The sequence below is a fragment of the Bradyrhizobium sp. Crot121 genome, assembly GCF_059512385.1.
Window position 1 is genome coordinate 230,686 of record NZ_JCAMOR010000001.1, and the last position, 115,343, is coordinate 346,028.

Here is a 115,343-nt window from a genome sequence, read left to right on the forward strand (position 1 = left end):
CTGCTGTTGTCATCAATCCGGAGGTCCGGTCCAAGCCGGCCCCGAGGAATAGGCAAAGGTCTTCAACGACCCATCCTGCGCGCCCGGCGCCCGGTAACGAGGCGCCGGCCGCGACTCCCGAAGTGGTCGTGACTCCCGACCGTACACTGGAGCCGGCGAGCCGGACCGGAAGCTCGGTCAGCGTGGTCACGCACGAAATGCTCGCGACCAGCAATCCGACCTCGCTCGTCGATGCGCTGCGGACCGTGCCGGGACTCGATATCACCGAAAGCGGCGGACCAGGCGCGACGACCAATGTGCGCTTGCGCGGCGCCAATACCGGCCAGGCGCTGGTCATGATCGATGGCATCAGGGTCAACGATCCGACCGCCGCCAGCGGCGACTTCGATTTCGCGATGTTCGCCCCGGGCGCGATCCAGCGGATCGAGGTGCTGAAAGGACCGCAGAGCGCGCTCTACGGATCTGACGCGATCGGCGGCGTCGTCAACATCATCACCAAGAAGGGCACCGGTCCGGCACAACTCGACGTCAGCACCGAGGGCGGAAGCTACGGCACTCCGAGCACCAGCGCAGCGCTGACCGGAACCTCTGGGCCGTGGTCCTACGCGTTCACGGGAAGCGGGCAGCACAGCAACGGCTTTTCACGCTACGGCTATCGCATCCCCGCGCTCGAAGCCAAGTATGGCCCGCTCGAGCGCGATGGCTTCGACCGCGTCGGCGGTTCGGCACGCGTCGGCTACGATTCCGGCGAAGGCGTACGCCTGGAGACGGGCATGCTGGCCTCATTCACGCGGTCCGCCTATGATCAGGCCTCCGGAACGTTCCCGGACACGCCGTCGAGCGCGACGCGCCTGCTCGAACAGGTCTGGGGACGTGCGTCGTTCGACACGTTCGGCGGCATTCTCACCCATAGCGTGAGCGCATTTGAGACGCATATCGACCGCTCGTTCGACGACGTCACCTACAAGATCAACAAGCTGCCGCAGAACACGACATCCATCCTCTCCAATTTCGTCGGCGACAGCACGGGCCTGGAATATCAGGGCAACCTGAAGGTCGGCCCGCTGGGATCGCTCATCGTCGGATCCCGTGTGCAGCATGAAACGGCGAGCACCTCCACCACCAACCTATTGCCGATTCCTGGAGCGTCGACGCCACAGCTCGCAGGCACGCAAGACACCAATTCAGTGTTTGCGCTCTGGCAACTGCCGATCGGCGAGCGGCTCAACATCACGATGGGCGGCCGGGTTGACGACGTCGTCGATGTGGCACGGTTCGAGACATGGCGAACCACCGCGGCTTACACGATCGCCGAGACCGGCACCAAGCTGCATGCGAGCGCCGGGACAGGCGCCAAGGCCCCGACGCTCTATCAGCTCTATGCGCCGACCTATGGCAATTCCGCGCTCAGTCCCGAGGAGAGCTTCGGCTACGATGCCGGCATCGACCAAAGCCTGTTCGGAGGCCGCGTTGTGGTTTCGCTGACAGGCTTCGGCAACAGGTTCAGCAACCTGATCGACTTTGTGACCGATCCGGCGCACCCGCTCGGGCACTACGTCAACGTCTCGCGTGCCGAAACCGACGGACTGGAACTAGGGGTCAACGTCGATATCCTGCCGGGCTACCTGAAATTCAACGCCGCCTATACCTATCTGCAGGCTAAGGATCTCTCGACCGGCCTGACGCTGGCGCGCCGGCCGGAAAACCTGGCGAGATTCTCGTTCCCGATCACACCGATCGAGGGCTGGCTGATCGAGCCACGCGTGCTCGCGGTATCCACGCGCTACAGCGGTTCAAACGAGACGCTACCACTCGCCCCTTACGTCCGCGTCGACCTCTACACCGAATACAAGATCGATGAGACCTGGAAGGTGTACTTGCGCGGCGAGAACATTTTCAATGAGCACTATCAGGAAGTGTACAACTATGGCACGACCGGACCTGCGGCTTACGCCGGGTTCAGTGCCCACTGGTGAAGCGGATGTGATGATGCGCGCGCGGGGTGCGCTATTTGACCGAACCAAGCGCGCTGGCCAGGCGATCGAGACCATCGTCCGACGCAAGGCCAAATCGCAGCCATTCGCGTGCGCCGTTAAAGCTCCGGCACCAGATGTGGCGTCGGGCCAATTCGGTGTGCAACGTCGGAGCATCGGGATGGGAGGCAAGGCGAAAGAGCGTCGTCCCTCGGACGAACTGAAGGCCCGCCGCTGTCAGGACCTGATCCAGCTTGCTCGACTGCCGAGCGAGCTTCGCACGCATCGCATCAGCCCAGGATCGATCCCGCAGAGCGGCCGTGCCCACGCAAAGCGCCGGCCCGGAGACCGACCATGGACCCAGCGCCGCGGAGATACGTTCGACGATGTCGCGTCGGCCGATCACGAAGCCAAGGCGAAGTCCGGCGAGCCCATAGAATTTGCCGAAGGAGCGCAGTACGAGAATGGGGAGATCGGCGCTCATCGCGGCAGCACTGATGCCGGGATCGACATCGGCAAAGGCCTCATCGATAACCAGCCAGCCTCCGCGACGATCGAGCCGTTCGGCAACCTGCCGAAGCGCCCTGCGGTCCGCGATACGTCCATCCGGATTGTTGGGGTTGACGACGACAGCGTGAATGGCGCGGTCAGGCAGCGCGGAGAGATCATTCAATGCAATAATCTCTCGGCCTCCGCTGCTCCACGCAGCCGAATGCTCGCCATAGGTCGGAGTGACGATCGCGACCGCTCCGGGCCCGGCGAGATGCGGAATCCATTGAATGAGGGTCTGCGTGCCGGCGGCGGCTGCGATGCCTGCATCGTCGGGTACGCCGTAAGCTTCGCGTGCGGCGGCGAGGAGGTCCTGTTCGTCGGCCCGCGATGGCAGGCGCGTCCACGCACTGCCTGGAAGGGAATCCGGAATCGTCCACGGCCAGGGATTGATTCCGGTCGACAGGTCGAGCCAGTCCGCAGGCTCGCCGCCGTGGTGCGCAATAGCTTCCGTCAGATCACCGCCGTGCTTCATAATCGCTTCATGCCATCAATCGCGCTCCTGCGCGAGACCCTTGTTGGCCTAACGCGGCCGGCGATCGGCGCAACGTTCTTGTTACTCGCAGCACTGTTCGGAGCACATGCAGCCCATGCAGCCGATCTGCCACGCATCGCTTCCATCAATGTGTGCACGGACCAACTGCTGCTGGCGCTGGCCGATCCGGGCCAAATTCTCGGCCTCAGTCCCTATTCGCGTGACCCCGCCCGCTCCTGGAACGCGGAAAAGGCCGCAGCCTACCCTCGATTATCGGGCGAAGCAGAAGATGTGCTGGTCCTGCAACCGGACGCCGTGGTCGCCGGCAAGTTCACCAAGCGTGCAACACGGGAGTTGCTGAAGGACAAGGGCGTCCGCGTGATCGAATTCGACGCTGCGCGTTCGCTGGAGGACGTGAAGAGCCAGATCCGGCAAATGGGCGAACTCCTGCATCAGACCGATCGCGCCGCATCCGAAATACGGCGGCTCGATACCGCAATCCAGCACGCGACGGAGGCGGTATCGCGGCGATCCTATCGCGTGCTGGCTGTGTCGCGGCGCGGCTGGGTCTCGGGTGGCGGCGGCTTGATCAATTCCATGCTGGCCACGATCGGCCTCAAGAACGCGGCGAGTGATCTCGGCTACAAGCTTGGAGGCTTTGCGTCGCTGGAGGCGATCGTGAAACTGCGGCCCGATCTGCTCCTTGTATCTGACGGCGGCGACTTCGCGGAAGACGAAGGCGAGGCATTCCTGCTGCATCCTGCATTGGAGCGCTTCTATCCATCGTCGAAACGCCTGGTGATCCCCGAGAAACTGACGGTCTGTGGCGGGCCGATGCTTTCGGAGGCGCTGGGACGCCTCGTCTCCGAACTAAGCCGCGTGGCGCGATGACATGCTGGCGGGAAGCGAGACGATCCTGATCGTTGTGCTGGCGATCGCATTCGACGCGCTTATTGGCGATCCGGATTTGCTGTGGCGGCGTCTCCCTCATCCGGTGACGCTGATGGGCTCGGCGATCCACCAACTCGATCGCGCGCTGAACCGCGAGCAATGGTCGGCCACACAGCGCAGGGCCGCGGGATGCCTGACCACGGGCCTGCTGGTCGCGATCTGCGGCGGCCTTGGCCTGCTGCTGGAAGCCACGCTCGGGTGGACGCTGCTCGGGCAAGCAGCCCAAGGGCTTGTGGCCTCCATCCTGATCGCGCAGCGGAGCCTCTATCAACATGTCAACAGGGTCGCCTCCGGCTTCACCGGCGGCGGACTTGCCGAGGCAAGGCGCGCGGTGTCCATGATCGTCGGCCGCGATCCCGAACAGCTCGACACCAGCGGCGTCTCGCGCGCGGCGATCGAATCCTGCGCAGAGAATTTTTCCGACGGCGTCGTCGCGCCGCTGTTCTGGCTGGCGCTGCTCGGGTTGCCGGGATTGTTCGTCTACAAGGTCGTCAACACCGCGGATTCGATGATCGGCCATCGCAGTTCACGGTACGAATCCTTTGGCTGGGCGGCGGCGCGGCTTGACGATCTGCTCAACCTCGTCCCAGCAAGACTGGCTGCGGTACTGATCGCACTCGCTGCGCCGATTGCAGGTGGCTCCGTCGCGCAGGCATTCAAAGTCATGTGGCGCGACGCTTCAAAGCACAGATCGCCGAATGCGGGCTGGCCGGAAAGCGCCATGGCAGGCGCGCTCGGTCTCGCCCTGGCCGGGCCTCGCCGCTATGGCGACCGCCTCGTCGATGACCCCTTCCTCAACGCCGGCGCCCGGATGAATGCCGGTTCTGCCGATATCCGCCGCGCACTCAAGCTGCTGATGGCCGCCTGCTCGCTCGAAGCAGTCATCTATGCCGCGCTGGCGTTGGTGGTTTGACGGCTCCGCGCGATCTCGAGCATGCGATCGATGTCGAGATGCGCTTCCAGATGGTCGGCCAACGCATCGAGCGCCGATTCGATCCGAGCTTCATAAGCGACAGACGACGCAATGCCGAGATTGGCGAGCCACGCCTTTCGAAAGCTGTCATTGACGAACAGCCCGTGCAGATACGTCCCCTGCACGCGACCATCGGCTGAGCAGGCCCCATCGGGACGACTGTCGATCATGACCACCGGGCGCTCGCAATCTGCACCGCTGGTGCGGCCGAGATGGATCTCGTAGCCCTCGACCGGGCTGCCTGTGGCGCAATAAACGCCCCGCACAAGCGTCGTCGATTTATGGGCATCCATCGTCGTGGCGATATCGAGCAGCCCGAGTCCCTCGACCGTGCCCGCCGGGCCATCGATGCCAACGGGATCAGCGATCGTCCGGCCAAGCATCTGGTAGCCGCCGCACAGCCCGAGCACCTGACCGCCGCGCCGAACATGCGCCTTGATGTCGATATCCCAGCCTTGCGCGCGCAGGAAGGCGAGATCGCCGATCGTCGATTTGCTACCGGGCAGGATCACGACATCGGCATTGGCCAGGATCGGTTCGCCCGGCCGCACGAATACCAGCCTGACACCGGGCTCCATGCCCAGCGGGTCCAGATCGTCGAAATTGGCGATGCGCGCGAGCACGGGAACGGCGATGACCCTCCGCGCGGATGACGTCTGCACACGATCGAGATCGACGGCGTCCTCGGCAGGCAGCCAGGCAGCCTCAGGCAGCCACGGCACCACGCCGAGCGAGGGCCAACCGGTCATGCGCGTCACTGCTTCAAGTCCCTGGTCGAACAGCCTGGGATCGCCGCGGAATTTGTTGATCAGAAAGCCATGAATGCGCGCGCGCTCCTCGGCTTCCAGCACGAGATGCGTCCCCACGAGGCTGGCGATGACACCGCCGCGATCGATGTCGCCGAGCAGCACCACGGGTACGTCGGCTGCCGTGGCGAAACCCATGTTGGCGATATCGCCGGCGCGCAGATTGATCTCGGCCGGACTGCCCGCGCCTTCGACCAGCACGATGTCCGCCGCCCGGGCGAGATGTGCGAAACTGTCGAGCACAGCGGGCATCAGCGCCGCCTTCTTTCCGAGATAATCGGCCGCCCGAAGCGTGCTGCGTCGCTGGCCCTGCACGATCACCTGCGCACCGGTGTCGGTCTCGGGCTTTAAGAGCACCGGGTTCATATGGACGCTTGGTGCCATCCGCGCGGCGCGGGCCTGCACCGCCTGCGCGCGGCCGATCTCGCCGCCATCGACCGCCACCGCCGCATTGTTCGACATGTTCTGCGGCTTGAACGGCGCGACCGTGAGGCCGCGCCTCACCAGCGCGCGCGCCAGGCCCGCGACAACAGTCGACTTCCCGGCGTTCGAGCCGGTGGCCTGGATCATCAGCGCCGGCGTCGGCCGCGCCATCAGAATTCTATCCCTTTCTGACCCTTCACCCCAGATCGGAACGGATGCTTGACCAGCGTCATCTCGGTGACCAGATCGGCCATCTCGATCAGCGAAGCGTGCGCGTTGCGTCCGGTGATGACGACGTGCTTGTCCGCCGGCTTCTCGTCACGGAGAAAGGCAAGAATCTCGTCGATCGGAAGGTAGTCGTAACGGAGGACAATATTGAGTTCATCCAAGAGCACCATGCGATGGCGGTCGTCGCGGATCAGTTCCTTGGCGCGCTCCCAACCCTTCCGGGCGGCTGCAATGTCGCGCTCGCGATCCTGCGTTTCCCAAGTGAACCCTTCGCCCATCACATGCAATGTCACGAGCTCCGGAAACCTGGCCAATACCCGCGCTTCTCCGGTATCCCACTTCGGCGACTTGGTGAATTGCACGACAGCAACAGGATAGCCGTGACCGATATGCCGAAACACCATGCCGAGCGCGGCCGATGTCTTACCCTTGCCGGTTCCGGTATGGACGATCAAGAGCCCCTTTTCGCCGGTCTTGGTCGCCATGATCTTGTCGCGCGCGGCCTTGTGCTTCCGGGCCTTCTCGCGATGGCGGGCATTCTCATCGTCGGCTTCGTGCGATGGATTCATCATGCGATTTCTCTCTTTGCTTCGTGCAGGCTTTCGGCGATCAGATCCCCGGCGCGATTGGAGCGTGGTGTCCACAATCCGCGCCTGATGGCTTCCGCGAACCGGGCAGCCATCTCGCGGAGCGCGGCCGGGTTGGACTGCTCGATGAAATCTCGCACCCGGTCGTCCTCGAGATAGGCTGCGAACAATTGATCGAAGTGATGATTTGAGACCGCGTCGGTCGAGGCGGCAAAACCGAACAGGTAATCAACGGTCGCGGCCATCTCGAACGCGCCTTTGTAGCCGTGTCGCATGACGCCGGCGATCCATTTCGGGTTAGCGGCGCGGCCCCGCACCACGCGCGATATCTCATGCGCCAGCGGTCGCACCGCCGGCATCTCCGGCCGCGACGTATCGATATGCGCGATGCGCGGTGCCTGCCCGCGCAATGTCGATACTGTTGCAGCCAGTCCGCCCATGAACTGATAGTAGTCGTCGGAGTCCAGGATATCGTGCTCGCGGTTGTCCTGGGCCTGCGCGATCAGGTCGACGTCGGCCAGCCGCGCGACGAGATCGTCGCGGGCCGCGTTCCCCTCAGCCCCCGCGCCATAGGAATAGCCGCCCCAATCCAGATAGACGTCGGCCAGATCGGCGCGATCGTTCCAGCCGCCTTCGTCGATGAAGGCTTGCAGCCCCGCGCCATAAGCGCCGGGCTTTGAGCCGAACACGCGATGAGCGGCGCGTCGCTCAGCGATGTCGCGGCTGATGCCGCTTGCCTCCAGCGCCTGCCGCCGTCGGCGAACATTCGCCGCGATGGGATTGGCGTCATCAGGTTCGTCGAGTGCCGCGATCGCCGCAACTGCGCTCGCGATGATGTCCATCTGGGTCGGGAACGCATCCCGAAACAGGCCTGACACACGGAACGTGACATCGATGCGCGGACGCTTCAGTTCAGACAGGGACGTGATCGCAAAGCCGGTCACCCGTCCGGAGGTCTCCTCCCACGTTGGCCGAACGCCGATCAAGGCGAGCGCCTGCGCAACGTCATCGCCGCCGGTGCGCATGTTGGCGGTCCCCCAGGCTGACAGCGCAATCGTCCGCGGCCATTCGCCGGTTTCCTGCCAGAAGGATTCGACGAGCCGTTCGGCCGCCGATTGCCCGATCCGCCATGCCGAGGGCGTTGGCACCGCGCGCACGTCGACAGCGAAGAAGTTGCGGCCCGTCGGCAGCACATCGGCCCTGCCGCGCGTCGGCGCGCCCGAGGCACCGGGAGGCACGAAGCGACCGTCAAGGCCGCGCAGCAACGCCATCATCTCCCGCGGCGGGCTCGCGTCGATGGCCGGCCGCAATCTCGTCTCGACCCAATTCAGCGCTGCTTCTGTGCGTACCCATGATGGGTCTGGCTTCATCTCACCCAAGACCAGCCGCAACGCCAGTTCTTCGATCCGCTCGACTGTGTCGCCCGTCGTCCGCCACAAGCCCGAGCCGAGCCCGGCCAGGACCGCCGGCCGTGGCCCTCTGAATGTGCCAGCGAGGTCGCGGGTCAACGGGTCGAAATCGACAAGGCCGAGATCGAGAGCCAGCGAGCGATGCAGCGAGGCGTCTTCAGCCTTGCGGTCCGAGCGTGGCACGCGCGCGATCGACACGAGCAGATCGGCGCATTGTCTCGAATCGGGCGCGCGCCCGAACACGTGGAGTCCGTCGCGGATCTGCATTTCCTTGATGTCGCACAAATGCGCATCGAGAGCGCGCAGCGCCTCGCCGACTGGCATGTCGCGCGTCAGGTTGACGTCTGCATCGAGCTGCTTGGCCCGCGCCGTCGAAAGAATGTCCTCGGCGATCACAGCCGCGCGCTTCGGATCGAGGTCGGTCGCAACCGAATATTCGTCCACCATCGATTCCAGCCGCGCCAGATCGTCATGCAATCCGGCGCGGGTCACCGGCGGCGTCAGATGATCGATTATAACTGCGGATGTCCGGCGCTTGGCCTGGATGCCCTCGCCGGGATCGTTCACGATGAATGGATACAGATGCGGCAACGGGCCGAGCACCGCGCCCGGCAGGCAATCGGCGGAAAGCCCGGTGCTCTTGCCCGGCAGCCATTCCAGATTGCCATGCTTGCCGAGATGCACGATCGCGTGGGCATCGAACACGCGGCGCAGCCAAAGATAGAATGCCAGATAGTGATGAGGCGGAACGAGGTCCGGATCGTGATAGGAGCTCTTGGGATCGATGTTGTAACCTCGCGCCGGCTGTACGCCGACGACGACGTTACCGAAGCGATGCAGGCCGAGACGAAACACGCCATTGGCGACATGCGGATCATGGACGGGATCATTCCAACGCTCCGTGACCGCACGCTGAACATTGGGAGAGAGTGCACTAAATGCCGCGCCGTATTCCGCAAGCGGCCATGATGCGCCACCACGCCGCAAGCCGCGGTCTCCGAGCGCATTGGTCGGACCTTCCTGCAACAACCGCATCATGTCGGCCGCATCATCGGGTGCGCCGGAAATCTCGTACCCCTCGTTCCTCATCGCAGCGAGGACTCCGATCAGGCTTTGCGGCGTATCCAGACCGACGCCATTGGCAAGACGGCCGTCGCGGTTGGGATAATTGGCGAGGACAATGGCGACCCGTCGCTGGCTCGCGGGCGTACGGCGTAGCCGCACCCACGCAGCGGCAAGATCGGCCGTCGCCGCCACGCGATCTTCGACCGGCCGAAAGGCCGTCGGCGTGAAGGAGCCAATGCTCTGGCCGGCTTCCTTGAATGCGATGGCATTGGCGAAGATGCGCCCATCGACCTCCGGCAGGACCACATGCATAGCAAGGTCGCGCGGATTGAGGCCGCGGGTCGAGCTTTCCCAGCTCTTGTGGGACATGCCAGCCTGAGCGACCTGCAGCACGGGACAATCGGTCTCGGACAATATCCCCGCATTCTCGCGCGCGGTCGCCGTCGCAAAGGCTGTTGCGTTCACGATGATGTCAGGTGGGTGCGCGGCGAGCGCCGTGCGCAGGAACGCGATCGAACGCTCGTCCTTGAGGCTCGTGACATAGAGCCCGACTGCATTGAGATCGCGCGCCCCCAGCGCCGAGCACAGCGCATTGATCGCAGCGGTATCGCCGCCCGCGACGAGGGCGCGGTAGAAGATCACGACAGCGTTGGGCCGTTGGTCCGTGGCAGGTTCGCCGTTCCAGAAGCCGGCGGCCGGCATTGGCCGCGCCGAGGGCGACCTGCTGCCGTAGCCGATCAGATTCGCAGCGAAGCAAAGCGCCAACTGCGCGTTGTCGATGCCGCCTTCGGTACAATAGCGCCACAGTTCATAGGTCTCGTCGGCGCCCAGCGTGCCGCGCGCAGCCAATGCGGCGTTCCAGTCGGTTTCTCCGGGAATGCAGGCGAACAACGTCCCGCGCTGGATCGCATCGCGCCGAAGGCTTTCGACACCGTGCGGCCAATAGCTTTCGCCGCCGAGCATCCGAAGAACGACGATCTTGGCTTCGCTGAGCGTACGTTCGACATAGAGATCGACAGAAGCGGGATGACCAAGAGCCAGCAGATTGGTCAGACGGACACTCGGGAAGTCCGCAGGCAATGCCGCATGCGCAGCGCCGAAGGCCGCGAGATCACTGTCCGCGGCGGACAATATCACGATGTCGGCGGTTTCCTGGCCGAGGTCGCGAGCGACATCTCCGTCGTCGATGCTGCCACCGCTGTCGAGTTTCAGATGCATTGATCGCCCTTCGAAAGGCTACCCCGCAAGCGCCCGACGTGCGGCATCGGCGTCGAAGCCCTTCAGGCCGATCACGACAAGATGCTCGGCCTGCCTGGCGTCGGGCCGGGCGAACGCCAGCTCAACACGGCTGCCGACCGCCTGCACCACGATCGGCGCAGGCTTTTCGGAGATGCGCGCATGGCCCTTGACGCGCAGCACCCCCGCGAGGCTGAGGACATCGCTGACCCGTGCGCGCATCGCCTCGACGCTCTCGGCCGCCGCAGGCCTTACGACGATACTGTCGAAATCGTCGTGATCGTGCTCCTCTTCCTCTCCGTGATGCCCGGCCCGCGCAGCGAGGTCGTTCTCGGCATCGGCCTTCATCCCGATGAGGACGTCGGGCGCAAGCGCTCCATGGGAGCGTACGACACGGACACCTTGCCTCAATTGTGCAGCAAGCCGGTTTTCGATGCCGCTGAGCACATCCGGCGACACCAGATCGCTCTTGGAAAGGACCACGAGGTCGGCACAGGCGAGCTGATCCTCGAACACTTCCTCGATCGGGTCGTCGTGATCGATTTCCTCGTCCGCGGCGCGCTGGGCCGCGACCGCATGTTCGTCGAGCACGACGCGTCCCTCTGATAGCGCCAACGCGTCGACGACCGTCACCACGCCATCGACGGTTGCGCGCGTGCGGATCGCAGGCCACGCGAACGCTTTCAAGAGTGGCTGCGGCAGCGCGAGGCCTGAGGTCTCGATCACGATCGCGTCCAGCGGCTCGTCGCGCGTGAGCAGCTTGTCCATGGTCGGAATGAAATCGTCGGCGACCGTGCAGCAGATGCAGCCATTGGTCAGCTCGACGATGTCGCCGGGCGCACAGGCCTTGGCCGCGCATTCCTCGACAAGACCGCCGTCGAAACCGGCATCTCCGAACTCGTTGACGATGACGGCGATGCGGCGGCCGTCGGCTTGCGTCAGAAGCGAGCGCAACAGTGTCGTCTTGCCGGCACCGAGAAAACCAGTGAGCACGGTGACTGGAACACGGGACATATTTCAGGACTCCTTAAGAGGAACGTTTGAGCCACAGCGGAAGGCCGGCCGCGACGAACATGACGTTGGGAACGCTTGAGGCGACCATCTGATTGAGACGGCCCTGCGCATCGCGGAAATCGCGGCCGAGCCTGGTTTCGGGCACGATGCCGAGACCAACCTCGTTCGACACCAGGACAACGGGGTTTGCGGCGACGCCCAGAAATTCCGCGAGCCGATTCGCCTCGACATCAAGGTCACGCCCGGCGAGCATCAAGTTGGAGAGCCAGAGTGTCAGGCAATCGACCAGGACCGCGCAGCCGGGTCGCGATACCTGCGTCAGGACATCGATGAGCGCCAACGGCTCCTCCACGGTCGTCCAATCCGAACCGCGCCTGCTGCGATGATGCGCGATCCTGTCCTGCATCTCCTCATCGCCTGCGGTAGCTGTTGCCAGATACACGCGAGCAAGGCCGCTTTCGGCAATCATTCGCTCGGCAAAAGCCGATTTGCCTGAGCGTGCGCCGCCCAGTACCAGCGTGGTCGAGAGATCAGTCATTTCGGAGCGCTGCCATCTTCGGGCGACCAGCGAACGGGCGGCAGCCGCGCCACCATCCCCTTGCGCAGGATCTCGGCGCGCTCGCGCCACGGCACCAGGCCGTAGGTCGATTTGCGATAGGAATCGACGAAAGACGCGACGGCACCAGCGCCCTCGGGCTCGAGATCGCCGAAGAGGAAGGTGTAACCATCCGAGCTCGAAACCGCGACCGTGGTCGGCCGCTTGCACACGCTCAAGCACTGCACGCGCCGGACCTGAACGGCCGCGTCGCGTTTGCCTGTAGCGACCCGGATCGCGTCGAACATGGCGGGCCCGGCCAACACGCCCTCGGACGTCTTGCAGGTGACGCATACGCTCACGACGACGGGACCGCCGGGCGCAGTCGGCGGCAAATATTCGCCCGGGCGAGAATCAGTATCTTGCTGATCGACGTCGTTGCGATCCATCACGATGCTCAAGTCAGGGCCACGACGGCCGCGAGCTTTGTTGGATCGCGTTCGACGGGGGAAGACCATCGAACTCATTCCGTCCGGTGCACCCCGCCCGACGAACCTCCAAAGCACAATGCGCGATGGCAGGTCTCCTGGCTCGCGGGTCGTCGCCTTTCGCCGCCTTCCCGGTCATCCCAGTGGCCTCGGCTTTGGCTCGCCGCTTACAGTTGCGGGGGCAGCGCCGGCATTGCACCGACTTCCCTTTTTCACCTTCCCGAAGGAAGGACCATCGCCGCCACGCTAGCTGTCCCCGCGACGGCGGTCAACCGCAGTTGACCCGCCCGTTTGCTTCGGTCACTTAAGGCGCGCACGAGGAGCCCATGACCTTCCAAATCCCATCCGATTGGCAAATTCCCGCAATCGCTCCGCTCGATCAGACGCTTGCCGCAACGATGCGCGCGCGAATCGACGGCAAAGCCAAGCCGCCGGGCTCACTGGGACGAATCGAAGACCTGGCGGTGCAACTCGGCATGATCGCGCATCCATCCGCCGCAGCGCTGCAAAAGGCCGTTCTGCTCGTTTTCGCCGGTGATCACGGATTGACGGAAGAAGGCGTTTCGCAATATCCGTCCGCCGTCACGGCCGCGATGGTGAGGACTTATCTCGCAGGCCGAGCGAGCGCCAACGCCTTTGCGGCCGCGTCAGATGTCGGGATCCGCGTCGTGGATGCCGGCGTCGCCAGCGAGCTGCCTTCCCATCCCGATCTCCTCAGCATCAAGATTCGGACCGGCACCGCGAATTCGGCGCGTGAGGCAGCGATGTCGGCCCAGGACGCGCACAAGGCGCTCGCGGCCGGCTTTGCCATAGCTTCCAGCGAAATCGATGATGGCGCCGACATCATTGCGCTCGGCGAGATGGGAATAGGCAACACCGCATCTTCCGCGCTCCTGGTGCATCGGCTGGCGCCCGCTCCCCTCGATGACTGCATCGGCGTCGGCGCAGGCCAGGACGAGCCAGGCATGGCCCGCAAGCGCGCCGCCATCCACAAGGCAGCCAATCGCAGCGATGCGACCGCGCCGTTCGAGGTACTCCGGGAATTCGGCGGCCTCGAGATCGCGATGATGGCGGGCGCCGCGCTTGGTGCAGCGGCACATCGCCGTCCGGTCGTCATCGACGGCTTCATTTCGTCTGCCGCCGCCCTCGTCGCCGTCAGGCTGGCGCCGGCGACGCGCGACTATTGCGTTTTCGCGCACCGGTCGGCCGAGAAAGGTCACGACATCGTATTGGCGGCACTTCGGGCACAGCCGTTGCTCGCTCTCGACATGAGACTTGGCGAGGGCACCGGCGCACTACTGGCGGTCCCGCTGGTGCGGGCCGCGTCCCGCCTGCTGACCGACGTCGCCGACCTCAGCGATGTGCTGGAAGGAAGGATCTAGATGAGCCTGGATCGTCTTCGCGACGCGGTCCGATTCCTCACCATCATTCCTGTCGGCGCTTCGAACGATGCGCCTGATTCCGAGTGGCTGGTCCGCTCGGCGCAGTTTTTCCCGCTGGTCGGTGCGATCGTCGGTTTCGTTTCGGCGGCGGCTCTTCTGCTGAGCTCGCTCGTATTAGGACCAGTGATCGCGGCGCTCATGGCAGTGTTGGCAAGCGTCCTTCTCACCAGTGGGTTCCACGAGGATGGCCTGGCTGACACCGCTGATGGCTTGGGCGGCGGCTGGACGGTCGAACAGCGTCTCACCATCATGAAGGATAGCCGGATCGGAACCTATGGCACGCTCGCGCTGATCTTCGCGGTCGCATTGCGGGTCGCTGCGCTTGCTGAGATGCCGGCATGGATTGGTGCGGCGGCGCTGATTGCAAGTGGAGCCGGCGGTCGCGCCGTGGGCTTGCCGATCATCGGCTGGATGAAATATGCGGGTAACACCTCCGCGATGAAGGTGGCCTATGCGCCCTCTCCGCTCCGGGCAGGCGAAATCGGTTTCGCGACGATCGTCGCGCTGCTCGCGCTGGCACCGCTCGCCGCGACCTCCGGCACGCATGCCCCGATCGCGCTTATTGGCGGCATCGCTTGCGGCATCGCACTGGCAGTTGCGGTCACGCTGTGGTCGCGACGATCGATCGGCGGCTATACCGGCGACGTACTCGGGGCCATCGAGCAGGTGTTCGAGGTTGGCTTCCTGCTCGGCGTTGCTGCCGTCATCCGGTCGGCCATGTGATCTGCGCCTATGTTCGAGTGAATCGTCGATGTCTGACGAAGGCGAACCGATCTGGCGCAGCGACATCGATTCATTGGCATTCCGTCCCTCCGGACACATGGGCATATGCGTCATGCACCGGCGCGCATTCCGGACGCTGCTGGGCTGCATGCCTTCGTCACAGCAGTGCATCGATTTCTACCTGATACACCGGGATTCGTTCGAAGCGGCGGCCCGCGCCAAACTGGCCGCGAGAAGCATCCGGGAAACGGACAACTTTCATCTCACCAGCCGCGACGTCCGTCGCCGGCTAAAAAATTCGGTCGCATCTGATGATGCCGTGGGCTAGAATGACTTGCCGAACGAGGATCATCATGCAGCAGACGCAATCAGCCAATTTTACCACCGTTGCCACCGGAACGAATGTCATCGTTCAGGCCGTTCTGGCGATGGCTCTTGGTTTGTTCGTCGTCGGCATGGTCGGCTTTTCGCACATCAGCGCCGTCCATAACGCCGCCCACGACGTGCGCCATGCCAACGCTTTCCCCTGTCACTGACGACAGATGCACGTCTTCAGATCGATCGTGTTTGCGGCATCGCTTGCCGGATTGATCGTCGGCGCGCTGATATCGGTGGTTCAGTTCTTCGGAACGGTGCCGATGATCCAGAAGAGCGAGGTCTTCGAGAAGGCTGCGGCCGATGCACACCACAAGGCTTCCCACGCCGGCAGCGGTGAAGCGGATCATCATCACGATGCGGAATGGGAGCCCGACGAGGGCTTCCAGCGCAGCGCCCTCACCGTCGCCGCCAACGTCCTTACCGCGATCGGCTTCGGCCTCCTGCTCACCGGCATCTATGCGCTTCGGCAACGACCGGTCCATTGGCGCGAAGGTCTGTTTTGGGGCCTTGCCGGGTTCGCCGTTTTTGTCGCGGCGCCTGGTCTTGGCCTCCCTCCCGAGTTGCCGGGCCTGCCGGTCGCCGATCTCACCGCGCGGCAAATCTGGTGGATCGCAACCGCCGCTCTGACAGCATCAGCGCTCTACCTCCTGATCCTGCGCTCGGAGCCGTGGGCTGCGGTTCTCGGGGTCATACTCATTGTCATCCCGCATCTCGTCGGCGCCCCTGTTGCACCCGAGTCTCATGCCGAAGTGCCAGCGTCCCTTTCGCACCAGTTCGTGGTGACCGTCGTGCTCACCGGACTCCTGTTCTGGAGCCTGCTCGGCGTCGCAACGAGCCTCGCGTTCGATAGAGTATCAAGGAAGCGAAGTTAGGCCGCCGATCGTCAGGCTGGGCGCCCGCCACCTCGTCACCGGAATTGCCAGCACCAGGACGGATCGCCGCGATCGCGGCGCTCCGTCATGTCGACGCGCATGAAACGATCATGCGCGAGCGCGGCGCCGACCCAGAGCTCGTTCCAGGCATCGAACACCGCGGGAGACATCGGCCCGCGTTCTGCCATCAGGCGCCATGAGGTCTGCCGTACCATCGCGGTCGCGCCCTGCACGCGCAACTCGGCGTCGTCGCCCTGCCCACGGGCAATGCGCGCGAAGGCGCTGGCGAAGCCCTCGGCGCCGGGACCGACACCACCGAGCAGCGATGCAACGTCGTCAAAGGTGTGCATCCCGACCAGCCGCGCCGCAGCGCCGGCAAGATGGCCGCCCTCCTCGGGACCGAGCACCGCGATGGTTTCCGGCACGATCGACGTGATGTATTCCATCGCGTAGTTGCGCAGGACCTTTTGAAGGCGCCCTTCGGGCCAGGTGTTTTCGGCAAGCCGTGGCGCAAGATCGACCCGAAACGGGGGACATTGCTCGCCGGGCGAGAACTGCAGCCGTTCATCGGGCGTGAGGTCGTGATCCCACTCCTTGTAGTAGCCTTCCAGGCCGGGCTGTCCGTCGACCGTTTGGCCCGTACAGACGAAGCCCAGCCGCGGATTACCGAGGACGACGCCATTATTGGCGTGCCATCCGCGCAGCATCGCGCGCGACACTTCCGACGGAATGCCGCAGATCGCGGTGCCCGACCAGATCCACCGCGGCGGCGGATAGCGTACCCAGGCCTTTTGGTCGCTCTCGTAAACATATTCGACCTTAACGCCGCCGACTTGGTTTGAAAGATAATGGTATTGCGCGCACGCGACCGCGTGCGGAAGCTTGTCGAGCCCGAGCTTTTTCAATCCCGGAACAAAGCGGGCCAGTTGCTGGCGTCGGAAGGTCCGAAACACCACCTCCGCCGCTCGCGCGGCGCCGGCGCGCGACGACAGCATCAGGATGAGGCCCGTCAGATAGGAATGGTAGATCAGTTCGACGGCCCGATAGGCGACGTCATCCTTGGCTCGGCTCTCCCCGCTTCCGCTCAATTGTTCTTCTCCAAACCTGCGACTATGCTTCACTGCCCCGACGGAATGAGAGCGCGCAAAATGTCCCGATTCCACATTTGACGGGCGCTATCGAACGCAGCGAAATCGTGGTCGAATTGCCAGTAGGCCCATGCCCAGCCAAATCGGTCAGCGTTTCGCGCCACGAACGACAAGTATCTCTGGCGGCTTTCAGATGGCGCGCGCTCATAAACCCCGAACTCACCGAGATAGATCGGACGTTTCTCTCGGTGTGACCAGAGATTGATTCTGGTGAAATCAGCGACAACTCTTGCTTCGTCCTCAGAGGTTCCCCAATCCAGCGGGCCGATCGTCGAAAATGTTCGCGACCATGGCGCGCCTTGATGGGTAAACCTTATCGGCGCGTAATAGTGAAAAGTCACGATCAGTTTTCTGTCGTCAGCCGGCAGAGTCAACTCGTGAATAGGCGCATCGTCGGTGTTGAGAACAGCGACAATGACAGTTCGTTCAGGGTTCGCAACCCTGATAATGCCGAGACATTCATTGAGAAGTGAGTTCCATTCGGCCGAGGCCATATGTCCCCCGGGCTCGTTCAGAATTTCGAATACAAGCGCAGGATACTTCCCTGCATAGCGCGACGCGATCTGCTTCCAGAATGATTTGAGCTTGTCGGCGCATCGTGAGATATAACGCTGGCAAAAATCGGTGTCGTGCTCATCCAGAATGGGAATGAGCTTCCTTGCAAGAACCTCTTCGATAACTCTATCGAGGCGCTTCAAGACGGCTTCATCAAGGATGTTATCCGAATCCATATGCTTGAAGCCGAAGAAATTGATTCTGACATGTGAGAAGCCGGCCCTTTGAATTGCGGTCAGGTTCTCCAAACGGAATGGGGCATTTTCGGCGCCCTCCCAGATGCCGTCATATCCCAGGATATTGATGCCGCGTCCCAAGCCCGCGACGTCACGAAACGCGATCTGCTCGGATCCGCAGGCTCGCGGGATCCACATTGCCAAGACGAAAGCCAGCAGGAGGAACTTGAGGGCCGCTGGCCGGCGGGCAAGTGTGGCGATCATTGCTCCGCCAACTCACGATCGCCGTGATCTTCCGGCAGCACCGGCCGACAGGTTGCGAGGAAGAAGACCAGCAACAGCACCGATGTAAACATCGTGGAACGGAGGAATATCGTCTCGGTAAAATTGGTCTGAAAACTGAGGACGGAGAACCCTATGATCAGGGCACAATGAAACCGATCGATCGATCGGGATGAAATCAGATGGAGCACCTTGTTCGAAAATAGGAAGACGCTTGCCGCAAAAAGCAAATAACCCAAAAGCCCCGTTTCCATGAGAATGGTGATGTAGCCGCTGTGGTAGTTGTCGAGCACCCAACCGTGGTTCTGCTCGAAATAATCATAGATCGATTGGGTCGTCCAAAATCCGTTTATTCCAAAGCCAAGCAAGGGCGCATCGTCGAAGTGGCTTATCGCGTACTGCCAAATGAAGGTTCTCTCCGTGAAGTCGATCGTCGTGTCAAACAAATGGATGGAGTCGTATCCGGTCACGTAGAAATACAGGATCAGCAAGCCCGCCATGATGCACATGACAAAGGGCAACACCGCGTAGACTTTCATGCAATTCACCGACCGCAAGGAGGTGAACAGCAATCCGCAGGCCGCCAACGCCACCGCACCGGCGCCTCGCGAGCCCGAAGCCAGGACGCACGTTGAAGCGAGCAAGAACGTGACAAGGAAGGGTAGCCATCTTTGCCCTGTCGTCTTTCGATAATAGGCAAAGAACATGAGATAGGCTCCAACGAAGCCTAGTGTTTGCTTTGACTCATAAACACCTTGCCATTGGCCGTTGTGCATCCAACTGCTGTCAACTCCTATGTCCGGCACGAACACGGCGAACAAAGCGGATGCCGCAACCAGTACTAGGAGGCCCCGAGTGACCGATTTGACAATGTCGTCAATATCCAGTCGCGTGATAAGACAGAATGCGCCGAGGGTCGTTATTGCAAGAGCCGCGCTTTTCATGATGGCCGCGAGGCTCAGGTTCGTCCAAAACACGGAAATGGCGGCAAGGACATAGAATGAAACGATCCCGATCAAGTCGGGGTTGAACCCGAGCCGCAGATTAGGTCGCACAAACGCGCTTGCATAAATCAGCACAATCCACATCGACAGCGCAGCGAACTGCTGCAGATAGGTCTGTTCCACCGCCAATAGGGCAGTGTTGAGGGTCCCCATCGATGCCACCACATTGATGGTGATGGACCAATTCATGATGGCCTTTGCGGCCCGCTCGATGTCGACACCGCGCATGTGCGGGATCGCGCCGTCAAGCGCGCCCGCATCCACCTGAATTTGTGCTCCGGTCATGGAATGAGCTTCGTGAAGCGCGGTTAATTATTTGCTATTGCAACCGCTCGGCACGGCACGCAGCGTCAGTCGCGCTCGGTTGGCGTGGAATGGCTCCGGTTAAATAGCAGATAGAGCGCGCGCGGATTGGTAGTCAGATAGCGCCAGAACAGCCGGCGCGGCTCGAGCCAGATCCGCCAGGCCCATTCCAGCCCGACATTCTGCATCCATTGCGGCGCGCGGCGGCGGCTGCCGGAGAGGAAGTTGAACAGCCCGCCTGAGGTCTTGATGACACCGACGTTGGAGAGCCGTGGCGTGAACTCCTCGACAAAGGCCTGCTCATAGGGCACGCCGAGCGCGACCCAGAGATAGTCGGGCGCCAACGCATTGATCTCGTCGACCTTGGCACGTAGCGCGTCGCCGCGCAGATAGCCATGCGAATGGCCGACGATCTTCAGCTTCGGATACATCCTGCGGACATTGGCGACAGCGGCGGCATTCTCCGCCTCGTCGGCGCCGAACATGTAGAAGGAGAGCCCGGCCGCCTCGGCCTTGCGCGCGACGACGTGGAACAGGTCGGTTGTGGCAACCCGCTCCGGCAGCGGCTGCGATGACTTGAACCGTGACACCGTGACCAGCGGCTGTCCGTCGGCATTGATGAGGTCGGCGGCGCGGAACAGGCGGTCCGTCATCGGCTCGGTCGAGCAGCGTGCCACCACCTCGCCATTCGCCGACGTCAGATAGAGCGGACGGCCCGCGCGGCGTTTTGGCGAAACCTGTTCGATCATGAAATCGGCGGTCTGCTCGAGATCGAGTACGGCGAGCCGAAGCCCTCCGACCGTGACGCGGGGGATCTCGGCGGTGGCCGCCCTGCCGATGAGGTTCGCGCGACGCTCGCGCACATTGTCTTTCTCTGACGCTTCACGGCGTGAAGCTGCGCCCGTCGACGACTGCATCGGCGCTCCCCGCGAGGTGTCGCAAATCCGGACAGTTGAGACAGTCCGACCGAAACCGACACGCCAATTGCGTTCGTCCGCGTCCCCTGACATCGAAATCGGGCCGGAAATCAGCTCTTTCATCATGATTCAAGCACTTCAGTTGGAGATCTCTATTGTTGTCCACTCCAACTGCAATATGCAGTCCATCGGCGACCCCGAGTCCGCGCGACGGTTCGACGCTGCGCGAACTGGTTAACTATTCGCAAAGGTGGAGCGCTCGCTAACCATAACGAAACGTTACACGTTGCGCGGCGGTGGCAAGGTCGGCCCGCTATCAAGACATTTGGTAGGAGTCCGCGCAGCGGGCGGCAACCACGATACATTAATACAGATCGCACTCGGCCCGTGTCTCCGCCAATCTGCGTGTGCTAGAAGGTCGCAGCTCCGGCTCGGCCGGCATTTTCGAAAAAGTCCGGTTTGTCTGTCGCACGTATGAACAAGAATAATAACGACGCGTTCGATGTCTGCATCGAAAACGCATTTGATTTTTTGTCTCAAGAATACGCCGAGCTGTTTGCTGGCTCGGACGCCACGGCGTTCCAGCATCCGGTGTGGCTGGACACGCTATATCGCAAGCTCGCGCCGGTCGCGGCAGCAAAACCCCTGATCGTCACGGTCCGCCGTCGCGCGACCGGAAAACTGGCGATGGTGCTGCCTTTGATGCGGGTGCCGCGTGGGCCGATGCGGACGGTTGAATTCGCTGACCTCCGCGTGTCCGATTATCTGACCCCTGTGTGCACGGCCGAGATATTTTCCGAACTGCTCCAGGACGAGGATGCCTGCCTGACGCTCCGCAGGCTTGTCAGGCCGTTCGACTTCTTGCGTATGTGCAAGCTTCCTGATGGAAGAATGCCGATCGAGAACCTTCTTGCAGCGCCTCGCCGTACGGTCATGGAGATGAATGCCTACGCGACAGCGCTAGTCGCCCCGTTCGAGCGATGGCGGGCGAGCGCGCTGAGCCGCTCCTATCAGAAAGAACTCGCAAAGAAGCTGCGTCAGCTACAAAAGAAGGGCGCGTTGAGCTTTTCATGCTGCGACGACGATGCATCCATCATGGCCGCGATGGAGATGATGAAGAACTTTCGAGGCCCGCGGTTTCGAGCCCAGGGCGATGGCGACCTGTTGCAGCATCCCGAATATTTCGACTTCTATTCCACCGTGGCGCTCCGCGGCCTCAGGGCCTTTGTTCGTCTCTACACTATGAAAATGGACGGCAAACTGATCGCGGCAGTGCTGGGATTGTGCCACCGCGGCAGTTTCCTCGTCATTATGAGCGCGTTCGACATCGCGGGATACAAGAGCCAATCCATTGGCGCGCTGATGTTCGAACAAGTCGCCAGGGATTGCATCGAGCGCGGGGATCAGATCCTGGACTTCACCATTGGCGACGAACCGTACAAGAAGATGTTTGGCGGCCGGCCCTCGCCGTTGTGGAGCGTGACTCAGGCGGGTAGCGTCGCCGGCTCCCTTGCTCTGTTCGCGTTACGACAGGCGCCCTGGATCAAACTGGCCGCCAAGCGGATGGCCGAATTCAAGCTGCGGCCGGTCCGTACCTGAGCTTAAACCCCATCACTAGGCACGAAGCGCGCCACGGACACGTGCGATCCATCCCGGCCTGATACCGTCGACCCGATAGGTGATATTGCGACGAAGAAAATGCACCCTGCGTCGCACGTTCCATCTTATGTCGCTGCTCGACGTCAGTGCCTGCCGAAAACGCGCCATTTGCAGGGAGTGTTGGTCGGCAGCCACTTTGTCCGGATCGGAGTAGAACTCCGATATCTTGTCCTTGCCCATGCCGCCGGTTTCGAGCCAGCGCGGCACATATTCCATGCAAAGACGCTCGACATCCACCAGAAGACGGCTCACTCCGGTGCCGGCTGCAGGACAGTTGGTTTGAAACGCGTCGCCAATCAGCACGACGCCCGGCTGCAGATGGCCTTCGGCGACAGACAGGTCCATCACCCAATTCTGCACCTGACCGATGACGCTGAAATCTCCGAGATAGAACTGCAATCCCGGCATGAGCCGCAGCAACGTTGATCCGGTCTGCCGCCTCAGCTCGCGCATGATCGGATCGGTCGGATCGCGAAACATGAACAGGTTTGCCCGCATGCCACCCCGCACCGGAAACAGGCTGAGATAGTCGACGCCATCGATGGCCCGTTCGCCATAGCAGGTGAGCGCCTCGAATTCGAACGGCAAATTGTCCGGACGCGCAATCGTGAAGCCGAACGAAACCGAATGACGCTCGGCGAGAATGCGCCGCGTGATTCCGAGACCGTATCCAAGAGCTCCGGCCATGCCCGTCGCCAGGACAACGAGACGCGCAGTGACGCGCGCTCCGGAGGCCAAAACGAGGTGCTGAACGTCATCGCTGCAGCTCACAGCGGTCACTTGGTCGACAATGAAGCCGGAATGACCCGGCATCAGACGTCGTGCCAGGCCAACGAGATCGGCATAGGGAAGGCCGTAGGTTTGGCCGGCACTGACGTCGACCACCCGGCCTTCTCTGATATTGATCACGCGGTCGTATGCGCACGCGACCGCCTCGAGTTCGCGGATGAAACCCAGCCTGCGAAAGACATCGACTTGTCGTCCGGCGATCTTCTCGACGCGGAATTCTTCCGGATAAACCGCTCGCTTGTCGATCAGGACGACCTGGTAGCCAGCCCTGGCGAGGACTGCCGCCGCGAGCGATCCCGCCAGCCCGCCGCCGACAATCGCTACGTCCGTGGTGATGGTTTCACGTCCCTCGTCCGCGATCGGTTGTATCACCTTATTCACCATCATGTTTGCCGGCTGTGACGATTGATGCCGGCCGAACCGCAATTTTCTCGCCTGATATCCACTTCGCCGAACCGGCACGATCATTTCTGAGCATCGCAGTTAACGCCCGCGGCCTGGTCCAGATCTGGCGACGTCCCGGCACGCGCCTTGCTCAAAGAGTATCGTGGAATCTATTCCCCGCTTACTCAGCACTAGGGTGAACCATTGTTTATCGTCAGGTCAGCAGGTCATTTACGTGCAAACGGCCGGTGGCTGTGCAGATTTGGCTTCGGCAATCATCTTCGTGCCGGCGCAGCGGCGATCCTGGGAAACCATCGTTTGCCCTGTCTGAAGACAGCCGGGACAGCGGCGTTCCACAATGGAGCAAGGCCGCAGGTCCGCCGGAGAGAGCAAGTTTGCGCCGGTGCATTTACCGGGTGGGGAGAACGAAATCTTAGGTGCCGAACATTAACACTCTCGGTTCGCGTGCGTGTTAGGCACTGGGCCATTGTCTGCTACGAGCATCTTGAAAGGAAAGATGCCTTGTACTTCGCATGATCGAATCCATTCTCCAACTGATGCGACGCGACGTGACGCGCGGTGTTGCCGGGACCATCCTTCTGAAGGTTGGCAGCGGCGGCCTTGCGTTTGCGCTGTTCTCCCTGGCAGCACGAACCATGTCGCCGGATGCGTTCGGCGCTTTCGCGATGTGGCTTTCTGTCGCTCAGATCGCATCCGTCGTAGGGCTTGTCGGCCAGGAACTGCTCCTGGTTCGTTTCTTGAACGAGTACCAGGTGCGCGAACAGGCCGATCTCGCCAAAGGTGTGCTGCTATCGAGCCTGAAGATCTCCTCCATTGGGATGATGGTCGTCATTGCCGCGATCGCGGCGGCCGCGAACGTGCGGGGCGATACGTGGCTGCTGATCCTGGCCGTATCCGCCTTTACGGCCGTGAATGCAGGGCTGATGCTCGGCAGCCAGATTGCACGATCGCTCATCAGCATTCTGATGGGGGAAGGCAATCGGGAGTTTTTCTGGCGGGTCGTCGTCGTGCTGTTTTTAGTAGCGATATTGTTCGGCCATGCGCGACTCGATCCCGCACAGTTGCTTACCGTGATGGCGGTCGCCATGGCCATGGGGCTCGTCGTTCAGGTCCTTTCGATCGCACGCGCTCTGCCGAATTTGCGCAATGTGCCGCCGCGCTCGGAGAACTCACGCTGGAGATCGAGCGCGCTTCGCTACTGGGTTTCTTCCATTCTTGAAGCGGCCAACCAGTACTTCGACGTGATCCTGATTTACTGGATGCTGGATCCGGCCACGGCCGGCATCTATTTTGCCGCCTCCCGTCTGGCGAACATCTTCGCCATGCTCTCTGCCGCACTTTATAGTTTCGGAGCGCGCCGCCTGCCCTCGCTCTACTTCAGTAAAAATCATCAAGAGTTCAGCCACACGCTGCAGCTCATGGCGGAGGTGACCGCGCTTTGCGTCATCGCCGGGCTCGTCCTTGTCTGGATCGGCGCACCCCATCTTCTCGGCCTGTTCGGACCTCATTTCGCAGCCCAGCAATGGGTACTGATCGTGCTTGCGTTCGGAACGGCTTTTCAGGCAGCTGGTGGTCCGTCCGCAGCCATCCTGCAGGTGACCGGCCATGAGGGTGACTATGTTCCCGTCATCGCCGGGAACGTCGTGCTGCGGCTGATCGGATTCCTCGTTCTAATTCCCTGGCTCGGCGTGCTCGGCGCCGCGATTTCGGCCACTGTTTCGCTGGCGGTCGCCACCATCGCCCTCAACGTTCTGTGCCGCCGCCGCACCGGCGTTGATCCTTCGATCCTGGTGCTTTCTCGCCGCTTGTCCTCGAAAGCCGAACCGTATCCGGTTCGTGTCGCAGACTCGAAGGATTAGAAGGATTAGAGGTAACTCAGCCCGCCAGTCCCAAGGTCTCGCGCTGAGATTGAGCAATGACGGAACTGATGGAGACGCGATTGACGACAAGCCCCATCGGCACCGCGCCGGACTTCGACAAGCCAGCCGCAGCCCGCTGAATTGCCGCCGGAGCGGCAGCTCCGTCGCGAACGACCACGACGATCAGATCGGCATGGGCCGCCAGCGTCCTCACGTCGGGTTGTGCAGCAAGAGACGATGCGTCAACGACGATCAGATCGAACTCCTTGCGAATGTCGTCGGCAGGGAGCGCGCCTGTTTGCGTGCCGGCACTCAAGAGCACACTGACAGAGCGAAGATCTGTCTTGGTGATGCCCTGCTCCTGCCGGTCGGCCGCGACCGGCTTTGCAGCGGACAGATCCGATTGCAGCTCGATCAGAACACTGAGCATGCCCTTGTTCACGGCCGACCGATTGAGCGATCGTGCGACAGTGCTGCCTCCCGCGCCGTTCTCGATCGACATCACGAGGGCTACCTTGCCACCGGATCCCGGCAACTCGTCGATTTTCCCGATCAGCGAGCGCAGGTAGGCACTCAGATCGAGCTCGGCGGCTGCCGCAATCGGCTTCTGCCAGACGCTTCTGGTGAATTCCCGTGCCGGCAGGTCGGGAATGCGGGCCCAGACCGGCAGCTTCGGCGGCAATTCGGGCTGGGATGGTGATGCCGCCTGGGGCAATTCGGGCTGGAGCGAAGGTGAATTTGCCCGGCGAACCTTCGGAGTGGGCTTCTCTAGAATGTTCTTGATGTCCGGTACGGCAACTGCCGCCGTCGATATCAATATCGAGGCAATCGCAAGCACGGCGAGGAGCAATGCGAGCGGCGGCCGGGTCGGACGAAGCGGTGGAATGGCAAGCGAAGCGATCTTGGTCTGCGAGCTCTGCAGCAGGCGCTGCTCGTTGGTGGTCTTGGACCGCGACAGAAATTGCTCGTAGATATTCCTGTTGGCTTCCGCGTCGCGCTGCAGCTCCTGCAGTCTGACGAGCGCCTGACCGTCGACCAGTATCTGCGATTCGACCGCCTTCAACTGATCTTCCAGCGATCTCTGCTGCTCGCGTTGCGCTTCATATTCGGACTTTGCAGTTTCGATGTTCTTCTTCCGCTCGATCTCGATCTGCCTGTTGAGATCGTTCAACTGGCTGTATGATATGACGAGGTCAGGATGGCGATCGCCGAACACCGCGCGTTTCTGCGCGATCTGGTCGTTGAGCGCCGACCTCTGAGCTCGCAGGGCACTCAGCAGGTCTTGTCGAACCGGCCCATCGACATTCGCTTTGAGGTCGCGTTGCGCCTGCTCGTAGCGAGCCCTTGCTTCTTCGGTACGAGCGCGAGCGGCCGAAACCTGCTGCGTCAGATCGGTAACGCGCAATTGCTGGGTCGTGGCGTCCTTGCCGGCATTGACGATCCTGTGCTCGAGCTTGAAGGCGGCAACGGCATCCTCTGATGTCCTCAGCCGGTCATTCAACGTCTTGAGCCGGCCACTGAGCCAATCGGCTGCTTCGTCGGTCGCCTCAGTGCGGACACGGCCCTGGTTAGCGACGAACGCCTCAGCTATGGCGTTGGCGTAGTAAGCCGCTCGCTCCGGACGGTTCGAAGTGAATTTGAAGCCGATAACGTAGGTGAGCCCACGGCGGGAAATATCGAGCCGGTTGCGGAATCTTTCGAGCAGACGCGTGGTGTCGGATTGACCGCCGGCGATGTCTTCATCCTCTCGAACCTTGAGCTGCTCGATAAGCGGGCGGAGGAAGCCATCGGACTTGGCGATTTCAACCAGGCTCTGAAGCGCGGCGGCATCCTGGCCGATACCCGGCAACACGTCCTGATCCGTGGTCACGCGCTGCTCTCGGGGATCGACAACGACCAGCGCTGTGGCCGCATACCGAAGCGGAATCAGCAACAGAGCGATGACACCAATGGCGAAGATGGCCAGCGCGAGCATCAAGATGCGTCGGCCGTTTCCCCGCAGAAAGGAAAGCATGCCGGAGAAGGTTAGCAATCCCTTAACGCGTTCCGCGGGTCCGGTGCCAGGCGGCTGACGCGGAGCCTCCCACGACGCCGCCGTGGGCTCCGTCTGACCGGAACGTCTCGGGCCTGCGCGGCTACCGAACATCATGGGTTTTGACTCGAATTCAACTGGCAGACACTGTTCAGTGGCCCTGCCCCCAACGTAAATATCTATGGTTAATCGGCGGTTACCCTCTCTCGCCAACGCCGTAACCAATTAGTTAACGAACTGGCTCTATGTTCTGCGCGGATGCAACGACACCTCCCCTGTGAGCGAGATGCGCTGCATTAACCCCATTGTGCGCTGGCCGGTGTAGGACCGAGCATCGCGTGATAGGCATTGCGAAAATCGGGGAAGAATCCCCACTCCCTCAACCGTTGAGGAATCCGTGTTCCGTTACCAGCCAAGCACAGAATTGCGCGAGGCACCGATACGATCGTCGGCAGCGTCACGCGATCGGTCAAACAGCATCAAGCCAAAGCGACGTGTCGTTCTGGTGCAGACCCAGGCGGAGAACGCCGGTGCTCAGGAGATCACAAGGCTGCTTGGTGCCGGCCTGACGGCGCGCGGCTATGAGGTCTTCAATCTCTTCTTCTTCCGCAAGTCAGATTCCTTCGACGAGCCGCCGAACACGTTCTATTGCGCGCAGAACCGGCCAGGAAATCCGGTGGCGCTGCTCCGCATGCTGTGGACGCTCGGCGGCCATATCAGGGCCATCAGACCCGATGTCGTCCTCACGTTCCAGCATTTTGGCAATGTGATCGGCGGAGGCGTATCGCGCCTCGTCAGTCGCGCTCCGGTTATTGCCAACCAGGTTTCATCGGCGATGTCGATGAGCTGGCCGGTCCGCGCCGCCGACATCGTCATGGGCAGCGTCGGCTTCTACAATTGCATAACGCTCAACTCGCGGGAGATGGAGCGTGAGTACGCGCGCTACCCCGCCCCTTATCGATCGCGCATGAAGCATGTCCCACACGGCTTCGACGACAAATCGCTTGATCTGCCGAAGGATGTCGCGCGGCACCAGTTCAAACTGCCGCCGGATCGTGTGCTGCTCGGTTGCGCTGCAAGACTGCACCCCCACAAACGGCTCGATGCGGCGATACGTCTCTTAGGCAGTGAACCGTCCTGGCATCTCGCGCTGGCCGGCCAAGGCGCCGACGAGGAACGGCTAAGGCTGTTGGCAGACGAGTTGAAAGTATCCGACAGATTGCATCTTGTCGGCGAGATTCCGCCGCGGCGGATGGCCGACTTTCTTGCCTGCCTCGACGTGTTCGTGTTCCCGACGCAAGCTGAAACCTTTGGCCTCGCCGCGGTTGAAGCCGCAAACGCAGGTGTTCCTTCGGTCGTGAACGATCTCCCCGTTTTGCGAGAGGTGCTGTCGTTTGAAGGAAAACCCACGGCGCTCTTTGTCGACGCCTCGGACAATGCGGAATTATCCGCCGCCGTTTCCGCAATTTTAACAAACAGAACGTTGCGCGACGAACTGCGGCAAAACGCCAAGGGCCTGAGGTCGCGCTATTCGGTAGACAGCATGGTGGAGGAATACGTCCAAATTCTCAGCCAGGCTGTTTGATCGGCACGCATTAGGCACATGAGCGCAGATGGGCCGGACATGATTATCGAATTTCGCTGCGAACGCGAGCATGCACGGCGGTGGATGTCCCGCGAAGCGCTGTCCGTCGGCGGCCGGGACGTCCCGGTTCAAATCGCGTGGACAACAACTTCGGAATCTCGGCCTGCTGGCTTGGAGGCGCTGTTCGAACTTGAACGGATGGTATTGCGGAGGGGCCAGCGCAGCGGCGCCGACAAACTGAAAGTCATCCCGGAACGGTCGCAGGCCCAGGCCGGCAAGGCCGACGTGATTGTCGACTTTACACGCGCCGGCCGCGATCCGGACTGCTCCGCCCGGCTCTATCTGCGCCCGCAGTTCAATGGGATACCAGGGGAAACTGCAGCGCTGGCAGCCATACTCGCGGGCGACTTGCCGATTATCGAAATCGTCAATGAACTCGACGGCAGGGTGCTCGATCGCGGTCATCCGTCCGGAGAAATCGCAGTCGGCTTGAGCGGTGCGCTCGAAACAGTCATGGCGCGAACCCTGACCATGCTGACAGCGATCCTGTCAGGAGCGCCAAGACTAGTTCCGGGGCTGGCGTCGTCGACGGGCAAAAGCACCCCACGACCGGCGGCCACCTATGTTCTGCGCGGCCTGGCCGTATCGATCGCGAAAGAAATATATCGCCTTTGCTGCTATGCGCCTCATTGGCACATCGGATGGCGCTACAGTGAAAATGCCGACGTGTGGCGAACCGGAGATCTATCCGGGCCCGACTGGAAAGTGCTCGGGGATCCCGGAGATCATTTCTACGCCGATCCCTTCCCCGTAAAATGGAAGGGAAGGACATTCGTGTTCTTCGAAGATCTCGATCACCGGGTGGGCAAGGGCATCATTTCCGCGGTCGAGTTCGACCGCACCGGTCCGGCCGCAAACGTCGTCCCCGTACTGGAAGAGCCATGGCATCTGTCCTATCCGTTTCTGATCGAGGACAATGGCGAACTCTGGATGATCCCGGAGAGCACAGAGCATCGGGACGTCGCGGTTTACAAATGCGTTCGGTTTCCGGACAAATGGGAGCGTCACTGCACGCTGCTGTCAGGGCTTGAACTGGCCGACGTGACCATCACGCGACACAACGGCATGTACTATCTGTTCGGCGCCTGGCGCGACGGCACTGGAGGCTATTCCGATACGTTGGCTATCTTTTATGCCGAGCAACTCTTCGGACCCTGGCTGCCACATGGGAGCAATCCGGTTCTGATGGACCGCGCAAGTGCGCGACCCGCGGGCAACTTTGTGACCATCAATGGAAGCCTGTGGCGGCCGGTCCAGGATTGCTCCGACGGATATGGCGCAGCGCTCGGTCTTGCCGAAGTTCTCGAACTGTCGCCGACCACGTTCAGACAGGTCGTTCGGCACTCCCTTAAGCCAGGGCCTGCATGGCCAGGCAGGAAGCTGCACACGCTGAATCGCTGCGGCCAACTCGAGGTGATAGACGGATCGCGGGTGCAGCCGAAGATCATGGCTTTCGTGGACGGACCTGCACCGGCCGTTTCGGCATCCTCTGGGAGTGATGCAGCTCGACGGGAGCCAGCCCGATCGCGGAGCGCCCCTAACAGCGTTCTGGCCGCCGATTAGTCTTTGCGCTGGTCGGCGATGATCACCGATACGGTTCGCGCTTATCAAGTCAGCCAGATGTAAGAAGAAAGCCCGCGCGTCGCGGGCTTTCTTTCTCCGCTACCAGCCGCGATAACCGCCGGTACCGAAGCTGAAGCTGACACCTGGTCCGCCGCCGTAGTACGGCCGCTGATATCCATAGCTGTTGTAGTATGGGCGATAGTAGCCATGGCGGTGGTAGCCATAGCGATGATAGCCGTAGCGGTGGTAGCCGTAGTGGTGGTGATGACGGTGCATTCCGTAGTGATGGTGGTGATGGCCCCTTCCACGTGCGCTCAGATCGGTGGACCGGCTCTCATAGCTGCCCGCCTTTGCCGCCGCCTGCCGATCCGCCGCATTTGCGGCCGAACTACCAATCAGCGCTGCAGCACCGACCGCCAACGTGATCGCTAACCTCTTCATGGTCGCACTCCATTTCGTGTGTGAAGTTCAATCCCACAAGGAGCGCCACGTTCCGGGCTGCGACATAATACCCGGCCGTTTAGCTGCGGTTCATCTCCATGAACAAGTCCCTCTCGCGAAGTGGATGATGACATTACTTACGGCCTCACTGCGCAATCCTTCAGGTCGCGACCGCTGACAACAACACAGCGCGTTCTTCAGCATCCGTTCGCCCCTCCTCGAGCGGTAGCGCGTGACAACGATCGGAAAACGGACGCGTCGGTGCGCCAGGCCTGCGGGCGCAGTGAAGCCAGCCGACGCCTTGCCTGCGACCCGCAGGTCGCCATCAACAGCGAATTCATACGCGATTGAAATTCCTGTGCTTTCCAGACTTCCCGCGAAAGTCGACGGCACCGATTTCGGCTTCACGCTGCACCGCAATGCCTATCGGTGCGCTGACGACAGCTCACCCCTTGCTCCCGCGAAGATGATATAACATCGGACATCAGGAGCTATCGAGGCTCCGCGACCAAGGATTTGGCTTACGCAATCAACTGCGATCAAGACGACGGCGCTCGAAGAGATGCACTCCGAAAACAGGCAGGCGATCGTGACCGCGGTCAGCCGGCGCGGGAAATGGAGGACGTTATGGCGTGGCGTGACGACAAGGCCCGAGCAACCCTGATCCACGAGGCCGGCGGGAGCGTGCAGCCGGGCAAGACGCCACGAGCCTTTGCCGAGCTTCTGTTTGGCCACAGCAACATCGAAGACCTCGCCAACTACGATGCCGTGTCGCTGGCCTTTTTGGCAGAACAAGCCTGGGAACATGTGCAGCGGCGCACCGCTGATCGTGCCGACATCCGCGTCATCAATCCGATGATGCCAGACGGGCGCGAGATCTCCGTGCTGGAAATACTCAACGACAACATGCCCTTCCTGTTCGATTCCACGATGGCGGAGCTCGCCGAGCAGGGCGTCGAGGTCACGCTGGTCGCCCATCCGATCATTGCCGTGGAACGCAACGAGCAGGGCAAGCTGCTGCATTTCTACGGCGAGACGCTCCCCGAGGGGGTAAACGGCGAGCGCGAAAGCCTCATTCACTTCCACATCGCACGCCTGGACGCCGAGGCTGACCGCCAGAAGCTGATCGACGGCCTCACCAAGACGCTGAGCGACGTGCGCGCCTGCGTCACCGACTGGCGCGCCATGCGCGCTCGCGTCGAGCAGGCGATCAAGACCTTCAGCTCCAATCCGCCGCCGATGCCGATCGACGAGGTCGCCGAAGCCACCCAGTTCCTGCAATGGCTGTGCGCCGACAATTTCACTTTTCTCGGCCTGCGCGAATACCGCTTCGCGCCGGATAGCGACGCGCCGGACGGCATCACCACCGGCGAAGGCCTCGGCATCCTGCGCGATCCCGATGTGAAGGTGCTGCGCCGCGGCGCCGAAATGGTGGTGATGACGTCGGAGATCCGCGCATTCATGCGAGAGCCTACCCTGCTCATCGTCATCAAGGCCAATGTGAGCAGCCGCGTCCATCGCCGCGTCCGGATGGATTATGTGGGCATCAAGCTCTTTACGACCGACGGCCGGCTCGACGGCGAATTGCGCCTCGTCGGCCTGTTCACCTCGGCCGCCTATACCCGTTCGGTGCGGCAGATTCCCTATGTCCGCCACAAGGTGGCGCAGGTACTCGAACGCGCCGGCTTCGAGCCGGACAGCCATTCGGGCAAGGCGCTCCTGCATATCCTTGAAGAATATCCGCGCGACGAGCTGGTCCAGGTCGACGTCGAGACTCTCTACAATTTCGTGATGGAGATCCTGACGCTCTATGAGCGTCCCCGCGTGCGCGCGCTGGCGCGCGCGGATAAATTCAACCGTTTCGTCTCCATCCTCGCCTTCATTCCGCGTGACAAATACGACACCGACGTCCGTACACGCGTCGCAGGCTTCCTGGCGCGGGTCTATAACGGGCAAGTGGCAGCCTCCTACGCAGCTTTCCCTGAAGGGTCGCTTGCCCGCATCCACTACATCATTGCGCGCTTTGAGGGCGATACGCCTGTCATCGAGCGCGCCACGCTCGAATCCGGAATCAGCGCCATCGCCGCAACATGGGCTGACAAGCTGAAAGCCGCGCTTGCGACCACCGCTGACGGCATGCGAGCCCGCCTGATCGCCAATCGTTATGCACGAGCCTTTACCGGCGGCTATACCGAGGTCTTCGACACCTCTCAGGCGATTGCCGATATCGCCATCATCGAAAAGCTCACTGCCGCTCGCTCCGTGGCACTTTCGGTTCACCGGATCGACGGCGACGATCCGACGCGCTTCGGCCTCAAGGTCTTTTCGCGCGGCGCGCCCTTGTCGCTGTCGTATCGGGTGCCGGTGATCGAAAACCACGGCCTGCGCGTCGTGAACGAGCGCACCTATGAGATCAGGCCGAGCGCCACACCCTCACCTGCACCGGTTTGGCTGCACGACATGACGATCGAGACCAATGATGGCAAGCCGATCGTCATCACCGCGGAATTCGCCCGACGCCTGGAAGCCTCGATCATGGCGGTAGTGGGCGATCGCGCGGAATCCGACGGATACAACGCGCTGATCCTGCGCACGGTCCTGAGCTGGCGCGAAGTCTCGGCCATCCGCGCCCTCTCCCGCTACCTGCATCAGATCCGCGTCCCGTTCACTCAGGACTACATGTGGGAGACTCTGCGCAAGAACACCGCGATCACCACCAGCATCGTCGCTCTGTTCCAGGCTCGCTTCGACCCGCGCCTCACCGCCACCGATGCCGAGCGCTCGGCGCGCGAGACGGCCCTGCTCGCCGAGATTGAAGAGCAGCTCAAATCCGTCGCCTCACTGGATGAAGACCGTATTCTGCGCCGTTTCACCAACCTGGTGCAGGCCGCCATCCGCACCAATCTATGGCAGCTCGGTCCGGACGGGCATCCGCGGCCGGTGATCTCCGTTAAATTCGACGCGCGCAAGATTGAGGAGCTGCCTGCACCCCAGCCGCTCTACGAGATCTTCGTCTATTCGCCGCGTGTCGAGGGCATTCATCTGCGTTTTGGCAAGGTCGCGCGCGGCGGACTACGCTGGTCCGACCGGCCGCAGGATTTCCGCACCGAGATCCTCGGTCTGGTCAAGGCGCAGCAGGTCAAGAACGCCGTCATCGTGCCGGTCGGCGCCAAGGGCGGCTTCGTGCCCAAACGTCTGCCACCGCCTTCCAATCGGGAGGCCTGGATGGCGGAAGGCACCGAAGCCTACCGCATCTTCGTTCGCTCGCTGCTTGAACTCACCGACAATCTCGACGGCGACACCATCGTGCCGCCCGAAGACACCGTGCGGCACGATGGCGACGACCCCTATCTCGTTGTCGCAGCCGACAAGGGCACCGCGACCTTTTCCGACATCGCCAACGCGATCTCGACGGAGAAGGGACATTGGCTCGGCGATGCTTTCGCCTCCGGCGGCAGCCAGGGCTATGATCACAAGAAAATGGGCATCACGGCGCGCGGCGCGTGGGAAGCGGTCAAGCGCCATTTCCGCGAACTCGGCACCGATATCCAGACCAAGCCCTTCACCGCTGTCGGCGTCGGCGACATGTCCGGAGACGTCTTCGGCAATGGCATGCTGCTCTCGCCGGCGACCAGGCTCATTGCGGCTTTCGATCACCGCGATATTTTCATCGACCCCTCACCCGATCTCGCCGCCAGCCACGCCGAGCGCCAACGCCTGTTCGACCTGCCGCGGTCGAGTTGGCAGGACTACGACAAGTCAAAGATCTCGCCCGGCGGCGGGGTATTCTCGCGTTCGCTCAAGGCAATCCCGTTGGCGCCGGAAGTGCGGACCTTGCTTGATCTCGACAAGCCGCAGGCCACGCCTTTCGAGGTGATCACGGCGATCCTCAAGGCACGCGTCGACCTTCTCTGGTTTGGCGGCATCGGCACCTATATCCGCGCATCAGGGGAAAGCGACGACCAGGTCGGCGATCGCGCCAACGATCCGATCCGTGTCACCGGCGCTGATATCCGCGCGCGGGTGATCGGCGAAGGGGCCAATCTCGGCGTTACGCAGCGTGGCCGCATCGAAGCCGCGCAGAAAGGCGTCAAGCTCAACACCGACGCCATCGACAATTCGGCCGGGGTCAACACCTCCGACGTCGAGGTCAATATCAAGATCGCACTGGCGCGTCCCGAACGCGAAGGACGTCTCAGTCCGAACGACCGCAACATGCTGCTTGCCGCGATGACCGATGAGGTCGGCGCCCTGGTGTTGCGCAACAATTATCTGCAGTCGCTCGCGCTTTCGCTGGCCGAACGCAAGGGCCTCGCCGAGACCGGCTTCCTCACGCGGCTGATGCAATCGCTCGAGCAGCGTGGCCTGCTCAGCCGCGCCGTGGAATTCCTGCCAGACGATGCGGCGATTGCCGAACGCGCCCGGCGCGGCCAATCCTTGACTCGGCCAGAGCTGGCCGTTCTGCTCGCTTACGCCAAGCTGACACTTTACGACGATCTGCTCGTCACCCGCGTGCCTGATGATCCATATCTCGCCCGCGAACTATCCGAATACTTCCCGCGCGAGGTTCGGGACAAATTCCCCGCTGCGGTGGAACAGCATCGCCTTCGTCGGGAGATTATCGCAACCAATCTCGCCAATGCCTTTGTCAATCGCGGCGGCCCGGCCTGTGTCGTGCGTCTGATCGACGAGACGGATGCCGATGTATCGACGATTGTCATGGCCTTCGTGGCGGTTGACGAGTGCTACGGCCTGAAGCGGCTCAATGACGCGATCGACGGACTGGACACCCGCATCGACGGGCAAGTGCAACTTGGCCTCTACGCGGCGATACAAGATCTACTCCTCTCGCGTATGCTCTGGTACGTGCGCAATGTCGATTTCAAATCGGGTCTGGACGCGGTCATCGCCCGCTTCGGCCCGAGCATCCGCGAAATCGCCGCCGGATTGGATAAGACCCTGCCGGACGACGTGCAGGCCGGGCGCAGCAAGCGGCGGCAGGACCTGATCGATGCCGGCGTCCCGGGCGAGCTCGCAGGCGAGCTCGCTGATCTCGACGCCCTGGTCTCCGCACCGGATATCGTAACCGTCGCCGAGCGCACCGGCCGGACCATCGGCGACGCCGCTACGACCTTCTTCGCCGCCGAGGCCAATTTCCGCCTCGATCGCCTGATCGCCGCCGCGCGCAGCGTGTCGGCAAACGACAATTACGAACGTCTCGCCATTGATCGCGCCGTCGACCAGATCGCCGCCGCCGAAAGAAGACTGGCTGCGGACATGCTGGCAACCGGCCAATGCGGCCAGCAAGCCGCGGGCGACTGGCTCGCCGCTCATCCTGAAGCCACGCGCATCCGCCGCTCGGTCGAAGAAATCGCAGCCAGCGGCCTGACGCTCGCCAAGCTGACGGTAGCGGCAAACATGCTGGGGGATATGGTCAAGAGCTGAGCGGGCTCAAGCTGTCGGGAAGCGGGATTCCAGGAGATCGACTTCCCTGACCAACTTGCGGGCGATCTCGTCCGAGAGCTGCCGGCTACGCGCGATGCGATACAGTTCGGCCCGTTCGGCGCGCAGTCCGACAAGACGGAGGCGGCGTTCGACGTCGTCGATTTTCTGCGCTAGTTCGGCTTCCTGCCCGACCTTGGAACGCCCGTCGATACGCTGGCGATATAGCGCCATGATGCGAACGCCGGCATCGGTATAGAGATCGGCGTCAATTTGCCCTTCCCCCATATCGTGTTGCGCCTGCTCGATCGCCCGGATCGCGGCTTCCGCCGCAGCGATGCGCGCGCGATCTTCTTCGGCCTGATGCGATGGCTCGGGTGGAAGCTCCAGATCCCTCAGCAAGAACGGCAGCGTCATGCTGGCAGCGACCAAGGATACGATGATGACGCCTGCGGCGAGAAAGATCGCGAGATCGCGTGCCGGAAACGGCGAACCATCGTTCATCGTCAACGGCAGTGTCAGCACGCCTGCAAGAGTAATGGCGCCGCGCACCCCGGCAATCGATGTCGCCGCGATCAGGCGCCAGCTCGGAATATAGGGCTTCTCGCCCTTCAGATGTGCACGAAACAACGTAAATCGTAGTGACGTCCAGACCCAGGCGAACCGCAATACAGCCAGAGCGAGATTGATCGCGACCACATAGACGAGGAGCCAGAGCGGCGCATGATGCCCGGTCTCCTGGACCACCCTCGCCGCGCCATCGAAGAGCTGCGGGAGCTGCTCGCCAAGCAGGACGAAGATCACGCCGTTCGCGGTGAACTGCACCAGGTCCCAGACGGCACTGCGACGAATGCGGGTCGCAGGTAATGCCTGCCCGCTCTGCTCGACGTAGCTCATGGTGATCCCGGCGGCGACGGCTGCAAGAATGCCCGAACAATGCACGTATTCGGCCAGGAGATAGGCGCCGAACGGAATCAGTAAACTGATCAGGATCTGCGAGCCCGTCTCTTCGCCAAAATGGCGCGAGACCCAATTCTTCGCGACGGTCACCGCCCATGTCACAACGACGCCGATGGCGATGCCACCGGTCGCAAGCCAAAGGAACGTTCCGAACGCGGCGAAAGCCGAAAACGAACCGGTCAGAGCTGCAGCAACGGCAAACCGCATACAGACCAGGCCCGATGCGTCGTTGAGCAACGATTCTCCCTCAAGGATGTGCATGAGCCGGCGGGGAATTGGTATGCGCGCGGCGATCGCGGAAACGGCAATCGGATCGGTGGGGGAGATGACTGCGGCGAGCGCGAAAGCGACGGCGAGAGGCATCGCCGGAATGATCCAATTAACGAAATATCCGACACCGACGACCGTGAATACGACGAGGCCGAACGCCAACTCCAGGATCGTCCCCTTGTCGCGAAATAGTCCTTCCTTGGGGATGCGCCAGCCGTCCAGAAACAACAGTGGAGGCAGGAACAGCAGGAAGAAAATGTCCGGTTTCAATTGGACGCCGAGGTCGGCCACGGCAGCAATCAGCACGCCGATGACGATCTGAACGAGCGGCAGGGGAAGCGATATCGGCAACATGCGGGCAACTCCGCCGCTGACGACCACCGCCAGCAGCAGAATCAAAGCAACGGTAACGGTCTCCACGCTCTCTCTCGCATGCGCAATGCCCGGGATTTACCGCGCATCATAGCGACGCCACCCGAATCATTCCACCATCCATCCCGCGCCCCACCTCCACCCGGGTCTGTCCTCGCGTTCCAATTACAGGTATGGCAATTTACTATCTCGGTCCTCAGGTTCTGGATGAACTTCCTGATGAACGATCCGCGGGCCGACCACCGCCGGTGTTTATTATGGCTTCGCGCCGATCTTGATATGGATCGCGTCGGCGCTTTCCTGATGATCCGGGACCTGTTTCACGATTGCGGTCAATCCCTCGTTGCGCATGGCGTGCAGAAGGACAGCGGCTGGCTTGCCCGCCGCTCCCCAATCCGAGTGTCGCGATTCGGCGATCTGCACCTCGACGCCCTTGAACACGACGATGCCGGCCGCAGGCTTTCCCGGCGGGATGTATCCAGAGCCTTGTGCAACCGCCTGTCTCTTCCAACCAGCGACATCAAGCGCCTTTCCGACATCTTCCATCAAGGCAACAGCTTCGGGGTCAAGCTCGACCGAGAAATCGAACGGAGTGCCACGAAATTCCTTGAGGGCATCGGCAATCCGCTGTTGGGATGCGGGACCGAACGTCCGCGGGCTGTCGGCCCAATATGCCAGAGCGACGCCGACCAGGACGAGAGCGGCAAATGTGATCGCCAGTCCTCGCTCCCAGGCGCCTTTCGAAATCCCGAGAACCAGAAGAGCGACCTCGCCGCTCAACCCTATCAGAAGCAGGATCTCCCCGATCTCCTTCACCCAGCTGAAGAGGACCAGGGAAAAGGCGGCAGTATTTAACATCAAGCTCTCCAAGTCGCAGGCTGGCAGGCGGCTTGGGAGACCGCATCACTCGTAACTGCGGATTCGACATGCGAAGGTCTGGACCTAAGCAACGGGAGATTAATAAGTCGCTAGCGGTCAAGGCGCGCGTCGTGCGGTGGTTCGTCGCGCGGATCCGGCGCGGTTGCGCGGGGATCCGGTAACTACCGCAGTCCCGCTCGCACGGCCATGGCACGCACATCGGAAGGAGTGAGACCATAGGCCCGGCGGAAGGTTCGGTTGAAATAGGACAGATCACCAAATCCGACCTGAAAGGCGATTGCGCCGATGGCTCTGTCGGCAAACCGCAGGTCTTTGAGCATGCGATACGCGCGAGCGAGGCGCTGCTCGAGCACGAAAGCTGAAAACGATGTCCCCTCGGCCTCGAAGAGCTTGCGGATATAGCTCGGCGAGATTCCCTGACGCTGCGCGATAGCGACAATATCCAGATCAGGCCGGCCAAGATTGTCCTCAATATCTGCTTTGACGGCCTCGAGCCGCGCGGCGCGCAGTCCACGGCCCCTGGCCGCCTCGGCGAAGTCTTGGGTCGCACCGATTGCGAGCGCGGCGAGGTCGATAACGTGGGTCGCGGCGGTTCGCATGAGACCCGGTGCCTCGGCCGGCCCTCCCTGCCGCAGCGCCTCGACATACCGGATCAGCAGCCGCAGCGCATCGTTGTCCGGCGGAATCTGGCGCGCATATGCGGCACCGAGATCCGGGACCAGGGCGGCGAGATCTGGTCGCGGGAGCGCGATCGTGAGAAAGCTGCCGTGACAATGCATGGTGCTCACCGATGGATCGGTGGCCGAGAGAACGACACCACTTCCGGCACGGCCCACGATCTCCCGGCCGAACTGCGAGGTGGTCGATTTGCCGCTGATCAGAACGGAGAGGCCGACGAGATCCTTCGATTTTGCGAGATGTTCTCGGGTGATGTGATAGTGGGCTGCGGAGCGGGATCCGGAAACGATCCCGACCCCAGGCAAGGCCTGAAACGTCACGCTCGCCTGGAACGGAGCGTCGTCGATCGGTTCGATATCGACATTCGCAATGTTGCGGCCATAGACCTCGCGCCACATTGCAAGGCGCTTGGCTTCCGGAAACTCATCAGTCGACACCGTGAGCGGCGCAAGCCGTCCCGAATCGTTCATTTCAACCTCATCATCGGCGGGACGCACGGGCGGCGCTTCTGCTCCAAGATCAAAAGCACGCTGCAACGGACCAAGATCGCGCCATCATTTTGAACGCTCTGTCTAGACCAATTCCTCCGCAAACGGCTAAGGAAGGTCTACCGGCGGGTCTTCGCCGCGGAACTGGCGCGGCTCCAGTCGCCCCGCAAGCTGCCCGCGGGCTGGCACAACTTCTTCATGCTGGGCGGCGGCCCGGTGATCTTCAATGATATCGGCAATGGCGCGATCGCCGTCGAGCCGCTGAAGAACGCCGGCATTCTGCTGCGCCCCGTCGGCATCGAACTGAAGCCGCAGACCAAACTGAGCTGACGCTGGATCGTCGAGGAGCTGCCGACTCGGCTGCCGGAAAACCAGCTCACCTCGCACGACTACCTCTCCATCGCCGCGGAGTTCGACGACGGCCAGGACCTCACCTACTTCTGGAGTTCGAGCCTGCCGATCGGCACCGCGTTCCGCTGCCCGATTCCGCGCTGGACACCGCTCGAGTCGCACATGGCGGTCCGCAGCGGTTTCGCCGATCTCGGCAAGTGGGTCAGCGACGAGCGCGACATCTACGCGGACTACAAGGAGCACATCGGCGGCCCTGCCAGAACCGTCGTCAACATCTGGCTGCTGGGCGTCTCTCTCTTCCAGCGCCGCAGCGGCTCGTGCCGCTTCGCCGACATGCAGATCTCCCATCCGGGCGCCGGAGCCCTGAAGCTTTGCGACAACGCGGGAGTGAACCGGTTCAATCGGCTCGCCGCTAGCAGTTCTTAGGACGTGGAAAATCGCTTAAGGCCCGAGGCTCGACCAGCAGGCCCTGTCGTTCGTAGCGGCGGCGCGTCCTGCTGAAGCGCACGACGACGGCATACCGGGCACTGTTCGCCTTCGCGCGCCGCGTGAGCAGCGCATCGCCCGCCGGCAGAAACTCGAGATCATCGAGGCCAACGCAGTGCAGGCATGCCGGGCCGATCGGTCAAGCGTCGCCGCTTGCGCAGGAAAAGATTCGAAATTATATCGTCGCCAAGATACAAGGTGGCACATGACCTTCCTCTTCGCGAAATTCGAGATGCGAATGCCCGTCCCGCAGGAGATTTGCTGGAGGGATTAAGCGCGCACACGCGCCGTTCGGACGAAGCGGACCCGAGCCCTCCCATCCTGCGGAGGGCTTTTCAGTGTCCGCGTCCTCTCGGCCACACGGAGTGCGTCATGACGAAGTATCTGATAACCAGCGCGTTACCCTACATAAACGGCGTCAAGCATCTCGGGAATCTTGCGGGTTCGCTGCTTCCCGCGGACGTCCACGCCAGATTCAGACGACAGACCGGCGCGGATGTTCTATTCATCTGCGCCACCGACGAACACGGCACGCCGGCGGAACTCGCCGCGGCGGAAGCACGCTGCGATGTCGCCTCCTACTGCGAGCGTCAGCATTTCGTTCAGCGCGACCTCTATCGTCGACTTCATCTGTCCTTCGACCACTTCGGAAGGTCGTCGTCGCGCCGCAATCATTCCTTGACGCAGCACTTTTTCTCGCAACTCGATAGGAACGGCTTCATCGAGGAGCGCACGCTCAATCAGGTGTTCAGTGCGACGGATGATCGCTTCCTGCCCGATCGTTACGTCGTCGGCACCTGCCCGCATTGCGGATCGAGCCGCGCTCGCGGCGATCAATGCGAAGTCTGCGCGCGACAGCTCGATCCGACGGATCTGATCGCGCCGCGCTCGGCGATATCCGGCGCCACCGATCTGGAGGTGCGCCAGACACGCCATCTTTTTCTCCGACAAACCACCATTGAAGCCGATCTACGCGAATGGCTATCCTCGCGCTCGGGCTGGCCGCCGTTGGTGACTTCGATCGCTAACAAGTGGTTGGACGAAGGCATCCGCGATCGCTGCATCACCCGGGACCTTTCATGGGGAATACCGGTTCCGAAACCGGGCTACGACGGGAAGGTCTTCTACGTTTGGTTCGATGCGCCGATCGCGTACATCGCAGCGACTCAGGAGTGGTCGGACGCCGACCCCGAGCGGAGGGATTGGAGATCGTGGTGGCTGGACGCGTCGGACGTTCGATATGTGCAATTCCTGGGAAAGGACAACATACCGTTTCACGCCGTCAGCTTCCCTTGCACCCTGCTGGGGTCCCGCGAGCCCTGGACCACCGTCGACGTTATCAAGGGCGTGAACTGGCTCAACTATGAGGGCGGCAAGTTCTCGACCAGTTCGGGTCGCGGCATCTTTCTCGATCAGGCACTTGAATTGCTGCCGGCGGACCGATGGCGATGGTGGCTGACGGCCAACGCACCGGAAACATCCGATGTCGATTTTTCATTCTCCCGGTTCGCGACTGACGTCGATCACGATCTTGCCGACACATTCGGCAACTTCGTGCAGCGCGTCTTGAGCTTCGTGGTCTCGCGATACGACGGCGTGGTCCCCGGCGGCGTTTCCGATCCGGTCGATGGCGAACTCTCCGCCCGGATCGAGGCCTTGGTCGGTCAGTTGCGCGAGCGCCAGGAAGCTCTGGCCCTGCGCGGCACCGCGGATGCCGTACGCACGATATGGAAGACGGCGAACGCCTACCTCGTCGCAAAAGCACCCTGGTCGCTTATCGCTTCAGATCCGGACGAGGCCGCTTCGGTGATTAGAACCGCCGTGAATCTCATCGGCATTTGCGCGCGCGCCGCCTGGCCGATCGTTCCGGATGCTGCGGAAAAGGCGCTCGAAGCGATCGGCGACTTGGAAGCGGTGCCAGCGTTCCCTTCGACGGATCACCTGACCCGAATTCCGGCCGGTCGCCGGATTAGCCATCCCGGACCACTGTTCGCGAAGCTCGGGGCCGAGTGGGCAGCTTCGCAGCGTCAGAAATTCGCCGGATAGAGCGTGCGATCGGGCGGCTTTACCCCCCGGTCCACGAAGTGCGCCCTGGGAATGCTAAGCAGCCGCTTCGTCGCGAGAGCTCAAACCGGCTCTCACTGTCTGTTACAAAGTCGATCGATCAGCCGATCGGTGACAGCGCCGAATATCTTGGGATCGTCATAGGCACGCGCCGACAGCATTGCTCCGTGAACGGTCGCCATGAAGGCCTCCGCTTCAATTCGGGGAGCATCAGTCAGCGCAAATCTTCCCTCTCGCTGGCCACGCGCGAGGACCGAGGTCAGCCAAGCTGAGAGCGCCCGGAAATGGGCTCTTACTTCGAGGGCCACTTCCGCCGGGAGAACAGGAAGTTCGCTCGCCAAGAGAGCGCACACACAGAATGGCGCGCTGGCGTCTCTGATGCAGGCCGCCCAATAACCCGTATAGCTCCGAAGCAGTTCGAGCGGATCGGAAGCCTGTCGTTCCAGGTGTGCGATACCGGCGACGGCCTCCTCCCGGTATTGAGCGATCAGCGTACGCACCAAATCCGCTTTGGTCGGGAAATGATGATGAATGCTTGGCTTGCGAATGCCGACAACCTCCGCAATGTCGGCGTAGCTGAAGCCGTTGTAGCCACCGGCTATGATCAGGGTCCGCGCGCAAGCAAGGATGTCGTCTGCGGTGGTGGATAGGTTACTCATGCTGGCATCGCTACCTTCTAGTTGGTAGAGTGTCAATCGCTGAAAGCGTCGTGGTTTGCGGCTATTGACACTCGCCATCCTACCTACTAGTAGGAAGACAAATAGCGGAGTTATCAAACATGCAAAGTCAACGATCGCAAGTTCCGACCGTCTCGGCGTCCGGTTGGTTGAAGGGATATTACTATGTTCGCGCGGCCTTTTCGCTGATCTGGGTAGCTCTTGCCTTCACCCTTGGACGCCACGTTCCGCAAGTCGCTGCGGTCATGTTGATTGTCTACCCGGCTTGGGACGCGGCCGCGAACTATGTGGATGCGGCGAGCAACGGCGGCCTCGTCGGCAACCCGAGCCAGACGCTCAATCTCGTGGTCAGTGCACTCACGATGTTCGGTGTCGCCGCAGCGCTTACGCAAAGCATGAACGCCGTTCTGGCCGTCTTCGGTGTGTGGGCCGTCCTGTCCGGCGCATTTCAACTTGCGACGGGCGTCCGCCGCTGGAAATCCTATGGAGCACAATGGGCGATGATTCTGAGCGGCGCGCAATCCGCCCTGGCTGGAGTGTTCTTCATTCACGTAGCGGGCGGCGCGAACGTGCCTAGCATCGCCGACATCGCACCCTATGCTGCCTTTGGCGCCTTCTACTTCCTAATCTCGGCGATCTGGCTGACGGTAAGGGACGCTCGTCGCGGAACGATCCATACCGCCGCGTAGGGACGGTCGCCCTAACGGGAAACGGAGCGTTGCTCGACGCGTAACGGGCAGCGCGCCGAGTAGGCGTCGGCTCATGGGTTTGTTTTCGAGGAGCGGATGCCCGTCGAAAAAAGGCTTTATCGGTCAGCCTTCAGCTCTCGGTGCGAAGCGGGCGCGGGATTACGCTGTGAGACAATCTGATCGAACGCGGATCGAATTCGCCGAGCCACCAACTACATCAGCCGCCCCTCACGATCAGCTTGCCATCGTCCCATTGTACAGCCTTGGCAAAGTTTTTTTTCAAATCCGTCGACGAACTTCTCGCGATACTTGATCGTCCTATTCCGCCTTCCACGCTCGCAAGTGATGTCAAACGGAGCCGAACGATGGTCCGGTGCGTCCAGCGGGCTGTTTTGGTCGGCGCTTCGAGGCAAATCGGCCCCGAACTGCCATTTGCAAAGACAGCTTCTACAGGTAAATCGAGCAAGTTCCTGATTGCGAGCCGAGACCCTGCTGCAAGAGCCCAAACATGAAGCGCGAACAATCGACCAACGAAAATAGACCTGTCCTCGGGAGACGGCCTGCGCCAGGCGCGCGGGCGCGGACTGACGAACAGAAAAAGGATGTCAGAGATAATCTGATCGCTGTCGGACGGCACTTGTTTGCTGTCGAGGATCCATCGACAGTCTCTTTGCGCAAGATTGCAGCCAAGGCCGGTTACTCACCAGGGACGGTCTACAAGTATTTTAGGGATCAGCACGAGCTATTCATCGCGGTACGCGAACAGGACATGTCCCGCGTGGTGGACAATCTGGAAAGGATAGCGAAGCGGGTTGCTGACCCGAAAGAGCGGTTGCGGACGGTCTTCCTCGCTGCCATCCGGCACTGGCTGAAACGACCCGAAGAGTTCAGGGTCCTGTTCTCAATTCGTCCTGAACAGTCCGCCAAGCCGGGCCGGTCGCCGTTCGGACGTTCGGCTGTAGTGCTCCGGTCCTACTCACTCTATCGGCAGCTGGTAGACGACCTGTTTGCTCCATACGCTACGCCCCCGTGCTCGCCACGCGTGGCGACCGACACTCTGATCGCCGCGACCCACGGAATCGTCGCTTTCACCCTGCACACCCACACTCTCGAATGGTCCAGCCCGATCAAGATGGCGGAAGAGGTGCTCGATGCCCTCCTCTCCACCTGGCTTCGGCACGAACGCTAGACATTTCCGCAAATAGCAGATGTGCAGCGGATGTGCCTGCCGATACGTTGAACCAATTCGTCCTCGTCGCTCGGATCGGTGAAATGCGTGATATACTTGCCGTCAGGTCCGACCAGATACGTGAAAGCCGTATGGGGCATTTGATACCCGGCCGCGTCATCCGGATCCGCCGCGCGCCTCGCGAAGACCTTATAGAGCCTTTTGACGTGCTCGATGTTGTCCCGCGAGCCGGTCAAGCCGGTGAAATGCGGGAATTTGCCTTCCAGGAAGGCCTTCATGACAGCCGGAGTATCGCGCTCCGGATCGACCGTGATGTAGAGCGGTCGGAGGTGCGTGGCCAACGGCCCGAGCCGGTCGATGACCCGCGATAGACATAAAAGAGCCGCCGGGCACACGGCCCGGCAATGGGTGAAACCGAAGAACAGCAACATGAATTGGCCGCGATAGCTACCATCGGTTACGGGGTTGCCGTAATGATCGATCAGATCGAAGGAACCTCCGACCCGGACGGTCTGACCGCTGCCCGATTCTCCCATACAACAGTCAGACATCGCCAATCTCAAGAATGAGCGTGGTTGGCTTCTCCAGCCGGACGCCCACGGCAAGAGTCTGGTCGCGCGCTGCGACGTGCACGGAATCCGTACTCACGAGCGCCCCGTCGCGACTGTCGGAGACAGCGACGTCGTCGATGAAGAGGGTCCAACTCGCATTCGGCGCCAGTGGTCCAATGTCAAGGTCAACATCTAGCGCACCTGCGTCTCTCGGTTGAAGCGTCGCGACCAGACATCTCTCAACTTGATCGTACACTGCGCGCGTTACGTCGACAGCGGACGTGATCCGCCGCAGGGCCGGAAGAGCAAAATGCTCACCGTTCCAAGGCTTGTTATAAAGAGCCCAAAGCCCGTCCGGCACGTTGAGACGAGCGTAGGCCAGCATCGCGTTGCCGGTGAGCCGATCCATACGGATGAGGTTGCCATCCTCATCATAGGATTGATCGCTGCGCGGATAGTAGAGGCCGCCGTCGCTCCAGGTCGGCGACATGTGTCGGTCGGCATGCGCGAGCAGACCTTTCAGGTCGCTATCCCCCATTTCGGAGAGCAGCATGGCGACGTAACCAAAATCCGGCATTGGCCATGGATAGGCGCGATCCTCGATGCCATCGACCGAACGACCGTTATCGAGCGCCTTGCGCACTTGCGGCACCACGGAGTTCGGGTAAAGCGATACTAGGCCGTCACGACCGTACTTCAGGACTCCCCGCAATTGATCCCGATAGATGCCGTGTACGAAATCGCGGTTCCATGTGTTCATGACTGCACCGCCCCATGCTGTCCAACCGACGCTTTTCGGCGGCACGAAATCATCTTGCTCGACGCGCCACCAACCGTGAAACCATCCTTCCGCCGAGAAGATGCCTTTCTTGTCCCAAGCCGCGCGGTAGCTCCGCGTTGCTTCGTCGGCCACCGAGGTCCCTTTGCGCACGTCCGAGAAACGGAAACCAAGCATGGGAAATTGATTGCAGACGATGAAGATACAGTTCGGTTCGCAGGCTACGCCCAGCCAGCCGTTTTCGACCATCTGCCAGTAGATGACCTCGGTGAGTGAGCTGCGACTATACTCGAACTTTTCAGGCCCCATCCCCCAGAAGATCGGGTTATGCACGAAGGTCAATGCGGCGGGCTGATCGTAGCTGTCGTCGTTGAACAGCATGCCATACATGCCCACCATGGCCGACAAATGTCCGCTATACATAATGTTCTCGCGGACCACCGGATCGGTCCATCCCTGTCGCAGCTCTTTGATGTCCGGATTGACGTACAGCCCCGACTGGCTCGTGTCCTTCCAGTAGCCCCAGACCTCGCGGCGCAGCATCTTGTGGATCAGCCTGTCGAAAGTGCCGCGAAATGCTGCGGGCGCCGCCGGCAATCGGTGGTAATGGGCCAAGCCGATCGCATAAGCCATCTGCGCAAGCTGATAGCGATAGGAGTCCAGCCATTCCTGCCCAGGGTCCGGGATACCCATTTTGGACCATTCGCCGTCGGGCTGACTGGCAAGATTCTGAATATGACGCAAATGGCCGAGTTGCAGCGGATCGAGGACAGGAAACCGCGAAACGTCGGGCGCCTTCCGATTGACCTTTCCTAGCTTCGAAGCCGGCATGTTATCGCTCCTTCGGTTCCTAGATGTGGTCGAGATCGTGAAATGGGGCCTGCTGACCGTCAGGCATCAGGCTTCTGTCGCAGTATTCCGAGCACCTGGCTATTTTGCCATCGTCTGCGATGGCCAATACGGCGCACAGACGAGCACGAAAGGTCTTGCCCGTTGCGACTACTTTGCCTCCGCCGAGGCTCTCGCCGTCGAAGGTCCCCTCACCGACTGCTTGAACCACCACGACAGAATCACCGGCTATGATTCTCTCGGGGACCATTCGAAAGCCGGAAATGGCTCGATGCCAGAGTTGATGATGACGTCTCATGAAGTCGCGGCCGCGACGCAACGCGCCGAAGGCCGTATCCATGTACTCACCATCTTCCCTGAAGAGGCGCGCGAACTCGTCGGCGTCGTGCTTATTCCATCCCTCCACCCAAGACCGGCCGACATTCTCCAGTGTCTGTTTGTCCAATCTGGTCACGCCGAATTTTCTCCCTTTTTCATCATCCTTGGTGCTTGGAGAACGACCTGAGTCCCGCTTTGATGATACGATGGTCGATGTCTATCACCTGAGCCTCTACGCTACATTCCGAGATACGCGCGCTTCACGTCATCGCTTTGCAGCAAGTCGGATCCGGATCCCGACTTGACGATCCGGCCGGTCTCCACGACGTAACCGACGTCGGCGATCGCTAATGCAGCGCGCGCATTCTGCTCGACCAGGAGAATAGTTATGCCATCCTGTCGCAGCCGATCCACCACGCGTAAGATCTCCGCCGCGAGAAGCGGCGCAAGTCCGAGCGACGGTTCATCGAGCAGCAGCAGCTTTGGCTCGCCCATCAGGGCGCGCGCGATCGCAAGCATCTGTTGCTGACCGCCCGAAAGCGTTCCGGCCGGCAACTTGCGCTTCACCTTCAGCACAGGGAAGAGCGAATAGGCCTGCTCCATGCGCTGGTCGATTTGACCGTTCTGCCGGCGATAGGCACCGAGACGGATGTTGTCCTCGACGGACATCGGACCGAAGACTTGGCGTCCCTCCGGAGCCTGGCAGATTCCGAGTGCCACGCGCTTGTGGGACGCAAGCCGCGAGATCTCGGCGCCCTCGAAGCGGATCGTCCCGGTTGCCGCACGATGCACGCCGGAGAGGACGCGCAGGAGCGTCGTCTTGCCGGCGCCGTTGGCACCCACCAGCGCGACCAATTGTCCCCTCGCCACGGAGAAATCGAGTCCATGAAGCGCTTCGATCGGTCCGTATCGAGCTTTGAGCCCGCTAACTTCGAGCAGCGGCTCGTCTTCTGTGGAGGGCATGGCGGATGCCAACTGATGAATAACGCTCATGCGGCAGCTCCGAGATAAGCCGCAATGACCTGCGGATCAGCCCGCACGTCTTCCGGTCGGCCTTCGGCAAGCTTCCTGCCGTAGTCGAGGACCAAAATGCGCGTCGATACCCGCATCACCAGCTTCATGTCGTGCTCGACGAGAACGATGGTCACTCCTGTCGCCGCGATTCGTTCGATTAAGACGGAGATTTCTTCCGTTTCGACGTGATTGAGCCCGGCGGCCGGCTCGTCGAGAAGCAGTATCTGCGGCTTCGCAGCCAGCGCCCGCGCTATTTCAATGCGTTTCAACGCCCCATACGGCATTTGCGATGCCTGCGCTTTCCGGTACTGGGACAAACCAACGAAGGCCATCAGTGCGTCCGCTTCTGCGCGCAAATCCGCATCTTGCTTGCGGATATGCGGCAAATGCAACAGCGCGCTCACGAAGCCTGGATCCAAACGGATATGACCGCCGATCATCACGTTGGAGATGGCGTCCATGTTCATGCATATCTGGAGGTTCTGAAACGTGCGGCTAAGACCCAGTCTGGCGAGCTTGTCCGGCGATCGACCCGAGGTAGGCTCACCTATCATGGTGATGGTGCCCGCAGTAGGTAGATAGATTCCCGAGAGCAAGTTGACGACAGTCGTCTTGCCGGCTCCGTTGGGCCCGATGATCGAGTAAATGGATCCGGGTTCGACCGTGAACGACAGATCGTCGACTGCCGTAACACCGCCGAATCGCTTCGATAGATTTCTGACCTCGAGCGAGTTCATGTCTGGACCCTCGCCACTAGATCGCGCACCGTCGGCACGAGGCCATTGGGCATGAAGATCATAGTTGCGACCAGTATGATGCCGAACACCACTGTCTCGCCGCCCTCGAAGGCTGAAAGAGCTTGCGGAAGCACGGTCAGCATGACCGCGCCGATCAATGAGCCCGCGATAGATGCCATACCGCCCACGATTACCATCGCCATCAGCGTAATCGAACGCACGAAGCCCGCGCTATCGGGCGTCGCGAATTCCAGATAGTGCCCCTCGAGGCTCCCCATGACGCTCGCTACAATGGCGGAAAGTACGAATACCTTTACCTTCACGCTGGTGACGTCGACGCCGGCGACACGGGCGGCTACTTCCGAGCCACGGATCGCCTGTAGGGCACGTCCAGCGGGCGAGTGCACGAGGTTTGTCGCCGCCCAGACGGCGATCAGCAACAGCGTGGAGACCAGAAGATACCAGTTGCGGTCACCTCTCAGTTGCCATTGGCCGATCGCCAATGCCGGAACGGACATGCCGTCCGACCCGCCCGTGTATTGCATCTCGTTGTTGAGCACGATGGAGACGATGATGCCCATGCCGAGCGTTGCCATGGCCAGATGGTGACCCTTCAGGCTCAAGATCGGCCGTGCGATCACGAAGGCCAGGATGCCGGTACCTGCTGCGCCCATTCCAAGCGCGACAAGCGGCGGCAAGCCGGCATGCGTCGTCAAGATCGCGGAAGCGTATGTGCCCAGGCCGAGAAAGCCGGCATGACCAAGACTGATCTGTCCGGTGTAGCCGAACAGCAGGTTCAACCCGATCACGACGACCGCGTTGATGATCGTTCGGATCGCCATATCGTAGACGAAGGCGTTGGGTCCCAGCAGGGGAAAGATCGCGAGCCCAGCAACCAAGACTCCGAGCCCGGCGAAGCGTCGTGAGATATTCATACGCGATCCGAGGTCTTGGCACCGAATAGGCCGTGCGGTGCGAGAAGGAAAAGCAGGATGATCAGGACGAAGGCGACCGCGTCCTTATAGGCGGCGGAAATGTACGCGGCCGTCATCGCCTCGATCACTCCGAGGGCTAATCCGCCCACGACCGCTCCGACCGAACTACCGAGGCCACCGAAGGCGGCGGCGACGAAGCCTTTGAGTCCAAGCATGGTGCCGGCGCTGTAGCTAGTGAAAGTGAGCGGGGCGAGCAGCACGCCCCCGATCGCACCTAGCGCCGCCGAAAGGGCGAACGAAAGCGTCAGCACTCCCATCGTGTTGATGCCAACGAGCTGAGCGGCCAGTGGATTGTGTGAAGTGGCGACCAGAGCCTTGCCGTGCATAGTCGCGTTGAAATACCAGAACAGGGCAATCACGATGACGAGTGAAATCCCCATGATCCAAAGCGCCTGCGGAGCCAGCGCAGCGCCAAGGACATTCAGAGGGCGGTCATCGGAAAGCCCGGGCAAGGCATGGTTCCCCTTGCCTAGCCCGATTTCGACAGCGCCTCGGATTACCTGGCCGGCTCCAAGCGTGATGATTATCAGCGAAGTCATCGAAGTCGTACGTGCCGGTTCAACAGCGAATTTGGCCATAGCGAAGCCGACGAGCGTGGTGAACGCGATAGCGATGGCAAGCGAACTCAACAAGGGAAAGCCGGCTGCGACCAACGCCGAGGCCGTCATCGCGCCCAGCATGATGAATTCACCCTGGGCGAAATTGATCATTCCGCTCGCGTTATAGACGAGGGTGTAGCCGAGAGCCGCGAGTGCGTAGGTCGCCCCCACGGTCAGGCCTGCCAGTAGGAATTGAAGGAATTGCGATAGCTGGTTGCTCCGTAGGCGCTGAAGAGGCGTTCTTCAGCGCGCACACATCGGCCGCTGCGTCGACGCCGCGGCATCCCGTCATCAGAGGATGTCGGCGAGCCGTTTCGCGGATCGGACTAGTTTTCCGGCACGAATTTTCCGTGTTTGACGACGTGCATCCGCAAGGACGTCAACGCGAGACCCAGATAGTCCGTCTCGGACATCGTGAACACGCCATTAAGGCCTGGGAGCTTGCGCGTTTCCTCGATCGCTTGGCGTACCTTTGCCTTGTCGGTCGAGCCTGCACGGCGGATCGCGTCGACTGCGATGACAATGGCGTCGTACGAATTGCCGGCGAATGGCGACGGCGTTTCCTTGTACATCTCCTTGTAGCCGGCGTAGAAGCCGTCGATCACGGGCTTCTGTGGATCGTCGGCTGCGACGCCATCCGGAACGACGAAGCCAGCCGTCGGCATCCGCGCGCCTTCGGAAGCGCTACCCGTCAGGTTCAAGAATTCCTGATTGACGACGGCATGCGGCAGGTAGAGCGGCAGCTTGATATCCAGTCTTGCCTTGTTCTTGACCGCCATCGCCGGACTGGTGCCGGCGCCGCAGAAGATCAACAGAGCTTCAACTCCTGGCGCATTCTTGATCGTCGTTAGCTGCGGTGTAATGTCGGTGTCCTTCGGACCATACTTCTCGTCGGCAACCACCGTGATGCCGTAGCTCGCGGCATTCTCCAGGATTTCCTTGCGGCCGGATTGCCCGAAGCCCGCCGTTTCGGACAGAAGGCCGATCTTCGTGTAGCCCTTCGCCTTCATGTCCTGAAGAATGCGCTGAGCGACCTGACGATCGGTGTGTGGTGTCTTGAACACCCACTTCTTCACGGGATCGACGATCGGCAGCCCTCCGCCGACCGAAATGTAGGGAATCTCAGCCCGTTCGACCAGCGGTATCATTGCCATTGCGCTCGGCGTGATAGTTCCGCCGATGATGAGGTCCACACGGTCCGACTCGATCAACCGCTTGGTCAGTGAGCTCGACCGAGCAGGTTCGGATGCGTCGTCGTACGAGACGAGTTCGACTTTGCGTCCGAGCACCCCGCCGCCATCGTTGATCTTCTTGACATATAGCTCAACGGCCTTCTGTTCGGGATCGCCGATGAAGCCAACGACTCCTGTCGTCGACAGCAGAATGCCGATCTTGATGGGATCGTCCGCCGCGTTTACAGCATGCGACGCGGCAACCACAGCCATCGCCGCTAACAGATTCTTAAACAGTCTCTTCATTTTTCCTTCCCCCGATTGGTTCCGATCTTCCGTCGGCTTAGTCCGCGATGCTGAAGTGCACTTTGACGCTGGCCGGATCTCCGGCTCCCATCAAAAGGGCGGCGAATACGTCCGCACTCCGATGGAATGGAACGGAAGCGATCCAGCGTGTGTCGAGGCTTTTGGCGAGGCCTATCGATTCGACGAACTCGTCGTGCGAGTAGGCGAAGGAGCCTCGTATGGTGCGTTCACCTGCAACCACAGGCCCGCCCGCGACCGCAAATTCGGGAGAATGCAGACCGACCAGGATGGCTGTGCCTCCCGGGCGAATATTTTCGACTGCATTTCGGCGTGTCGTGACGGCGCCGACTGTGTCGAAGGCCGCATCGTAGATGCCTTCCGCCGTCTCAGTGGCGACATCGGCACCGCATTGTAATGCCATGGCCCGCCGCTCAGGGGCGATATCCGTGACGGTAATGTTCGCGACTCCGTTCTCTTTGAGCACGTGAAGCAGCGACATGCCGATCGGTCCGGCACCCAGCACGGCAACGTCGCGCCGCGGCATCGGCGACAGCCGCCACGCGTGCAGCGCCGTCGCGATCGGCTCGACCATTGCGGCCCGCGTCAGGTCTAGCTGGCTTACTTCGACGAGACTAGGCGCCGGGACCAAAACGCTTTCGGCGAACGCGCCATTGCGATGAACACCCAAGACCTGACGCTTCTCGCAGAGATGGCGACACCGCTCGCGGCAGGCACGGCATTCTCCGCAGGACAGGATCGGATTAGCGACGACGAGCGCACCGTCCCGCTGCCTGCGACCGACGAATTCGTGTCCGATGGTCAAGCCGATCGGTAGCGCTGGCCGGCCACTTCGGACCGCACCGAGGTCGGTTCCGCAGACCCCGGCGACCAGGACGTCGACGATCTCCTCGCCTGCGGCCGGTCGCGGCGAAGGAATGTCGGCGAAGCGCACCGAGTGGTCGCCTGCGTAGATTAGCGCCTTCATGAGGCGGTCCTCGGAGCCGACCGGGAAGCCAGGCTGGGATAGCGACGGTTAAGCGCACCGCCGTCGACATAGATTGTATCGCCGGTGATATAGCTTGCTTCATCCGACGCCAGAAACGCCGCAACAGCCGCCACCTCATCGGGCTGACCGGGACGGCCCAGCAAGATATTGTCGACGAACTCGGCGCGAGCCTGTGGCAACGACAGCAGCCGACTGACCATTGGTGTTTCGGTGAGCCCTGGCCCGATCCCAACGACGCGAATTTTGTGCGCTGCCAATTCCATGGCCGCGACTCGCGTCAGCATCGCCGCGCCGGCTTTCGAGGCGCAGTAGGCGGACAGACCTTCACCCGGCTGCTCGGCATTGGTGGAGATGAAGTTCACGATGACTCCGCCGTGCACCTTCATTTGCAGCGCCTGGTATTTGCAGCACAGAAACAATCCGGTGAGATTTACGTCTTGCACGCGCTGCCACTGCTCAAGCGTCTGATCGGTCAGCGCCAAGCTGATTCCGATTCCCGCAGCATTGATGCCGATATCCAGACGTCCGAACGATTTCGCGATTGCATCTGTCGCATTCGCGACGGCGGCCTCACTGACCACATCAGCGGCGAGGGCCAGCCCCTCGCCCTTCAACATACCTACCGTAACTCTGGCTGCGTCCAGGTCGCGATCAACCACCGCAACGCGCGCTCCATCTTGCGATAGTCGGCGCGCGACGGCCTGCCCCATGCCGGATCCCCCGCCGACCACCATTGCGACTCTGCCATCCAAACGAGGGTTAGATGCCATCGTCACACCTCCAAAACATCGGCATAGGGAACGCGCGCTTTGCCTTCGGGACTGCGCAAGCCTTGCGCGGCAAGTCCCATGAAGCGCTGAGTGATCGGGTTCATCACCGGCTTGGTCATTACATTGATGCACGCCGGCCGGTCGGCGGCGAGTGCACGCTTTAAGGCCGGTCCCAGTTCCTCGAAGCTGGTTACGTATTCCGGGTGCGCGCCGAACCCGGCGGCCGCGAGATCGTAGCGCGTCGCGGCAAGGTCCGACGCGACGCGCTTGCCAGGCCCATAGATCAGATCTTGGCCGTGGGCGGACATGCCCCACTGCTGGTCATTGTTGACGACCACTACGACCGGGAGATTGTGACGCACCATCGTGTCGAATTCCGCGAAGTTGAACCCGACGGCACCGTCGCCGCAGAAGCAGATCACGCGCTTGTCGGGATGGGCGACCTGCGCGCCGACGGCGAGCGGCATACCTTCGCCCATGATCCCCATATAGCCATGACCGAGCCAACGATCGGGCTTGCTGCTTGCGGCGAAGGCATCGAACCAGGCCGGCGTTTCGCCACCATCGAGCACAAAGATCGCATCGTCCGGAGCAGCTGAGGCGAGCGTGGAAGCCAACAATGCGGGGGTGAGCCCTTCGCTCGGGCTAGGAGCCGGAGGTCTCGGCGCATGATCCCCTCGGAGGCCGGCCAACCACTCGCGGCGGTCGGGCCACGGGCCATTGCCTGCTTGCGCGATCAGCGCCTCCAGCATTTCCCGGCAGTCGGACACGATGCCGAGCTCCACGCCGCGCACGCGGCCGATCTCTTCAGCCGCAATATCAACTTGAATGATCTTGGCATCAGCCGGAATGACGGACTTGCGGCGGCCTCCGGTGTAGAGACCAAGCCGCGCGCCCAGCAGCAGCACGACATCGGGCTGCCCGGCTCCGCGGGCTGCGGCTGCGCCCAGCGTTCCGAAACCCCGCACCCAGAGAGGATTGTCGGTCGCCAGCGCGCCGCGCGACTTGTTGTTGGTCGCGACGGGGATGCCGGACAAATCTGCAAACCGCGTCAGTAGAGGGCCGCCTCCCGAATAAGCGACGCCGCCACCGGCGAGTATGACGGGACGCTCGGCACTTCGCAGCAATTCGAGCGCGTCCGCCACCGCGGCCGTTGACGGCGCGGGCCGCGATACCCTCGCCTCGCCATCGGGATAAGCGACATCGCTCTCTTCGACCAGAGCGAACAGCACGTCGCTCGGGAGATCGATGTAAACCGGCCCGGGCCGCCCCTCTCGCGCGATGTGGAAAGCCCGCCCGAGGAGGTCTGGCAACCTCTCGACATGCGTGACACGATGAGACCATTTGGTGATGCCCCCCATCACCGATAACTGGTCGTAGCCGCTGTTGACCGGCAGCGCGTCGAAGTCTCGCAATGGCGGCGCCCCTCCGAGAAACACGCTTGCGACGCAGTCGGAATAGGCATTGGCGACCGCCGTGACCACGTTCGTGATGCCACCACCTGCGGTAACCATTGCCACACCGACCTTTCCGGTCGTTCGCGCATATCCGGTCGCGGCAATCCCCGCCGCCTGTTCGTGTCGATGATCGATGATGCGGAAGCCTTCCGCCACCGCCGCCTGATAGACGCAGTCGAGGTGACCGCCATGCAGCGTGAAGATGGTGTCGACGCCGAACCGCTTCAGCGTTGCGACCAAAGCCTGCCCACCATCAATTTGAGCCACCGCGAGCCTCCCATCGTTCTTTTTGGACGGCCGCACCGACCGCCGAAGCTTTCGAAAAACTATCTGAACGCGTTCAATAATGTCAATCACAAAAATGAACGCGTTTATTTATTTGGGCACGGCTTGTTGCGGCAAGGCTTCCTCACCGGATAAAAGAGGCAGCACATCCAGAGGTTCACTTGAGCAAGACACGTCCAGCGAAGCTTGCGAAGGCCCGGCGAGAGCCGCGAGCCCGCGCCAACACGAACAAGGCTAGGAACGAGCTCCGAGCGGCCTTCATCAAAGCAGGTCGTAAGCTTTTGGCTGATCGGGGATCAAAAAACGTGTCGCTGCGCAGTATCGCGGCAGCAGCCGGCTATTCGCCCGGAACGATCTACCAATACTTTGACGATCATCGCGCGCTGCTGCTTGCAATCCGCGAAGAGGACATGCTGTCGGCCGTAGTCGCCTTCGAGGGAATCGCCGCGAGCGAGCCAGACCCCGAGCAGCGGGTGATCAAAGTCTTCCTTGGAGTAGCGCGGTACTGGCTCGACAATTTCGACCATTATCAAATGCTGTTCTCTCTTCCGCCACACAAGATTGCGGTCAAGGACGCAACGGGAGTTCCCTTCGGACGCTCTGCGATCGTGGCACGCTCCTATTCTCTTTACGATCGAATAGTCAGGGATCTGCTCGCCGGCTGCGGCTCCTCCTCGCTCGACGCCAAGTGCGCGGTTGACAGCCTGATCGCGGCCGTACACGGCATCGTCGCGTTTCCGATTTACACGCGCACGATGAATTGGACAGACCCGTTGAAAATGACGGAATTCGTCGTCACTTCCCTTATCGACTCGTGGCGGCGGCCGCCTTGTCAGGATCGCGCATAATGCAGCCGCAAAATGCCTTGTGGGCTTGGACAAGCGAAGCGGCGTTGCGAGATAGATAATAGGTACCTTCGCCAAGTCCGCTATTCTCGTCCACTTTCTCCGACGCGAACTCTTAGCTTGGGATCAACACCTCGACATTGGTGCCGACTACGCGAGTCATGAACGTTTCAAGGTCCACTTCGGCGGGGCTGCTCAGCGCTTCTCCCGTCCGTATATCGAAGCGAGCGTTGTGAAGCGGGCACTCGATCTCGCAGCCATCCATCAAGCCATCGGCGAGCAGCGCCGAGGCATGCGTGCAGATATTCGACGTCGCGTAGTATGTTCCGTCAACCAAATAGACCGCGATCTCATGCTGCCCCACACTGCAGGCAGCGGGCGCGTCTACCGCAACATCCGTCATCGCTACTGCCACGCACCACGTGCCGTTCGTCGTTTCGACGGTCATGTAAACGCCTCCTAGATGCTGTAGAAATCGACGACGGTTGGAATGCAGTCGTTCATGATGACAATCTTCTTGCGAGCGATGCGGTAGCCCTCGGGGCTGCGAACCAGCGTATGCTCGTAGACCCCGAAATGCAGATGCTGCCGCCGCGTTCGCGGATCGAACACGTGCGTTGTCCAAGAGGACCGCGCCTCGACGAAAGATTCGTCCCGCTCCGACAACACTGTGTTCGTAATAACGTGCAGGGTACGAGGTAACGGCAATGCCGTGATCGACTTGCGCGACTGGATGCGGCCGATCCGCTCCTGCAACTGGGCTCGGGAGGTGTGATAGATGAAGGATATCTGGGTATCCGGGTCGGTCACCAGGTCGTATTCGTTGAGCCACGACGGCACCCAGAACACGGCATCGGCGCGGTAGAGCTCGGCCCAGGCGTCCCAGGCCTTGTCGTCGAGAAGATGCGCCTCGACGAACAACAGCCGCTCCACCTCGGCATGATCGTGAAGTGATGCCGAACGATGATTGAGGGGCGCAGCGTCAGGCATTGTTCGCCCCCTTGGTCGCGAGTTCCAGCAACCGGCGCCATTCCCGGTAGCCCGAATGGAAGTTGGTTTCACCGCCGAAGCCGGGTTTACCGAATGCGTACTCTTGCGGCGAGATGCCAAGCTCGCTCACGTGATCGCCGGCCACCCCCATGGGTTCAAGACCTCTCAAATGCCCAAGCGTGTCACCGGCCTGCGCCGCGTATCCGGTCTGGCAGAATTCGTACATCACGTTGTCGTCGGAGGTCGCAAGCCCGCTTGGATTGAAGAAATCCTCGTATGCCCTGATACGGAAACGACGCGCATCGGCGCTCTCGCCGACCGGTGCCAGGCAATGCGAGGTCATCTCCGTCTTGTCGACCGACAGCGGCCTCCATGTGCGCAGCTGCGCGGAGCTGATGTCGATGATCTGCAAATTTGGAAAGATGGTAAGGTTGCGCTGCCGCAGCATCCACTTCAATCTGATGTCGCCGACCCGGCTCTTTACTTCAGCCAGGCCTGCCGGATCTGCAGCCAGCGCACGCCCGTAGCGCATCTGTCGCTTGATCGACCAGTTGACCGCGTGGCCGTTCTTGAAATTGAAGCTCCCTTGTCCCTCAACTTCGTCCGGCTTCTCGCTCGTGAATCCGACGGTATCGCCGGATTTGACGCGTTGCGCCAGGATATCGACGTATGAACTGTGCGTCGATGCGAAATGATAATAGTCGAGGCCGTTCTCGAACTGCAGCTTCCAGTTGGCGTCGAAAGTGTAAGTGATGTCGCCGGGCACGAACTCGAGCTGGCCTACGGGGCTTTGGTCGGCAACGAGGTCGATAAATGTCCTGGCGTCATCGAGGTATTCCGGCAGCGACGGCACGTCGGCCGACAGGCTGGCGAAAACGAGTCCGCGGTAGCTGTCCAGCCGCGCGACCGGAACGAGGTCGCGATCAGCTCCGTCGAAGCCGGCGGGGTACTGACCATCCTCCCGGTCGGTCACCGCGATATTCTTGCCTGCGCTGTCGTAAGCCCATCCGTGATAGCGACAGACATGGAACTTCTGCCGCCCTCGCTTAAAAGGGCAAACGACGGTGGCGCGGTGTCGGCAGGTGTTCAGAAAGCATCCGATCCTGCCCTCCCCGTCGCGCATCAGCAATACCGGCTGACGGCCGATAAAGGTGGTGACGTAGTCGTGCGGGCGCGGAATCTGGGACTCGAGGCCCACGAACGACCATGTCGCCTCGAAGATGTGCTTCATCTCCAGATCGAAGATCTCCACATCGGTAAAGGCATCGCGCGATACATGAAACGCCTTGTCCGCGGGACGGTCATCGACGAGGCATTCGGGACGATGGTGAACAGTCATTGTCGGCTCCTTTTCGTCGGTCAGTTCAGCCGAATGTTGGCGTCGGAGGCGATCTTCTTCCATTTGTCGATTTCACCGACCACGAAGCGATCGAAGTCCTGCGGGGTCGAACCGACCGGCTGCATGCCGAAAGCCTCGGCCTTGGCAGCGAAGCCCGGCGACTTGACGAACGCAATCAGGTCGCTCGACAAGGCGTTGACTGCCAGGTCCGGAGTCTTGGCCGGCACCACCAGCCCGAACATCGAGTTCGCCTCGTAGCCGGGATAGGTCTCGCCGATGCAGGCATACTGCGGCGCATTGGGAATGCGAGTGGCGTTGGTGACGCCCAGGACTTTGATGGTCTTCTCCCGCACGTGCTGCTGTACGGAATGCCACACGTCGAACATCAACGGCACGCGGTTGGCGAGGACGTCGGTGAGGGCGTTTGCGCTCCCGTTGTAGGGAACGTGCAGCATCTTGATATCGGCCATCTTCTGCAACAGTTCGGCTGCCATATGAGTAGCGGTCGCCGGCCCCGGCGTGGCGTAGGCCAGCGGCTCATTCTGCGTACGGGCGGCTTTCACCAGGCCGGGAATGTCGTCGGCCGGGAACGAGGGATTGGCCACGACCACCATATGGGCCTCGGCCAGTTGGGTAAGCCCGCGCAGGTCGCGCACGGTGTCGAACGGCATCTGGGCGCGCACCGCAGGATTGATGACATGGGCGGTGATGACCACGCCGATGGTGTGTCCGTCCGGAGCCGACTTGGCGACGGTGTCCGTACCGATCAAGGTGCCCGCGCCCGGCTTGTTCTCGACGATCACGGGTACGGACCATTTCGCGGCCATTGCATCGCTAATGATTCGAGCGATGACGTCGGTCGGCCCGCCAGCCGTGAATGGCACGATGAAACGGACGTTGTGCGAAGGAAATCGATCCTGCGCCGATGCCTTGGCGCCGGAAAACCCGGCGAAAGCCGACATTGCAGCGAGAAGCCGTCGACGGTCTATCATACTGTTCCTCACCTTCGGGCCGTCACGCGGCCGCGTACGCCCTCTCGGTCGGGGCACTTCGCGAGGCACCATAGTTGCTTTTACACCTATTGCAAGAATGACCGATCCGGTACGTTGAGCCGTCAGGCCAGCAGAACCCGGGACATGGTCTCGCGGCCGCTCCAAGGCGCAGACAGAAAATTGGCGATAGTCATGGCAAAAGCGAAGAAGTCCTCTGCGACAAGTACGATGAAGCGGAAGTCGAGGGACCTCAGGCCGTCGATCGATCACGATAGGCGCGTCATCGACTTCGACCGTTACATTCCCACTGTCGTTTCGCGCCTCATGACCCGCTTGAGGGCATCGGCCCAGATCTTTTTCGATGAACGGTTCGGGATAACGCGGCTGGACTGGCGGATCATATCGTTTCTTGCGGCAAAGGGGCCTTCGAGCGCCTACGATATCTGGACCCTTGGAAGTCTGGACAAGGCCGCCGTCAGCCGCGCGCTTCGCGTTCTGTCCGACCGCAAGATCGTCACGATCAAGAACGTGTCCGGAAGCTCTCGGCGGCGGACCGTCATTGCCTTGACGCGTCAAGGCCAAGAACTCAACGATCGATGTTTCGTCGAGATCGTGAAGCGACACGACAGGCTGCTCGGAGGCCTTAGTCGAAAGCAGATTGAGGACTTCATCCTCACCGCTCAGCATTTGGAGAGCCGCATCGCCTTCATGGACAAGGATGATGAATGTCCCTCCTCGAATTTCGACGTGACCAAGGAGCCCGAATATCGAAAACAACCCCATGCAAAGGTGCAGGCGGCAGCTAGCGCTCGAATGGCAACTTGACACGTCGGGCAAATCAGGGGCATTCCTTCATCATCCCGCAATCTTGTAAACGCCTGTCGCCCCGCAATAGCGGGCGTGTCGGTTGCGACCTGCGGTCCAGGAATCCTCACCCGCATCCTCACGCACAATTGAAATTGCACCGGCTCCGCGCGGCGAACGATGGCCTCGCGCGTGGCCGAACCGCGCGCGCTTGCCGCGCACCTGCCAGGGAGTCTCGACATGAACACCGCCCCAAGCCTCGCCATGCCAACGGCGATCGCCGCAACCGACCCGGCCAAAACTGCCGCAGCCCCGCGGATAAGGCTCTCGTCGCACGGATTCTCCATCGACCATCCCGATCCGGAGCTCGGCGAACAGCTGATGGCGAACGCGCTGGGGGCGACCGATCGCGATGCGATGGGTGGCATCCTCCGGCAATTGGTCAGGGCCAGCGTGAGCGACGGAAGCCCCGACGAGGTCACCCTGTCCTTCATGATTTCAATGATGAAGAGCATTCGCCCAAGGGATTCCATCGAGGCTATGCTGGTGGCGCAGATGGTTTCGGTTCATGTGATGGCGATGCGATGCGCCCATCACCTCGCCAGTGCCGACGACCTCGCCCAGCACGACAGCGCCGCGCGCGCCTTGGGCAGGCTCGCCCGCACCTTTCCCGCCCAGATCGATGCGCTGAGCCGCTACCGCAGCCATGGCGAGCCCGCCATCACCGTGCAGAACGTGAAGGTGGAGGACGGCGGCAACGCCATTGTCGGCAACGTCACGCAGCACGCGAGCGTGATCGTTTCCGACAAGAACCTGGCCTCCGCCGCGCGGAAGGCGCCGAAAGCCTCGGGCGCCAAGCGAGGGCAAGCTTCCGCTGATGCCAAGCGCGACGCACAGCCATGAGCGATCACATCAGAAATACCGGCCCGATGCTGGCGAGCCCACGATGTGGCTCCAAAACCCGTTGCGGCGGCGCGTGCCTCTCGCCGGCGGTGCACGGCAAAAAACGCTGCCGCATGCACGGCGGCGCACCGGGTTCCGGCGCGCCAAAGGCAAACCAGAACGCGCGCAAGCACGGCCTGTTCACCAGGGATGCGATCGCCGAGCGAAGGCGGATTCAGGCGTTGTTGGGTGACGCGCGGAAGCTGCTGGAGGAGATGAAGTGACTTGCAGGCGACGATTCGTCATCGCGCCTTCCACTGGATCCGCTTTGAACCCTGTCGACATATCGGTAGGGTCTCTTCGTCATTGGGATTGGAAGCGGCAGGGCGCACCGGCTCCGCCGCAATCGCACGCGCGATCTCCCAGCCACGGCCTGTCCGGATGGTCCTCGCATACCCGGCTGCAGCTAATCGCACCTGGCGGAACTGAATCACGAGAACAGTTCCTTCACGCGCCTGAAGCTCGGGTGCGTCAGATCTTAACCTCAGTGTGAGCCCGCTTCAGGCGCCATTCAGCGGATAGTTCGATCGTCCGAGCGCGTTTAAGCGTACAACGAGCTTCTCGGCTTCCTCTGTCAGGTATGATGCAACAGCGCCACACTTCAGGTGATTTGTCAAAAGTCGGCTGGTTCCGATTGTCGAAAATGCGTTGGGCGCGTTAGCCCGTGCAAGTTAGAGCTTGCTAGTGGAGAAACGTATGAAACGCGCTCTTTTGACTTCCGCCGCACTGCTTATGTTGGCGGGTACTGCTTCGGCCGCTGATCTTGCCGCCCGTCCCTACACGAAGGCCCCGCCCCCCGCGGTCGCTCCGGTCTACAACTGGACCGGATTCTATATCGGTGGTCACATTGGTGGAGCCTTCGGTGGTGACAGCAACGTCCTCGATCCGAGCTTCGGGAACAACGACGACGGCACGTTCATGGGTGGTGGACAGGTTGGCTTTGACTATCAGTTCTCGCCGAACTGGGTATTCGGCCTCGAAGCCAACTATAGTTTTCTCGATACCAACAGCAGCTTCGCCAATCGTGGCCTCGGCTCGGTGACCGGCCGTCTAGGCTATACCTGGGGACCGGCTTTGCTGTACGTCAAAGGCGGTTATGCTTGGGCTGACACGCGCTTCACCAATGGCTTCAACGGCGACAATGATCGCAACGGCTACACCGTCGGTGCCGGCCTCGAATACATGTTCGCCCAGAACTGGTCGGCCAAGCTCGAATACCAGTACTATGACTTCGGCAACGTCGATGTGTTCTTGGCGGGGTTGCCGGTCGGCAGCTTCCGCAACGACGAACACACCGTCAAGGCGGGCCTGAACTACCGCTTCAATTTGGGCGGCCCCGGCCTCGTGACGTACTAACCCGAGCGACAGCTCGAAGGCAAAAGGTCGGCATCTGCCGGCCTTTTGTTTTGCGGCGAATGAGGCGAGGGCGCCAAGGCCTCGCCCCCTAAGACCGGCCCCGTTATAGCGTTCGGATAGCGGAGCTTTTTATTGCGCCTTAATTTTTTCGTGCAGCCACAGCGGCTGCGCCTGTTCGAACTGGAATGAGAAGGCTGGGTTATCGATTCCCGGCTTTCAACGGAACCTTGAGGCTCAGATCGCGTTGCAGGGTGCTACCCCGCGATCTTCTGCTGGTTTTCTTCATCGCTCGATATTGAGGTGATCAGGATGTCCGCCGATATCCTTCCGGCATCCGCCTTCCAGAATCCCGCCGTCGCTCTCTCAGGGGTGATCGACTACAGCATGTATGTCAGCTTCCGCCAGCAATTCGACAATGCGGCAGGCCAGCATCTCGTCGTGATCGAACTTTCAACCCTTGGCGGCGATCCGGAGGTAGCGCGCATGATGGGCGAGGACATCCGCTATGCGAGCGAGATGGAGCCGGCGCGGCGTTTGGTATTCCTCGGCAAGGCTGCGATCTATTCAGCCGGGACGACCTTTATGAGTTTCTTCGCCCGCGAGAATCGCTATCTGACCCGCGGCTCCCGCCTCATGATCCACGAGCGCAAACTGACGCGGACCCTGAATATCGACGGGCCGCTCACCGTGTGCCTTGCCAACGTGCAGGCGATCATCAACGAAATTCAGTGCTCGATCGATATCCAGAACGAGGGGTTTCAGAACCTCATCAGCGGTTCGAGCGTGACGCTTGAGGAAGTCATCCGGCGCGCCCCATCGAACTGGTACGTCGAGGCGAACGAGGCGCTGAAGCTCGGGCTAATCGCGGGGGTGTTATGACCCAAGCGACGAGAGCAGGTGATGCATCGGCCGGCATCGGCGGCGCGGAAGCCGCCGAAGGCCGCTGGCTCCAAGCGAGGGCAAGCTTCCGCTGATGCCAAGCGGGACGCACAGGCATGAGCGATCACATCAGAAATACCGGCCCGATGCTGGCGAGCCCACGTTGTGGCGCCAAAACCCGCACCAGTGGCGCGTGCCGCTCCCCGGCGGTGCACGGCCTGTTCACCAAGGATGCGATCGCCGAGCGAAGGCAGATTCAGGCGTTGCTGGGTGAAGCGCGGAAGCTGCTGGAAGAGATGAAGTGAGTGGGTCTGCAAAGAGCAGTCGGGCGCTACCTAGGGGAAGCTGAGAGCGAGGCCAGAGTGCATTGAAAAGACTTAGGTTTTAACCACCCGATTGGCTGAGTGTGTCGCACAGAGAGGAGCGCCAGTCGAGGATTGCTTCGCCGAGCGGGATGTCCGTAGCGGAAGAGAGAGGGTGCTCTCCTTTCGTCCTCATGTAAAATATTCCCGTGGTCTGTTGATTCTGGGGGCAGTTGGGCTTTCCGCGAACAGCGCGGGTGTGGCCACTGCTACAGCGCTGGGAGTAACTCTGGAATGCGCAAGCCTGTCCACTGCGACAGCTTCCGCAGGGACCGGCCGGCTTGCCGGCGGTCGCACTCAGATTTCTCGACTTTCGGCCCGACAGGATCGTGTGGGGCACCAATTGGCCGCATCCTGTTCGATATGAAACGATGTCCGATGACGGCGACCTGGTCCAGGCCGTTCATGTGTGGGTGGAAGACAGGGCCCTGATACATCGAATCTTTGTTGAGAATCCCGAGACTCTTTACGGATTTGACTAGTCTTCGGTCGGCCCTGAGGCGGCCAGCGTAGCGTCGCTCTCTGGGAGGCGCCTCCTGACGATTTCCCGATCGCGATAGATGGCAACGGCTCCGCGATCTTTCTTGGCATTTTGATCGCAACTATGGGTTTTGGTGGCGCCTTTCCTCACAGGAGTACCTTACAGGCAGCGCCGTTACGGCGGTCTCCGCGTCTACTTGCACTAGCTCCGAGCCAACGCTTTGGGCCAACGCAACTCTCATCAGACAAAAAACGGGGCAAATGTGTGCAGCTCCCCCCTCTACCTAGGAATGTGCGGTAGGAACCTACATCAATTTGGACTATGCGTATATTTTTCGGGGGGACAATTATATCAATGGCCGGCTTGTCATTCGAGATCCTTATTGATGACGCTCTTGCCGGAATCACTTCCGTGTCTCAGCTCACTACTTTAGTAAACAAGCGGGTTCTTAGCTTAATCAACGACTTCGAGGACGCCGAGTGGCGGTATCTCAAATTCCAAAGTTACCTCTGGGACAATATAGCTCAAACCGCCTTGTCGCAAAGAGAGCGATCCGCACTTGTTGACCAGAGTCACAGCAGCCTTATAGCGGCTGCTCAGAACCTCAGATTGACTGACAAGGATGAGCTGGGTCAGGGCAGCGAAATAGCAGAAGTGTTCTTGTATGGACTGATGCGCCATCGCTTTGGCGCGTTGCCGGTAGTTCCGAAGATTTTTTACAAACAGAATGTTCAGGACAATGCCAAGGGAGCAGACAGCGTACATATTGTGGTGAAAGGCGACGACTTTACACTTTGGTTCGGCGAAGCGAAATTTTACAACTCCATAGCGGATGCTCGACTTGATGCAGTAGTGACTTCCGTTCTGAACTCGCTGTCGACCGATAAGCTGAAAAAAGAAAACGCGATAATAACCAGCGTCTCAGACCTGGATGGACTGCCGATTGCCGCAGGCCTTCGAGAGAAGATCAAAGCTGCTTTAAGCAACCGCGAGTCGATCGACAATCTAAAGGCGAAAATTCATATACCAATCCTTTTGTTGCACGAATGCGCCACGACAGCGGCCGCGAACGAATTGTCGGAGAACTACAAGAGGGCACTAGCAGCATTTCACAAGGAAAGGGCTGCGTCTTACTTTTCAAAGCAGATCGCAAAATCCAGTTCAGTTTATAAATACGATGATCTCAACTTCCACATCATACTCTTTCCGGTCCCAAGCAAGAAGAAGATCGTTGATGCGTTTGTCCACGCCGTGGCCTTCTACAAAGGACAGAAATGATGGAGATTTTTGAGACCTGTCAGGAGATCAATGGGCTGCTATCCATTCAGAATGAGATGGCTGCCAGAAATCTGTTGATACGACTACTGGCAGATTTGGATCGGGCCAAGACGCCCTACCCGCAGTTAGTGAATCATATGATCCGAGCGACCGGCCTGTTTCCCTACCTGCAGCTTGAGAGCGCGTCGTGGGATCAGAAATACGTGCATCACGCGTTTGAGGTCGACGTTGGCCGCCGATTGGCAACCTTGCACCGAGAGCAATCCACTGTCCTCGCCAAGCTCCTGAACGGAAAGAGCATCGCGGTAAGCGCCCCGACGAGCTTCGGGAAGAGCTTCATCATCGACGCATTTGTAGCCGCGAAGCATCCCGACACAGTTGTGATCATCGTTCCGACAATCGCGCTAATGGACGAAACACGAAGGCGACTGTTCAAGAAATTCTCCGAGCACTACACGATCATAACCGCACCGGATACGCGGCTTGGATCTAAGAACATCTTCATCTTTCCGCAGGAGCGCGCCTTCGGATACTTGGCGTCCCTAGAAAAGATCGACCTTCTCGTCGTAGATGAATTCTACAAGGCGAGCCAAGAGCATGATCCCGATCGTGCCCCCTCTCTCATAAAAGCGATTCTAAAACTCTCGAAGAAGGCGAACCAGCGGTACTACCTTGCTCCGAACATCAAGAAACTCAACGATAATGCGTTCACGCGCGACATGGAGTTTGTTGAACTCCTCGATTTCAATACGGTGTACTTGGATATTCGAGAACCGTACAAGGAATTTGGAGGAGACGCCGCCAAGAAAGGCGCGAAGCTTATTGAGCTGATTTCTCCGCGCGATCAAAAATCACTCGTCTACGCTGGTACTTACTCTGAAATCCGAAAAATTGCCGATCTTGTAATCAAGAACCTGCCGGCCGTAGATCGGATATATACCTCAGCTTTCGCCAAGTGGCTGAGGGAAAACTACGAAAAAGACTGGCTCTTGGCCGATCTGGTTGAGCGAGCCGTCGGGGTTCACAATGGCAGCATGCACAGATGCCTCAGCCAGCTGCAGATCAAGCTGTTTGAGTATGAGGACGGGTTTGACAGCATTGTCTCCACGTCTTCCATCATTGAGGGCGTCAACACTTCTGCACAGAATGTGATCGTATGGCGCAGTAAGGTTGGCAGCACCAACCTCAAGGATTTTACATACAAAAATATCATCGGCCGCGGCGGGCGCATGTTCAAGTACTTCGTAGGCAACATCTTCCTATTAGATGCGCCCCCGAAATCTGAAGATGCCCAACTCGAAATCTCATTTCCAGATGAGATGCTGGGGACTCTCGACGAAGATGGCGATGCAGACCAGCTGACAGACCGTCAAATTGAACGGATCGTCGAGTACAGAACCCAAATGTCCAACATCATTGGCGAGGAGCAATTCGCACGTCTCAAGAAAGAAAATGTTCTGCAGGACAGCGACGCAGACTTTCTGCTGCGTTTGGCGAAAGACATGAAGGACGCCCCAGATGAGTGGAAGGGGTTCGGCTATCTCAACTCGCCAAATCCTGCTCAGTGGGACTCCATGCTATATAAAGTGCTCAAACTCAAACCCCGCGGTTGGGATACAACATGGTCTAACGTGGTGAATGTCACCAAGGCGATTGCGCACAATTGGCGTGATGACTTGTCCCAGATAATTTCGTCCTTGAGACAAAATGGTATAAGCATAGAGGACTTCTTCAAACTGGAGCGGACTGTTACATTTAAGTTGTCTGCTCTCCTCGGCGACGCAAATGAGCTTCATAAGATCATCGTGAACCCTTCTGTCGATATTTCAGGGTTCGTAGGGAGGATGAGCCGCGCGTTCCTCCCCAGTGCAGTGTACCATCTGGAGGAATACGGCCTACCGCGCATGATATCGAAGAAAATCCATGCGGCCGGTCTCATCGATTTCGAAGACCCTGAAATGGATCTCCTCAGAACACTTGAGCGATTCAAGTTTTTGGGAAGTAACGCTGTGCTGGCGACCAAATCTCTAGGACCTTTTGATCGCTATGTTGTGCGCTTCTTCTTCGATGGGATCACCCCTGACGAGCCCCAGACGTCGGAAGACTCTTCATAGGATGTTGCGCCCGAGGCGCGGCGGAGCACTCAGGCGACAATCTGTACTGATCCTGATACTTGCTCCGTGGCGCCGACACTCATCAAACAGCAGGGCCGACATTGCTATGGTTAAGCTCGGATAATCCTCAACGGGGTGTAGTAATAAAATGGGAAGTTGGAAAGTTGTCATCCCTCGCCAAGGCGTCCGCTTCTATGGCGACACTCGCAAGGTCACAGAATTCCTCAATAACGAGATAGCCTACTTTACCAAGCTTGCAATAAACGGGATCAATCTCAATTTTGGCGGTCAAGGGTACGGAAGTCTTCGGCTAAGCGAGCGCGCCACAAGTGAGTTATCGAAGATAGCCGCCGACGTTGCGGCGGAGAAAACAGAGACTCTTGAGCAATACATAAATGACGCGAACTCACGCCAAATATTGGTTGGCGCCAGCCCGGCAGGGGAAAGAGTAGGACAACTCAAACAGGAGAGTGACGTTGCCGCAGCGATACTAGCTGCTGTCTATTGTCCTAAGTGGGCACAGCCTAGTCATTCTCAAGGCCGAGAGCTAATCGCGATCTTTCAATCAGTCGCTTTCGCAAACCCTGCAAACTTCGCGTTTGATGATCTTTTGAGTGCTTCAGAGACCGCAACGCAGGTAAAGCAAGCTAACGAGACTAGCGAACTCGCCGCAAAGAAGCTCGACGCGTTCATTGATGAAAAGACCCAGCTAATAGCTGAGTTGGAAAATCTCTACCGAAAGCAGCTTACAATCCAAGAACCAGCTATTTCTTGGCAAAGCATCGCTGCCCCGAAGACAACCGTGTGGAGATTTTGGCTCTCGCTCTTCGCGTTCATGGTAGCAGCGCCGATCGTCGCGGCGCTTATCTATTGGGATGCGGTGGCCTCCGCTATTGGAAAGATTACCGCGACATCAAACGGCGGTTTCTCGATCTCTGGGTTGGCCGCGATTTCCGTTCCCGCGCTGTTCTATGCGTGGCTTCTGAAAAATATCAGCCGCGTGTTCATTCAAAACCTAAATCTTGCGGATGATGCTGATCATCGACGGTCGCTGGCACTGACATACATGGGCCTTTTGCAAGATGAAAAACGACCGACGTCGGACCAAGATAGGGCGATCATTCTGAACGCACTGTTCCGTCCCATCCCGAATCACACAGCGGACGAAGGTCCTCCGGCCGGTCTCATAGAGCTGATGCGGAAATAGTAACACAGCGTGGACTTTCGAAGTCCCACCCAATTTTTAAGTGGGACAACTACAGCCAAAAACGCTGAAAATTCAAAGGTGCCGTAGAGCAATGGCGCGCAACTCAGAATGAAACTGCGAACTCCTATACCATTGAAATTGACGTATAATTTTTCGTCGCCTCAAAACGGCACCGATGCTCGTCCACGGAAAGTCCAGATTTGCACGTTGCTGCCGATGCCGCCGAGTTCGGCGCCAAGAGCGACGGTGGCCTCGTTGCCGAGGCGCGCCGCCAACCCTCCCGTTACGCGCGCGGACCAGCCATCGAGCAGCGGGACGGACGCGAGCGGCACGGCCCCGGCCAGCGCCAAGGCGGCGGCATCATCGCCGGTAAAGTAGTAATCCGCGTAGACCCCGGCATACGGCGCCAGCATCACGGCGGCTCCGGTGAGCCAGGGATAACTGAGCTTGATGCCGGCCGAGGCGCGCCCGGTGAAGAAAGTGCGGTCCGCCTGCAGAGTGCCGAGCGAGTCCGTATAGGCGTTCTCCCGCTCCCACAGCGCATAGAGCTTCGCCGAAGGTTCGATATCGAAACCATGGGTTTTGTAGTTGCCGGTCAGCCCGCTCGACACCAGCCAGCGATGGCCGCTGAAGTTGCCCGTGGCGGTGCCTGCGGTGCCGTCATAGCCGATGGCGGAATACGCCGCGGCTGCGTCGAAGCGCAGTCCCGGCGCGAACCTCCAGCCGAGGTATGAACCTAAGGTCCAGCCATCGCCCTTGAGGTGCCCGCTCAAGGTATCGGACCGGTAGTCGAAGGTCTCGTAGCCGCCGAGCGCACCGACCAGAAGATTCGGTGTGACCCTGCGGGTAAGGCCCAGCAGCGCATTGATCTGGCTGCCGTAGAGAATCGGTGTCGATGTCGACGAGCCCCAGCGATCGATGCCGCTGCCTCTGACATCCGCCCACAACAGCCAGTCCTTCGGCGCGACGTAGCCAGACGCGGGCGCCTTGGCGGGCATCGCATTGCGATTGATTGCCGCAAACGCGTTGTCGACCCGGGATGCGCCCTGCGGCAATTGCGACTGCGCATAGCTGTTGGCGCCGCCCGGCAGGCCGCCGCCGCTGCGCCCGTACGATCCATTCCATCGATCCGACACGTCGGCGCCTGCGGTTGCGGCCTGCGGCTGATCGGGATCGGCGGAGAAGTTGAAACGAATGCTGCCTCCGCCCGGCGAGACCAGGCTGCCACCATCGCTGAAGCCTTCGGAGATCGCGGTGTCGATCGCGCCGGCAATGGCTGCGCCGGAGTTTTGCGCCACGGTCTTGGTTGCGATGATCTGCAAGGCCCGCAGCTTCAGACTGTCCTGTGGCGTGTTCACCGCCTGCAGCAGCGCTGCCGACGTGCTGGCCTTGAACGTGCCATTGCCGGCATAGGTTGCGGTGATGGTATGGGTGCCGGCCGTCAGCGCCGAGGTCGTCAGGCTGGCGACCCCGCCGGCCAAGGTCGCGCTGCCGATCGCAGCGCCGCCATCGTCGAATCTCACCGTGCCGGTCGGCGTATCGCCCCCGCTCGTCACGGTTGCTGTGAACGTCACCGCCTGTCCCGGCGTGCTGGGATTGGCAGATGAGACGAGGACCGTCGACGTCGTCCCCTGGGTCACGGCCTGGCTCAGCACCGATGATGTGCTGGACGTGTTGTTGGCATCGCCGCCGTAGACTGCCGTGATCGCATGGGTTCCGGATGTCAGCGCCGATGTGGTCAACGTCGCCAGTCCGCCACTGAGGGGGCCGGTGCCCAGCGTCGTCGTACCGTCCATGAATGTGACCGTGCCGGTGGGCGTGCCGCTGGTGCCAGTCACGGTTGCGGTGAAGGTGACAGCCTGTCCCGGCGTGCTTGGATTGACCGACGAAACGAGGACTGTCGCCGTCGCCGCCTGGCTCACAGCCTGGTTCAGCACCGAAGACGTACTCGACATGTTGTTGGTATCGCCGCCATAGACTGCCGTGATCGCATGCGTTCCGGTGGTCAGCGCCGATGTGGTGAACGTTGCCAGTCCGCCACTGAGGGTGCCGGTGCCCAGCGTCGTCGTGCCGTCCTGGAACGTCACCGTGCCAGTGGGCGATGAGCCCGACACTGTCGCGGTGAAGGTGACGGCCTGTCCCGGAAGACTCGGGCTGGGTGACGCAACCAACGTAATGCTGCTGATCGCCCTGGCGATGATGATGTCCTGGGTCACCTGGCTCGCGGCCGCGACGGTGGTTCCATTGCCGGCCTGATCGGCGGCCACCGTGCACGTGCCTGCGCTGATCATGGTCACGATACCGCCGAAAACCGTGCAGACGCCCGGGGTCAGCGAGGAATAGGTTACCGCCAGGCCGCTGCTTGCCGAGGCCAGCGGACTGACCACAAACGTGCCGCCGCTGACAAAGGTCCGTCCCGTCTGGGCGCCGAAGGTGATGGTCTGGCTGATCGGTCCGACTGTATAGTTATTTGAAACGGCGGTGCCGATGCCGGCTTCCAAGCCTAAGTTCACCACCCCGGACAGGTCCACAACGACCTGATTGGTTGCCGCCGGCGCACCCGAATTTGCAGTGAGGTCGACGGTGTAGGTGATGTTGTCCGAGGTTGCGAGATTGGACGCGGTCGCATTGGTGAGCGTCAAGGCAAGGAGAGTAAAGCCGGTCACGGCTTCAGAGAACGAGATTGTCACGTTCGCCGGCTGACCATACGCCAGCTGATTCGGGGTAACGGTGACAGTCGCTGTCGGGGGCGCCGCATGGGCTGACGTCGAAACGGCAAGAAATGCGAAAACAATCAGTGCGGCCAGCTTGATGCTGCCGACAATGCGACCAAACCCAGACACAAGGCCCCCAGCACGTCTTCTTGCGATATTCCCAGTCAGTCGCAATTGATCGCATACATGTCGGGACGCGTCGAGCGCAAATAAATGCGCGCCGTCCCGCGGGCGCATGGCGGTGACGGCCGTTGCGGCGTTATGGCGCTCGATTTCTCACAGGACACTGTTCGAGGTCACAATCGAACGACCGCTCTGCGGTCCCTCCCGCGTCCCTCCATGCAGCACCGCTTGGCGGCTTGCGCCGCATTCGAAGCGGTGCCGAACTATCCCTTACGATTGCTGCGAAACGCGGCTCCCGCGCGTGATCCACACGGCAATGGTGGGACCGACGACTGCCACTACGCAAAGGGCCGAAAGCACGGCGCTGATCGGCCGCGTGACAAAGATCGTGAGATCCCCGCCACTCAGGAACAGCGTTTCGCGCAACGCCTTCTCGAAGATCGGTCCGATCACTAAGCCGAGAATCATCGGCGCGAGATCAAAACCGATCTGGCGCAAAACCGACCCGACGGCTCCGAAGCCGACCAGAACGCAAAGGTCCCAGTAGCTGTTTCGCATCGTGTAGACGCCGATGAAGCTGACGGCGAAAATGAAGCCGATCAATGTGTATTGCGGAACGCGCAGCAACCGGACCCACATCCCGACCAGCGGCAAATTCAGGGCGAGCAGCGCCACATTTCCGATATACATGGACGCGAGGAGGCCCCACACGACGTTTGGATGTTGGGACAGCAGCAGCGGCCCGGGCTGTATGCCTTGAACGATAAGCGCCCCGAGCATCAACGCCACGTTCGGCGTGAAAGGAATCCCGAGACTCAGAACAGGCACCAGCGCGGAGGTTGCGACCGCATTGTTCGCCGCTTCCGGCCCGGCAAAGCCCTCGATCGCTCCCTTGCCGAACTCGTCCCGGTGCTTTCGGGCGATGGCCTTTTCGACGCCGTAGGAGGCGAAGGTCGATGTCAGAGAGCCCGGGCCGGGCAACAGTCCGATAAGAAAGCCGATGCCCGACCCTCGCACGATGGCAGGCCACGCACGCGACCACTCGCGGCGCGTCGGGACCATTTCCCGCAAACGCACGGTGGTGGCACGCGGAAATCCTTCGTTCGAGGCGAGGACGTGGAACAGCTCGCTCAGTCCGTACAGGCCCAGTGCGACCGGCACGAGATCGAACCCCAATGCCAACGTACTCGTGTTGAATGTAAAGCGCGTGTCGCCACTGACGGCATCGACGCCGATCGTCGCCAGAGCCATGCCGACCAAAAGCATGACCATGTTCTGGGCTGGATCGTTTCCAGTAATGCGCACCAGCGTCAAACCGCCCAAAAGCGCCAGAAGGCAGAATTCCGGAGACGAGAAGCGCAGCGCAACGTCGGCTAGCAGCGTGGTGAACAGGCTGAGCCCGACAATGCTGATCGTTCCGGCGATGAACGATCCCACGGCGCAAATCATCAAGGCAGCGCCGGCTCGTCCCTTTCTGGCGAATTCGTAACCGTCGATCGTCGTGACAATAGATCCGCTTTCGCCGGGGATTCTGAGGAGGATCGCCGTGGTCGATCCGCCGTACATGGCACCGTAGTAAATCCCGGCCAACATGATCAGACCGGTCACTGCGGAAAAATGGATCGTGATCGGCATCAGGATTGCCATCGCGCCCAGCACGCCGAGACCTGGCAGAACGCCGGTGGCGGTGCCCACAAGCGCCCCGAGCAGTGCGGCCGCAATGTTCACGGGCTGGAGAGCCACGGCGAACCCGCCAAGCATGTTACCGAGCAGATCCATGGTCAGCCCCTGAAAATGACAGTGAAAAGGGAGCCGAACGGCAGCGATACCTTCAAGCCCAATGAGAAGACAATCCAGAACGCAACAGGTGTTGCCGCGCTGAGAGCGACGGCACTCGTCCATGGTGCGCCGGCAAGACGTCCCATCAACAGGAGGAAGATCCCGGTCGTCAGGAAAATCCCAAAGAAGGGCAGCCCGACGATGAACATCACGCAAAGGAAAAAGGCGACCCCGACGCGCAGCGCCGCGCTGCCCCGAGGCCAGGCACCGAGATCAGCAGATACGCCGCGGTTACGAACCGTCACCAATGCGCCGAATAGCACCCAGCAGACCGCCACCAGGACGGGTACGGCGCCGACGCCCGTTCCCGGTGGGTCGCCCATCGGCAGTTCGATGGCCTGATAGAGATAGAACAGTCCCGCGACCGTCAGGATGAGCGATGTGAGCCTGATTCCGGTGGTCGATGCCGGAGCATTGGCCGCTGTCGAAGCGTCGGTCTTGATGACTATCGCCTGGTCCATCTGCGGCCTACTTTCCGCCCGGGGTCGATTGGGCCGTGGCGTTGAAGATCTCCGTGAACTGACGGGTCATCTTATCGCCATCGGTGAATTGCACCTGAATGTTCTGAGCGGTGAGCACCCGCATAAAGTCGGGATCGGACACGGCCTGCTTCACGGCCTCGACGAGAACGCGACGTTTGGCCTCAGGAATTCCCTTCGGAGCATAGACCACGTAGTCGCTGGTGGTGACGACGTCGTAGCCCAGTTCCTTGAACGTCGGGACATCCGGGTTCGAGCTCATCCGCTCGGGACCGAACACCGCCAGCGGACGCGCTTTTCCGACTTCGACCTGGGCCTTCAGCCCCGGCCAGGTGAGCGCCGCAAGTTCGGTGTTCTTTCCGAGGAAGGAGGCAACGCCGTCCGCATCGCCGCTATAGGGGACGAACCTCACGTTGATGTTCGCCTTCTTGGCGAAAGCGTCCCAAGTGTACTGATTGATTCCGCCCGCAATGCTGGCGACCTTCAGCTTCCCGGGGTTCTCCTTCGCGTACTTCACCACGTCATCCAGCGTCTTCAACGGCGAGTCCGCCTGAATGCAGATGGTGTTGTAGACGATGCCAATGCCGCCCAGAATATCGTACGTGCTGGGGTTTCCCCAGGACAATCCCTTGACCGTATGCACGGCGATCGTCATCGGACTGTTCGTTGCGACACCGATCTGGTATCCGTCCGGCTCGGCCGTGACGACGGCGGTGACACCGCGCGTTCCGGCTCCCCCGGCAATGTTCTCAATCGCAACCGGTTGCTTGAGCGGCTTTTCAAGTGCTCGTCCGAGCGCGCGGGCAATCGCGTCCGATCCGCCGCCTGCGCCGTAATTGACGGTCAGGGTGACCGGCTTCGCAGGAAACGGGTCGTCGGCAGCTTGCGCGAGAGACACGGCAGGGGAAAGACTGGCGGCGATGGTCATTACAACTAACATGCGCATCTTGAGTGATCCTCGAATTGTCCGACGAATGATCTGAGGCCGGCTATCGACCAGGCGCGCCCTCAACTCCGGACGCGCAAGTTCGCCCCTTATCCAGGAGCCGTTGACCCAAGATCAGCGAGCGCAACGATATTTTGATCATTACTTGTGTACAAGCACAAAACTTGTTCGCAAGCGCAAAACTTGCAAGCAATGCCTGGCGATTCTGAAAGCGCTGTGCCGTCCCGTCAGCGGGTGTGCATGAGTTCCGCCGCATGCATCGACGAGACAAGCGGGTCGACAACGCCTATCTCGCCGGTCAAGCGTCCCTCCACCAGGGTCAAACACCCGACACCGAAGCGGCCTTCATTGTGGGTTCCGTTTCCATGTCGACCTTAAAGCCCTTCGCGGACAAATCGCGACCGAGGGTCTCTGGAAGCAGAAGAGAGGCGATAATGAACACAGTCGCAGCAGGAAGGGCCACCGCAACCATTCCGTTGAGCAAGCTTCCACCGAAGTGAGCGGCCGCAAGAGGCACAATCACAGGCGCTATGCTGCCGAGCCCGCGACCGCCCATATAGAACGTCGACACCGCCGTCGCACGCAGGTTGACCGGATAGAGCTCGGATATCCAGACACCGGTCACGCCCAGCGCCACATTGCCCATGCCGAAGCCGATGTAGAGCCAGAACATCGGCCATTCAGTCTTCGATCCGGCGTAGAGCTGGCTGCCCCAGACGGCCATACCGACCAGAGACCCGACCCAAAACAGCGCGGGCACAAGCGCTCCGAAGCGGCGGCCAGCCCTGTCGTTGAAAAAGCCGTTCGCGAGATAGCAAATGCCGCTGACCACGGAGAGCAGAACTGCCGTCGTGCGAACAACATCACCCGGCGTATGCATATCCCGCAGCAGCAGCGTCGGAATAAAGGAGACGACGCTATAGTAGCAGAGCATGTAGCTCATCAGCCATACGAAGGCGATGACGGTCTGCCGTGCCAGCCCGTTGCGGAATAGATCCGCAAGAGGAAGTGTACGAGCTTCTGCAGTAGCCCGGCCGGCCTTGCGTTGCGCCTCATACTCCAGCCAGATCTTGGATTCAGGCATGAAGAAGCGAATGAAGATAATCAGCAGGATGGGTACGCCGCCACTCAGCAGGCCGATGCGCCAGCTCCACTCGTCGCTAAACGTCGCAATCAGCCAGATGCCAACGATTGAAGCTGTGGATGACGCGATCACAGCACAGCCTTGAAGGGCAGCCGCACCAAAACCGCGGCTGTTCTTCTTCCAGGCCTCGTTGAAGAGCACCATGCCGACGCCGTATTCGCCGCCAAGACCAATGCCGGTGATGAACCGTAGCACGGCAAGGGACCAGTAATTCCATGCGAACGCCGAAACGATCGCGGCAACCGAAAACAATGCGATTGTGAGTTGAAGCGAGGTCTTTCGGCCAAGTCGATCACCGATGACGCCGAATAGCGCTCCGCCGATGGCCGATCCGAACAATGTGAGAGCTTGCAGCGAGCCGACCTCGGTCAACGATAACGACATCGATCGCTGAATCGCAGGCAAGAGGAACGGAAATATCAGAACATCGTAGAAATCGAGTATGTAGCCCAGCATCGCTGAGATCATAATCGAATACCGTTGCCCCGGCGTGTAGTCTTCCGAACTCGAGATGGTTGCCGACATGTGACGCGTTTCCTGTTGGAGGATTGAAGTCGATAGACGTGCCCGAGACGCTTGCCGCGTCTTTGAGAGTCGAAATGCGACTTCGGCATCGTTGGGAGTCGCGAACGCGGCTCCGGTATCATTCGAAGTCGCATTCGCGACTCCGGGTTGCGTGCTTGATGTGCAGGGTCTAGCGGCCCGGCGCCCTCAGCTCCGGATAAGCAAACTCGCCCTTGTCGAGGATGTAGATATCGTCGAGCCACAGGCTGCAGCCGCGAAGCGGGATGTCCAAATGACACGGCGTGTCATTCGTACCGCCGAGCTCCGTGTTCGGCCCCGTCGAGAACAGGACGTTTCCGTAGAAGGAGAGCGCATTCATGATGTGCTCCGACGACAGCTCCTGGGAAGCCGCGATGTGGTGCCAGGCGGCACGCTCGTTCGACCCCCAGCCGATATGCGAGATCGCCCAGCCGCGCGGATCGCCGAAGCTGTCGATATAATTCTTGATGAGCAGCGCGTCGGTGCCTTCGCCCTTGAGGTCGACGATATAGCCGTCCTTGATGGTCAGCGTGACCGGCGACTGGATGTAACGCTTGAACGCGCAGAGGATGTCACCGGGCATCAGAACCACCGTGCCGTTGACCTCGCCGTCGGTCGCCTGAGTGAAGGCAAAGCCTGACGGGAAGTGATCCCAGCGCCCAGGCTCATCCGTGTATCCGTATTCCGAAATGACGGGGTATTGCTTCAGTCCATAAGTTACGTCCGTTCCGCCCGGCGACGTGATCCGCATTTTGCGGGCCGACTGCAGGAGGGTTCGAGAGAGCTCCGTTCGCCGGCGCAGATCTTCAGTCGGGAACATCTTCTTGAGGATGTGGAATGGCTCCATCACGCGCAAGATGCGCGTGCCCGCTTCCTGAATTTCGAGCTGCTCACGAGAGAACAGCAACCCGAGGAGATCGATCACCATATCCACGCGCTTCAGCGTATCGATCGCCGGCTGGTTGCCCGTGAGCGCATGCCGGCCCTGCAAGCCCGCGACCTTGCCCTGGCCGTACTTGGGCACGTTGAGATGAAAGGTCGTTGCGCCCAGGCTCTGCGCGGCCAGCATGAAGGCCTGGGCGTATTCCTGCTGATCCTCGCCGCCGCTCAAGACCGCAACGACTTCGCCCTTCTTCACCTTGCAGAGTGCCAGCTCGGCCTTGAAGAGCTCGAGCATTTCAACATCAACGATTTGTCGGGACATCTTCACTGATCTCCTGTTTGCCGAACCTAGACAAGCGGCCGTCGAACCGATCGCGCGGTCGCGCTAGAAGCTCTTCAACGATCGAAAGGAAGCCCTCGGTGTCGTCGATCTGCATTTGGTGACCGGCGCTTCGCAGCGTCCTGATCGCGATTGACGGCAGCAATCCGCGAATTTCTTCTTCATCTTCGGGCAGAATGACCCCTCCCCGCCCCGCGACGATCAACGCGGTCGGAACGCTGAGATGGGCGAGGTCGCGATGAATGTCATCGTGATGAAAGCCCTTGTGGCTCTCGATGAGCGCACGCTCGTCGCAGGTATGCATCCACTCGGCCCGGGTGCGGATGTGCTGCTCGGGCCACCGCGGAGCAGAGGGGCTTCGCAGCGCCGCGTCGGCTTCTCCGCGCTTCGCGCTTTCAAGCAATTTGAGAAGCGGTTCGACCGGAATCGGATAGGCGCGACGTCCAGGACCGGAGACCGGCGGGTCGACCAGTATCAGTTGCTCCATGGACGACGGCCGGCAACGTGCGGCGCGGATCCCGATGCGTCCACCCATCGAGTGGCCCAGCAGCGCGTAAGGGCCCATTCCGAGCTCTTCAGCGAATCCGATGAGGTCGGATGCGCACGCGTCGAGCGAATAGTCGAGATGCGGGCCGCTTTCGGAAAGGCCGCGACCGCGGACATCGAGCACGAAAACGTCGTGTCCGGAGCACAGACGCTCTGCGATGAAGGCCCATTGCGCCGCAGTCGTCGAGATGCCGGGGACAATGATGACCGCCGGCCCGGACCCGCCGAACCGCAGATAATGCTGCCGAATGCCGTTGGCACGCACATGCGCGCCGTAAAGCAATCCGGATGCTGCGGCGCCGCTCACGTTCTCTGATCCTCTGTGTGGTCATCCGACAGCGCGTGAAGCCGCTCGATAGCGGCCTGCGTCGGCATGACGTCCGCGTATTTGCTGGCGATATCGAACAGGTTGACGGCGTGGGACGTGGGCGAGCGGTCGTAGACGGCGTCGCTCGGCACAATTGATTTGAAGTTCAGCGCGCACGCATCCACGACCGAGGCCCGCACGCAGCCGCTGGTCGTGCAGCCGGTCACCACCAGCGAGTCGACGCCGGCACCGATCAGATACGTCGCAAGCGGAGTGCCGAAGAACGCGCTTGCCTGAGTCTTCGGCAGGAGCAACTCGTCGGGCTCCGGCGCCGCCTCGCGGACAAAGTCATAGCCCTCAGGCGGGATCCGCATGATACCCGGAATCTTCGAGGAGAACGCGCCCTGGTCCTGGCCCACCTTCCGTGCGACATGCGGGAAAATCACCGGCCACTTCTTCTCGCGAAACAGCCGCGCCAATTCGGCGATGTGTGCGATGGCGTGCCAACCGGCTTCGCCGCAGCTAGTCGGGTATTGCTTGATCGCTTCGCGGATCGGCATCGGCCGGTTGCCGACCGAGCGATACTGCACGTCGATGACCAGCAATGCCGGTCGTTTGCCGAATCCCGCCGCGCCACCCAGCCCGGCGAGGGCATAGGTCTCGCGCTCGTCCAGCGGTATCACATCGTCCCAGGGTTGCTTGGTGCCAGTCACGGCTGCGCTCCAGCGGTCACACTCGCGGGCATGTCAGTGAAGCGGCACGGTGGTCGCGTCGTACCGGTAGATCCAATCGTACCGCGCAGCCGTCGCTTCCGGCGCCCACTGGGTCTTGATGTAGTCACCTGCCGTTTCCGGCTTGCACAGCGCCTGATTGTGGAAGATCGGCAGCATGCCGGCCGCGGACTTCGTGACCATGGTGGTGCGATCGAGCCGCAGGCCCTGATACGTCTTGAATGCCACCGCGATGTCATCGGGATTCTCCTCGAAGCAGCGGGCGAGGACGGATGCATCCTCCAGGGCCATGTTCACACCCTGCCCGAGGTACGGCAGCATCGAATGGCAGGCGTCGCCGAGCAGGGTGATGCGTCCCTTCGACCACGTACCCAGCGACGGCCGCACGAACAGGCCCCACTTGTTCAGGGTATCCACGTTCCTGACCAGCTCGACGATATCCGGATGCCAGCCCTCGAAGTCCTTCAGGCAGTCCTCGACCGAGCCCTTCTCCGACCAGGATTCGAGCAGCCAGTCGTTATGGTCGACCTGGCCCGAAAAGGTCATCATGACCGTGTTCTGCCAGCGCACCGGATAGGCGGTGACGTGAGCGGTGGGCCCGATCCAGGTTGCCACCTCGGGTTCGCGCTGATGCGGCGCAAGGCGGTCGACCGGCACGAGACCACGCCAGGCGATGGCCTTCGTGTACTGGCTCTCGATGTTGCCGATCAGGCCAAGACGGACCTTCGAATGAGCACCGTCAGCGCCGATCAGGGCGCGCCCTTCGACTTCGGAGCCGTCAGCGAGCTTGGCCCGAACCCCTTCATCGTTTTGACTGAACCCGACAACGTTGGCGTTCAGATGAATGGCGCCCGGCTTCAACTGGCGCACGCCGTCAACGAGGATCTTCAGCAGGTGAGCACGCAGCAGCAAATAGGGCTGGTTGCGCGCCGCGTCGGAGCTGCGGTTGTAGAGGGGCCACCTATCACCGGTGTTCCAGAGCCGGATCGAGCGTCGCTCGGCCGCGATGCAGTTCTGCTCGACCTGTTCGGTGAGGCCGAGATCCCGAAGAACGCGCACGCCGTTCATGGAGATCCAAAGACCCGCTCCCACCTCGCGCAACTCGGACGCTTGCTCAAATACATCACAATCGATGCCGCGACGAAGCAGCGATAGCGCCATCGCCAAGCCGCCAATGCCGGCGCCGGCAATGAGGACGCTTGATTTATTGACCTGTTCAATGCTCATGACATCTCCAAACGATAATTGCGCTGTCTCGCAACGGGTTAGGCGGCATCTTCGGAGACTTGCTCGGCGGCAAGGCTCCTTACGGCCTCGAAAATCTTGGTGTAGCCGGTGCAACGGCAGAGGTTGCCGTGCAGGTAGTGACGGATTTGTTCGTCGGTCGGGTGCGGCGTCGCCTTTAGCAACGCCGTGACCGCCATGATGAAGCCTGGCGTGCAGAAGCCGCACTGAAGGCCGCCGTGAAGCACGAACGCCTTCTGAATCCGTGACAGGCCATTGGGCGGCGTCACGCCCTCGATGGTCGTGACCTCGCGCTGATCGACATCGACGGCGAGTGTGGTGCAACTCGAAATCGGCTCACCGTCGAGCAGAACGGTGCACGCGCCGCACACCTCCATGTCACAGGAACGCTTGGTTCCCTTCAGGCCAAGGCGATCCCGGATAAGGTCGATCAATAGCGTATGGGTTGGAACGTCGATCGCGATCGCCTGACCGTTCAACGAGAATGAGATTCGCAACACATCTGTCATTTCACACGCTCCCGGCTGCGGCGATCGCCTCTTCCGCGTTTCGCAGAAGCAAGACACCCGCAAGGTGGCGCTTATAGTCGGCGCCGCCATGCCGATCCTCGTTGACTTCCAGCTCACCCAGCGCCGTCGGGAGCACCGCCTCGATAGCCGGGCGGACTTCGGCGACGGATATGCCCTGGAGGACATCTTCGATGGCCTTCAAAGGCTGAGGTCGAGAACCGAGCGCTCCGACCCGCACGCGGGCGCTTCTGATCGTCCTTCCGCCGGCGCCCAGCGACCAAGCCATCGCGACATTTACCGAGGGCCTCTCACCATGCTTGAAGCGCCGATAGGTCACAGGTCCGGTCGGGCGCGGAAACACAATGACCGTCAGTAGCTCATCCGGCTCCCGCACCGTTTCCAGCTCACTCCGGATGAAATCGTCAGCGTGAACGACACGCGTGCCGCCGGGGCCATTAAGCACCAGCCGTGCGTCCAGAGCCGCGAGCATCGTCGGCGGATCGGCGTGGGGCTCACCGAAGCACAGATTGCCTCCGATCGTTCCGACGCTGCGGACCCTGACGTTCGCGACGTTGGCACAGAGCGAGGACAGCGCCGGCACATGCTCGCGAATAACAGGATCACTGGCGATCTTGTTGTGCGTACAGCGCGCACCGATTTCGATGTCATTCGCATCGCTGAGAACAATGCGATCAAGTCCAAGGATTCCCTTGATGTCGATAAGCCGGTCCGTATGGATGACGCGCATCTTCATCGCCAGCAGCAGTTCGGTTCCGCCGGAGTAGAACATGCCGTCGCCGGACTCTCCGACCGCACGCACGGCGTCGGCGATCGTCGAAGGCCTCTCGAATGCGAAGGGTGAAGGCAGCATGATCAGGCCGCGCCCAACATTTCTTTGAGCCGCTTCTCGAACTCCTCGAAGTTCTGATCGACGCGACGCTTGATGACGCCGAACCCCATAGTCGCGAGGCGACCTTGCACGTCGACCTTCGCGTCCACTGCGAATGTGGACCCCGCCCCTTCCGGCGTCACGGTCACGTCGAGAACAACCGCCAGCCTCGTCCCGGTGATCTTGTCGCGACCCGTGGCGCGCGTGCGGACGTGAGACGGCTCCGTTATCGATTCAACGATGATGTCGGCCGGGACCTCGAGCTTGAAGGGGCCGATCTTCTGTTTGACGGTCGCTTTGTAAGTTGCAAGCCGCTCGATTTCCTCGACGTTTTCGCAGCCGGGGATGCAACCCGATATGCGAGGGACGTCGAGCAGCGTGCTCCAAAGCTCCGCCGGTGTCGCTGGCACCACCATCGACATATTGAATTCCATGAATTCAGCTCCTCTTCTGCAGGGCGCGCCATACCTTTTCGGGCGTCATTGGTAGGTCGGTGATCCGAATGCCGTAGGTGGAGAACAGCGCGTTGGCGATCGCTGGCGCGACCGGAAGGATCGCCCCCTCGCCCATTCCCTTGGCGCCGCCTGGACCAGGACCGTCGCCGTTTTCGACAAGGATGGTGTCAAACACGGCAGGAACGTCGGAGATGCGCGGTATCGAATAATCGATCGGCGTCGCATTGATCGGCTGGCCATCCTCGAACTCCAGCACTTCATAAAGCGCGTGTCCGAGGCCCATGATGGCAGCCCCCTCGTCCTGCCCTTCCGCCGCGACGCGATTGATCACGCGGCCGACGTCAGCGGCGCTGGCATATCGGGGGACATGGATCTCGCCGGTGTCTTCATCGACAACGATTTCAGCGAGGCCCGCGGAAGTCTCCCAGAACAGAGGGGACTCGACCAGAGCGCCCTTGTTCGAGCGCGGCGTAATCGCACCGCGGCCGATGACCTCTCCCGAATCGACACCCAACGTGCGGTGAAAAATTTGATGGAAAGTGAGAACCTCTGATCCGGTCGAGACACCGCCCTCAACAAGCGACAGGTTCTCCCGGGGAAGCTCCCAGACGTCAGCAACCATTTCGAGGATCTGATCAGCCGCGTCGAGTGCGGCATTTTCGACGGAAAGGCCGACGACAACGGTCGATCGGCTTGCGCCTGTGCCCCAATCGTAAGGGGCCACGGAGGTATCGGTGCGCAAGACGGTTACCGCCGAGATCGGCTGCTTCAAGGTCTGCGCCGCGATCCGTCCCATGGTCGCGTGCGCCCCCTGCCCGACTTCGATGCTGGAGACCGAAACGAGGATCGACCCGTCGATCTTGAGACGTACGATCGCGTTACTGATCGGCGTATTGGCGGGATCGGTTGCGGCGACTGCCAGTCCGCGCGCCTGCCGGTTGGACGCCTTCACCTCCGATGCGAACGACTGGGTCACCCGGCCCATCAGATCGCTCATATCCATGTCGAGCGGCCGCAAATCGGGTCGGATGCGCTCACCGCGGGACGCGAGGTTCAGCAACCGAAACTCGGCCGGATCCATGCCGATTGCCGCCGCGACATTATCCATGTGCGATTCTTTGGCCCAAACAGCTTGCGGCCCCCCGATCGAGCGGAAAGCCGCACCTGGAACGGTGTTCGTGTAGACCGCACACGCCTCGAGGCGCAGATTGGGCACCACGTAAGGGCCGATGATGCGATTTGCCGATTTCGTGGCGACGGCCGAGCCCGTGTCAGAATATGCCCCGCCATCGAGCAGCAGCTTGGCGCTCTTCGCGAGGATCCGCCCCTTGGCGTCCACCGCCGTTCGGATCGTGATGTCGGCACCCAGCCTTCGGCAGGTGAGCATCGATTCGGCCATGGATTGGGCAACCCGAACCGGGCGCTGCACCTTCCACGAAGCGGCCGCAACCAACGGCTCGATCTTCACCGAGGCCTTGCCGCCAAAGCCTCCGCCGACAAACGGAACGATCACCCGGACCTTGGCCAACGGCAGTCCGTAGAGCCGCGACAGCACTTTCTGAACAGCGGTCGGCGTTTGTGCACCTGCCCAGACCGTCAGGGAGTCCCGCTGGAAATCCGCAATGACCGCATGCGGCTCCATTGCGAAGTGAGAAATCGCCGGGAAGGTGAAACGGTCTTCGTGGATGTAGGCCGCGGCCGCCTCCGCGGCGTCAACGTCTCCGACGTTATTCCGGTAAGTGTGGAATATATTGCTGTTCTGGGTCGGCCGGGCCCCGCCCTTGAAGTAAAAGTCTTCGAGGTTTTCGTGGCGCTCATGGATGAGCGGCGCATCTTCCGCAATGGCTTCCTGGATGGTCGTTGCGCGCGGAAGCTCCTCGTATTCGACATCGACCAGTTCTGCGGCATTTTCCGCGATCTCGATCGTCTCCGCGATCACTACGGCGACGGGTTCGCCCACATATCGCACACGGTCGGTCGCGATGATCGGCCGGTCTTTGAGCACAACGCCCCAGCAACCGAACGAAGCGACATCTTCGCCGATGAGCACGTCCACGACGCCGTGCATCGATCGTGCAGCGTTCGTGTCGATCGAAACGATGCGGGCATGAATGGCCGGCGAGCGAACCACAAACCCATGCAGCATTCCCGGAACCGTCAGGTCGGTCACGTACTCGGCGCGCCCCGTGACCTTCTCAATCAGGTCGGGTCGAACGGAACTCATGTTGTCAGTTGCCGACATCCGCAAATCCGATGGTATCTGGCTGCCTCCGCCGAAGATTGCAGGGCCTGCTTGGCGCCTCTCGAAGGCAATCCGCGGACGCTAAGCCATTTATCACTCGTATGCAAGTGCTACGCTTGTACACAACTAATGAGACCGTGTGCATCGGCCCCAGAACGGAGACAGGGCGCGACAAGTCGCTTGCACCCAATGTTCACCGCCGCGCGGTTTCAATCCTTCGATGTCCTAGATTTCAGCGCCCGGAAGCCGATGCGCCGGAAAAAGGGGCCCGCCATCGCCCGAAGCGCCTCGACGCGGCAGAGCGCGATAAAGCAGGACTGAGGTCGAACAAAGATGGATTCCTGAGTTCAACGAATGTAGACAATCGACCAGCGCCGAAGACTTTCGGAGCTGAACAGTCACACTTTTCTAAAAATGAGCTCAGGCAACGTACCGCGAGGGGACGAAAGTCGTGCAATCGAAAACAAAGGCGCGCTCGGCGGAGAAGCTGAAGCAAGCTGTACAGTCCTACAGGCTGGATGACGCACCGGGCTTCTTATTGCGCGTCGCGCTCCGTACTCACACGTCCATCTTTGCCGCGAAGATGATTGAAGAACTAACTGCACCCCAATTCTCAACGCTGGCGAAATTGAGAGAGGTCGGACCTTGTTCTCAAAACCACCTAGGACGGCTGATTCACTACGACTCAGCCACAATCACCGGCGTTATCAATCGTCTCAAATCACGCGGCCTGATCAAGAGCTCCAAGGATCCCTTGGATCCACGACGGCGGGAAATCGATTTGACTGAAAAGGGCAGGCGCGTAGCGGATGCCGCGATCGAGACTGTTGGTGAGATTTCAAGCGAGACATTCGCTCCCTTGACCCGGGAAGAATTTCGAACGCTTACCGAACTTCTCAAGAAAATCATACGCCGCTGAACCGGCAGTGGTCCACATTGACGATCATCGATGAGCCGAATCGTTGGCCAATCATTTCAGCCGACTGCGGTGAGACAAGATGGCCCGGCGATGGAGCCGGGCCAAGTAAAGGGAGGAAGCGAAAGATGGTGATCTCTCGCGAAACGCCGAATGCGGATTTCGATCGAAGACAGCTCAACGAACGATCTCAGCAGCAGAACTATCAGACATTCCGCACAGCATTTTGTGCTGAAGACGATGCCACTGCATAACTTTTCCGGCATCTTAATCGCACAGATCTCAGTCACATACCGACTCCGACACTGCCACGCGAAGAACACGACGGCGCGAGTGAGCGGCGAACGCGTCTTCCACAACGTTGTCTAAGGCCAAGAACTCCACGTCCTCCTCGCTAAGCCGGCCGCGCCCCCGCTCCGCACGAGGTGATGCACCTCCCTCTTACATTTGGCAGCCAGCGGCGCGGGCGACTTCCGCAACGCGTGCAGGGCAGGTCAGGTGCGATCAATGTCGCCATAGTGAAGATATTCTCTGAGTGGCTATCCTCAATTGTTTCTGCGTAGCGTGCGGATAATCTTTGTTCTGAAGCGCGCCAGGTCGAAGAAAAGTTTTGGCACTCTCTTAACCGCAACCGCTTTGCCATCGATTGCGAGATGTAGAACTCGGATCAATCTAGCGAGACCGATTTCCATAAATGCCTCCCGAACATGTACGTCATTGGCTATCGTGAGCTGGTTGTTCACTACGACGATGGACGACGCTAGATTAGGCTCCCTCTCCAGAACGAAGTCTCGGCATGCTGCCGCAAACTCCTCCTCTTAAGCGCTCAAAGGTATGCTGAAGACACTCCGAGCATCTTCCGCCATATTCCGGGTCCTTTATGCCAGCCGGCGGCGGGACAGCCGCATGCCGCCTTTCGCTTTTCGATTTCTAATGGCTCACGCGCTTCGGCGCTTTCTTCCCGCTCGGCAACACGTCCATGCAAACACCTTCATAGATTTCCGCAGCCATGCCTATCGTCTCTCCAAACGCAGGATGCGGATAAATGGTCTTGCCGATATCAATCGCATCGGCGCCCATCCCAGCTATATCTCTCCGATCATGTCGCAGCGTGCGGGCCAACGATGACGCCGCCGACAATGCAATGCGTCTCCTGGTCGAAGGTCAGCACTTCGTCATTCCACGATTGCGCATCGGCCACCTTGATCAGCGGATCGCTGTGAACGGTCATTCTCGTTGGTTCCAGCGAACTCCTTCCTTGGTAGCATTGAGTTGTCCGGCATGTTTTGCCCAAGATCCAACCCATCTGACAGAATGCGCAGCTAAAGGGGGCGCGCTATCGTCTATACCCGGCATTCTCTGCCGCACCGCGCATAGGAGCAGAGCCGATAAGAACTCTTCTGCACGGAGACGGGTGAAACGCGCCATTCTGCCGCGGCCGGATTCGCACGCATGAATTGCAGTCGCTTTCGTCGCGCAACCGGGTCGAGGCTCTCTCAACGATCCGCAGGCAGGATGCCAAGCGGCGACCGCGACCACCAGGGACCGATCGCCTCGCGGCCGCGCGCCGGACGGGCCGCATTCAGTGTTCTGCCGCGAAATTTTTCCTCCGCCGCCCTACTTTTCCGTGACGATCATGTTTCAGCGAGCTATCCTTTGAGGGGATCCTTCGCCTTATCGCCGCCCGACAGATTGGAACTGCAGTTTCAACGAGTGAATTCGATGCGCAAGTCACCCGCTTTTGAAACGGATGACGGCTTTGCCCGAATGAATTTGCCGGACCTTCGGATCAATTACGATCCGATCGATCCAGACCAGTTCGACCGACCAGTCGTCTCCTTCTGCCTCGAGACAGGTCAGGACAACGACGAGCTGCCACTTCATTCGCACAAGAAGGGGCAGTTGGTGGTCGCCTCTCATGGATCGGTCATGTGCCGTGTACCGGGCGGATTATGGATCGTTCCGCCGCAGGGTGCCGTATGGATACCCGCCGGCGTTCTGCACAGCAACTGCGTGTCAGACAACGGAAAAGTCTACGTCGTCTTCATCGATCCGCAGGCGAGTACGCTTCCAACCACCTGCTGCACATTCACGATATCGTCGCTCGTCCGCGAGTTGATACATCGATTGTCCGTATTTCCGCCCTTGTATCCGATCGAGGGACCGACAAGTCGACTTGGGCGCGTATTGCTCGACGAACTGGTGCAGATGTCCACCGAACATATGTACCTACCTATCTCCTCCGATAGTCGACTTCAGCATCTGGCCGCCTCCCTTCTCAATGATCCTGCCGATCGGAGTACGGTCGAGGAGTTGGCTGCTCGATATGCGATGAGCGAGCGCACATTCGCCCGTCTGGTATTCAAGGAAACCGGGCTGACGTTCGGGCGCTGGAGACAGCGGCTCCACATCTTGGTCGCGTTGCAGCGACTATCGGACGGATCTTCCGTCCAGGCCGTGTCACTCGATCTGGGCTATGAAACGCCTAGCGCCTTCATAACCATGTTCAAGAAGACAATGGGTAAGAGCCCCCGTCGCTTCCTCGCTGAGCGGTCCAGCTTCGCCAGCCGGGAGCCGTTCGTATAACGCGATAATCGGAGAGTCAGAGAGCTCGACCATCGAAGAGCTGCGGCCCCGGCGCGATTGTCGGGGCCGCATCGCTTCTCTCGTTTACCGCGCGTTGAACGGAACCAGCGGATACTGCAGTTCCGCCTCCGCAACGGCCCGCGGCGAGACTACACGAGGCCTTCCATTCTGCGCCTGCAGCATGGTTATGTCGCTGCCCATATTCTGGCCCGTAGCATCAAATTTGATCTTGCCGCTCGACATCAGGAACGGCGTCATGTCAGTCGTCTTGAGCGCAGCATGGATTGCTGCAGATTCCGGGGAAGCTGCGCGGGTCACCGCATCTCCGACAATCTGCACGGCTTCGAACGCGCATCCCGCGTTTCCATCGAACCAGTCGTTTGGATAGTCGGCGGCGAACCGCTTGAGAATGGCTTCGGTGTCCGGTGCCTTCGGGTTGCACCACAAGCCTGTCGCGATTCCGCCGTCGCCATATTTGCCCAGCGCGTCGTAATACGCCTTATCCTGCACGCCGTTGGAGTTCGGCGAGAAGATCATCTTGGGATTCCACCCCTGCTTGATGCATTCCCGAATGATCATGATGGCGTCATTGACGCGCGTCACCGACACAAGCGCATCGGCCCCCGACGCCTTGGCCTTCGCGACCTCAACCGAGAGGTCCTTGGCCCGCTCGTCATACGGAACGTACTGAGCGATCTTCACCGGAACGTTCTCTTCCTTCCAGGCCTGATCGATGCTTGCCGCGGTCGATTGGCCCATCGTGTTGTTGAGATGTAGAACGGCAACGCTCGTCGGCGGATCCTTCAGCGTCGACAGGACCGACTTCAAGTCGGCGAGAGACTTCCTGACGATCGTCAGCGACGTGGGGTAGTAGCGAAAGACCTGGGTGAACCCTTGCGATGTCACCTGGGTCGCGCTTGCGATATGCACCACCATCGGAACGGCTGCGGCCTCCGCGGCCTGAAGCGCCGAGATGGTTGCTCCTGAGTCCCAGGCTCCAATGAGTACCGTGCAACCTTGCCTGATGAGGCCTTCGGCGGCGATTCGCCCGTTCTCCGGTCTGCTCTGCGTATCCGCATGGATGATTTCGATGTCGATTCCGAACTTCTCTTTGGCGAACTTCGCACCAACGTTGATACCGCGCACGCAAGCCTGTCCGGGGAACGCCAACACACCGCTGCTGGGCATGATCGCGCCGACTCGCACCTTGGCGGGGGTCGCCGCCTTGACCGGCCACGATACAAGCCCGGCAGCGATGCCAACGCCGCTGCCGAGTACGGTGCGGCGCGTTATCCGGTTTCCGATGCGATCCTTCATGTGATGTCCCCTTCTGTTGACTGCAACGAATATGAGGCGGTTCGGTAGGAAACTTTATGGATAACCGTGCGCGTTGAAGCTCGAAAGCTGCTGCGAGGCGCGCCAGACACGTATGATTCGCATAAGCGGCAATGGTTCAGATCACATTCCCATCTCGGTCTTGATCAGGTTCTCTTCGGTGTCGTCGTAAAGCGTATCGATCAGCGACCGGTATCGTTCCATCAGTTGCTTTCGGCGCTTTTTTCGTGTCGGCGTCATCACGCCATTCTCCGGAGACAGCTCCTCCGGTAGTATTCGAAAGGCCTTGATTTGCTCGGCTCTCGCCAGCCGGCTGTTTGCTTTGGCAATCTCGCCTTCAATCATTCGGACGACCACCTCGGAATTCGCCAGGTCCGAATACTGCGCGATCTTGAGATCGCGCGATTTCGCCCAATCCATCGTCGCGGTCGCGTCGACTTCGATCAACGCGGTGAGATACTTCTTTCCTTCTCCAATCACCGCCGCTTCGGAGATGAACGGACTATGCCGGATCTCGTTTTCGATCTGGGTCGGGCTAATTGACTTTCCGTTGGAGGTATTGATGATTTCCTTCTTGCGATCAATCAGCTTGAAAAGCCCGGTCGGCCCGACTTCGACGATATCTCCGGTATAGAGCCAACCGTCCCGCAGAGCCGACTTGGTTTCCTCGGGCTTATTCCAGTATCCAACAAAGAGCCCCGGTCCGCGGGTGATCATTTCCCCGTCTTCAAGAACCGCTGTCTCCCACGCCGGATCCTGCAAAGGCACTCCGACAGTGCCAGCCTCGGGCCATTCTGCCATCTGGACCAGGTTGGCTCCGACCAGTTCTGTCTGGCCGTAGCACTCCTTGAGCTGAAGTCCCCACAATTGCCACAGAGACATCAGTTCGGAAGGCATCGCCGCCGAGGACGTGAAGGCAACCGTGAGCTCTTCGAATCCGACTTCGGCAAGCAATGGACGGAATATCTGTTTCCGGCAGACCTCGAAGAGCCCGGATATGAAGGGGTCTGGCTCACCACCAGCCTGACGATCATCAAGCGCCTTGCGGGCGATCTTCATCGCGAATTGATAGTCCTGCTTCTGCCTCGCAGATCCGGAATGAACCTTGCTGAGGATCTGCGTGGCAAACCGCTGAAAGAACCGCGGCGGCGCCATGAAGTAGGTCGGCCTGACTTCCTTGATCGTTTGAGCGAAATCCGCGCTCGTCTCGCCAAAATACGGAACCATTTTTGCGATCAATGGCATTGTCGTGGCTTGCGCGCGCGCGACGGTATGCGACATCGGCAGATGGACGACAACGCGATGCGTGTCGGTGCGCATGCGCGTGGTAAACGTCGTCACGCAGTGCGCGCCGGCGAGCAACGAGAGATGGGTCAGCATCGCACCTTTCGGGAAGCCTGTCGTGCCGGAGGTATACCCGATGCTCGCCAGGTCACTGGCCTTGGCCTTCGCCGCCTGCTCCCGCAAAAATGCGTCGGTGTCGACTGGAGCCGTCCCACAAAATTCCTTCAGGGAGACGACATTTGCCGCTCCGCCGGTCCCGTTCCATGCACCATCCAGCATGATGATCTTTTTCAGCTTTTCAGCCTGGCCGGATCCAAGGACGATACCGAGCTGAAGCTCGCTGCCGACGAAGGCAAAGGACGCTCCGGAATCGCTCAGATAGTAGCCGACTTCTTCCGGCGATGAGGTAAAGTAGACACCGACCATTACTGCGCCGGCGCAGATCGTCGCCATGTCCGCAAGCAGCCACTCCTGGGACACGTCCCCCATGATGGCGATGCGGTCGCCGCGCTCGAGCCCGGCTTTCTGCAGGGCGACCGCCAGGCTCGCGACCCGATCCGAATACCGCTTCCACGTCACGGCGATCCACTCGCCGTGACGCTTCTGATGATACGCGACCGTGTCCGGGCGTTCCGCTCTTCGCGCGCCCAGAAGCTGCGGAATGGTCACGTCGACGAGTTGAGCTCCCGACGTAAGGGATTCGACGTTCATCTTATCGCTCCGCGAAGCGCTTCCGCTTCTCCGCAAATGCGGCTACAGCCTCACGACGCTCTGGCGATGCGAAGGTAAGCATCTCCAGCGCGGCCGAAGTATCGAGAAGCAGGTGTGCATACTGCTTGATGATCTTGTTGACGCTGTATTTCGTCCAAATGATCGATTCCTGCGGGCCCCCCGCAAGCATCTCGGCGTATTCGATCGCAGCGTCTTTGACGTCCCGGTTCGAAATGACTTCGTTGATCATCCCCATCGACGCTGCCTTCTCTGCGGAAATGAAATCGCCCGTCATGAGATAGTGTTTCGCGCGCACAGGCCCCATCAAGAGAGGCCAGATCACCGCACCACCGTCGCCTGCAACGACGCCGGCGGTTACGTGCGTATCAGCAAATCGCGCGGTCGGGTTTGCGAAGATGACGTCGCAAAACAGGGCGAGCGTTGCGCCAAGCCCGACGGCAACGCCGTTGACCGCCGCGATGAGCGGCACCTCGACTTCGAGCATGTTGCGGATAAGGTGACGTCCGCTCCTTGTCGGCGACGGAAGTTTGCCCTTGTCGAGCGACTTCTGATCGCCGCCCGAACAGAAGCCGCGCCCCGCACCGGTCAGCACGATCGCACGGACCGACTTGTCCTTATCGAGATCCACGAAGACCTGCTCCAGTTCTTCGTGCATGTCCCAATTGATCGCGTTCAGAATTTCCGGCCGGTTCATCGTCACGACGGCAACGCCGCTGGCGCGCTTCTCGATGATCAGATACTTGTAGCCATGCTGTTGCATTGGTCTTTCCCTTTTATTTCTTTGCGAATTTACTTCTGAGGCCGCATAGCTCGAATTTGCCCGAGGATGTCTTCCGTGGGCCGCACGACGTTGTTTCTGTCGTTGAAATGGGGAATCACATAGCGCCCGACCATCTCGATCGCTTCCATGATCTTCTCGTGGTTCACCGAATCGAGATGAAGAAGCACCTCATCGATCCCCAGCGCCTGGAACTTTTCGATCTGGCGAATGACGGTGTCGGGGCTTCCGCAGACCGTCGTCGCGGAGTGGTTAAGCAGATAGTCCCAGTCCTTTGCGGCACGTTCCATCGCTGGGACGCTTTCGCTCATGTACGCATAGTCATCAGCAAGTTTCGCCAAGCGGGGATACGCGTCGGTGGAGATCCTCGCATAGTGCATCAGAGGCTCAGCGTAGTCGTCCTTCGCCTTCTGGTCCGTGGGGCCGATGCCGAAGAAGAGCGGAATGCCGATGCGAGGACGCTCAAGCGGGCCGAACTCGTCCCGTCTCCAAGCACTGCGATACGCGTTGATCAGCTTTTCCTGGATTTCCCATCCTTGGTAGATGTTGCTGCTCATCACGGCCAGCCCTTCGGAGCCGGCCCAGCTGTGACTGCGTTCGCTGGTCGCGGCAATGCCGATGACCGGATGCGGCTTCTGAACCGGCTTCGGGACGAGCATTCGCGGTGGAATCTGGTAATATTTTCCCTCGAAAGTGAAGATATCCTCGCGCATCGACTTCTTCAGAAGCGCGAGACCTTCCTCCATCTGCGCAAGCGTTTCACTTGGATCGACATTGAACGCGCGCATTGCGATGGTCGTATTGGCACGGCCGCCGTAAAACTCCATGCGGCCATGGGATAGGATATCGGTGACCGCCAATCGCTCTGCCGACCGCAAAGCATGATTGATCCTGTGCGGCATCAGGGTAACCGCGGACCGCAGCTTCACGCGCGACGTCACGGCGGCGAGGTAGCCATACACGACTTCAGGCGCTGAGCTCGAGATGCCACCGAGCGCTACGTGCTGCTCGGAAAGCGCGACGCAGTCGAACCCGACCTTTTCCGCGAGGCGCACCTCGTCCACCAATTCATGAAGTCGGCGAGCATAGCTCTGCCCGACCTGGGTTTCTTGCTCCGACCAAAACCCGAACGTAAGTGCCATCTTTTAAATCCTCTGGGAGATTCGAGATCGGCACAGCGTTTCATAGGCGGAGCAACATTTTCGTTCGAATGCTGGTCGTCGTTACATAACTTTCCAAATTTTGTGCTGTAAGCAGCCAGACTACGCTCCTGTCCCTGACCAACACTTGTTGCGGGCCGCAACGTCGTTTTCCTTCGCTGGCAGCTTCCTGTGTTGGCGGCACACATGAGGTGCAACCGGCGTCAACTTATTTACCGAACGAGGCGGCCAGAAGATCTGTTATCGCCTCAAGGCATCGCTCGCCGATTTCGACGGTCGAACCATGCGGATCGCCAATGACGCCGTTGTCCGTGATCGACTTGATCCCATTCTTCCACATGGAGTGAAGCTGCTCTTCAGATAGCACGCCTAGGTGTCCCACTTCGAACCGATCCAGCCGCACGCTATCGGGGCGGAGACACATCATGAGAGATGTCTCCGCTATATCGGCATGCCCACCGACTGCATTCGGGTCACCTCCGGCATCTTTAACGGCGCTTCGCCACCTGTCGATCCAAGCGATAGAGTCACAGAATGCGTCGATCTCAACATCTTTCGGAACCGCGCGCCTCAACCGAGGAAGAATGTCGCGCAGGACGGGAAAGTTTCCGATATGTCCGGAGAAGAGCAGAATCCGCCTGAAACCATGCAGCGCGAGACTTGTGCAGTAGTCCAGGCAGATTGCTTCAAACGTTTCCGGGCGAAGGGAGATGGTGCCGGGAAAGACAAGATGGTGAGCTGAACAGCCGACCTTGATCGTAGGGGCTATCAGGGCATTGCCAAGATGCCGCGCCACTTTCGCCGCGAGCGCGTCAGCGTGATCGGCATCCATGCAAAGCGGAAGATGCGGTCCATGCTGCTCGACAGCGCCGCATGGGATTAGGACCGTCGAACCTCCTTGCGCCAGGGCAGCCGATACCTCCTCGAAGCTCATGAACTCCAGGCGGATTTCTTCAGGAGATGCCAATGCGGTCATTCATTCCTTCTTCGAATTCTTCGATAGAAAGCGGGCACGCGCGTCCGCTGAACTATTCTCGGTCAGATAAGCGTTGAGATCTTCAATCGTCATCACCTCGAGCGAGGCGTCATCCATTTGTCCTGTCAAGTTCAACGAGCGCTTGATCGCGGCAAACAGCTTTTTCTCCTTTCCGCGAAGATGCTTGCATACCTCCACGGCACGGCCCATCACTTTCGCGGTGGTTGTGATCTCGTTGATCGCGCCAATTTCGAGCGCTTTCTGCGCGTCGACTAACTCGCCCCAATAGAGCAATGCTTGTGCTTCACGAAGCCCCAGCTTCTGGACTGCTTGCCGCATTCCTTTGGCTGCGGGCAAGAGGCCGTGGTTGATTTCCGGAAACCCGATCTTGCACTCGCGATTTGCGACGACGTAGTCGGCATGAAGAAGAAATTCGAGCGCCCCTCCGACCGCATACCCTCGCACGGCACATACGACCGGGCCTGGATATCTCTCCATCTCGCAAAGAAGCGCATGGAAGACCCTCATGCGGGGTCTAGATATTTCGAGGCCGGCCACTTCCTTTATGTCGCCGCCCGCACTGAAGAAGCGATCACCTTGACCCGTCAATACAATGCCTGGCGGCGACACTTGAGTAGACAATGCACGAATAGTGTTCAGCAAGCGATCGATTAGTCCGTTATTCACGGCATTTGCTGGTGGCCTATTCATGGTCAGCGTGACTATGTCGAGGTCGCGCTCGATTATGAGGTCGTCATCGTTTTCCATAGGGAAAGCTTAAGCGACATGCCTCCGAATTGATTGCTGTACACCGTTTCCGTGTCAGCGCATATCGACACAAACAGTCGCCGGAGCGCCGTATCGCGGCATTTTATGCTCCGGCTTCCCAGCGCTTCCGCCGACCTGCAAAGCCGGTTAGCCATGAAGGACAGAGCCGGTCTCGTTGAGCGGCCTGACACCCGGAGGGCGAAGCGCTCACTACATTCCGAGATATGCGCGCTGAATCTCGGAATTGTTCAGCAGTTCGTGGCTCGATCCGTGGAGTACGATAGAGCCGTTTTCCAAGACATAGCCGCGATTGCTCAACGCGAGAGATTTCGCGACGTTTTGTTCGACCAGCAACACCGTTATCCCTTGCTCGTGCAAGGACTTCACTACTCCAAACATCACGTCCGTCAAAGCGGGCGACAGCCCAATAGACGGCTCGTCGAACATGACTACTTCCGGCTTCGACATGATTGCGCGTCCAATAGCCAACATCTGCTGTTCGCCGCCGGATAACGTCCCGGCAAATTGTCGCCTACGCTCTCGAAGCCTCTCGAACAATTGATAGACGAACTCGAGCGTTTCGAGGTGGTTGGCCTTCGCGCGCTTAAGCGATCCGCCCAGGAGCAGATTTTCTTCGACGGAAAGGCTTCCAAAAATCTGTCGACCTTCGGCGACCTGCGCAATGCCGAGTTCGCAGATGTCCCACGGCGGCATCCCGGTAATATCAACGCCCTTCATCTTCACGACACCACTCGAAGACGGAACGATGCCTGAGATTGATCTGATCAGCGAAGTCTTTCCCGCACCATTCGCACCCACGACACAGATCAACTCGCCCTTGTGGATCTGCAAGGAGACGCCGTTCAAGGCATTCGATCCGTCGTATGCGACACAAAGCCCGTCGATCGATAAAAGCGCCTCGTCAAGCATGGAAGCCCGTCCCCAGATAGCTTTCAAGGACCCTCGGATCCGCGACCACCTCTCTAGGACTTCCTTCCGCGATTTTGGCGCCATGATGAAGTACTACTACGCTCGACGCGATTTCCATCACGATCCGCATAACGTGCTCGACGAGCAGGATCGTTAGTCCACTGTCGGCAAGTTTCTGCAGCACGCGGACCACTCCCGCAGCTTCGGTGGGTCGGAGGCCCGCCATTACCTCGTCCAGCAGCAGTAGTTTGGGTCGCGTCGATAGCGCTTTGGCCATCTCCAGCATTTTCCGGTCCGGCAGCGTCAGCTGGTCCGTCCTCGCATCCGCTTTGCCGGCGAGTCCAACGCTTTCGAGAGAATCGTATGCCTTCGATCTCGCCTCGTTTACGTTCTTGGTCCAGCTGAAGGCTCCGACCATTGCGTTCTCGAGTACTGACATATCCCGCATCGGTCGCACGATTTGGAATGTTCGCGCGATACCTATCCTGCAGACTATTTCAGGCGGTGTATTCTCGATCGAACGCCCCTCGAAGAACACCTGCCCACTGGTCGGCCTCATGGCGCCGGCAACGAGATTGAAACATGTCGTCTTTCCTGCCCCGTTCGGCCCGATCAGCGCGGTGATACTTCGGGCTTCCAGTGCGAAGCTCACGTCGTTCACCGCGACCAGTCCCCCGAACGATCGGGAGAGGTTCTTTACCTCGAGCAGACTTGTCATTTTTCGGCCCTCCTCGGTTGCGGGAGCCACACTCGGGACGGCACCTGGATTGCCTTGCAGAGCCGGACGATCGCCGGCCAAATGCCGTCGGGTAGGAACCAGATCACCAAAATCAGAACGATACCGTACGTAATATTGTTCAGCCCCGGGATCCGAAGACTGTCGCCGAGGGCGCTCATCAAATGGTTCAGAGGAATAGCCGTGAGCGATCCGACCAGCGGACCGAACGTCGTGCCTAACCCGCCGACCACGGGCCCTATCAGGACGTCAACGGAGAGCCCCATGCCCATAATCGAATCTGGAAATATCGATCCTTGCACGAGTGCTAGAATTCCACCACCCACCGCCGCCGTCGCCGCCGATATCGAGATCACGAGGATTTTGTGCCGGAATGTGCGGACGCCGAGCGCGCGTGCAGCCCCGTCATCATCCCTCATTGCGCGCCAGACATATCCGAAATACGATCGCGAGATAAGTTCAGTTCCCACGATCCCCAGTGCCGCCAGAGCAAGAGCGATAAAGTAGTAGAAACGCGCATCCCCTCGAAGCATCGAGATTTCGATTGCGCCGGTTGGCGCAGGAAAGAACAGCCCCTGCATTGCGCCAACAAACTCCCAGCCACTGAACATAATCCTGGCGAACTCCGCGGCAGCAACCGTCAGCAGCGCGAAATAGATACCGCGCACTTCGAACCGGAAACTCAACCACGCCAGCACCGCGCCGACGGATCCGGCAATGAACATTCCGACCAGAAGGCCTATCCACGGAGAAATGCCGTACTTTACATCGAGGACGCCCACTGAATAAGCTCCTAGGCCGACAAATAGGGCGTGACCGATCGATAGTTGCCCACCGATCCCGAGCATCAAATTCCAAGATTGCCCCAAGAAAGTGAAGAGCAATACAATCGTCATCAACGAGATGACGTACGGGCTTGCCAGAGCACCGACTAAAGCGAGGACAACGAAGAGCATTGCTCCAGCGAGCCACGGCCCCATTTCAGTCGCACCATCAAATCTCTTTTGCACCAAAAAGCCCTCTCGGACGGAAAATCAGGATGATGATCAGGAGCGCATAAGGAAGCGCCGTCTTCATCGACGGAGCGAACATCAACGCCGCGATTGCCTCGGCGACGCCGATCACCAATCCACCCAAGAGTGCTCCACTGAAGCTGCCGAGGCCGCCGACGATAACCGTCACGAAAGCCAGCAGAGTAAAGTCGACAGCTAGATATGGTTGGGCGTCGAACAAAGGAGATATCAATGCGCCGGCTACGCCCGCGCAGGCCGCTCCGACACCAAAGGTCACCGCATAGACCCGAGGAATGTTTAACCCCACGATCAGGCCGCCCAACCGATTGTCTGCGGACGCTCGCAAAGACCGACCGAACGATGAAAACTTCAGATACGCTCCTAACAAGGCAATGAGCAGACCGGCAGTCGCCGCCGCTTGAAGTCTCGCCAGGTCCAATGTCACGAAACCGAGCGATACGGTTTGAAACGACAGCTGAGAAGGAGTCGGGCGCGGATCCGGTCCGAACGCCACCAGCAGCGCGCCGCTGAAGAGCAGCGACAGACCGATGAAAACAATGAACTGATAGTGATGGGGCCGGTTGACGAACCGCTTTACGATCAGGGTTTCCAAAAAGTATCCGAAGACGAACATAACGACCGCCGCGATTGCCGCCGCGACAATGATTGGAACGTCCCAAAGGCGGACCGCCCAATAGCCGATGTAGACGCCGAAGACGACCATCTCCCCGTGCGCGAAGTTGACGACCCGCATGACACCAAAAATGATCGTCAAGCCGAGCGCCACGAGGCCGTAGACGAGACCGAGCAGAATGCCACTCGCGAGAACATTGAGCCAAAGCGACAACATTAGCGGACACTGAATGGTACGAGTGTAGACCGCGGCTTGAATACGGCGATGCTCAAACCCCCGACGACTTGCGGCTGGCTTTCCTTCGCTTGAATCGAACCTACTCTGGCGTTGTTGCTGCGGCCGCCTTCGTCGACGTTTATCGTCCCCCCGTACATCAGAATTGGCTCCATGTTGGTCGACTTGATGGATGATCTCCCGCGGATAACCGCGTTCGCGACGATCTGCAAAGCTTCGAACGCAGATCCCGGGCTCGGGCCCGACATAAGAAGGGTACTCGCCGGCGGTCGCTTAGCGCTTAGGTACAGTGAATTCGCCATTCACATAGACAAGAGGTTCGAGATCAGCGTTTGTCGCCTGTGCAACTACCTCGCCGATGAAGATCGTATGACTTCCAGCGTCGTACGAATCTGAAACCCGGCAATCAAAGCTACAAATTGCCTGGATGAGACTTGGCGCTCCCGTAGCGAGTTCGCGCCACACACCTTCGCTGAAACGTATATCGCCTTTGCTCCCGTCCTGCCCCGCGAATTTCTGCGCCAGCGCAACGTGATCTGCCGCGAGGATATTCCAACAGAATGATCTGCTCTGCTTTATCGTATCGTGGGCGCCAGCCGATTTATTGACGCAGACGAGCACGCTCGATGGCTCGGTCGACAACGAACAGCCCGCTGTCAGCGTCAAGCCGTGCCTGCCCGGCTGCGTACCCGTAGTTACGATAGACACGGCGCCCGGCACGTTGCGCATTGCGCTGCGGAATTCTGTGCTGCTGAACACCGGGGTTTCTTGACTAGGCATAGGCGTCACTCGGAAGTTCATGGTGATAAATTGCCCCGACACATAGAACTGAAGTCATTCAGAGGGTTGATCTGCCGCCCTACTCGCCACTTGAATGAGCTGGATCGTATTATGTTGCGGGTCCCTGAGATGGGCCACCCGGCCATGCGCTCCCATGTCCCGGACTTCACCAAGCACCTCAGCCCCCTCCGCCCGCGCGCGTTCGACAGCCATTTCCAAATCATCCACCTCGAATACGAGGACCGCATTGTGAGACTGCTCGGATACGGATTCAGCCGGGCTTGCGATGCAAAAGGCAGCTTTCTCTCCTACGAATTGGATCCACTTGCCACGATCAGCGAAGCGGATCGTCAATCCGAGAGCCTCGTAGAACTTGGCTAACCCTTCGGGTTCGACGGCAGTAAGATAGACTTGCTTAAGCTTCACTTTCTCACTCCCGATTCCGAGCGGGCCGTCGATCTGCGATCTCTGAAAACTTCAATTGTCCTGCAATTGTGCCGCCGCTTTCTCAGCATTAATGCTCAAACAGTTTGTCGCCCACCTAGCTGATCAGCATTTTATGCTGCAGCACACAGACTTTAGCATCATTACGCACCGGCGCGCGCGGCGAGCGGAGGCGATTTATCTCTGCTGGGTTTCGACCTGTTTGGATCGCAAATGCGCTTGCCATACTTGATGTCATCGCATCGCCGGCCATCTCGATGCTGTTCCCTGGACACTTATCGATGCTTTCTGCTCTTGGACTGAGCAAATCGTCATTGCTTTGTGCAGTACGCGCCTATTTTTTCGACTTCTCACGCACCAACGCGAACAAAGCGGAACATGCCAGCGACCCCAACCACATCCTGTCGAACCAGAACGTCGTGCAACTTCATACGCTGAAAGCCGGAGTGCTTCGGTCGCTTCCTTGGTCTCGACCTTCGCCTGGATCCGCGGAAAGCAAAGCGCGAATTTCTCGTAGCTCCTGCAGGATGAAATTCAGGACCGCGCGCGTACGTGGCGCAAGATGCCGGCGCGAGGAGTAGACCAGGCTGAACGGAATGTTCGGAGACGGGAAGTTGTTCAGCACACGGACGAGCTGGCCGCTGCGCAAATCGTCGAACACGTCGACCAGCGCGAGATGGGCGATCCCGTATCCGCTTCGTGCAGCCAGATGCACGGCGCTCGCGTCATTGGCGAGAAATCCGCCCGACACGCGAAATTGCTGGGCACTCTCATTGGTCACGAACGTCCACATGTCGGAGTTCTGGTTGCTGGCGTGGACGATGCAGGTGTGCTGTGCAAGTTCCGCGGGCAAGGAAGGCTCGCCGTGCTTTTCGATATAGCTGGGCGCGGCCACGGCAACGCGTGAAAATGTGCCGGCGTGACGAACAATCAATGACGCATCTGATATCTCGCCAACACGCATCCCAAGATCGAGACGATCTTCGATCATGTCGCCGATTCGATCGCTCACCACCAATTCGACCTTCAACCCCGGGTGATCCGCCAGTAACTCGGGCAGACTTTGCGCCAGAAAGCGACCAGCGGTACCCGTCACGCCAACCCGGACCAATCCGATGGGAGAGGTACTCTGTCGTCCCACAGCCGTCAGCATATCCTCGACGCCGTCCAATATCGGTCGTGCAAGGACGACAAGCATCTGCCCGTCATCGGTGAGGCTGATCTTTCGCGTAGTGCGATGGAATAAGCGAACGCCAAAACGCTCTTCGAGCTGCGAAATCTGGCGGGCGACGGCGGCCTGGCTTACGTCGCGCTCGCGCGCCACGGCCGAGAACGAAAGAACTTCCGCTACGCGCACGAAAATGCCGAGGCTACCGAGAAGGTCCATCGCTCGTATACCTGTTCTAAGGCCCCGATACCTTCAGACGCGCTTTCTCCAGCCCTTCCTCAAGAGAGAACAGTTTTCCACTGAGCTCACTTTGCAATTGAAGATTCGAATTGACCATTCGGGAAATGAGAACGCGCATTTGCATCTTGCCTCAATAGATGGCGCTATTCCCTACACTTCCGCAGCGGCGAAAGGACTAAGTTACCTTGCCAAATCATCTCCAAATATCGACAATTGCGGACATGACCGTGCAGTTGGGTTTTTCTGACTTCGATCCGGACGATTGTCCCGTCGCGGCCACTGCCGTTCGAATGGACGTCTTAGATAACGAGAACGAGACGCCGATCCACCGTCACAGAAAAGGTCAGCTCGTTTTGGCACTCCGTGGTGGAATCACCTGCGACGTTCCAGGCACTCGCTGGATAGTACCTCCGCAGTCCGGCGTGTGGATCCCGGGCGGCCTTGAGCACAGCAACAAGGCAACAGCAAACGCGATGATTTGCCTTCTGTTCGTCGAGCCGGATTCAGCGGCCCTTCCGGAAAGATGCTGCACATTGTCGATCAGCCCGATGGTCCGCGAGATGATTCTCCGGCTCGCGGTCATGCCGCGACATTATGATCCTGACAGTCATTGTGGTCGGCTTGCCAGAGTTCTGCTTGATGAATTGACCGTCCAGCCGGTCGAGGATCTTTCGCTGCCCATTTCCGGTAACCCAAAACTTCAGCTCATAGCCGACGCTCTGACCAGAACTCCAGCCGATAGATCTTCATTGGCTGGCTGGGCCGATCGTGTAGCGATGAGCGAACGATCGCTTTCTCGGCTGGTCGAGCGGGAGACAGGTCTGACCTTCGGACGCTGGCGACAGCAAATACACCTAATGGTCGCGTTGCGGGAACTCTCCGGTGGCGCGATGGTCCATCAGGTTGCAGCCACGTTGGGCTACGGCTCTACCACTGCATTCATTACGATGTTCAAGAAGGCTCTGGGGAAATCTCCTGCCAAATACTTTCAAGAACGCTCCGAGCAGGCGTCAGTGGCAGATTAAGACGATTGCTTTTTATTTCTTCTATCGGTCGCAGGATCCGCCTTTTGTGTTCGGACTCTAGCCGTTCGGTCGCAGGCGTTTGAGCACGCACACTTGTTTTCGAGTGGACGGCACCCCGCCACGGGTTGCCTCATCCCTGCACGGCCAGCCCTGAGAAATTGACGGTTTTTCGATATAAGTCGTCATTTTGTCGAAATTTCGCAGTCGCAACTGCGGTTAGCATCTCTGTCATCGAGATGTCACCACGCGAGATAACGCGCGGGGCCGGGCCTCGATAAAGCTACCGCTTGCCCTGGGAGAAGACGATATGACAACCACGGCTCTCGACAGGATCGACATAAAGATTCTGAATGAACTGCAGCAGAACGCCGACTTAACCAACGTCGAGCTTGCTTCCCGCGTCAATCTTTCACCGTCGCCCTGCCTCGCCCGAGTTCGTACGCTTGAAAAGCTCGGGGTGATAGATCGACGAATTGCCGTACTGGATCCAGCGGTCCTCGGCATCTGCGTTACCGCCTTCATCCAAGTCAAGCTTGAAAAGCAAGTCCAGCTATCACTTGAGAACTTCACGCGCACAATTGATCGCTTGAGCCAGGTGATGGAGTGTTACCTGATGACGGGAGACAGCGACTATCTTCTCCGCGTGATGGTGTCCGACATCGAGGCTCTTGAAGACCTCATCGTCAACAAGCTCTCGCGCATACCGGGTGTTTCGAGCATTCGTTCAAACTTGGCTTTGAAGCGGATTTCTCACAAAACGGTACTTCCTATCGACTCAAACCAGCCAGTTCAGATCAAGTCATGCAACCTGGCTTCCAAGCGCATCGAGAGGCCGGCTAAGCCACAATACGACGCAGCCCCTCAGACGAGGATCGACGCCGGCATGAGCATCGAGACTTCGCGCACACTTGATCATAATGCAGCCAGCTTTTAGCGACATCGTCAATCCATCGCTTCAAAGGTCTGTCCGGATTCGGGATCGAGATCGTTCGAAACGAAGAACTTTGATTTCAATCCTCAGGGGAAGTGATCTTAAAAGACGGCTGGTCGCCTCATCGGAAATCTTTGACGCTGCTCGATCGACCGAGCAACCTAGTGACGGGGTGCGATCGGGAACATTCCTCGTTCGTGCGATTGGCTGGCGGCCGTCGTTGAAGATATATCGATGCCGGAAAGAGCGCTCGATCTCGTGCTTCGCGCTCGGCACCGGATCTCTCGCTGCTGCAGGATCTAGTTGAACTACGGTTCCGCCGCCCCTTCGCCCCGCTTGTTGACGCGATCGGAAAAATACCGCGCCGGCGATTTGCCGAGCGCCTTCTTGAACATTGTTATAAATGCGCTAACGGAATCGTAGCCGAGAACTTCAGATGCCGATTGCACAGACTCTCCCGCGGATAACCGCTGAAGAGCGATTATGATGTGGAGTTGTTGACGCCAGCGACTGAACGTCATGCCGGTCTCGGCGACGACGAGGCGCATGAGCGTCCGTTCGCCGAGCGCAATGGCCTCGCCCCATTCTGCTACGGTGCGGCGATCCGCAGGATTTTCCATCAAGGCATCGGCGATCGCGCGTAGTTTTGAGTGGCGCGTAACTGGAAGATGCAATTGCTCGGTCGGCATCTCGATAAGCTCGTTCAGCAGAACCGCGGCGATATGAGCCGTTGGTCCTTCCGGATTATAGAGGGGCGGCAGCGTCGCCAAGCGATGGATTAGTTCGTGCAGAAGAGGGGTGATCGACAGCGTGCAGCACTCCTTCGGAACGGATGCCGCATTCATGTCTACGTATAGGAAATAGATGCTGGCGTTGGCGGTCGCTCGATTGCTGTGCGGCATGCCGCCGGGGATCCAGACGCCGCATCGCGGAGGCACCATCCAAAGTCCACTGGGGGCCTCGCACGTCACGCCACCGCGGTGCGCCAAAACCAACTGTCCTTTCCGATGTGTGTGGATCGGAACTTCGTCTTCCTTCTCCTGAGTATCGACCATGAGCGCAGCGACCGGACGGTCCAGCGCGTCCGGATCCAATTCACGGTAGTATTGGAGGAGAGAGCCACGCATTGTCATAACTTAGCAATTATTTGGCAAAGTGGCGAAATTCCTGCCGCGCTGCAAGTTCTATCGTTCGGGTGCTTCACGGACCCGGCGTAGAACCATGACACGAATCACTCTGTCCCGAATTTTCGGAGACATCGCATTTCCAGGTACCCTCGACCCCAAGTGGGCGCTGCTATCGGCCAATTCGTTCATTGCGGCGATGCTCGCAATTTATCTGGCGTTTCGTCTCGGCCTACAGAGACCCTACTGGGCAATGCTCACCGTCTATCTTACTGCCCAACCACTCGCCGGCGCGGTCCGTTCACGGGCCGTTTACCGTCTGCTCGGCACACTGCTCGGCGCCTGCGCCGCCGTGGCGCTTGTTCCGATCTTGGTCGATCAGCCGACCTTGATGACCGTTGCCATCACGGGCTGGGCAGCGTTCTGTCTGTACGTCTCCCTTCAAGACCGGACTCCCCGCAGTTACGCCTTCATGCTGGCGGGATACACGGCGACGACCGTCGCGTTCTCAAGCGTAGCTGCTCCTCATTTGGTTTTCGACGTCGCCTTGGCGCGCGTCGAGGAAATCGCGCTCGGGATCTGCTGTGCAACAGTCGTCCATACGCTGCTGTTTCCGAGCGATGTCACAGGCGCCCTGACCAAGGCAATCGATGCTGCGGTTCGTGATGCATTTGCTTGGACGGCGGATGTCTTGCTGGATCACACTCCAACGCAAGGAAACTCCGCGCGCTGGCGGTTGGCCGCTGACATCACCCACTTCGAAGTGCTATCAACCCACCTCAGCTACGACACAGCCGCGACAAAGCCGGAGCTGTGGGCGATTCGTGCCTTGCAGGACAAGCTCGCGCTCGTGCTACCCATGCTCACGGCGATCGAAGATAGGCTCGCTGCGCTCGGCGCGCGACGCACGCCGGAATTGGATCAACTTCTCTCGCAACTCGGCGAATGGGCGCGCGATCCAATTGAATCGCGGCTGAGCGCGACCGAGTTGCTCCGCCGATGCGCGGAATTTGACGCTGCACTGCCCGCCGCGCAAGACGAATGGGACAGGCTTCTCGCATCCAGCATGATCGCCAAGTCGGCGGCATTAATCGAAGCACTGGCTGCAACTCACGAACTGTCCGCGATCATCCATGGCTCGCAAGTTACTTCCAACCCGACAACGGCATCTCGCCCGAAAGTCCGCCGCGCCAAGAGAACTCTCCATCGTGACCAGGGGCTCGCTGCCTTGTCCGTCGTCGCCCTTTTCGCGGCCGTGCTTGGCTGCAGCGCCGTTTGGATCGCAACCGCCTGGCCGGAAGGTGGCATCGCCGCGCAGATAGCCACGATCGCCGCAGCGCTCTACAGCAGCCTCGACGATCCCGCTCCGACCCTGATGTCCTATACGATCTGGACAGTGGCGTCGCTGCCGATCGCGGCCATCTACCTGTTTCTGATCTTTCCAGCGATCGACGGATTTCCAATGTTAGCAGCCGCGCTGGCTCCGCCGTTCCTCATCATCGGTTATCTGCAGGCCAATCCGCGTCACATCCTCAAAGCGTTGGCCCTCGGCCTCGGTCTGATCGGGGCGCTTGATCTTCAAAACAGGTTCTCGGCCGACTTCGCTTCGTTCGCCAACACCAATGCCGCCTCACTCATCGGCCTCATTGCCGCCTTCCTGGCCGTCCGCACATTCCGCTCGGTGACCGCAAAGCACGCTGCGAGGCGCCTAATCCGGCACGGATGGGTCGACCTGGCGATCCTCGCCGGCGCCCGCCGACCGATGAGCCGAGAGCGGTGGGTGGGCGTGATGCTCGACCGTCTCGGCCTGGTCATTCCAAGATTGGCGCTATCCGGCGCGGATGTAGAGGCAGAAGCCGGCCGCTCGCTGGCCGCGCTGCAGATGGGCCTGGACTTGCTCGACTTAAAGTCGAGCGTGGTGAGCGTTAACGGCCAGCGGAGCACGACTCTCGGGGATCTCCCCGCCAAGCTGTCGCACGCCTTCCGATGGTTTGCGTCGGGGGACAGCGAGCTTCGTCCAACCGAGGCACAGGCGCTGCTCGCGGCGATCGATGTGGAGCTGCGCCAGCATTGCAAATCGGACGCCGCAATCCAACGAACACGGCTGCCCGCATTAGTCGGCCTACGTCGCGTGCTCTTCCCGAATGCGCCAGCTCCAACTTTTGATGAAGTTGCGCAATGAACGAAGAGATCAACGTCGCAGGTGTGTTCGTGCCGACCTTTGTCGTCGCCTGCGTCTTCGCGCTCGGGCTCGGGATCACTTTGTCCGCGGTGCTCAAGAGATTCGTTTCGTCAGGGATCAAGAGCTTCGCGTGGCACCCGGCGTTATTCGAATTCGCGATCTTCGCGATCCTCGTCGATATATCCTACACTTTCTTGGGGAAGTTGCTGCCATGACCGGGAGAGGCTCGATTCTGCCGCGCATCTTTGTCACCACGTTGGTTCTCACCATTGCGGCACCGGTCGCCATCGGCATGTGGGACCACTACGAAGAAGCTCCCTGGACGCGGGACGGACACGTCAGGGCCGACGTTGTCGTGGTCGCTCCGGACGTTTCCGGCCTGGTCGAGGAAGTTCTGATCAAAGATAATCAGGCGGTTCGCAAAGGGGACGTTTTACTTCGATTGGATCCGGAGCGATTTCGTCTGGCGGTCCGACAGGCAGAGGCTGTGGTGGCAAGCCGGGAAGCCGCCCTCGAGAGAGCCGCGAGCGATCGCACCCGCTATGAAAGGCTGAGCGATGGGGTCATCTCTCAACAGCAGCGCGAGACGGTCCGCGCCGCAGACCTTCAGGCCAAGGCTGCCTATAATCAGGCCCTAGCGGATTTGGATGTCGCACGTCTCAATCTGACCCGATCTGAGATCCGCGCCCCAGTAAATGGTCACGTGACGAACTTCGATTTGCGTCCAGGTTCCTACCTTCCGGCGGGTCGAGGCATCACGGCTTTGATCGAGACCGACACGGTGCGCGTCGAAGGCTACTTTGAGGAGACGAAACTCGCACGCATCCATGTAGGCGACGCTGCCGATGTCAGGTTGATGGGCGGTTCGATCCTGAGAGGAACAGTTGATAGCATTGCCCGCGGAATCGAAGATCGTGAACGAAGTTCGGGTGCGAGCATGCTTGCCAATATCAATCCGACCTTCTCATGGGTCAGGCTCGCTCAGCGCATTCCCGTCCGGATCAAGCTCGACGCGAATGACAATGCGGATGAATTGATCGTCGGGCGAACCGTCACCGTTCAGATCGACAGCGACACCGGTCTCAATCCAGTGGTCACGTCAATGCTCGGGTCGGGTATCTCGCGCCTTTTGCGGGTGTTCGATCGGGAAGACGGTCTCGGGCGATCAGCAACGCGCAAGCTTTGAACGAACCTACTGGCGCAATCGTACAAAGTCGTACCCCAGCGTGGAAGGCGCAGCATGGCGCGCCACTCAGAATAAAACTGCGACCTCTTATGTAATTAGATTGCGGTATAGTGCTCTTAGGCGCCCCGCGGGAATATTCATATGCAGGTCGGCCATGCAACTCGATACCCGCTATCGTGCGTATCGCACCGTGCCTTTGCCTGCGGGTGATGTTGGAGGACTCCCCTTCGAAGCTGCGCGCTCTCAAATATCGAAAACAACCCCATGCAAAGGTGCAGGCGGCAGCTAGCGCTGGAATAGCAACTTGACACGTCGGGCAAATCAGGGGCATTCCTTGATCATTCCGCAATCTTGTAACGCCCGTCGGTCCGCGAGTAGCGGGCGCGTCGGTTGCGACCTGCGGTCCAGGAATCCTCACCCGCATCCTCACCCACAATTGAAATTGCACCGGCTCCGCGCGGCGAACGATGGCCTCGCGCGTCGCCGAACCGCGCGCGCTTGCTGCGCGGGTGCCAGGGAGTTTCGACATGAACACCGCCCCAAGCCTCGCTACGCCAACGGCGATCGCAGCAACCGACCCCACCAAAGCTGCCGCAGCCCCGCGGATAAGGCTCTCATCACACGGATTCTCCATCGAGCATCCCGATCCGGAGCTCGGCGAACAGCTCATGGCGAACGCGCTGGGAGCAACCGATCGCGAAGCGATGGATGGCATCCTCCGGCAATTGGTCAGGGCCAGCGTGAGCGGCGGGCGCCCCGACGAGGTCAACCTGTCCTTCATGATTTCAATGATGAAGAGCCTTCGCCCAAGGGATTCCGTCGAGGCCATGCTGGTGGCGCAGATGGTTTCGGTTCATGTGATGGCGATGCGATGTGCCCATCACCTTGCCAGTGCCGACGACCTCGCCCAGCACGACAGCGCCGCGCGCGCATTGGGCCGGCTCGCCCGCACGTTTCCCGCCCAGATCGAGGCGCTGAGCCGCTACCTGAGCCGTGGCGAGCCCGCCATCACCGTGCAGAACGTGAAGGTGGAGGACGGCGGCAAGGCCATCGTCGGCAACGTCACGCAGCATGCGAGCGTGATCGTTTCGGACAAGAACCGGGCCTCCGCGGCGAAGGTGCCGAAGGCCTCGGGCGCCAAGCGAGGACAAGCTTCCGTTGATGCCAAGCGGGACGCACAGGCATGAGCGATCACATCAGAAATACCGGCCCGATGCTGGCGAGCCCACGTTGTGGCGCCAAAACCCGTTGCGGCAGCGCGTGCCGCTCGCCGGCGGTGCACGGCAAAAAGCGCTGCCGCATGCACGGCGGCGCACAGGGATCCGGCGCGCCAAAGGCAAACCAGAACGCGCGCAAGCACGGCCTGTTCACCAGGGACGCGATCGCCGAGCGAAGGCAGATTCGGGCGGTGCTGGGTGAGGCGCGGAAGCTGCTGGAGGGGATGAAGTGAGTGGTTTCACAAATGTCGGGGGCCGTAAGCGTTGTCACCTCAAAAAGTTTCGGCCGCTTCATCCTCAAAAGAGCCTGTTCGCGTTTCGATAGCAGGTGAAAGTTCGCCAAAATTGGTTTTCGACGCCTTTAAGAACACGCGTCAGGCGATCACCATCGAACAAAGAACGCTTCAGGCAGTACGGAGGCGCCCTAGAAAGGAATATCATCATCGCCCATGTCACTTCGGGCAGCTTGCTGAACAATAGATCGATTGGCCAATTGAACTTTGCTGCTGATGTTCTCGACGATGAATCGCGCTCGCTGGTATAGCTCATCGAAGGTAAGAATTTCTGGTGCACGCAGATTGCGCCGGAAGAGTTCGAAGCACGCCACCTTGTCGTCATTTGATAACAGCTGCCCCAAATTTCCGATAATCAGGTAACTGCGGGGCTCAACTGAATAAATTATTCTTCCCGTATCGTTACCGTCATCATCCTTTGAGCAGTCGCGAAATCGATTCCTAGTGAACTCAAATACTGTCTTTTGAATTTGCGTAACGGCATTCGACAACTCGTCGGAGACGCCCCAGACACCGGCGCGATAACTGTCTTCGCGAAGAAGGTCGGTATCGTTCCTCTTGATTTCTAATAGAACGTATTGGCTGACTTCAGCGTTAGTTGCCATCAGACCATCAGCGCGCTTGCCCGCGCGGTCAAAAGCGGAGCCGGTGGTTTGGCTCTCTAGCTTTCCACCTACCTTGTTTAAGAATACGTAGTTCAAGCCATGCCCAAAAATCCAAGGGTTGGCCTCAAAAAAAAGCTGCCACTTCGGTTCAGATACCTCTCGCCGCAGATTGGACTCAAACTCGGCAAGCGCCGAACGCTTCGCCGCCACCGCATAGATGTCTTCGTGCAAATCCGGATTTGCAGCAAGCTCTCGAACCAAGGCTGCTCCCTTGGTGCTGGACAGTAGGGTACCTAGTGCGGCGACGTGAATACTATCGTCGAGGAGTACGCGCGTTTTCCTTGCATCGCGAAGGTCGAGGCTTGAAATGATCGACAAGAATTCTCTTATCTGTGTAAGTTGAAAGTCATTGACGTGAACCTCACCATCTTTCCGCCAACCATAGGTCTTGTGGAACTTCATCTTCGTAATTTTGAGGGTGCCGAAGTCCACCCGGTCCTTAACATAGAAAGCAGAGACCGCGATTTTACACCGCGTCGTGACATCTATCTCGCCGAAGACAACCTCGCTGTCACCGACGAGCGTGGCATACGCACCTTTTCCGTTCCGTGCTGGGACGGTATACAGCGCGTTGGGCTTATAGTTTGCGAGATATTCAAGATCGTCGTCGGTCATGTCGCGCCCCACAAAATGCTACGGCGGTTTGTAGTGCTTTAAAATGGCCTCGATCCGACCTAGAAACTTATTGAAGGCCGAGAAGTCGATCTTATTTGCATTTGGTCGAACGACCTTTTCGGCAAACACAATCTTTCCGTACTCCTTGGTCGGATCGATCTTTTTTGCGGGATTGAAGATTTTCCCATCAACAACGGTTTTCAGCACACTAGGCTTAAATAGGTCTTCAATCCGGGAAGTGCCATGAATCCCTGATTCCGGAGTCTTAACAAGGAACAGGTTATTGACGATGTGATAGAAGTCAGCGGTGGACGTACGAGAGACCTTTGTTTTGGTCACATTGTAAATTGCCGCAAATATGTCGTCCGCTCCGTCATCATTGTCGATTACGAGTATGACTGGGTGCGCTAGAGGCTTACTTCGAAAGTATTTCAAAACACTTGCGTAGTCCTTGATTAGAAGTTGCATGCCCCCCGAGCCGCCGCCCAGCTTTAGAAGGTTATCTGCAATATCAGTGTGATTGAAAAAGCCGACATTGCGCACCTCACCAGCCGCTGTTGTCGTGACGAGTGACGGAAAGCTCGCAGCCAGGCTGCGCAGAGCTAGTTTAAGATAGATGACGTCGGTTTTCCCCTCACATATCAGTAGCGGCTTAGTCAGTTGGACGAAGTGTTTGTAGAACAAAAACCTTCGATAAAGTTTCCGAACACCTCTGTCCCTCTTATCGTTCTGAATATCAACCTTTCGGCTGTAAGCGACTTCGTGCTTAACCCGAAAGCAATGATTCAGTTGACCTTCAACAACGGGAAGCGCGGACACTGGCGCACTGCCTTGTTGAAAGTACAGTCCGGTCTTGAACAGTTCGTAGCACATCGAGCGGACCCTGCGATAATAGCCCGCTTGAATGTTCACCTTCTGATTGACCGTAAGGCCCGTTACGGTTTGACGACTCCCCCGCAGCTGCATTCGTGTTTTTAATGGATTGACCTTAAAGCCTACATCCGTGATCACATCCGAAAGTGGCTTGCCAAGTTCCCAATCAGACGGCGAAGTCTGAAGAGCAAGTGACGTGGGGAAAACCTTCACGTTTGTGGAAAATGTAAGATCATCCGCATAGCGCGTATATGTACAATTGTTCTTCTTCGCGAGACGAACCAAGCGAACGTCTAGCAGGTGCGCGACCAAGTCCGAAATTATTGGTGAGGTCGGAGCCCCCTGCGGCAGCGAGTTGGCATGGCAGGCGATCTGAGCGATGACAGTCGCCACATCCTTATGCAGTTTGAAGTCGTTATTCTTTATGAAATAGCCGCGCACTCGCCCGAAGTTGATCGAAGGGAAAAAGTCCTCCAAATCCAAGTTCAGAACATATCGGCGTCTGATGTGTGGATTTGCATTCGTAATTATTGATTGCCCTTTCCGAAAGCCATGCGACAACGGCTTCAGATTGCTAGCTTCGTCAATCTCTTTCCGGCACTTGGTAAGCAACGTCACAAGGTGCTGTTGAAGAGTTTTCAACTTGGGCGACGGAGCATTTATCAGGCGGACGCCGCCGGATTTCTTCGGGACAGAGAAGCTAGTGTACTTGGATGTTGCCGGGGCGTGATGAATGAGAAAAGACAGCGCACTAGGCTTGTAGCCAATTAGTTTGGCCAAATCGCTTAGCGATGTCGCAGCCTTCAGGTCACCAAGTACGCTCAAATGCCCCTCGCCCCCACTTTATTGAGAGCTTACAGGCACTCCTTAGCGATCATGCGATTTCGTATTCCGCATTGAACGTGCATAATTCTGCAGTCAGGAAGCATTGGCCTCTGACCTTCGGTCTTATGTTGCGATAGCGCAACAATAAATCTGCCTGTAAGCTCCAATATCTACTTAAACGTGTGAATTGGAAAGGCAAGACCTTTCTATTTTCCTCGAAAAAGATCGATCACGCTACCCTCGGCACGGCGTGGGCAACGCCAGCAAACTCCAATGCAGCGAGAAATGTTTCGTACGATCTTCGCGTCCCGGATGACGGGCAATGGTGCCTAACGTTAGTCGGCAGCGGGTGGTACTGCATCGAGTTTCTCACCCGCCGCTTGACTTCGCTCACGAGCCAAACGGTAGACATCTTCTGACAGGTAGCGGGCGTCTCGTTCGAGATCGCGAAGCAGTTCGACCAGCTCTTCAAATCGCAACTTTGCTTGCCCCTGTGATCCCACGCTCTCTATGCCATCGTCGAGCAGCCAAACTGGCGTAGTACCATCCGGGATTATTCCCCGCTCAATATTGCCATTGAAATGCTTGAGCGCATTGTACGCCGCGTTAAGCCGTTGAGGCGGGGAGCCATCGCCAGATTGGAAAGGCTTTGGGAAATGTGGGTCCATGAGCCTGCCTATGGCCTCGTGCGACATCAGTGCAAGATACGTATTTACAATCGTGCTCTCGAAATGTGAGAGCGCAGCCAGGTAACCTTGCACCATGGCGTTGGAATGCCGAAGGGCTGCGACACACTCCAACATTCGCTCCCGCCCCGCCCGGTAGTCTCGGACAGCATTCGCGAGCCTACGCAGGAACACGATAATGGGTGAGCGCACTTTGTCGGGCACGCCTACCACAAAGACGTTGTTGAGGTAGAATGATGCGTAATAGTTGGAGGGCTCGGGCAGCTCGGGCGCAAGACATGCAGTCAGGTCCGAGCACTTCGGCGCAACGAGCCGGTCCAAAACATAGGGACCCCATTGAGTCGTACCGCCGTCCGCAGAGAGTTGAACGTTCTTGCCTGTCGCAGGCGCAGTATTTTCCGACACGACAGTTTTGTCTCTGCTGAAGGATCACGCCAGCTCTCACGTAGCCGCGCATTGCGGACACTGCAACGCAATCTACGTTGAGCGCGAAAAATTAACAGCATCCTCTCGGCATCCTTTGCTAACACGCGTTCGGTCGCGCGTAGAGTCGACAAAAGGACGAGTGTTTGGTGGTAGTGCGTTTGCCTACGTGCGCGGCCGTTTATTCGACGGAGCGTGGAGGCCTTCACTAAGTATTTGAAATCGCTGGCGCTCCCTAGGGGAATCGAACCCCTGTTTCAGCCTTGAGAGGGCCGCGTCCTAACCGCTAGACGAAGGGAGCGTTGCGGTCTCAGGCAATAGCCTCGAAAACCGAAAACTGCAAGCGAGCTCGGCTCAGGGTTCGCTGACGAAGCGGAGTTTTCCTGCGGGTTTCAGCGTTTTTGCGTCGAACGTGCGGATTTCGGTGGCCCCGCCTATATCGAGGGTCACCACCAGGCGGTCGCCGGCGATGCCGGTGGAGACGATGCGGGCGCCCTTCGGCAGGGTGGCCGTGATGTCGGTCGTGGCGGCAGGGCTTCCCTCCCCGCGGTAAAAGCGATACCCGACGGCGATGAGGACCACGGCCACCGCCAGCGCCGAGGTCAGGCCCGCGATCAGCATCATCCGCCGCACCCGCGCGATCAGGGCGGCCTGCTCTTGGGTCGGTTCAGGGATCGTTGCGTCGGTCATGGGCGGCTCTTTAAACATGATCTGCGGAAGTGGAAACCGGTTTTGCCGAAGAAAGTAAGCGTGAACGAAGAAGAACAGGGCGCC

Annotated in this window: 104 protein-coding genes, 1 tRNA gene, 1 pseudogene and 1 riboswitch; of the genes and pseudogenes, 38 read left to right on the plus strand and 68 right to left on the minus strand. The window is 60.0% G+C overall.

Features of this window, described 5'->3' with window-relative positions; genetic code table 11:
- Window positions 1-128: 128 nt before the first annotated feature.
- A complete protein-coding gene (locus AC5ZGW_RS00980) occupies window positions 129-1,976 on the plus strand; it encodes a TonB-dependent receptor plug domain-containing protein (RefSeq protein ID WP_165435032.1) in 1,848 nt (615 codons plus the stop codon).
- A gap of 31 nt (window positions 1,977-2,007) precedes the next feature.
- Here AC5ZGW_RS00980 and cobD read toward each other — a convergent pair whose 3' ends face one another.
- Window positions 2,008-2,997: a threonine-phosphate decarboxylase CobD gene (cobD, locus tag AC5ZGW_RS00985; RefSeq protein ID WP_130222908.1), complete on the minus strand. Its 990-nt coding sequence runs from the start codon at window positions 2,995-2,997 to the stop codon at window positions 2,008-2,010.
- Between the two features lie 9 nt (window positions 2,998-3,006).
- Between cobD and AC5ZGW_RS00990 the strand changes: the two genes are divergently transcribed.
- Both AC5ZGW_RS00990 and cbiB read left to right on the plus strand, forming a co-directional pair.
- Complete coding sequence (locus tag AC5ZGW_RS00990) at window positions 3,007-3,888, plus strand: ABC transporter substrate-binding protein (RefSeq protein ID WP_130222910.1); 882 nt, start codon at window positions 3,007-3,009, stop codon at window positions 3,886-3,888.
- A 1-nt stretch (window position 3,889) separates the two neighbouring features.
- The gene (gene cbiB, locus AC5ZGW_RS00995) at window positions 3,890-4,861 is read left to right on the plus strand and encodes an adenosylcobinamide-phosphate synthase CbiB (RefSeq protein WP_130222912.1); all 972 of its coding nucleotides are present in this window, start codon (window positions 3,890-3,892) and stop codon (window positions 4,859-4,861) included.
- On the opposite strand, the gene AC5ZGW_RS01000 is transcribed toward cbiB, so the two are convergent.
- From AC5ZGW_RS01000 to AC5ZGW_RS01025, 6 genes are read right to left on the minus strand one after another with little or no spacing between them, the layout of a single operon-like run.
- The gene (locus tag AC5ZGW_RS01000; protein ID WP_130222914.1) at window positions 4,834-6,321 is read right to left on the minus strand and encodes a cobyric acid synthase; all 1,488 of its coding nucleotides are present in this window, start codon (window positions 6,319-6,321) and stop codon (window positions 4,834-4,836) included. The genes cbiB and AC5ZGW_RS01000 overlap by 28 nt on opposite strands.
- Entirely contained in the window at window positions 6,321-6,950 is a 630-nt protein-coding gene (cobO, locus tag AC5ZGW_RS01005; protein ID WP_130222916.1) for a cob(I)yrinic acid a,c-diamide adenosyltransferase, read from the minus strand. The genes AC5ZGW_RS01000 and cobO overlap by 1 nt, the downstream gene beginning before the upstream one ends.
- Window positions 6,947-10,657, minus strand: coding sequence for a cobaltochelatase subunit CobN (cobN, locus tag AC5ZGW_RS01010; protein ID WP_130222918.1), 3,711 nt, complete (start codon window positions 10,655-10,657; stop codon window positions 6,947-6,949). Before cobN ends, cobO begins: the two co-directional genes overlap by 4 nt.
- Before the next feature lie 18 nt (window positions 10,658-10,675).
- The gene (cobW, locus tag AC5ZGW_RS01015; protein ID WP_130222920.1) at window positions 10,676-11,689 is read right to left on the minus strand and encodes a cobalamin biosynthesis protein CobW; all 1,014 of its coding nucleotides are present in this window, start codon (window positions 11,687-11,689) and stop codon (window positions 10,676-10,678) included.
- A gap of 13 nt (window positions 11,690-11,702) precedes the next feature.
- A complete protein-coding gene (gene cobU, locus AC5ZGW_RS01020) occupies window positions 11,703-12,227 on the minus strand; it encodes a bifunctional adenosylcobinamide kinase/adenosylcobinamide-phosphate guanylyltransferase (protein WP_130222922.1) in 525 nt (174 codons plus the stop codon).
- Window positions 12,224-12,673 (minus strand): DUF1636 domain-containing protein, encoded by a 450-nt coding sequence (locus tag AC5ZGW_RS01025; protein WP_080663539.1) that lies wholly within the window; start codon window positions 12,671-12,673, stop codon window positions 12,224-12,226. Before AC5ZGW_RS01025 ends, cobU begins: the two co-directional genes overlap by 4 nt.
- A 110-nt stretch (window positions 12,674-12,783) precedes the next feature.
- Window positions 12,784-12,964: riboswitch (cobalamin riboswitch) on the minus strand.
- Window positions 12,965-13,038: 74 nt separating this feature from the next.
- On the opposite strand from AC5ZGW_RS01025, the gene cobT reads away from it, so the two are divergent.
- Genes cobT through AC5ZGW_RS01050 form a run of 5 tightly spaced genes read left to right on the plus strand, consistent with a single transcriptional unit; the run spans window position 13,039 to window position 16,127 of the window.
- The gene (cobT, locus tag AC5ZGW_RS01030) at window positions 13,039-14,094 is read left to right on the plus strand and encodes a nicotinate-nucleotide--dimethylbenzimidazole phosphoribosyltransferase (RefSeq protein ID WP_207230921.1); all 1,056 of its coding nucleotides are present in this window, start codon (window positions 13,039-13,041) and stop codon (window positions 14,092-14,094) included.
- A complete protein-coding gene (cobS, locus tag AC5ZGW_RS01035; RefSeq protein WP_130222924.1) occupies window positions 14,095-14,877 on the plus strand; it encodes an adenosylcobinamide-GDP ribazoletransferase in 783 nt (260 codons plus the stop codon).
- 28 nt (window positions 14,878-14,905) lie between these two features.
- Window positions 14,906-15,205, plus strand: a complete 300-nt coding sequence (locus AC5ZGW_RS01040) for a hypothetical protein (protein WP_130222926.1) — start codon at window positions 14,906-14,908, stop codon at window positions 15,203-15,205.
- Window positions 15,206-15,230: 25 nt separating this feature from the next.
- Complete coding sequence (locus AC5ZGW_RS01045; protein ID WP_028161697.1) at window positions 15,231-15,413, plus strand: CbtB domain-containing protein; 183 nt, start codon at window positions 15,231-15,233, stop codon at window positions 15,411-15,413.
- Window positions 15,414-15,419: 6 nt separating this feature from the next.
- Complete coding sequence (locus AC5ZGW_RS01050) at window positions 15,420-16,127, plus strand: CbtA family protein (RefSeq protein WP_130222928.1); 708 nt, start codon at window positions 15,420-15,422, stop codon at window positions 16,125-16,127.
- A 35-nt stretch (window positions 16,128-16,162) separates the two neighbouring features.
- Here the strand turns inward: AC5ZGW_RS01050 and AC5ZGW_RS01055 are convergent, their stop codons facing one another.
- From AC5ZGW_RS01055 to AC5ZGW_RS01070, 4 genes are all read right to left on the minus strand, one after another.
- Window positions 16,163-17,215, minus strand: coding sequence for a hypothetical protein (locus AC5ZGW_RS01055; RefSeq protein ID WP_130222930.1), 1,053 nt, complete (start codon window positions 17,213-17,215; stop codon window positions 16,163-16,165).
- 29 nt (window positions 17,216-17,244) lie between these two features.
- Window positions 17,245-18,270: a glycoside hydrolase family 5 protein gene (locus tag AC5ZGW_RS01060; protein WP_130222931.1), complete on the minus strand. Its 1,026-nt coding sequence runs from the start codon at window positions 18,268-18,270 to the stop codon at window positions 17,245-17,247.
- On the minus strand, window positions 18,267-19,577 hold the full coding sequence (locus tag AC5ZGW_RS01065; RefSeq protein WP_130222933.1) for an O-antigen ligase family protein: 1,311 nt from the start codon (window positions 19,575-19,577) through the stop codon (window positions 18,267-18,269). The genes AC5ZGW_RS01060 and AC5ZGW_RS01065 overlap by 4 nt, the downstream gene beginning before the upstream one ends.
- Window positions 19,578-19,642: 65 nt before the next feature.
- Window positions 19,643-20,512 (minus strand): WecB/TagA/CpsF family glycosyltransferase, encoded by an 870-nt coding sequence (locus tag AC5ZGW_RS01070; RefSeq protein WP_456643687.1) that lies wholly within the window; start codon window positions 20,510-20,512, stop codon window positions 19,643-19,645.
- 474 nt (window positions 20,513-20,986) lie between these two features.
- Here AC5ZGW_RS01070 and AC5ZGW_RS01075 point away from each other — a divergent pair, with 474 nt between their 5' ends.
- On the plus strand, window positions 20,987-22,111 hold the full coding sequence (locus AC5ZGW_RS01075) for a GNAT family N-acetyltransferase (RefSeq protein WP_130222935.1): 1,125 nt from the start codon (window positions 20,987-20,989) through the stop codon (window positions 22,109-22,111).
- A gap of 15 nt (window positions 22,112-22,126) precedes the next feature.
- Here the strand turns inward: AC5ZGW_RS01075 and AC5ZGW_RS01080 are convergent, their stop codons facing one another.
- On the minus strand, window positions 22,127-23,347 hold the full coding sequence (locus tag AC5ZGW_RS01080) for an FAD-dependent oxidoreductase (RefSeq protein WP_130222937.1): 1,221 nt from the start codon (window positions 23,345-23,347) through the stop codon (window positions 22,127-22,129).
- A 530-nt stretch (window positions 23,348-23,877) separates the two neighbouring features.
- On the opposite strand from AC5ZGW_RS01080, the gene AC5ZGW_RS01085 reads away from it, so the two are divergent.
- Window positions 23,878-25,224, plus strand: coding sequence for a lipopolysaccharide biosynthesis protein (locus tag AC5ZGW_RS01085; protein ID WP_463328163.1), 1,347 nt, complete (start codon window positions 23,878-23,880; stop codon window positions 25,222-25,224).
- A gap of 16 nt (window positions 25,225-25,240) precedes the next feature.
- Here AC5ZGW_RS01085 and AC5ZGW_RS01090 read toward each other — a convergent pair whose 3' ends face one another.
- Window positions 25,241-27,373 carry a GumC family protein gene (locus AC5ZGW_RS01090; RefSeq protein WP_130222939.1) on the minus strand — a complete coding sequence of 711 codons (2,133 nt, stop codon included), beginning with the start codon at window positions 27,371-27,373 and terminating at the stop codon, window positions 25,241-25,243.
- Window positions 27,374-27,653: 280 nt separating this feature from the next.
- On the opposite strand from AC5ZGW_RS01090, the gene AC5ZGW_RS01095 reads away from it, so the two are divergent.
- Both AC5ZGW_RS01095 and AC5ZGW_RS01100 read left to right on the plus strand, forming a co-directional pair.
- Window positions 27,654-28,841, plus strand: coding sequence for a glycosyltransferase family 4 protein (locus AC5ZGW_RS01095; RefSeq protein ID WP_130222941.1), 1,188 nt, complete (start codon window positions 27,654-27,656; stop codon window positions 28,839-28,841).
- Between the two features lie 39 nt (window positions 28,842-28,880).
- Entirely contained in the window at window positions 28,881-30,464 is a 1,584-nt protein-coding gene (locus AC5ZGW_RS01100; RefSeq protein WP_245474501.1) for a glucosamine inositolphosphorylceramide transferase family protein, read from the plus strand.
- A gap of 99 nt (window positions 30,465-30,563) precedes the next feature.
- Here AC5ZGW_RS01100 and AC5ZGW_RS01105 read toward each other — a convergent pair whose 3' ends face one another.
- Complete coding sequence (locus AC5ZGW_RS01105; RefSeq protein WP_130222943.1) at window positions 30,564-30,905, minus strand: hypothetical protein; 342 nt, start codon at window positions 30,903-30,905, stop codon at window positions 30,564-30,566.
- Window positions 30,906-31,520: 615 nt separating this feature from the next.
- On the opposite strand from AC5ZGW_RS01105, the gene AC5ZGW_RS01110 reads away from it, so the two are divergent.
- Window positions 31,521-36,350, plus strand: coding sequence for an NAD-glutamate dehydrogenase (locus AC5ZGW_RS01110; protein ID WP_130222945.1), 4,830 nt, complete (start codon window positions 31,521-31,523; stop codon window positions 36,348-36,350).
- 6 nt (window positions 36,351-36,356) lie between these two features.
- Here the strand turns inward: AC5ZGW_RS01110 and AC5ZGW_RS01115 are convergent, their stop codons facing one another.
- The 3 genes from AC5ZGW_RS01115 to AC5ZGW_RS01125 form a co-directional block, all read right to left on the minus strand.
- Complete coding sequence (locus AC5ZGW_RS01115; RefSeq protein ID WP_130222946.1) at window positions 36,357-37,997, minus strand: Na+/H+ antiporter; 1,641 nt, start codon at window positions 37,995-37,997, stop codon at window positions 36,357-36,359.
- A gap of 207 nt (window positions 37,998-38,204) precedes the next feature.
- The gene (locus tag AC5ZGW_RS01120; protein ID WP_130222948.1) at window positions 38,205-38,807 is read right to left on the minus strand and encodes a hypothetical protein; all 603 of its coding nucleotides are present in this window, start codon (window positions 38,805-38,807) and stop codon (window positions 38,205-38,207) included.
- 182 nt (window positions 38,808-38,989) lie between these two features.
- Complete coding sequence (locus AC5ZGW_RS01125) at window positions 38,990-39,976, minus strand: AraC family transcriptional regulator (protein WP_130222950.1); 987 nt, start codon at window positions 39,974-39,976, stop codon at window positions 38,990-38,992.
- A 216-nt stretch (window positions 39,977-40,192) separates the two neighbouring features.
- On the opposite strand from AC5ZGW_RS01125, the gene AC5ZGW_RS01130 reads away from it, so the two are divergent.
- The 3 genes from AC5ZGW_RS01130 (at window position 40,193) to metG (ending at window position 42,877) form a co-directional block, all read left to right on the plus strand.
- Window positions 40,193-40,324: a hypothetical protein gene (locus AC5ZGW_RS01130; RefSeq protein WP_283813231.1), complete on the plus strand. Its 132-nt coding sequence runs from the start codon at window positions 40,193-40,195 to the stop codon at window positions 40,322-40,324.
- 6 nt (window positions 40,325-40,330) lie between these two features.
- Window positions 40,331-40,771 (plus strand): DUF3047 domain-containing protein, encoded by a 441-nt coding sequence (locus AC5ZGW_RS01135; protein ID WP_283813236.1) that lies wholly within the window; start codon window positions 40,331-40,333, stop codon window positions 40,769-40,771.
- 432 nt (window positions 40,772-41,203) lie between these two features.
- A complete protein-coding gene (metG, locus tag AC5ZGW_RS01140) occupies window positions 41,204-42,877 on the plus strand; it encodes a methionine--tRNA ligase (protein WP_130222952.1) in 1,674 nt (557 codons plus the stop codon).
- A 92-nt stretch (window positions 42,878-42,969) separates the two neighbouring features.
- Here the strand turns inward: metG and AC5ZGW_RS01145 are convergent, their stop codons facing one another.
- On the minus strand, window positions 42,970-43,554 hold the full coding sequence (locus AC5ZGW_RS01145) for a TetR/AcrR family transcriptional regulator (RefSeq protein ID WP_130223065.1): 585 nt from the start codon (window positions 43,552-43,554) through the stop codon (window positions 42,970-42,972).
- Window positions 43,555-43,673: 119 nt separating this feature from the next.
- Here AC5ZGW_RS01145 and AC5ZGW_RS01150 point away from each other — a divergent pair, with 119 nt between their 5' ends.
- Window positions 43,674-44,261, plus strand: a complete 588-nt coding sequence (locus AC5ZGW_RS01150; RefSeq protein ID WP_130222954.1) for a DUF308 domain-containing protein — start codon at window positions 43,674-43,676, stop codon at window positions 44,259-44,261.
- A gap of 508 nt (window positions 44,262-44,769) precedes the next feature.
- Window positions 44,770-45,450, plus strand: coding sequence for a TetR/AcrR family transcriptional regulator (locus AC5ZGW_RS01155; RefSeq protein ID WP_130222956.1), 681 nt, complete (start codon window positions 44,770-44,772; stop codon window positions 45,448-45,450).
- Here the strand turns inward: AC5ZGW_RS01155 and AC5ZGW_RS01160 are convergent.
- The 12 genes and pseudogenes from AC5ZGW_RS01160 to AC5ZGW_RS01215 form a co-directional block, all read right to left on the minus strand.
- The gene (locus AC5ZGW_RS01160; RefSeq protein ID WP_130222958.1) at window positions 45,447-45,986 is read right to left on the minus strand and encodes an SCO family protein; all 540 of its coding nucleotides are present in this window, start codon (window positions 45,984-45,986) and stop codon (window positions 45,447-45,449) included. The genes AC5ZGW_RS01155 and AC5ZGW_RS01160 overlap by 4 nt on opposite strands.
- A gap of 7 nt (window positions 45,987-45,993) precedes the next feature.
- On the minus strand, window positions 45,994-47,610 hold the full coding sequence (locus AC5ZGW_RS01165) for a linalool dehydratase/isomerase domain-containing protein (protein ID WP_130222960.1): 1,617 nt from the start codon (window positions 47,608-47,610) through the stop codon (window positions 45,994-45,996).
- Between the two features lie 19 nt (window positions 47,611-47,629).
- The gene (locus tag AC5ZGW_RS01170) at window positions 47,630-48,082 is read right to left on the minus strand and encodes a nuclear transport factor 2 family protein (RefSeq protein WP_165435033.1); all 453 of its coding nucleotides are present in this window, start codon (window positions 48,080-48,082) and stop codon (window positions 47,630-47,632) included.
- 101 nt (window positions 48,083-48,183) lie between these two features.
- Complete coding sequence (locus AC5ZGW_RS01175) at window positions 48,184-48,885, minus strand: ABC transporter ATP-binding protein (protein ID WP_207230923.1); 702 nt, start codon at window positions 48,883-48,885, stop codon at window positions 48,184-48,186.
- A gap of 50 nt (window positions 48,886-48,935) precedes the next feature.
- On the minus strand, window positions 48,936-49,697 hold the full coding sequence (locus AC5ZGW_RS01180; protein WP_130222962.1) for an ABC transporter ATP-binding protein: 762 nt from the start codon (window positions 49,695-49,697) through the stop codon (window positions 48,936-48,938).
- Window positions 49,694-50,632: a branched-chain amino acid ABC transporter permease gene (locus tag AC5ZGW_RS01185; RefSeq protein ID WP_130222964.1), complete on the minus strand. Its 939-nt coding sequence runs from the start codon at window positions 50,630-50,632 to the stop codon at window positions 49,694-49,696. Before AC5ZGW_RS01185 ends, AC5ZGW_RS01180 begins: the two co-directional genes overlap by 4 nt.
- On the minus strand, window positions 50,629-51,477 hold the full coding sequence (locus AC5ZGW_RS01190; RefSeq protein WP_207230927.1) for a branched-chain amino acid ABC transporter permease: 849 nt from the start codon (window positions 51,475-51,477) through the stop codon (window positions 50,629-50,631). Before AC5ZGW_RS01190 ends, AC5ZGW_RS01185 begins: the two co-directional genes overlap by 4 nt.
- A gap of 140 nt (window positions 51,478-51,617) precedes the next feature.
- A complete protein-coding gene (locus tag AC5ZGW_RS01195) occupies window positions 51,618-52,769 on the minus strand; it encodes an ABC transporter substrate-binding protein (RefSeq protein ID WP_130222968.1) in 1,152 nt (383 codons plus the stop codon).
- A 37-nt stretch (window positions 52,770-52,806) separates the two neighbouring features.
- Entirely contained in the window at window positions 52,807-53,361 is a 555-nt protein-coding gene (locus AC5ZGW_RS01200; RefSeq protein WP_245474504.1) for a zinc-binding dehydrogenase, read from the minus strand.
- A gap of 87 nt (window positions 53,362-53,448) precedes the next feature.
- Window positions 53,449-53,754 (minus strand): annotated as a pseudogene (locus AC5ZGW_RS01205) (alcohol dehydrogenase catalytic domain-containing protein); the annotation flags it as partial.
- Window positions 53,751-54,545, minus strand: a complete 795-nt coding sequence (locus AC5ZGW_RS01210; protein WP_130222972.1) for an SDR family NAD(P)-dependent oxidoreductase — start codon at window positions 54,543-54,545, stop codon at window positions 53,751-53,753. The pseudogene AC5ZGW_RS01205 and the gene AC5ZGW_RS01210, both read right to left, overlap by 4 nt.
- Window positions 54,546-54,547: 2 nt before the next feature.
- Window positions 54,548-56,269 (minus strand): thiamine pyrophosphate-binding protein, encoded by a 1,722-nt coding sequence (locus AC5ZGW_RS01215; protein WP_130222974.1) that lies wholly within the window; start codon window positions 56,267-56,269, stop codon window positions 54,548-54,550.
- 179 nt (window positions 56,270-56,448) lie between these two features.
- On the opposite strand from AC5ZGW_RS01215, the gene AC5ZGW_RS01220 reads away from it, so the two are divergent.
- Window positions 56,449-57,135, plus strand: coding sequence for a TetR/AcrR family transcriptional regulator (locus AC5ZGW_RS01220; protein WP_283813233.1), 687 nt, complete (start codon window positions 56,449-56,451; stop codon window positions 57,133-57,135).
- A gap of 112 nt (window positions 57,136-57,247) precedes the next feature.
- Here the strand turns inward: AC5ZGW_RS01220 and AC5ZGW_RS01225 are convergent, their stop codons facing one another.
- Genes AC5ZGW_RS01225 through AC5ZGW_RS01240 form a run of 4 tightly spaced genes read right to left on the minus strand, consistent with a single transcriptional unit; the run spans window position 57,248 to window position 60,264 of the window.
- A complete protein-coding gene (locus AC5ZGW_RS01225; RefSeq protein WP_130222978.1) occupies window positions 57,248-57,580 on the minus strand; it encodes a non-heme iron oxygenase ferredoxin subunit in 333 nt (110 codons plus the stop codon).
- A gap of 11 nt (window positions 57,581-57,591) precedes the next feature.
- Complete coding sequence (locus AC5ZGW_RS01230; protein WP_130222980.1) at window positions 57,592-58,122, minus strand: aromatic-ring-hydroxylating dioxygenase subunit beta; 531 nt, start codon at window positions 58,120-58,122, stop codon at window positions 57,592-57,594.
- On the minus strand, window positions 58,115-59,524 hold the full coding sequence (locus AC5ZGW_RS01235) for an aromatic ring-hydroxylating oxygenase subunit alpha (RefSeq protein WP_130222982.1): 1,410 nt from the start codon (window positions 59,522-59,524) through the stop codon (window positions 58,115-58,117). Before AC5ZGW_RS01235 ends, AC5ZGW_RS01230 begins: the two co-directional genes overlap by 8 nt.
- Entirely contained in the window at window positions 59,482-60,264 is a 783-nt protein-coding gene (locus AC5ZGW_RS01240) for a tripartite tricarboxylate transporter substrate-binding protein (protein ID WP_496113848.1), read from the minus strand. The genes AC5ZGW_RS01235 and AC5ZGW_RS01240 overlap by 43 nt, the downstream gene beginning before the upstream one ends.
- Before the next feature lie 417 nt (window positions 60,265-60,681).
- On the opposite strand from AC5ZGW_RS01240, the gene AC5ZGW_RS01245 reads away from it, so the two are divergent.
- The 10 genes from AC5ZGW_RS01245 (at window position 60,682) to AC5ZGW_RS01290 (ending at window position 69,876) form a co-directional block, all read left to right on the plus strand.
- Window positions 60,682-61,278, plus strand: coding sequence for a MarR family winged helix-turn-helix transcriptional regulator (locus tag AC5ZGW_RS01245; RefSeq protein ID WP_165435037.1), 597 nt, complete (start codon window positions 60,682-60,684; stop codon window positions 61,276-61,278).
- A 159-nt stretch (window positions 61,279-61,437) separates the two neighbouring features.
- Entirely contained in the window at window positions 61,438-62,160 is a 723-nt protein-coding gene (locus tag AC5ZGW_RS01250) for a hypothetical protein (protein WP_349645045.1), read from the plus strand.
- Window positions 62,157-62,423 (plus strand): HGGxSTG domain-containing protein, encoded by a 267-nt coding sequence (locus tag AC5ZGW_RS01255; RefSeq protein ID WP_130222986.1) that lies wholly within the window; start codon window positions 62,157-62,159, stop codon window positions 62,421-62,423. The genes AC5ZGW_RS01250 and AC5ZGW_RS01255 overlap by 4 nt, the downstream gene beginning before the upstream one ends.
- 472 nt (window positions 62,424-62,895) lie before the next feature.
- Window positions 62,896-63,555 carry an outer membrane protein gene (locus AC5ZGW_RS01260; protein WP_028161675.1) on the plus strand — a complete coding sequence of 220 codons (660 nt, stop codon included), beginning with the start codon at window positions 62,896-62,898 and terminating at the stop codon, window positions 63,553-63,555.
- A gap of 309 nt (window positions 63,556-63,864) precedes the next feature.
- On the plus strand, window positions 63,865-64,434 hold the full coding sequence (locus AC5ZGW_RS01265; protein WP_130222988.1) for a peptidase S14: 570 nt from the start codon (window positions 63,865-63,867) through the stop codon (window positions 64,432-64,434).
- Between the two features lie 116 nt (window positions 64,435-64,550).
- Complete coding sequence (locus AC5ZGW_RS01270; RefSeq protein ID WP_130222990.1) at window positions 64,551-64,739, plus strand: hypothetical protein; 189 nt, start codon at window positions 64,551-64,553, stop codon at window positions 64,737-64,739.
- A 338-nt stretch (window positions 64,740-65,077) separates the two neighbouring features.
- Window positions 65,078-65,278, plus strand: coding sequence for an amidohydrolase family protein (locus AC5ZGW_RS01275; protein ID WP_165435038.1), 201 nt, complete (start codon window positions 65,078-65,080; stop codon window positions 65,276-65,278).
- A 353-nt stretch (window positions 65,279-65,631) separates the two neighbouring features.
- Window positions 65,632-66,555 carry a HamA C-terminal domain-containing protein gene (locus AC5ZGW_RS01280; protein ID WP_130222992.1) on the plus strand — a complete coding sequence of 308 codons (924 nt, stop codon included), beginning with the start codon at window positions 65,632-65,634 and terminating at the stop codon, window positions 66,553-66,555.
- Window positions 66,555-68,669: a DEAD/DEAH box helicase gene (locus AC5ZGW_RS01285; protein ID WP_130222994.1), complete on the plus strand. Its 2,115-nt coding sequence runs from the start codon at window positions 66,555-66,557 to the stop codon at window positions 68,667-68,669. The genes AC5ZGW_RS01280 and AC5ZGW_RS01285 overlap by 1 nt, the downstream gene beginning before the upstream one ends.
- A 148-nt stretch (window positions 68,670-68,817) precedes the next feature.
- Window positions 68,818-69,876, plus strand: a complete 1,059-nt coding sequence (locus tag AC5ZGW_RS01290; RefSeq protein WP_130222996.1) for a DUF6161 domain-containing protein — start codon at window positions 68,818-68,820, stop codon at window positions 69,874-69,876.
- Between the two features lie 161 nt (window positions 69,877-70,037).
- On the opposite strand, the gene AC5ZGW_RS01295 is transcribed toward AC5ZGW_RS01290, so the two are convergent.
- From AC5ZGW_RS01295 to AC5ZGW_RS01355, 13 genes are all read right to left on the minus strand, one after another.
- Window positions 70,038-72,827, minus strand: a complete 2,790-nt coding sequence (locus AC5ZGW_RS01295) for an Ig-like domain repeat protein (RefSeq protein ID WP_463328177.1) — start codon at window positions 72,825-72,827, stop codon at window positions 70,038-70,040.
- 156 nt (window positions 72,828-72,983) lie between these two features.
- Window positions 72,984-74,492, minus strand: a complete 1,509-nt coding sequence (locus AC5ZGW_RS01300) for a tripartite tricarboxylate transporter permease (protein ID WP_349645046.1) — start codon at window positions 74,490-74,492, stop codon at window positions 72,984-72,986.
- Window positions 74,493-74,494: 2 nt separating this feature from the next.
- Window positions 74,495-75,013, minus strand: coding sequence for a tripartite tricarboxylate transporter TctB family protein (locus tag AC5ZGW_RS01305; protein ID WP_130223002.1), 519 nt, complete (start codon window positions 75,011-75,013; stop codon window positions 74,495-74,497).
- Window positions 75,014-75,020: 7 nt separating this feature from the next.
- Entirely contained in the window at window positions 75,021-75,959 is a 939-nt protein-coding gene (locus AC5ZGW_RS01310) for a Bug family tripartite tricarboxylate transporter substrate binding protein (RefSeq protein ID WP_165435040.1), read from the minus strand.
- Window positions 75,960-76,296: 337 nt separating this feature from the next.
- A complete protein-coding gene (locus AC5ZGW_RS01315; RefSeq protein WP_130223006.1) occupies window positions 76,297-77,646 on the minus strand; it encodes an MFS transporter in 1,350 nt (449 codons plus the stop codon).
- Window positions 77,647-77,815: 169 nt separating this feature from the next.
- Window positions 77,816-78,868: a 2,5-dihydroxypyridine 5,6-dioxygenase NicX family protein gene (locus AC5ZGW_RS01320; RefSeq protein ID WP_130223008.1), complete on the minus strand. Its 1,053-nt coding sequence runs from the start codon at window positions 78,866-78,868 to the stop codon at window positions 77,816-77,818.
- Window positions 78,849-79,739: an alpha/beta fold hydrolase gene (locus AC5ZGW_RS01325; RefSeq protein WP_130223010.1), complete on the minus strand. Its 891-nt coding sequence runs from the start codon at window positions 79,737-79,739 to the stop codon at window positions 78,849-78,851. The genes AC5ZGW_RS01320 and AC5ZGW_RS01325 overlap by 20 nt, the downstream gene beginning before the upstream one ends.
- On the minus strand, window positions 79,736-80,452 hold the full coding sequence (locus tag AC5ZGW_RS01330; protein ID WP_130223012.1) for an isochorismatase family protein: 717 nt from the start codon (window positions 80,450-80,452) through the stop codon (window positions 79,736-79,738). Before AC5ZGW_RS01330 ends, AC5ZGW_RS01325 begins: the two co-directional genes overlap by 4 nt.
- A gap of 33 nt (window positions 80,453-80,485) precedes the next feature.
- Window positions 80,486-81,697: an FAD-dependent monooxygenase gene (locus AC5ZGW_RS01335; protein ID WP_130223014.1), complete on the minus strand. Its 1,212-nt coding sequence runs from the start codon at window positions 81,695-81,697 to the stop codon at window positions 80,486-80,488.
- A gap of 38 nt (window positions 81,698-81,735) precedes the next feature.
- Window positions 81,736-82,224: a (2Fe-2S)-binding protein gene (locus AC5ZGW_RS01340; protein WP_130223016.1), complete on the minus strand. Its 489-nt coding sequence runs from the start codon at window positions 82,222-82,224 to the stop codon at window positions 81,736-81,738.
- A gap of 1 nt (window position 82,225) precedes the next feature.
- Window positions 82,226-83,095: an FAD binding domain-containing protein gene (locus tag AC5ZGW_RS01345; protein WP_130223018.1), complete on the minus strand. Its 870-nt coding sequence runs from the start codon at window positions 83,093-83,095 to the stop codon at window positions 82,226-82,228.
- A gap of 2 nt (window positions 83,096-83,097) precedes the next feature.
- Window positions 83,098-83,547 (minus strand): SRPBCC family protein, encoded by a 450-nt coding sequence (locus AC5ZGW_RS01350; RefSeq protein ID WP_028161649.1) that lies wholly within the window; start codon window positions 83,545-83,547, stop codon window positions 83,098-83,100.
- Window positions 83,548-83,551: 4 nt separating this feature from the next.
- Window positions 83,552-85,810, minus strand: a complete 2,259-nt coding sequence (locus tag AC5ZGW_RS01355) for a xanthine dehydrogenase family protein molybdopterin-binding subunit (protein ID WP_130223020.1) — start codon at window positions 85,808-85,810, stop codon at window positions 83,552-83,554.
- 451 nt (window positions 85,811-86,261) lie between these two features.
- Between AC5ZGW_RS01355 and AC5ZGW_RS01360 the strand changes: the two genes are divergently transcribed.
- Complete coding sequence (locus AC5ZGW_RS01360; protein ID WP_130223022.1) at window positions 86,262-86,729, plus strand: MarR family winged helix-turn-helix transcriptional regulator; 468 nt, start codon at window positions 86,262-86,264, stop codon at window positions 86,727-86,729.
- A 927-nt stretch (window positions 86,730-87,656) separates the two neighbouring features.
- On the opposite strand, the gene AC5ZGW_RS01365 is transcribed toward AC5ZGW_RS01360, so the two are convergent.
- The gene (locus AC5ZGW_RS01365; protein ID WP_245474508.1) at window positions 87,657-87,806 is read right to left on the minus strand and encodes a hypothetical protein; all 150 of its coding nucleotides are present in this window, start codon (window positions 87,804-87,806) and stop codon (window positions 87,657-87,659) included.
- 19 nt (window positions 87,807-87,825) lie between these two features.
- Complete coding sequence (locus tag AC5ZGW_RS01370) at window positions 87,826-87,957, minus strand: hypothetical protein (protein WP_283813235.1); 132 nt, start codon at window positions 87,955-87,957, stop codon at window positions 87,826-87,828.
- A 284-nt stretch (window positions 87,958-88,241) separates the two neighbouring features.
- Here AC5ZGW_RS01370 and AC5ZGW_RS01375 point away from each other — a divergent pair, with 284 nt between their 5' ends.
- Entirely contained in the window at window positions 88,242-89,312 is a 1,071-nt protein-coding gene (locus AC5ZGW_RS01375) for an AraC family transcriptional regulator (RefSeq protein WP_245287145.1), read from the plus strand.
- 84 nt (window positions 89,313-89,396) lie between these two features.
- Here AC5ZGW_RS01375 and AC5ZGW_RS01380 read toward each other — a convergent pair whose 3' ends face one another.
- The 13 genes from AC5ZGW_RS01380 to AC5ZGW_RS01440 form a co-directional block, all read right to left on the minus strand.
- Window positions 89,397-90,629, minus strand: a complete 1,233-nt coding sequence (locus AC5ZGW_RS01380; RefSeq protein WP_130223024.1) for an ABC transporter substrate-binding protein — start codon at window positions 90,627-90,629, stop codon at window positions 89,397-89,399.
- A 141-nt stretch (window positions 90,630-90,770) separates the two neighbouring features.
- Window positions 90,771-92,642, minus strand: a complete 1,872-nt coding sequence (locus AC5ZGW_RS01385; protein ID WP_130223025.1) for an AMP-dependent synthetase/ligase — start codon at window positions 92,640-92,642, stop codon at window positions 90,771-90,773.
- A 1-nt stretch (window position 92,643) separates the two neighbouring features.
- Window positions 92,644-93,423 (minus strand): enoyl-CoA hydratase/isomerase family protein, encoded by a 780-nt coding sequence (locus AC5ZGW_RS01390; protein WP_028161642.1) that lies wholly within the window; start codon window positions 93,421-93,423, stop codon window positions 92,644-92,646.
- Between the two features lie 29 nt (window positions 93,424-93,452).
- Window positions 93,453-94,583 (minus strand): LLM class flavin-dependent oxidoreductase, encoded by a 1,131-nt coding sequence (locus tag AC5ZGW_RS01395; protein WP_130223027.1) that lies wholly within the window; start codon window positions 94,581-94,583, stop codon window positions 93,453-93,455.
- A gap of 226 nt (window positions 94,584-94,809) precedes the next feature.
- Window positions 94,810-95,577: a creatininase family protein gene (locus tag AC5ZGW_RS01400; protein WP_130223029.1), complete on the minus strand. Its 768-nt coding sequence runs from the start codon at window positions 95,575-95,577 to the stop codon at window positions 94,810-94,812.
- Entirely contained in the window at window positions 95,578-96,345 is a 768-nt protein-coding gene (locus AC5ZGW_RS01405; RefSeq protein WP_130223031.1) for an enoyl-CoA hydratase/isomerase family protein, read from the minus strand.
- A 210-nt stretch (window positions 96,346-96,555) separates the two neighbouring features.
- Window positions 96,556-97,275 (minus strand): ABC transporter ATP-binding protein, encoded by a 720-nt coding sequence (locus tag AC5ZGW_RS01410; protein WP_130223033.1) that lies wholly within the window; start codon window positions 97,273-97,275, stop codon window positions 96,556-96,558.
- Window positions 97,268-97,993, minus strand: coding sequence for an ABC transporter ATP-binding protein (locus tag AC5ZGW_RS01415; protein WP_130223035.1), 726 nt, complete (start codon window positions 97,991-97,993; stop codon window positions 97,268-97,270). Before AC5ZGW_RS01415 ends, AC5ZGW_RS01410 begins: the two co-directional genes overlap by 8 nt.
- Window positions 97,990-99,021: a branched-chain amino acid ABC transporter permease gene (locus AC5ZGW_RS01420; RefSeq protein WP_245474509.1), complete on the minus strand. Its 1,032-nt coding sequence runs from the start codon at window positions 99,019-99,021 to the stop codon at window positions 97,990-97,992. Before AC5ZGW_RS01420 ends, AC5ZGW_RS01415 begins: the two co-directional genes overlap by 4 nt.
- A complete protein-coding gene (locus tag AC5ZGW_RS01425; RefSeq protein ID WP_028161635.1) occupies window positions 99,005-99,874 on the minus strand; it encodes a branched-chain amino acid ABC transporter permease in 870 nt (289 codons plus the stop codon). The genes AC5ZGW_RS01420 and AC5ZGW_RS01425 overlap by 17 nt, the downstream gene beginning before the upstream one ends.
- Before the next feature lie 291 nt (window positions 99,875-100,165).
- Complete coding sequence (locus tag AC5ZGW_RS01430) at window positions 100,166-100,672, minus strand: flavin reductase family protein (protein ID WP_028161633.1); 507 nt, start codon at window positions 100,670-100,672, stop codon at window positions 100,166-100,168.
- A gap of 54 nt (window positions 100,673-100,726) precedes the next feature.
- Complete coding sequence (locus AC5ZGW_RS01435; protein ID WP_130223037.1) at window positions 100,727-101,098, minus strand: VOC family protein; 372 nt, start codon at window positions 101,096-101,098, stop codon at window positions 100,727-100,729.
- 445 nt (window positions 101,099-101,543) lie between these two features.
- The gene (locus AC5ZGW_RS01440) at window positions 101,544-102,503 is read right to left on the minus strand and encodes a LysR family transcriptional regulator (RefSeq protein ID WP_130223039.1); all 960 of its coding nucleotides are present in this window, start codon (window positions 102,501-102,503) and stop codon (window positions 101,544-101,546) included.
- 242 nt (window positions 102,504-102,745) lie between these two features.
- Between AC5ZGW_RS01440 and AC5ZGW_RS01445 the strand changes: the two genes are divergently transcribed.
- Complete coding sequence (locus AC5ZGW_RS01445) at window positions 102,746-103,549, plus strand: AraC family transcriptional regulator (protein ID WP_130223041.1); 804 nt, start codon at window positions 102,746-102,748, stop codon at window positions 103,547-103,549.
- Between the two features lie 307 nt (window positions 103,550-103,856).
- Window positions 103,857-104,483 carry an Lrp/AsnC family transcriptional regulator gene (locus AC5ZGW_RS01450; protein WP_130223043.1) on the plus strand — a complete coding sequence of 209 codons (627 nt, stop codon included), beginning with the start codon at window positions 103,857-103,859 and terminating at the stop codon, window positions 104,481-104,483.
- A 305-nt stretch (window positions 104,484-104,788) separates the two neighbouring features.
- Here AC5ZGW_RS01450 and AC5ZGW_RS01455 read toward each other — a convergent pair whose 3' ends face one another.
- Complete coding sequence (locus AC5ZGW_RS01455) at window positions 104,789-105,607, minus strand: AraC family transcriptional regulator (protein ID WP_130223045.1); 819 nt, start codon at window positions 105,605-105,607, stop codon at window positions 104,789-104,791.
- A 28-nt stretch (window positions 105,608-105,635) separates the two neighbouring features.
- Between AC5ZGW_RS01455 and AC5ZGW_RS01460 the strand changes: the two genes are divergently transcribed.
- The 5 genes from AC5ZGW_RS01460 to AC5ZGW_RS01480 all read left to right on the plus strand — a co-directional run bounded on the left by AC5ZGW_RS01460 (window position 105,636) and on the right by AC5ZGW_RS01480 (window position 110,422).
- On the plus strand, window positions 105,636-107,786 hold the full coding sequence (locus tag AC5ZGW_RS01460; protein ID WP_130223047.1) for an FUSC family protein: 2,151 nt from the start codon (window positions 105,636-105,638) through the stop codon (window positions 107,784-107,786).
- On the plus strand, window positions 107,783-108,001 hold the full coding sequence (locus tag AC5ZGW_RS01465) for a DUF1656 domain-containing protein (RefSeq protein ID WP_130223049.1): 219 nt from the start codon (window positions 107,783-107,785) through the stop codon (window positions 107,999-108,001). The genes AC5ZGW_RS01460 and AC5ZGW_RS01465 overlap by 4 nt, the downstream gene beginning before the upstream one ends.
- Window positions 107,998-108,972, plus strand: a complete 975-nt coding sequence (locus AC5ZGW_RS01470) for an efflux RND transporter periplasmic adaptor subunit (RefSeq protein WP_130223051.1) — start codon at window positions 107,998-108,000, stop codon at window positions 108,970-108,972. Before AC5ZGW_RS01465 ends, AC5ZGW_RS01470 begins: the two co-directional genes overlap by 4 nt.
- 527 nt (window positions 108,973-109,499) lie before the next feature.
- A complete protein-coding gene (locus AC5ZGW_RS01475; RefSeq protein ID WP_130223053.1) occupies window positions 109,500-110,159 on the plus strand; it encodes a hypothetical protein in 660 nt (219 codons plus the stop codon).
- Window positions 110,156-110,422 (plus strand): HGGxSTG domain-containing protein, encoded by a 267-nt coding sequence (locus AC5ZGW_RS01480; RefSeq protein ID WP_463328189.1) that lies wholly within the window; start codon window positions 110,156-110,158, stop codon window positions 110,420-110,422. The genes AC5ZGW_RS01475 and AC5ZGW_RS01480 overlap by 4 nt, the downstream gene beginning before the upstream one ends.
- 191 nt (window positions 110,423-110,613) lie before the next feature.
- Here the strand turns inward: AC5ZGW_RS01480 and AC5ZGW_RS01485 are convergent, their stop codons facing one another.
- From AC5ZGW_RS01485 to AC5ZGW_RS01505, 5 genes are all read right to left on the minus strand, one after another.
- A complete protein-coding gene (locus tag AC5ZGW_RS01485; protein WP_130223077.1) occupies window positions 110,614-111,762 on the minus strand; it encodes a Shedu immune nuclease family protein in 1,149 nt (382 codons plus the stop codon).
- An 18-nt stretch (window positions 111,763-111,780) separates the two neighbouring features.
- Window positions 111,781-113,460 carry a retron Ec67 family RNA-directed DNA polymerase/endonuclease gene (locus AC5ZGW_RS01490; RefSeq protein ID WP_207230929.1) on the minus strand — a complete coding sequence of 560 codons (1,680 nt, stop codon included), beginning with the start codon at window positions 113,458-113,460 and terminating at the stop codon, window positions 111,781-111,783.
- A 335-nt stretch (window positions 113,461-113,795) separates the two neighbouring features.
- A complete protein-coding gene (locus AC5ZGW_RS01495; protein ID WP_130223079.1) occupies window positions 113,796-114,551 on the minus strand; it encodes a hypothetical protein in 756 nt (251 codons plus the stop codon).
- A 244-nt stretch (window positions 114,552-114,795) separates the two neighbouring features.
- Window positions 114,796-114,870, minus strand: a tRNA-Glu gene (locus tag AC5ZGW_RS01500).
- 53 nt (window positions 114,871-114,923) lie between these two features.
- Window positions 114,924-115,259: a hypothetical protein gene (locus tag AC5ZGW_RS01505; protein WP_130223081.1), complete on the minus strand. Its 336-nt coding sequence runs from the start codon at window positions 115,257-115,259 to the stop codon at window positions 114,924-114,926.
- Between the last annotated feature and the right edge of the window lie 84 nt (window positions 115,260-115,343).

Bases quoted from the DNA above. Each gene is read 5' to 3' on its own strand.
- AC5ZGW_RS01230 (WP_130222980.1), bottom strand. From the start codon at position 58,122: ATGCCTGACGCTGCGCCCCTCAATCATCGTTCGGCATCACTTCACGAT.
- AC5ZGW_RS01040 (WP_130222926.1), top strand. From the start codon at position 14,906: ATGTCTGACGAAGGCGAACCGATCTGGCGCAGCGACATCGATTCATTG.
- AC5ZGW_RS01385 (WP_130223025.1), bottom strand. From the start codon at position 92,642: ATGAACGTCGAATCCCTTACGTCGGGAGCTCAACTCGTCGACGTGACC.
- cobS (WP_130222924.1), top strand. From the start codon at position 14,095: ATGAGCCTGGATCGTCTTCGCGACGCGGTCCGATTCCTCACCATCATT.
- AC5ZGW_RS01320 (WP_130223008.1), bottom strand. From the start codon at position 78,868: ATGTCCCGACAAATCGTTGATGTTGAAATGCTCGAGCTCTTCAAGGCC.
- AC5ZGW_RS01145 (WP_130223065.1), bottom strand. From the start codon at position 43,554: ATGAGTAACCTATCCACCACCGCAGACGACATCCTTGCTTGCGCGCGG.
- AC5ZGW_RS01450 (WP_130223043.1), top strand. From the start codon at position 103,857: ATGACAACCACGGCTCTCGACAGGATCGACATAAAGATTCTGAATGAA.
- AC5ZGW_RS01165 (WP_130222960.1), bottom strand. From the start codon at position 47,610: ATGCCGGCTTCGAAGCTAGGAAAGGTCAATCGGAAGGCGCCCGACGTT.
- AC5ZGW_RS01345 (WP_130223018.1), bottom strand. From the start codon at position 83,095: ATGCTGCCTTCACCCTTCGCATTCGAGAGGCCTTCGACGATCGCCGAC.
- AC5ZGW_RS01180 (WP_130222962.1), bottom strand. From the start codon at position 49,697: ATGAACTCGCTCGAGGTCAGAAATCTATCGAAGCGATTCGGCGGTGTT.
- AC5ZGW_RS01475 (WP_130223053.1), top strand. From the start codon at position 109,500: ATGAACACCGCCCCAAGCCTCGCTACGCCAACGGCGATCGCAGCAACC.
- AC5ZGW_RS01370 (WP_283813235.1), bottom strand. From the start codon at position 87,957: ATGACCGTTCACAGCGATCCGCTGATCAAGGTGGCCGATGCGCAATCG.
- AC5ZGW_RS01075 (WP_130222935.1), top strand. From the start codon at position 20,987: ATGAACAAGAATAATAACGACGCGTTCGATGTCTGCATCGAAAACGCA.
- AC5ZGW_RS01390 (WP_028161642.1), bottom strand. From the start codon at position 93,423: ATGCAACAGCATGGCTACAAGTATCTGATCATCGAGAAGCGCGCCAGC.
- AC5ZGW_RS01000 (WP_130222914.1), bottom strand. From the start codon at position 6,321: ATGGCGCGGCCGACGCCGGCGCTGATGATCCAGGCCACCGGCTCGAAC.
- AC5ZGW_RS01150 (WP_130222954.1), top strand. From the start codon at position 43,674: ATGCAAAGTCAACGATCGCAAGTTCCGACCGTCTCGGCGTCCGGTTGG.
- AC5ZGW_RS01045 (WP_028161697.1), top strand. From the start codon at position 15,231: ATGCAGCAGACGCAATCAGCCAATTTTACCACCGTTGCCACCGGAACG.
- AC5ZGW_RS01155 (WP_130222956.1), top strand. From the start codon at position 44,770: ATGAAGCGCGAACAATCGACCAACGAAAATAGACCTGTCCTCGGGAGA.
- AC5ZGW_RS01380 (WP_130223024.1), bottom strand. From the start codon at position 90,629: ATGAAGGATCGCATCGGAAACCGGATAACGCGCCGCACCGTACTCGGC.
- AC5ZGW_RS01110 (WP_130222945.1), top strand. From the start codon at position 31,521: ATGGAGGACGTTATGGCGTGGCGTGACGACAAGGCCCGAGCAACCCTG.
- AC5ZGW_RS01405 (WP_130223031.1), bottom strand. From the start codon at position 96,345: ATGGAAAACGATGACGACCTCATAATCGAGCGCGACCTCGACATAGTC.
- AC5ZGW_RS01130 (WP_283813231.1), top strand. From the start codon at position 40,193: ATGCTGGGCGGCGGCCCGGTGATCTTCAATGATATCGGCAATGGCGCG.
- AC5ZGW_RS01210 (WP_130222972.1), bottom strand. From the start codon at position 54,545: ATGGCATCTAACCCTCGTTTGGATGGCAGAGTCGCAATGGTGGTCGGC.
- AC5ZGW_RS01125 (WP_130222950.1), bottom strand. From the start codon at position 39,976: ATGAACGATTCGGGACGGCTTGCGCCGCTCACGGTGTCGACTGATGAG.
- AC5ZGW_RS01225 (WP_130222978.1), bottom strand. From the start codon at position 57,580: ATGACCGTCGAAACGACGAACGGCACGTGGTGCGTGGCAGTAGCGATG.
- AC5ZGW_RS01260 (WP_028161675.1), top strand. From the start codon at position 62,896: ATGAAACGCGCTCTTTTGACTTCCGCCGCACTGCTTATGTTGGCGGGT.
- AC5ZGW_RS01400 (WP_130223029.1), bottom strand. From the start codon at position 95,577: ATGACCGCATTGGCATCTCCTGAAGAAATCCGCCTGGAGTTCATGAGC.
- AC5ZGW_RS01250 (WP_349645045.1), top strand. From the start codon at position 61,438: ATGGCCTCGCGCGTGGCCGAACCGCGCGCGCTTGCCGCGCACCTGCCA.
- AC5ZGW_RS01315 (WP_130223006.1), bottom strand. From the start codon at position 77,646: ATGTCGGCAACCATCTCGAGTTCGGAAGACTACACGCCGGGGCAACGG.
- AC5ZGW_RS01160 (WP_130222958.1), bottom strand. From the start codon at position 45,986: ATGGGAGAATCGGGCAGCGGTCAGACCGTCCGGGTCGGAGGTTCCTTC.
- AC5ZGW_RS01470 (WP_130223051.1), top strand. From the start codon at position 107,998: ATGACCGGGAGAGGCTCGATTCTGCCGCGCATCTTTGTCACCACGTTG.
- AC5ZGW_RS01025 (WP_080663539.1), bottom strand. From the start codon at position 12,673: ATGGATCGCAACGACGTCGATCAGCAAGATACTGATTCTCGCCCGGGC.
- cobN (WP_130222918.1), bottom strand. From the start codon at position 10,657: ATGCATCTGAAACTCGACAGCGGTGGCAGCATCGACGACGGAGATGTC.
- AC5ZGW_RS01465 (WP_130223049.1), top strand. From the start codon at position 107,783: ATGAACGAAGAGATCAACGTCGCAGGTGTGTTCGTGCCGACCTTTGTC.
- AC5ZGW_RS01100 (WP_245474501.1), top strand. From the start codon at position 28,881: ATGATTATCGAATTTCGCTGCGAACGCGAGCATGCACGGCGGTGGATG.
- AC5ZGW_RS01185 (WP_130222964.1), bottom strand. From the start codon at position 50,632: ATGAATATCTCACGACGCTTCGCCGGGCTCGGAGTCTTGGTTGCTGGG.
- AC5ZGW_RS01455 (WP_130223045.1), bottom strand. From the start codon at position 105,607: ATGCGTGGCTCTCTCCTCCAATACTACCGTGAATTGGATCCGGACGCG.
- cobT (WP_207230921.1), top strand. From the start codon at position 13,039: ATGACCTTCCAAATCCCATCCGATTGGCAAATTCCCGCAATCGCTCCG.
- metG (WP_130222952.1), top strand. From the start codon at position 41,204: ATGACGAAGTATCTGATAACCAGCGCGTTACCCTACATAAACGGCGTC.
- AC5ZGW_RS01245 (WP_165435037.1), top strand. From the start codon at position 60,682: ATGAAGCGGAAGTCGAGGGACCTCAGGCCGTCGATCGATCACGATAGG.
- AC5ZGW_RS01085 (WP_463328163.1), top strand. From the start codon at position 23,878: ATGATCGAATCCATTCTCCAACTGATGCGACGCGACGTGACGCGCGGT.
- AC5ZGW_RS01235 (WP_130222982.1), bottom strand. From the start codon at position 59,524: ATGGAAGAAGATCGCCTCCGACGCCAACATTCGGCTGAACTGACCGAC.
- AC5ZGW_RS01375 (WP_245287145.1), top strand. From the start codon at position 88,242: ATGCCAAGCGGCGACCGCGACCACCAGGGACCGATCGCCTCGCGGCCG.
- AC5ZGW_RS01120 (WP_130222948.1), bottom strand. From the start codon at position 38,807: ATGTTAAATACTGCCGCCTTTTCCCTGGTCCTCTTCAGCTGGGTGAAG.
- cbiB (WP_130222912.1), top strand. From the start codon at position 3,890: ATGCTGGCGGGAAGCGAGACGATCCTGATCGTTGTGCTGGCGATCGCA.
- AC5ZGW_RS01200 (WP_245474504.1), bottom strand. From the start codon at position 53,361: ATGGTCGAGCCGATCGCGACGGCGCTGCACGCGTGGCGGCTGTCGCCG.
- AC5ZGW_RS01350 (WP_028161649.1), bottom strand. From the start codon at position 83,547: ATGGAATTCAATATGTCGATGGTGGTGCCAGCGACACCGGCGGAGCTT.
- cobW (WP_130222920.1), bottom strand. From the start codon at position 11,689: ATGTCCCGTGTTCCAGTCACCGTGCTCACTGGTTTTCTCGGTGCCGGC.
- AC5ZGW_RS01425 (WP_028161635.1), bottom strand. From the start codon at position 99,874: ATGTTGTCGCTTTGGCTCAATGTTCTCGCGAGTGGCATTCTGCTCGGT.
- AC5ZGW_RS00990 (WP_130222910.1), top strand. From the start codon at position 3,007: ATGCCATCAATCGCGCTCCTGCGCGAGACCCTTGTTGGCCTAACGCGG.
- cobD (WP_130222908.1), bottom strand. From the start codon at position 2,997: ATGAAGCACGGCGGTGATCTGACGGAAGCTATTGCGCACCACGGCGGC.
- AC5ZGW_RS01485 (WP_130223077.1), bottom strand. From the start codon at position 111,762: ATGACCGACGACGATCTTGAATATCTCGCAAACTATAAGCCCAACGCG.
- AC5ZGW_RS01255 (WP_130222986.1), top strand. From the start codon at position 62,157: ATGAGCGATCACATCAGAAATACCGGCCCGATGCTGGCGAGCCCACGA.
- AC5ZGW_RS01395 (WP_130223027.1), bottom strand. From the start codon at position 94,583: ATGGCACTTACGTTCGGGTTTTGGTCGGAGCAAGAAACCCAGGTCGGG.
- AC5ZGW_RS01310 (WP_165435040.1), bottom strand. From the start codon at position 75,959: ATGACCATCGCCGCCAGTCTTTCCCCTGCCGTGTCTCTCGCGCAAGCT.
- AC5ZGW_RS01105 (WP_130222943.1), bottom strand. From the start codon at position 30,905: ATGAAGAGGTTAGCGATCACGTTGGCGGTCGGTGCTGCAGCGCTGATT.
- AC5ZGW_RS01445 (WP_130223041.1), top strand. From the start codon at position 102,746: ATGACCGTGCAGTTGGGTTTTTCTGACTTCGATCCGGACGATTGTCCC.
- AC5ZGW_RS01410 (WP_130223033.1), bottom strand. From the start codon at position 97,275: ATGCTTGACGAGGCGCTTTTATCGATCGACGGGCTTTGTGTCGCATAC.
- AC5ZGW_RS01335 (WP_130223014.1), bottom strand. From the start codon at position 81,697: ATGAGCATTGAACAGGTCAATAAATCAAGCGTCCTCATTGCCGGCGCC.
- AC5ZGW_RS01065 (WP_130222933.1), bottom strand. From the start codon at position 19,577: ATGACCGGAGCACAAATTCAGGTGGATGCGGGCGCGCTTGACGGCGCG.
- cobO (WP_130222916.1), bottom strand. From the start codon at position 6,950: ATGATGAATCCATCGCACGAAGCCGACGATGAGAATGCCCGCCATCGC.
- AC5ZGW_RS01430 (WP_028161633.1), bottom strand. From the start codon at position 100,672: ATGCCTAGTCAAGAAACCCCGGTGTTCAGCAGCACAGAATTCCGCAGC.
- AC5ZGW_RS01355 (WP_130223020.1), bottom strand. From the start codon at position 85,810: ATGTCGGCAACTGACAACATGAGTTCCGTTCGACCCGACCTGATTGAG.
- cobU (WP_130222922.1), bottom strand. From the start codon at position 12,227: ATGACTGATCTCTCGACCACGCTGGTACTGGGCGGCGCACGCTCAGGC.
- AC5ZGW_RS01280 (WP_130222992.1), top strand. From the start codon at position 65,632: ATGGCCGGCTTGTCATTCGAGATCCTTATTGATGACGCTCTTGCCGGA.
- AC5ZGW_RS01365 (WP_245474508.1), bottom strand. From the start codon at position 87,806: ATGGGCGCCGATGCGATTGATATCGGCAAGACCATTTATCCGCATCCT.
- AC5ZGW_RS01060 (WP_130222931.1), bottom strand. From the start codon at position 18,270: ATGATCGCCACACTTGCCCGCCGGCCAGCGGCCCTCAAGTTCCTCCTG.
- AC5ZGW_RS01090 (WP_130222939.1), bottom strand. From the start codon at position 27,373: ATGATGTTCGGTAGCCGCGCAGGCCCGAGACGTTCCGGTCAGACGGAG.
- AC5ZGW_RS01415 (WP_130223035.1), bottom strand. From the start codon at position 97,993: ATGACAAGTCTGCTCGAGGTAAAGAACCTCTCCCGATCGTTCGGGGGA.
- AC5ZGW_RS01440 (WP_130223039.1), bottom strand. From the start codon at position 102,503: ATGGACCTTCTCGGTAGCCTCGGCATTTTCGTGCGCGTAGCGGAAGTT.
- AC5ZGW_RS01070 (WP_456643687.1), bottom strand. From the start codon at position 20,512: ATGCAGTCGTCGACGGGCGCAGCTTCACGCCGTGAAGCGTCAGAGAAA.
- AC5ZGW_RS01290 (WP_130222996.1), top strand. From the start codon at position 68,818: ATGGGAAGTTGGAAAGTTGTCATCCCTCGCCAAGGCGTCCGCTTCTAT.
- AC5ZGW_RS01195 (WP_130222968.1), bottom strand. From the start codon at position 52,769: ATGAAGAGACTGTTTAAGAATCTGTTAGCGGCGATGGCTGTGGTTGCC.
- AC5ZGW_RS01305 (WP_130223002.1), bottom strand. From the start codon at position 75,013: ATGGACCAGGCGATAGTCATCAAGACCGACGCTTCGACAGCGGCCAAT.
- AC5ZGW_RS01340 (WP_130223016.1), bottom strand. From the start codon at position 82,224: ATGACAGATGTGTTGCGAATCTCATTCTCGTTGAACGGTCAGGCGATC.
- AC5ZGW_RS01480 (WP_463328189.1), top strand. From the start codon at position 110,156: ATGAGCGATCACATCAGAAATACCGGCCCGATGCTGGCGAGCCCACGT.
- AC5ZGW_RS01265 (WP_130222988.1), top strand. From the start codon at position 63,865: ATGTCCGCCGATATCCTTCCGGCATCCGCCTTCCAGAATCCCGCCGTC.
- AC5ZGW_RS01295 (WP_463328177.1), bottom strand. From the start codon at position 72,827: ATGCGCCCGCGGGACGGCGCGCATTTATTTGCGCTCGACGCGTCCCGA.
- AC5ZGW_RS01505 (WP_130223081.1), bottom strand. From the start codon at position 115,259: ATGACCGACGCAACGATCCCTGAACCGACCCAAGAGCAGGCCGCCCTG.
- AC5ZGW_RS01285 (WP_130222994.1), top strand. From the start codon at position 66,555: ATGGAGATTTTTGAGACCTGTCAGGAGATCAATGGGCTGCTATCCATT.
- AC5ZGW_RS01300 (WP_349645046.1), bottom strand. From the start codon at position 74,492: ATGGATCTGCTCGGTAACATGCTTGGCGGGTTCGCCGTGGCTCTCCAG.
- AC5ZGW_RS01270 (WP_130222990.1), top strand. From the start codon at position 64,551: ATGAGCGATCACATCAGAAATACCGGCCCGATGCTGGCGAGCCCACGT.
- AC5ZGW_RS01050 (WP_130222928.1), top strand. From the start codon at position 15,420: ATGCACGTCTTCAGATCGATCGTGTTTGCGGCATCGCTTGCCGGATTG.
- AC5ZGW_RS01080 (WP_130222937.1), bottom strand. From the start codon at position 23,347: ATGATGGTGAATAAGGTGATACAACCGATCGCGGACGAGGGACGTGAA.